Source organism: Moorena sp. SIO3I8 (assembly GCF_010692325.1).
Classification (GTDB): Bacteria; Cyanobacteriota; Cyanobacteriia; order Cyanobacteriales; family Coleofasciculaceae; genus Moorena.
On record NZ_JAAHHW010000007.1, the window covers coordinates 1 to 92703 of the forward strand.

At 43.9% G+C, this 92703-nt stretch carries 72 protein-coding genes; 28 read left to right on the top strand and 44 right to left on the bottom strand.

Annotated elements, in window-relative coordinates:
• Window positions 1-41: 41 nt before the first annotated feature.
• On the top strand, window positions 42-2522 hold the full coding sequence (locus F6K51_RS04920; protein ID WP_293018522.1) for a hypothetical protein: 2481 nt from the start codon (window positions 42-44) through the stop codon (window positions 2520-2522).
• Between the two features lie 482 nt (window positions 2523-3004).
• Here the strand turns inward: F6K51_RS04920 and F6K51_RS04925 are convergent, their stop codons facing one another.
• The 12 genes from F6K51_RS04925 to F6K51_RS04980 form a co-directional block, all read right to left on the bottom strand.
• Window positions 3005-5938 (bottom strand): hypothetical protein, encoded by a 2934-nt coding sequence (locus F6K51_RS04925; protein WP_293018523.1) that lies wholly within the window; start codon window positions 5936-5938, stop codon window positions 3005-3007.
• Between the two features lie 578 nt (window positions 5939-6516).
• Entirely contained in the window at window positions 6517-6858 is a 342-nt protein-coding gene (locus F6K51_RS04930; protein WP_293018525.1) for a hypothetical protein, read from the bottom strand.
• 9 nt (window positions 6859-6867) lie between these two features.
• A complete protein-coding gene (locus F6K51_RS04935) occupies window positions 6868-7230 on the bottom strand; it encodes a hypothetical protein (protein ID WP_293018527.1) in 363 nt (120 codons plus the stop codon).
• Complete coding sequence (locus F6K51_RS04940) at window positions 7206-10790, bottom strand: hypothetical protein (protein WP_293018529.1); 3585 nt, start codon at window positions 10788-10790, stop codon at window positions 7206-7208. Before F6K51_RS04940 ends, F6K51_RS04935 begins: the two co-directional genes overlap by 25 nt.
• The gene (locus tag F6K51_RS04945) at window positions 10763-11155 is read right to left on the bottom strand and encodes a hypothetical protein (RefSeq protein ID WP_293018530.1); all 393 of its coding nucleotides are present in this window, start codon (window positions 11153-11155) and stop codon (window positions 10763-10765) included. Before F6K51_RS04945 ends, F6K51_RS04940 begins: the two co-directional genes overlap by 28 nt.
• A gap of 4 nt (window positions 11156-11159) precedes the next feature.
• A complete protein-coding gene (locus tag F6K51_RS04950; RefSeq protein WP_293018531.1) occupies window positions 11160-11438 on the bottom strand; it encodes a hypothetical protein in 279 nt (92 codons plus the stop codon).
• Window positions 11438-12319, bottom strand: a complete 882-nt coding sequence (locus tag F6K51_RS04955) for a hypothetical protein (protein ID WP_293018532.1) — start codon at window positions 12317-12319, stop codon at window positions 11438-11440. Before F6K51_RS04955 ends, F6K51_RS04950 begins: the two co-directional genes overlap by 1 nt.
• Window positions 12319-12561, bottom strand: coding sequence for a hypothetical protein (locus tag F6K51_RS04960; protein ID WP_293018534.1), 243 nt, complete (start codon window positions 12559-12561; stop codon window positions 12319-12321). The genes F6K51_RS04955 and F6K51_RS04960 overlap by 1 nt, the downstream gene beginning before the upstream one ends.
• A gap of 165 nt (window positions 12562-12726) precedes the next feature.
• Entirely contained in the window at window positions 12727-13425 is a 699-nt protein-coding gene (locus tag F6K51_RS04965) for a hypothetical protein (protein WP_293018535.1), read from the bottom strand.
• A 4-nt stretch (window positions 13426-13429) separates the two neighbouring features.
• On the bottom strand, window positions 13430-13813 hold the full coding sequence (locus tag F6K51_RS04970; RefSeq protein WP_293018537.1) for a hypothetical protein: 384 nt from the start codon (window positions 13811-13813) through the stop codon (window positions 13430-13432).
• A complete protein-coding gene (locus tag F6K51_RS04975) occupies window positions 13810-14205 on the bottom strand; it encodes a hypothetical protein (protein ID WP_293018539.1) in 396 nt (131 codons plus the stop codon). Before F6K51_RS04975 ends, F6K51_RS04970 begins: the two co-directional genes overlap by 4 nt.
• The gene (locus F6K51_RS04980) at window positions 14190-14711 is read right to left on the bottom strand and encodes a hypothetical protein (protein ID WP_293018541.1); all 522 of its coding nucleotides are present in this window, start codon (window positions 14709-14711) and stop codon (window positions 14190-14192) included. The genes F6K51_RS04975 and F6K51_RS04980 overlap by 16 nt, the downstream gene beginning before the upstream one ends.
• Window positions 14712-14715: 4 nt before the next feature.
• Here F6K51_RS04980 and F6K51_RS04985 point away from each other — a divergent pair, with 4 nt between their 5' ends.
• The 5 genes from F6K51_RS04985 (at window position 14716) to F6K51_RS05005 (ending at window position 18062) form a co-directional block, all read left to right on the top strand.
• On the top strand, window positions 14716-15456 hold the full coding sequence (locus tag F6K51_RS04985; protein WP_293018543.1) for a hypothetical protein: 741 nt from the start codon (window positions 14716-14718) through the stop codon (window positions 15454-15456).
• 164 nt (window positions 15457-15620) lie between these two features.
• Window positions 15621-16550: a major capsid protein gene (locus tag F6K51_RS04990; protein ID WP_293018545.1), complete on the top strand. Its 930-nt coding sequence runs from the start codon at window positions 15621-15623 to the stop codon at window positions 16548-16550.
• A gap of 10 nt (window positions 16551-16560) precedes the next feature.
• Complete coding sequence (locus F6K51_RS04995) at window positions 16561-16986, top strand: hypothetical protein (RefSeq protein ID WP_293018547.1); 426 nt, start codon at window positions 16561-16563, stop codon at window positions 16984-16986.
• Window positions 16986-17414 carry a hypothetical protein gene (locus tag F6K51_RS05000; RefSeq protein WP_293018550.1) on the top strand — a complete coding sequence of 143 codons (429 nt, stop codon included), beginning with the start codon at window positions 16986-16988 and terminating at the stop codon, window positions 17412-17414. The genes F6K51_RS04995 and F6K51_RS05000 overlap by 1 nt, the downstream gene beginning before the upstream one ends.
• 6 nt (window positions 17415-17420) lie before the next feature.
• A complete protein-coding gene (locus tag F6K51_RS05005) occupies window positions 17421-18062 on the top strand; it encodes a hypothetical protein (protein WP_293018552.1) in 642 nt (213 codons plus the stop codon).
• Between the two features lie 144 nt (window positions 18063-18206).
• On the opposite strand, the gene F6K51_RS05010 is transcribed toward F6K51_RS05005, so the two are convergent.
• From F6K51_RS05010 to F6K51_RS05030, 5 genes are all read right to left on the bottom strand, one after another.
• Entirely contained in the window at window positions 18207-20528 is a 2322-nt protein-coding gene (locus F6K51_RS05010; protein ID WP_293018554.1) for a phage tail protein, read from the bottom strand.
• Window positions 20525-22273, bottom strand: coding sequence for a hypothetical protein (locus F6K51_RS05015; protein ID WP_293018555.1), 1749 nt, complete (start codon window positions 22271-22273; stop codon window positions 20525-20527). Before F6K51_RS05015 ends, F6K51_RS05010 begins: the two co-directional genes overlap by 4 nt.
• A gap of 79 nt (window positions 22274-22352) precedes the next feature.
• Complete coding sequence (locus F6K51_RS05020; RefSeq protein WP_293018556.1) at window positions 22353-24092, bottom strand: FtsK/SpoIIIE domain-containing protein; 1740 nt, start codon at window positions 24090-24092, stop codon at window positions 22353-22355.
• 1181 nt (window positions 24093-25273) lie between these two features.
• Complete coding sequence (locus tag F6K51_RS05025; protein ID WP_293018558.1) at window positions 25274-25501, bottom strand: hypothetical protein; 228 nt, start codon at window positions 25499-25501, stop codon at window positions 25274-25276.
• 159 nt (window positions 25502-25660) lie between these two features.
• Window positions 25661-26023, bottom strand: coding sequence for a hypothetical protein (locus tag F6K51_RS05030; RefSeq protein WP_293018560.1), 363 nt, complete (start codon window positions 26021-26023; stop codon window positions 25661-25663).
• Between the two features lie 239 nt (window positions 26024-26262).
• On the opposite strand from F6K51_RS05030, the gene F6K51_RS05035 reads away from it, so the two are divergent.
• From F6K51_RS05035 to F6K51_RS05045, 3 genes are all read left to right on the top strand, one after another.
• Window positions 26263-27033 carry a hypothetical protein gene (locus F6K51_RS05035; protein ID WP_293018562.1) on the top strand — a complete coding sequence of 257 codons (771 nt, stop codon included), beginning with the start codon at window positions 26263-26265 and terminating at the stop codon, window positions 27031-27033.
• A complete protein-coding gene (locus tag F6K51_RS05040; RefSeq protein WP_293018564.1) occupies window positions 27030-27587 on the top strand; it encodes a hypothetical protein in 558 nt (185 codons plus the stop codon). Before F6K51_RS05035 ends, F6K51_RS05040 begins: the two co-directional genes overlap by 4 nt.
• 135 nt (window positions 27588-27722) lie before the next feature.
• Entirely contained in the window at window positions 27723-34721 is a 6999-nt protein-coding gene (locus tag F6K51_RS05045; protein WP_293018565.1) for a hypothetical protein, read from the top strand.
• Between the two features lie 60 nt (window positions 34722-34781).
• Here F6K51_RS05045 and F6K51_RS05050 read toward each other — a convergent pair whose 3' ends face one another.
• Window positions 34782-40109, bottom strand: a complete 5328-nt coding sequence (locus F6K51_RS05050) for a caspase family protein (protein ID WP_293018566.1) — start codon at window positions 40107-40109, stop codon at window positions 34782-34784.
• 92 nt (window positions 40110-40201) lie between these two features.
• Here F6K51_RS05050 and F6K51_RS05055 point away from each other — a divergent pair, with 92 nt between their 5' ends.
• The 4 genes from F6K51_RS05055 to F6K51_RS05070 all read left to right on the top strand — a co-directional run bounded on the left by F6K51_RS05055 (window position 40202) and on the right by F6K51_RS05070 (window position 42799).
• Window positions 40202-40606: a CU044_2847 family protein gene (locus F6K51_RS05055; RefSeq protein ID WP_293018567.1), complete on the top strand. Its 405-nt coding sequence runs from the start codon at window positions 40202-40204 to the stop codon at window positions 40604-40606.
• A 94-nt stretch (window positions 40607-40700) separates the two neighbouring features.
• Entirely contained in the window at window positions 40701-41174 is a 474-nt protein-coding gene (locus tag F6K51_RS05060) for a hypothetical protein (protein ID WP_293018569.1), read from the top strand.
• The gene (locus tag F6K51_RS05065) at window positions 41089-42576 is read left to right on the top strand and encodes a terminase family protein (protein WP_293018571.1); all 1488 of its coding nucleotides are present in this window, start codon (window positions 41089-41091) and stop codon (window positions 42574-42576) included. Before F6K51_RS05060 ends, F6K51_RS05065 begins: the two co-directional genes overlap by 86 nt.
• Before the next feature lie 76 nt (window positions 42577-42652).
• Window positions 42653-42799, top strand: coding sequence for a hypothetical protein (locus tag F6K51_RS05070; protein ID WP_293018573.1), 147 nt, complete (start codon window positions 42653-42655; stop codon window positions 42797-42799).
• Between the two features lie 140 nt (window positions 42800-42939).
• On the opposite strand, the gene F6K51_RS05075 is transcribed toward F6K51_RS05070, so the two are convergent.
• Window positions 42940-45105 carry a pentapeptide repeat-containing protein gene (locus tag F6K51_RS05075; RefSeq protein ID WP_293018575.1) on the bottom strand — a complete coding sequence of 722 codons (2166 nt, stop codon included), beginning with the start codon at window positions 45103-45105 and terminating at the stop codon, window positions 42940-42942.
• Between the two features lie 153 nt (window positions 45106-45258).
• On the opposite strand from F6K51_RS05075, the gene F6K51_RS05080 reads away from it, so the two are divergent.
• Window positions 45259-45456 carry a hypothetical protein gene (locus tag F6K51_RS05080; RefSeq protein ID WP_293018577.1) on the top strand — a complete coding sequence of 66 codons (198 nt, stop codon included), beginning with the start codon at window positions 45259-45261 and terminating at the stop codon, window positions 45454-45456.
• 51 nt (window positions 45457-45507) lie between these two features.
• On the opposite strand, the gene F6K51_RS05085 is transcribed toward F6K51_RS05080, so the two are convergent.
• On the bottom strand, window positions 45508-47616 hold the full coding sequence (locus tag F6K51_RS05085) for a pentapeptide repeat-containing protein (protein ID WP_293018579.1): 2109 nt from the start codon (window positions 47614-47616) through the stop codon (window positions 45508-45510).
• Window positions 47617-47717: 101 nt separating this feature from the next.
• On the opposite strand from F6K51_RS05085, the gene F6K51_RS05090 reads away from it, so the two are divergent.
• A complete protein-coding gene (locus F6K51_RS05090) occupies window positions 47718-47930 on the top strand; it encodes a hypothetical protein (RefSeq protein WP_293018581.1) in 213 nt (70 codons plus the stop codon).
• A 1187-nt stretch (window positions 47931-49117) separates the two neighbouring features.
• Here the strand turns inward: F6K51_RS05090 and F6K51_RS05095 are convergent.
• Both F6K51_RS05095 and F6K51_RS05100 read right to left on the bottom strand, forming a co-directional pair.
• A complete protein-coding gene (locus F6K51_RS05095; RefSeq protein ID WP_293018583.1) occupies window positions 49118-51187 on the bottom strand; it encodes a ShlB/FhaC/HecB family hemolysin secretion/activation protein in 2070 nt (689 codons plus the stop codon).
• 178 nt (window positions 51188-51365) lie between these two features.
• Entirely contained in the window at window positions 51366-52193 is an 828-nt protein-coding gene (locus F6K51_RS05100; protein ID WP_293018585.1) for a calcium-binding protein, read from the bottom strand.
• 354 nt (window positions 52194-52547) lie between these two features.
• Here F6K51_RS05100 and F6K51_RS05105 point away from each other — a divergent pair, with 354 nt between their 5' ends.
• Window positions 52548-52709, top strand: coding sequence for a hypothetical protein (locus F6K51_RS05105; RefSeq protein ID WP_293018587.1), 162 nt, complete (start codon window positions 52548-52550; stop codon window positions 52707-52709).
• 49 nt (window positions 52710-52758) lie between these two features.
• On the opposite strand, the gene F6K51_RS05110 is transcribed toward F6K51_RS05105, so the two are convergent.
• On the bottom strand, window positions 52759-58578 hold the full coding sequence (locus tag F6K51_RS05110) for a filamentous hemagglutinin N-terminal domain-containing protein (protein WP_293018588.1): 5820 nt from the start codon (window positions 58576-58578) through the stop codon (window positions 52759-52761).
• Between the two features lie 643 nt (window positions 58579-59221).
• On the opposite strand from F6K51_RS05110, the gene F6K51_RS05115 reads away from it, so the two are divergent.
• Window positions 59222-60595 (top strand): transposase, encoded by a 1374-nt coding sequence (locus F6K51_RS05115; RefSeq protein ID WP_293018589.1) that lies wholly within the window; start codon window positions 59222-59224, stop codon window positions 60593-60595.
• Window positions 60596-61032: 437 nt separating this feature from the next.
• A complete protein-coding gene (locus F6K51_RS05120) occupies window positions 61033-63831 on the top strand; it encodes a CHAT domain-containing protein (protein WP_293018590.1) in 2799 nt (932 codons plus the stop codon).
• A gap of 16 nt (window positions 63832-63847) precedes the next feature.
• Here the strand turns inward: F6K51_RS05120 and F6K51_RS05125 are convergent, their stop codons facing one another.
• Both F6K51_RS05125 and F6K51_RS05130 read right to left on the bottom strand, forming a co-directional pair.
• Window positions 63848-64639 carry a DUF928 domain-containing protein gene (locus F6K51_RS05125; protein WP_293018591.1) on the bottom strand — a complete coding sequence of 264 codons (792 nt, stop codon included), beginning with the start codon at window positions 64637-64639 and terminating at the stop codon, window positions 63848-63850.
• 729 nt (window positions 64640-65368) lie between these two features.
• Complete coding sequence (locus F6K51_RS05130) at window positions 65369-65569, bottom strand: hypothetical protein (protein ID WP_293018593.1); 201 nt, start codon at window positions 65567-65569, stop codon at window positions 65369-65371.
• Between the two features lie 182 nt (window positions 65570-65751).
• On the opposite strand from F6K51_RS05130, the gene F6K51_RS05135 reads away from it, so the two are divergent.
• Window positions 65752-65952 carry a hypothetical protein gene (locus tag F6K51_RS05135; protein WP_075873588.1) on the top strand — a complete coding sequence of 67 codons (201 nt, stop codon included), beginning with the start codon at window positions 65752-65754 and terminating at the stop codon, window positions 65950-65952.
• Window positions 65953-66216: 264 nt separating this feature from the next.
• On the opposite strand, the gene F6K51_RS05140 is transcribed toward F6K51_RS05135, so the two are convergent.
• From F6K51_RS05140 to F6K51_RS05170, 6 genes are all read right to left on the bottom strand, one after another.
• On the bottom strand, window positions 66217-66414 hold the full coding sequence (locus tag F6K51_RS05140; protein WP_293018596.1) for a hypothetical protein: 198 nt from the start codon (window positions 66412-66414) through the stop codon (window positions 66217-66219).
• Window positions 66415-66882: 468 nt separating this feature from the next.
• A complete protein-coding gene (locus F6K51_RS05145) occupies window positions 66883-68832 on the bottom strand; it encodes a CHASE2 domain-containing protein (RefSeq protein ID WP_293018597.1) in 1950 nt (649 codons plus the stop codon).
• A gap of 354 nt (window positions 68833-69186) precedes the next feature.
• Window positions 69187-69861 (bottom strand): response regulator transcription factor, encoded by a 675-nt coding sequence (locus F6K51_RS05150; protein ID WP_293018598.1) that lies wholly within the window; start codon window positions 69859-69861, stop codon window positions 69187-69189.
• 753 nt (window positions 69862-70614) lie between these two features.
• Window positions 70615-70836, bottom strand: coding sequence for a hypothetical protein (locus tag F6K51_RS05160; protein ID WP_293018645.1), 222 nt, complete (start codon window positions 70834-70836; stop codon window positions 70615-70617).
• A gap of 237 nt (window positions 70837-71073) precedes the next feature.
• Entirely contained in the window at window positions 71074-71556 is a 483-nt protein-coding gene (locus F6K51_RS05165) for a DUF2656 domain-containing protein (RefSeq protein WP_293018600.1), read from the bottom strand.
• Window positions 71557-71725: 169 nt separating this feature from the next.
• A complete protein-coding gene (locus F6K51_RS05170) occupies window positions 71726-72445 on the bottom strand; it encodes a metal ABC transporter ATP-binding protein (RefSeq protein ID WP_293018602.1) in 720 nt (239 codons plus the stop codon).
• Between the two features lie 125 nt (window positions 72446-72570).
• On the opposite strand from F6K51_RS05170, the gene F6K51_RS05175 reads away from it, so the two are divergent.
• Window positions 72571-73695, top strand: coding sequence for a zinc ABC transporter substrate-binding protein (locus F6K51_RS05175; RefSeq protein ID WP_293018604.1), 1125 nt, complete (start codon window positions 72571-72573; stop codon window positions 73693-73695).
• A gap of 226 nt (window positions 73696-73921) precedes the next feature.
• Here F6K51_RS05175 and F6K51_RS05180 read toward each other — a convergent pair whose 3' ends face one another.
• The 3 genes from F6K51_RS05180 to F6K51_RS05190 all read right to left on the bottom strand — a co-directional run bounded on the left by F6K51_RS05180 (window position 73922) and on the right by F6K51_RS05190 (window position 77297).
• Window positions 73922-74632 carry a PHP domain-containing protein gene (locus F6K51_RS05180; protein WP_293018605.1) on the bottom strand — a complete coding sequence of 237 codons (711 nt, stop codon included), beginning with the start codon at window positions 74630-74632 and terminating at the stop codon, window positions 73922-73924.
• A 367-nt stretch (window positions 74633-74999) separates the two neighbouring features.
• A complete protein-coding gene (locus F6K51_RS05185; protein WP_293018641.1) occupies window positions 75000-76208 on the bottom strand; it encodes a HetZ-related protein in 1209 nt (402 codons plus the stop codon).
• Between the two features lie 447 nt (window positions 76209-76655).
• A complete protein-coding gene (locus F6K51_RS05190; protein ID WP_293018607.1) occupies window positions 76656-77297 on the bottom strand; it encodes an L-threonylcarbamoyladenylate synthase in 642 nt (213 codons plus the stop codon).
• Window positions 77298-77579: 282 nt separating this feature from the next.
• On the opposite strand from F6K51_RS05190, the gene larC reads away from it, so the two are divergent.
• Window positions 77580-79019 (top strand): nickel pincer cofactor biosynthesis protein LarC, encoded by a 1440-nt coding sequence (gene larC, locus F6K51_RS05195; RefSeq protein ID WP_293018609.1) that lies wholly within the window; start codon window positions 77580-77582, stop codon window positions 79017-79019.
• On the opposite strand, the gene F6K51_RS05200 is transcribed toward larC, so the two are convergent.
• Window positions 78960-79148, bottom strand: coding sequence for a hypothetical protein (locus F6K51_RS05200; protein ID WP_293018611.1), 189 nt, complete (start codon window positions 79146-79148; stop codon window positions 78960-78962). The genes larC and F6K51_RS05200 overlap by 60 nt on opposite strands.
• Window position 79149: 1 nt before the next feature.
• Here F6K51_RS05200 and F6K51_RS05205 point away from each other — a divergent pair, with 1 nt between their 5' ends.
• Window positions 79150-79389, top strand: coding sequence for a hypothetical protein (locus tag F6K51_RS05205; RefSeq protein WP_293018613.1), 240 nt, complete (start codon window positions 79150-79152; stop codon window positions 79387-79389).
• Between the two features lie 78 nt (window positions 79390-79467).
• Here the strand turns inward: F6K51_RS05205 and F6K51_RS05210 are convergent, their stop codons facing one another.
• On the bottom strand, window positions 79468-80442 hold the full coding sequence (locus tag F6K51_RS05210) for a M48 family metallopeptidase (protein WP_293018615.1): 975 nt from the start codon (window positions 80440-80442) through the stop codon (window positions 79468-79470).
• 254 nt (window positions 80443-80696) lie between these two features.
• Between F6K51_RS05210 and F6K51_RS05215 the strand changes: the two genes are divergently transcribed.
• The 3 genes from F6K51_RS05215 (at window position 80697) to F6K51_RS05225 (ending at window position 83877) form a co-directional block, all read left to right on the top strand.
• Window positions 80697-81152 carry a helix-turn-helix domain-containing protein gene (locus F6K51_RS05215; protein WP_293018617.1) on the top strand — a complete coding sequence of 152 codons (456 nt, stop codon included), beginning with the start codon at window positions 80697-80699 and terminating at the stop codon, window positions 81150-81152.
• Window positions 81153-81251: 99 nt separating this feature from the next.
• Window positions 81252-83021, top strand: coding sequence for a serine/threonine-protein kinase (locus tag F6K51_RS05220; protein ID WP_293018618.1), 1770 nt, complete (start codon window positions 81252-81254; stop codon window positions 83019-83021).
• A 265-nt stretch (window positions 83022-83286) separates the two neighbouring features.
• Window positions 83287-83877, top strand: coding sequence for a DUF2808 domain-containing protein (locus F6K51_RS05225; protein WP_293018619.1), 591 nt, complete (start codon window positions 83287-83289; stop codon window positions 83875-83877).
• A 277-nt stretch (window positions 83878-84154) separates the two neighbouring features.
• On the opposite strand, the gene F6K51_RS05230 is transcribed toward F6K51_RS05225, so the two are convergent.
• Entirely contained in the window at window positions 84155-84277 is a 123-nt protein-coding gene (locus F6K51_RS05230; RefSeq protein ID WP_293018621.1) for a hypothetical protein, read from the bottom strand.
• A 239-nt stretch (window positions 84278-84516) separates the two neighbouring features.
• Between F6K51_RS05230 and F6K51_RS05235 the strand changes: the two genes are divergently transcribed.
• Window positions 84517-85533: a transposase gene (locus F6K51_RS05235; RefSeq protein ID WP_293018623.1), complete on the top strand. Its 1017-nt coding sequence runs from the start codon at window positions 84517-84519 to the stop codon at window positions 85531-85533.
• A gap of 350 nt (window positions 85534-85883) precedes the next feature.
• Window positions 85884-86183 (top strand): hypothetical protein, encoded by a 300-nt coding sequence (locus tag F6K51_RS05240; protein ID WP_293018625.1) that lies wholly within the window; start codon window positions 85884-85886, stop codon window positions 86181-86183.
• Here F6K51_RS05240 and F6K51_RS05245 read toward each other — a convergent pair.
• The 5 genes from F6K51_RS05245 to F6K51_RS05265 form a co-directional block, all read right to left on the bottom strand.
• Complete coding sequence (locus F6K51_RS05245) at window positions 86155-87660, bottom strand: HEAT repeat domain-containing protein (RefSeq protein WP_293018627.1); 1506 nt, start codon at window positions 87658-87660, stop codon at window positions 86155-86157. The two genes, F6K51_RS05240 and F6K51_RS05245, sit on opposite strands and share 29 nt — an antisense overlap.
• 56 nt (window positions 87661-87716) lie before the next feature.
• Window positions 87717-90077 carry a HEAT repeat domain-containing protein gene (locus F6K51_RS05250; protein WP_293018629.1) on the bottom strand — a complete coding sequence of 787 codons (2361 nt, stop codon included), beginning with the start codon at window positions 90075-90077 and terminating at the stop codon, window positions 87717-87719.
• A gap of 71 nt (window positions 90078-90148) precedes the next feature.
• On the bottom strand, window positions 90149-90322 hold the full coding sequence (locus F6K51_RS05255; protein WP_293018631.1) for a hypothetical protein: 174 nt from the start codon (window positions 90320-90322) through the stop codon (window positions 90149-90151).
• Between the two features lie 76 nt (window positions 90323-90398).
• Window positions 90399-90569 (bottom strand): hypothetical protein, encoded by a 171-nt coding sequence (locus F6K51_RS05260; protein WP_293018633.1) that lies wholly within the window; start codon window positions 90567-90569, stop codon window positions 90399-90401.
• 94 nt (window positions 90570-90663) lie between these two features.
• A complete protein-coding gene (locus tag F6K51_RS05265; protein WP_293018643.1) occupies window positions 90664-91422 on the bottom strand; it encodes a phosphoadenylyl-sulfate reductase in 759 nt (252 codons plus the stop codon).
• Window positions 91423-91602: 180 nt separating this feature from the next.
• Between F6K51_RS05265 and F6K51_RS05270 the strand changes: the two genes are divergently transcribed.
• Window positions 91603-91782 carry a hypothetical protein gene (locus tag F6K51_RS05270; RefSeq protein ID WP_293018635.1) on the top strand — a complete coding sequence of 60 codons (180 nt, stop codon included), beginning with the start codon at window positions 91603-91605 and terminating at the stop codon, window positions 91780-91782.
• Window positions 91783-91917: 135 nt separating this feature from the next.
• On the opposite strand, the gene F6K51_RS05275 is transcribed toward F6K51_RS05270, so the two are convergent.
• Together F6K51_RS05275 and F6K51_RS05280 are read right to left on the bottom strand one after the other, a co-directional pair.
• Entirely contained in the window at window positions 91918-92112 is a 195-nt protein-coding gene (locus F6K51_RS05275; protein ID WP_070395662.1) for a hypothetical protein, read from the bottom strand.
• A 59-nt stretch (window positions 92113-92171) separates the two neighbouring features.
• On the bottom strand, window positions 92172-92489 hold the full coding sequence (locus tag F6K51_RS05280; RefSeq protein ID WP_293018639.1) for a hypothetical protein: 318 nt from the start codon (window positions 92487-92489) through the stop codon (window positions 92172-92174).
• Window positions 92490-92703: the final 214 nt, after the last annotated feature.

The following is a 92703-nucleotide window of genomic DNA, read 5'->3' on the forward strand; positions in this document are numbered from 1 at the left end:
AACTATCTTACGGTAACTTTAAGCACTCATGCTGCGCATAGATGGCAGAAGAAGAGGTTCAAGCAAACTACCGTTCACTTAAAGTATTTATTGGTGAACAATTTGGACTTCAGCAACCAGTAGAGCAACTTGAAAATAGACCTACTCAGGAAAGACAACAATTACTGGCTGAAGATTTAGTCGATGTAATTGAAAAAATGGAAAAAACGCCACATAAAATTGAAATTATTAATGACCTTCTCAACAAAACCAAAGCTCTAACAGAATCTTTAGAAAAATCACATAAAGAAGGATTTGATGCTATAGGTATAGACTTAGAAAATGTTAAAGCTGTCACTGTCCAAATCAATAATGTAATCTCAGAAGGAGGAGCTAAAGTTTTAGGGATAAAAGCAAGAAACTTAGAAGCAGATCGTGTAATTGTTGGAGATATTAAAGCAAAAAAAGTAGATTCACCATTCTCCAATCCTGCGGGTCTGGATTCAATTTTGAGCCTTTTTATGTCTAAGGTAGATAACCTTAATACTGGTGATATTATTAATTTAACACTACAAAATACTCCTCAAAATATTCCTCGTAGCGGTGTTATAAAATATATTGTTGGAATAGATCTAGGCGATGGTGAAACTTGTTTATCATATGTTGCTGCTAACTACTTACCAAAACAAATGAACTCACCAGAACAAATGACCTGTTTTGCTATGGATGGCAAAAAAACTATTCCCAGTGCGATAGCAAAGTTAGGTAACGGAGTCATAACTATTGGTGAATCCGCCATGGTGCGATCTGATGTAAGAGAACTGGAAATTAATTTTAAGTGTGAACCAAATAAGAAGAATAATCTGTGGATTGCAAATAGAGATAATCTCTATTTATTTATATCAAAAATATTTGATGCTTTTTCCAAAGAGAATCCACAAGTGGCAGAGAATTGTGAAGTATATATTGGTTGTCCATCTGCTTGGAAAGATGAATCACGGGAAAAATATCAAAAACATTTCGAGGAATACTTTGATGGTAAAGATAGGCCACGCTGCTGGATAGTTCCCGAATCAAGGGCTGCTATAATTCAAGCTCTTAATGTGTTAACCATATGTGAAGATTCGTATAGTAAACAAGTTCTTCGTAAACTTCGTAAACTTATTGACAATAAAGACAATAAAAACTATAAAGACAATAAAAACTATAAAGTTTTATTAATTGATATTGGATCTTCGACGACAGATATTACTGTTCTCACTTATAATACTGATGATCATCTTGATGCGTTTGAAATTGAAGATTTAGGTGGAGATTTTGGACTAAAACTAGTTGATGAGCAGTTGCTAAGAACACTTTGCCGCATACACCCAGATGGGAAAAAATTCAAAGCATTAGCAGACAATCATGAGAATAAAAAGTTTCTACTGTATTTGTGTCGGCTTGCTAAAGAATATGCATTTGATTGTAGTGTTGACCCAAGTAATTTGTTAAAACAGCGAGAATGGGCTAAAAATTGTTGGGATTTACTGATTTCACTTAATCTTCAAAATTGTTTGTCGGATCCCTTCATTTGGAATAATGGGGAGTCATGGCTTGACCACTATCGCTCTTTACTAAAAACATTAAAAAGTTTACCATTATCTGATCATCCAGAAGTCGTAATTTTAACAGGTGGTGGTTCAAAGATTCAGCAACTTCTGGATGAAGTAAAAGAAGTATTTCCAAACGCCTCTTTAGTCCGCGATCCAGAACCTTCTCTGAGTGTTGCTCGTGGGTTAGCAGGTTATGGGCAATGTCATCATAATGTTGAGCGTTTTTATAATGATGCAATCTCCCTAATTTGGGGTGAAAAGTTTGAGTCAGTGGTTTCCTCTGAATTGAGTCCATTTGTAAGTGAAGTCGCTCAGCTATTTGAAGAATCATGGACTGAGGCAGTCTGGACACCGATGGCTAATCACTGGAAGGATAAACCCTTAAACTTACCTAGTCAAGGAGGGTTATATCCCTATGCATTACAGCTTTACCGAAAATGGCTAAATAAAGGTAAGAAACGTCTTTTTGAACCTGCATTTGATCGTCTTAGTAAAGTTGCTAATGAAGGATTGAAAAACGATATTAGAAAGTTAGGGGATCGCTTTGGTATTCCTGTAGGAAGCTTCAAGATTGAGCTACAGTTGTTACCAACTGACTTTTTTATATACAACGCTCCTGGCGGAGGCTGGATCTCAACTGCTGTTAAATTATACCGTACGTACGAAGACATTTTTTTTCAAGGTATTGACCACACCCCAAACTGGTTAAAAAAATTCGTTGACTCATCTGGATACCTTGATTCAGCTCTTTCAAGACAAAGAACCTGGAATCGTGTAAAGGGTAGTATTCTTGGAACTTGGTATAGTATGGGTGTTCCTTCAGATATGCAGCAACGTATTATTGCCTTCGTGAGAAAAGAAGCAAAAAGAGAATTAGAACAACAATTACATATTGTCGAAAAGCTTCTATTAGAAAATCACAAGTTATTTCAGGACAAACCCATCTAATTTTTTGAATCCCAAATATAGCATTTAAAACGAGTTGTAAAGTTATAGATTGTCAAAAAATGCAATAGGCAATAGGGGCAATAAATCCAGAGTTTTATAGTAAAATAAAATAAGACATAAACAGTTAACATCTCAAATGAAAATGCTATCCAAATTTGGGCGTTGCTTAATAAATAATGGAATGATTTTAGCGGAAAATAGGCTAATAGGATGTTCTGATTCTGGGACACTTGGTCTAATTCTATGAGACTCAACTTTGGTCTAATAGTCTGCTTAAATTACGTGAAATAGTTTGGGTGTTGGGATGATTCTCTCCTAACTGCTGGACAGCAATCGCTTAGTGTGACTAAAGGTCAATTGCGGAAATTGGATTGGCGGGTTGGGGATTTTTACCGTTGAGTATGGATGGGGTCAGGGATGGAGTGCGATCGCAAAATGCCCTCTCCACTAGGGTTTTAGCCATTAATTGGAAAAAACGAACTTCAGTATTTACCCATAGACCGTGGTGATACCAATTGTTTGGCTTTAGTCTGAGGGTCAAAATCTAAACTAGGGTCAAGTTCTAAGGCTTTTTCAAACTTAGGAATGGCCTCATCAATCTTACCCTCTTGTGCTAGCATTTCGCCTTTCAAAAGGAAAAATGTTGCAGAAGCTTCCACCCCACAAAGACGACGCTCTTTATCACTAGCATTGGGGTTATTTTTCAGGTAGCCACTCAGCTGATTGCAAGCCTGTTTGAGGAGTTCCTCTCGGTTAAAGTTCCACAACTTCACCGTATTGTCATAACTAGTAGAAGCGAGGTATTTTCCATCCGGGCTGAAGGTTACAGCCTTGACCGAATCCTGATGCCCCCTCAAGGTTTCAACCAATTTCCCCTCTCGCGTCCACAATTTCACGGTATTGTCATGACTAGCAGAAGCAAGGTATTTTCCATCCGGGCTGAAGGTTACAGCCGAGACCCAATTCTGATGCCCAATCAAGGTTTCAACCAATTTCCCCTCTCGCGTCCACAATTTCACGGTATTGTCATAACTAGCAGAAGCAAGGTATTTTCCATCCGGGCTGAAGGTTACAGCCATGACATAATACTGATGCCCAATCAAGGTTTCAACCAATTCCCCCTCAGTAGTCCACAATTTCACCGTATCATAATTAGCAAAAGCGAGGTACTTGCTATCGGGACTGAAGGTTACAGCCGTGATACCATCATAATGATCCCCCCTCAAGGTTTCAACCAATTTCCCCTCTCGCGTCCACAATTTCACGGTATTGTCATAAGTAGAAGCGAGGTATTTTCCATCCGGGCTGAAGGTTACAGCCGAGACCTTATCCTGATGCCCCCTCAAGGTTTCAACCAATTTCCCCTCTCGCGTCCACAATTTCACCGTCTTGTCATAACTAGCAGAAGCAAGGTATTTTCCATCCGGGCTGAAGGTTATAGCCGAGACCTTATCCTGATGCCCCCTCAAGGTTTCAACCAATTCCCCCTCTCGCGTCCACAACTTCACCGTATTGTCATAACTAGCAGAAGCAAGGTATTTTCCATCCGGGCTGAAGGTTACAGCCGAGACCAAACCCTGATGCCCCCTCAAGGTTTCAACCAATTCCCCCTCTCGCGTCCACAATTTCACCGTACTGTCATAACTAGCAGAAGTTAGGTACTTGCCATCCGGGCTGAAGGTTACAGCCCAGACCTTATCCTGATGCCCCCTCAAGGTTTCACCCAATTCCCCCTCTCGCGTCCACAATTTCACCGTATTGTCATTACTAGCAGAAGCGAGATATTTTCCATCCGGGCTGAAGGTTACAGCCCTGACCAAACCCTGATGCCCAATCAAGGTTTCAACCAATTCCCCCTCTCGCGTCCACAACTTCACCGTATTGTCATAACTAGCAGAAGCGAGGTATTTTCCATCTCGGGTGAAGGCCATGAGGTCTCCACTGAAACCGAAGGCTTTACACAAAAGACGCTCATCCTCAGGCACATTCAAGGTTTCAAGCAATTCTCCCTCTCGCGTCCACAACTTTACCTGACACTCATCACTAGCAGAAGCGAGGTATTTTCCATCCGGACTGAAGGTTACATGTATGACATCATACTGATGCCCAATCAAGGTTTCAACCAATTCCCCCTCTCGCGTCCACAATTTCACGGTATCGTCAGCACTAGCAGAAGCGAGGTATTTTCCATCCGGGCTGAAGGTTACAGCCCAGACCTTATCCTGATGGCCACTCAAGGTTTCAACCAATTCCCCCTCTCGCGTCCACAATTTGACTGTATTGTCAGCACTAGCAGAAGCGAGGTATTTTCCATCCGGGCTGAAGATTTCCGAGTACCCAAAGTGATGCCCAATCAAGGTTTCAACCAATTCCCCCTCTCGCGTCCACAACTTCACCGTATTGTCCCTACTAGCAGAAGCGAGGTATTTTCCATCCGGGCTGAAGGTTACAGCCCAGACCCTATCCTGATGGCCAATCAAGGTTTCAACCAATTCCCCCTCTCGCGTCCACAATTTCACGGTATTGTCATCACTAGCAGAAGCGAGGTATTTTCCATCCGGACTGAAGGTTACAGCCCAGACCCTATCCTGATGCCCAATCAAGGTTTCAACTAATTTCCCCTCAGCAGTCCACAATTTCACCGTATTATCACCACTAGCAGAAGCGAGGTACTTGCTATCGGGACTGAAGGTTACAGCCAAGGCCATATCCTGATGCCCACTAAAACGGTTAATCTCTCTTAGTTGATACACAGTTTGTCGTAGCAAGTTTACACCTTGAATCAGAACATCTGTCGTTGGTTTCTTAGCTTGCTGTAATTCTCGATTTAGTTCAATTGCACCCAACTGAACATCCAAGGTTTTCTCTCCTGAGACTAAGCGGGACTTTAACGTTGCCATTTTGGCTTGAAGATTCGCATTTTCTTTACCGATAAGCGCCTCACGCCATTGCCAAATAGCCACTGCTGCTAGGACAGAAATTGTTACAAACCCTACTGTTATTAAGCCTATAATACTTTGACGCTGGCGTTTTTGGGATTTCTGACTCAAGCCAATAAACTCCTGTTCTGTTACCTTGTTGTAATTTACCTCACCACCAGATACTTGCAAGTTTTCCCCTTCCCCTTGGTTTAAATTCTTGATTTCTCTTGCTAATGCTTCAATCTCCTGGGCAAATTGAGAATCTGCTGCCATCGCCTCTTGCAAATACTTAGATACAACTTCTACATGAGTCTTTGAACCTTGTTCAGCAGCTAGCAAAGCTACTTCAGCCCTGGGATTACTCCTTAACTTATCAATAATCTTCTGGCGCAGGGGCTGAGCTTTTTCTATGGCTGCCTCAGTGAACTTTTCTACTGTAGTTTCCGCAGCTTTCGTACCGATAAAGGCTAGGGCGGCAATGGCTAGAGGTTCCATATCTGAGTAACTAGGGTAGATTAACTAGGGCTACAATGAGTACATACAGCCAGACTTATTTTCCTTCCGGATTAATTCTGATCAAACAATCAAACGTCCATGAATTTACCTAGCTACGTTATTACCGACAGCGGAGCGTGAAAGAAAAGGGATTAGGGATAAAGGGATGGAAAGTTATGTTCCTCCCTGGCTGCTCTTTTTCCGGAAAAGTTGGGTAGAAATTCCCAAACAATGGGAGTGAGCGCTCTGATATCATCTCACTAATACATCTAGTGTATTTCTTTTATATATATAGGATTGCTTGCAAGATGTAGCAAACTGGTTGACAATATACAACAAACTGGTTGGCAATATACAGCAAACTAGACATGTCAAGACATTGGGGTTTTAGCAAACTGGTTGGTCAGATTGAGCAAACTGGACAGAGTTGGATATTATGTCTAGAGATTCGAGTATAAGGATAGGGATTCGGCATATCCGACCCTACGCGATCGCCTCCCCACTTTTCCTCGATGCCTGGCTAAGCTGCTCTGTCTGATTTCCCCTCCAAACTAGACACAGTTTGACAATATGTCCAATTAGACAACTTCTACAAACTGGCAGGTCATCTCCCAGATCAAATCCCCCTGCTCTACCCCTAGGGGAGTGACTGACCAGGACTGACAATAGAAGTCTCTGTACCCAACATTTGCATCTGGCCTCCATTGGAAGGGAGTACGCCCCTCATACTGTTCTAGGATTGACACAGTGGTTAACATTTCTGAATTGGTTAGCTTTGGGGCAGTTATTGTCCATTCTTCTCTCTTGCTGCCTGGTACTCTACTGGATAATAAATAACCATCACCCAACTTCGTCTTAAAGTCCGTTGCACTTGTAGTTTTGGTTGCCCCAAACTTGGGGACTAAATCTAAAATAGCCATTCTTGTCCATCATTCAATCAGTGGGATTTCTCCATTCAGTACTCTCTTAACCTCGTATTCCATGGCATTTGCAGGGTAAGAATCCCCCTGAGCAATCCTTGTTATCGCCGCCGCGATCGCGGTACAGTACTGCCGCAGCTGCAAAATCGATAGCTTTTCATGAATGATGTCTTTGGTATTTAAATCATATCCAATTATTCCTACGTGAAGTTTTTTCATAGCTTGTTTATGCAAGTATTCAGGCCGTCTATTTTCCCATAAGTCCAGCTCATAAATTAGCTCCAAAAGTTCTCGTTCTTGTCTCAAAAGTTTTTGATAATAGGGAATGAGAGGTAAGGGAACATCCCCTAAGTCTTGATGAAATAAACACATTTTGGGTAGTTGAATAAATTTTTGGATTGTTTCAGCAAAGCGATCGCCTCAATAATTTCTGCTTCCCAAAAACCAAAGAACTCCCGATACTCTATTCCGTTGGCCTGAAAGGTAGGCTGAGATGCGGCAAAGCTACCTTTCATTGAACCACTGTCTATATATTGAGATACCAGGTAGTCGTAGCTGGCTTTGATTAGTCGTAGGGTAACAGCAGGGTTGCCACCGGCTAGATTGCAATAGATTGAAGCCCGAAGTGCAAAAGCGGCAAAGTGGGGGGTGTGGTAGTTTACTTCTGGGTCTGTAAACTCAGGGAAGTCAGAAGGAGGTTGAAAGCTACGGCGGGTGGAATAGAGTTTACTCAGCCATTGAGCAAACCGCATGGATACCAGACCAGCTCTTTCGGTCAAAGACCTGATATTGCTGGGTGCAGCTCCTGGATATTGGCCACTAGCAAGCAAGTACCAAGCGTGGCAAACTGATTCCCATGGCCGACAATAATAGCCTTCCCACTGGCTGTTAGGGTCTACAGCATTCCATGTCCATTGGTTTATCCCTTCCGGCACATATTCTCCCGCATCCCAATACTCCCATCCAAATCCTGGAGCGAATGGTCCAGTAGTTTTGTTAACATTCTGCTCTCTATAGACCTCCTGAGATTCGGACATAAAGTCTAGGACTTGGCTAAGCCGCTCCCAATATCCTCTTTTGACGTAGTAAGCCGGGTACTGATAGCCCGTCATTGGGATACCTCGCCAGGCATCTATAACTTGGCCTCCCTGGCCATCACTAACCACGTTGGCGGTAAATGGTACAACACCAGGGGAAAATTTCAGTGCAGAGGAGGGGGAGTTTAGAGCTTCAAAGTTACCGACCCATAGAATATGCTCTTCTCTGATTCTGGACACAACCAGGGCTTTGTAAGTCTGCACCGGGACTGGTAGTGTATTTGGCTCTTCAGAGACCCACCAGAAGTATGTTGTGGTTGTTCCATCAACTGCTTCAACTTCTAGACCTGAGATCACAGCAGACCCAGGTGGAGACTCGTCATCTGAGTCTTCAAAATCATTTTCTGTCAAAGTAAGCGATCGCCACTCACTTTGCTCTAGCTTTTTACGGTACTTTTTTCCATTGACAGTAACTGCCAAGTTAGCTTCCCCTGTTCCTTCATGCTTCATGTATACCTTCAGCGGGAACCGTGGGGGAGTACCAAGCATGACCAGTCCTCCTCCGGCAAAGTCACTGTTTTTGTCTAGGGTCAGCTGCCAGACTGGGGTAACTATTCCACCAATTGGCGAATCTTCTATCTTGGTTGCGATCGCGCGTCCACTGCTTCCGGAATAAACAAAAACCGGCTGTTCTGCAATGTACGGATGCCAGGAAGTCTTGCTTTTATCCCACAAAAAGAACTCTTCCGGCTTAAAGGTCTTGGATGTGGGAGTCCCAGAACCAGGTACTAGCAGGTGAGCGATATAGTAAAGGCTAAAATCAAACGGATTATCTGATAGTGATAGTACAATTTCTAGGTCAGCTGGGCGATTGCAGGCTGCCTCTACAAATACCTCCGAGACCTCTTCCATGTAAATGCTGACCGCGAAGTTCTGTAGTTCAATAGATGGAAAGGGGTCAGCATCCCTTGATACGTTTATTTGGATCCAATCTTTTTTGTTTCCGGTAGTGACCCTTGATGCTGTGAACGTTCTACTGGAAGGAACAGGAATGACCTGAGAGCCAGGGTAAGAGAATGGGTTAATAGTGTCATCTTTTTTGTACCAAGATGACGGATTTATTACTTCCGCTGCGATCACCTCACTGTAAACAGTACAATTGTACGCATTCAGGAACCGTTGTTCATTGGTCAACCGATACAGCAAGTCAAATGCATCCGCTGACCAGGGAAAGACATCGATAGCCCCAAGAGCTTCTCCTGGGCGCAGTGGTCGCCACATCGGGTAGGGTTCAAACAGTTGATTAATCCGAATCACTACCCCGGTATAAGTCGAGTAGACCACTTTAGCTTGACCTGTGTATGGGGTAGACAAAACAATCTTGCCAGGAGGCTCTGAGGTTGGAGTTGGAGCGCGACCGCCGGGAGACTCAGAATCCCCATATTGTCGGGATATGACTCCATCAAGCATGACATTGGTCACCCAGTAATCAATGGGAACAGGAGTTGTGCTGACCGTGGGAGAGTATACATTCTGCCAGAGTAAGCGATCGCTGGCATCATAAACCTTGTAAACGTTTGCCAAAAACTCACCAAAATCAGGACTGCCGTGCTGGATGAAGGACACTCCATTTACAAAATTCAACACAAGGTCAAAATGCCCCATGTTCAGCGGATCTCCGGTAGTAGAGGCAGCTCCTTTTGAAGTGAATGGTTCTTTGATGTTGATCAGCCAGTGGGGAACCCGTATGCCATCACTTGGCTGCCAGTTTTGAGGGATGGGTACAACAAAGTAGTTATTAAGTAATGCATCCCCTGTTCGCACAGCAAGAGTTATCCAGTCAGTATTGCCAGTAGCCTGATATGCTAGGCAAGCAGCCCGAGCTATTACTGATTGCCCTTCTGATGGACCAGCAGATGGCGGGAAATACCCACCCCGCCCTAGGGTTGTATGAAAGCTATTGACAATCAGGTACTGCGGATTCATCACCAATGGATATTCCTGTCGGGTGTACCTGTTGAGCCATTCCAGTGACTCTTGTAGGAATTGATCTATTTGTTGGTCAGGCATCGAGGCTGCGATCGCATTGACCACAGATTCGCGATCGCCATAATAGTCAAACAAATTCTCTATCTCAAGGGCGATCGTGGGCTTAAACGGCTGATTGTTTTTCTTGAAGGTTGCACTAAAATTCCACCAACCATCTCCCAGGTGGTCAACGCGCCACTCCTTGCAGTTGTAGACCTTTCCGGTTTGGCCTGGCAGGTTGAACTCAAAGCTGTTCCCGCAGCGTTCCCCCAAGAACGTTAATACCTCTTTCGTTTCCTCCGGTGACAATACTGCGGTTACCGACCATGAGTTATCAACAGCATTCATCCCAAAGCTAGCCCTAGTGTCAACTCCTCCCCTGATCCTTTCCCCCAAGTACCTAGCATCGTAAGACTGAGATGATCCATAATGGAGCACCAACGGAATTGTTGGATGAGTTGTGGTTAGATCGCTTTCTCTGATCAAGCATTCATTGACCTCCCAATAATTGGTCAGAGTTAATGTCAAAGCTATTTGCCAGTAGCCTTCCCCGACAGGTATTTCTTGCCAGCGATCGCAAAAAAAATCCTGGAGTGGATAATCAGGTGATAACCTCCACTCTAGGATTTTTTCGCCCCTAGATACTCTTAATACATTCAATATACTGTTTTTGTCATTGGTAGGGATTGCGATAGTTCTCAATTCCCATGACTCTGAGACTATCCTGCTGCACGGCAAAGCTAATTGATCATAGCCATCACCTAACCGTTCATTGAACGACTCAACAGTAAAAATGTGACTAATCCCATCAACTGACAGTGGCAACTCTAGTAACATGATTAACTTCGGTGTAGAGGTATTTGCCAACTTCTGAAAGAGGTTGCAGTATATTCAACCTCAAATCCAAAACTAGTTAATATCTGCTTTAATTCCATCACAGCCGTATCTCTTGAACTGCGAACACCTTTCTCGAATTGAATCTGGAATTCGCCGTCTTGGAACTCTTTGACACCGTATCTACCTAGACTTAGCAAATCTGGGTTTAAACCGTCAGGGATGGAGTTCGATGGTTCTAGCTCTTCGAGTATATCGACTAAGCGATCGCTATACTCAGTTTCATTTAACTCATCAAACTTGCTGATTTTTTCTAGTGTTACTTTCAGAGAGGATACCCCCTCGGGAGGTATCTTTAGTAGCTTGATTATGGGATTGATTGGGACTATTAGACTCATCTATTCACTCAAGATAAACACATAATGCTGACATCACCACTGGATTCAGCTTCTTACTGTCAAATAATTGCTTCAGTATTTTCTTAGTGCGATCGCTTATCAGGGTTTTATCCGCTGAATCGGATTTGTCTTTGAAAGGCAGAAAGTCTAGTGGAGTTGATTGATTTCCTTTTTCTGTGGCAAACCCATTGAACAATCCCGACCAGCCAACAGCTTGAGTGTAAGAAGCTATATTGGCATTCTCTCGTCTCTCTTGCTCAAAGAATTGAAGACAATCGAGCACTAGCCAGGTTGATTGACATAAGAATTGTTCCCAGCTTGAAAATCTGGGATCTGAGATTCGATAGGATTGAATTCTCCAGTAGACATTTCTCCAATCAATGGGTTTGTAGTCTTGATCTGGCCATTCTCTTGCCCAGCTGGTAACTTTCCCTCATTGCCGGGTTCTTGCTCTTTTGCCTTTTCTCTCTGATAAAAATCATATATTGCCTCAACTAGTTCTTGATCTAGTGATGATGTATCTTCAAGCGTCCAATCCTGAGAGCCTGTCTCTTCTTGTTTCGTCTGCAAGTTGTACAAGAAACCTATACAGTTAGATTGAATCGGTTTCGATAATGGAGCCACAGTTAAGACCGTTTCTCCTATGTCGTGATTGCGAACTGATTCGGCAATACAATCCCCAATTTTTATCAAGTCTCCATCTTGCACATAAAATCCTAACTCTTCAACAAGTATGCCAGTTCCGTTGATATCTATACTCCTTTTTACTCTAACAGGATAAGCCACCCGGTTTTGAATCATTACGGTAGCTACAATTGCTTTTAGCTGGTTAGCTGGAATTTTTAGCTTTGCTAAAGATTCCATTTCTTGTGGATACTCAAAAAGTATATTTTCTTCACCCAAAACTTCAATATCTGAACTCTGTTGGGATGGAAAGATCAGACCCATCGCTTCTTCGCGAGAGATGTTTCTGTCTTCAGCAATCTTCCGAGCCAAGTCATGTATTATAACTTGACCTTGCAGCTGCTGGTATTCATGAGGATCGATTTTTTCGCATTCCCCCACCGTTGGGTAACCCAGCTTTTTCAGATATATGTATCCGGAATTTTCGTTGCCGATCGCAACTATTGAATGCTTTTTGCTGTTTAATAATGGTATTTTCATTAGTTGTTGTCGTAGAATACTTTGTAAAGTTCGTCGGGATGGCTAAAAGTAACAGGATTTACGGCGATCGCTACTGGCTCTGGTACTTTTATGTGATATTTGTGTTCATCGTTTCCAACAGTTATAGACCCACTTAATCCGCCCATGAAATAAGCTAAACCGCAAGATAGATAGTTATGATCAGGAGTCACGCAAATCAAAACTACCAATACGCCAGTACGATCAGATAACATATCTATCATGAATCAATGGCTACCTCCTCCGCCTGCTCCGTTGACAATGGCGGGTTGAACTGTATTTGTGAATGTATGAATCAAGTCAGGTTGAATACCCATAATTAGAGGGAGGGTGGGAACTGTGGGGAGATGGCCAGATGGGGAGATGGGGGAGATTTTTATTAAGGGTAATTATGCCGACATGATATGAGGAGATATTCTTACGAAACTACTCCCCTGAACTTGTAATTGAAAGGAATATCGTTTGACTTCGTTTTGATTCCCAGACTCGCTGAAATTTTTAACCTTTGCCGCCCCTCTTCTTACCTCCCCATCAGGAGTTGTGCATACGAAATAAACCTCTCTGCCAAAAAGCGCATCATCTTCGGCCACTGGCTTAATGATTTTAAATAATGCTTCATCACCTGGGATTGTGATACCAGATACGTCATAGGTTCTGTCTGAGCGAACCAGAACTGATTCCATTCCCGAACCTGATTGCAAATTTGTGGTATCCACTTCTTGTGGTTGTGTAGCGTAATTGAATTCCTGGATACCAAATAGTGGAACCAGTCCTGTGATAAAAGTTGCGGTAGAAGCTGTTGAGATATCAGCGATCGCTGGGCTAATGGTTATATCAGTAGCAGTAGTAGCGACTGTTGCATCTTCTATAACCAGTACATGTCTTCTGTCATTGCCGCTAAACGACAACCCTGTACCTGCTTTAATTGTCGTGCTAGCCTCTGCGGTCGCGGAAATAGATGTAGCTCCAGTTGCGGCATCCGCAGCAAGTGTAATCGTTTGTTCAGTTACTGTTCTTGAGCGATATGGCAAAAGCAATACCTCTAGCGTCGTATTTTTTAATTGAGTCTCTCCAAATGGGCGTGGCATTTCATCAAACTCCGTTAATCACAACTGGATCGTATACTAGCAGCCGAGCCTGCTCATAGCTCTGCTCCGTTATCGGCATGTAGGTATACTGTCGTACAGGCAAATTGGCAACGATCTTATCTAGAGCTGAAGATAAACTAGTCTCTCTGTTGAAATTCGTCAAAATCAAGACATAGTTGCGATCGCTGTACCTTTGTCCTGCACTCAAAAAGTCAATACGGGATTCTGGCACTCTCTGGATGAGGCATTGAATCTCATTTGGGACACTAGGAGGCTCTGGTGGACAAACCCACACAGCTTTCTGTCCGCTTGGGTATCGCCCCAGGTATTCTTCTAGTAATAGCTCTAGTCGATCCCTGAGTTCGGGCAGCGATAAAGATTGGCTCATCTAACAAAAACTAGGTTATATGAGTTGTATAACTCCTTGGTATCAAGGATATTTCTCGGTGAATAGGCAATTTCCCCAGATTTTCTCACAGTGACATTATCCCACTTCCAAATTGGAGAAGCGATCGCATCTTGCATCACCCCTCCAAATTCTGTGGCTGTAGATACCATAGCGTCGCCAAGGCTAGTGCCTGAGCGATTGTAGAAAAATGCGAATTGATGGCGGAAGTCGTACTCTGCGATCGCTACCCATGTCCATGGCCTAGCGGGAATCCTCGTTCCATTGCGCAAGACTGCTCCTTCATGGACAAAGACGACGTAGTCGGTCGTCCACGAGTAACGGGCAACCATCGTCTTTGTGCTTGGTAGATTCCACTCTAATTTCCAGGACATTGGTTGTATGGTTGAATATTTTGCATAATTCCTTGGATACTATTGCCAATGGTTGTTGTTACTATCTTGTGCCTAGACGGCATAACAGCTAGTAATAAAAAAGTACCTTGCATCTTTTCTTTGGTTGCAGGATCCGTGTAGACAATTTTACCATGATGCCTAGACCCTGGCCAAAGTATTGGAGGGATAATTTTGGGTGACACAGCTCTACCAAAAAGGAACACGTCTGTTGGGTTAATCCCAGAAATTTCCCTCTGGGACGAGGTTCCAGTTCTCATGCTTGCCGTAGGACTGGAAGGATGTAAAGAGGCTTGAATCATAATTTTAGTGTGCAGAATGACTGGGTTTCCTGTTTCAGGATCTTTTTTTGCACTAGAGGCTTGGGGAATTTCAAAAGTTAACATTGAATTGATTGGAAATATTGGATTTTTGCTCACGGTTGCAATTTGTCTATGATGTGATTTTTTGCTATTGTACAATTTATTGACTAATTGACTATCCAACACTGATATGGAAGAATCTATCAATTCAGAACAAGAACAGCAGCAGCCAGACGTAGACATTACTGCTGATCAAGATACTCAGGATCGAGAAGACGACATTCACGTCGGGTATAAGAAGGTGATGAGGAAGCTCAGAAAGGAGATTAATGACCTCAACGAAAAGCTTAAGGCTTTTGATGGAATTGACCCCGAAGAGTACCGAGCCTATGTAAGTCAGGCAGAAGAGGCGGAAAAGAAGAGACAGAAAACCATGGAGGAGCAGGCCAAGATCATCGCGTCTGAACGCGATCGCTCCTCCAGCTTGGCCAGTCAAGTCAAAAACTTGGAAAATCAGATAGACCAAATGCAAAAACAGTCAATGGTAAGCCAAGCATTCTACGATGCCGGAGGAAAAAAATCAGCTAAGTCTGCAAGCACTAGTTTTCTAGAGCTAGTGATGCCTCACGCCATCAGAAGGATTACCAGGGACGAGGATGGTAATTTAGTCGTGATGGAAGAAGGTGGTAGCTTGGTTGAAATCGACAAAAAGACCGGCAAGCCTATGACTGTCAGGGCATTAATGGAGCAGTATGCCAAAGATCCCGTATTAGGTATGGCTTTTGAACCGCGATCGCAAGCCTCTGGAAGTGGTTTCAGCCCTGGGGTGAAGTCATCCGCACCCAATAGAGTTTCTGTAGAAAAATTATTTAGTGAGATGACAGCAGAAGAGATGATGGACTATGCGATCAAACAAAGATCTAACTCTTGAAAATTTTTGTGTTAATATCTGGATGGCGAGATGAGTGATTCTATCGCTGCGCGGGATGCGCATTGTAGACTGTCTTGGTACAGGCAGCATGAGAGTGATTCAATTGCTGTGCAAGATTTGGATACAGAAAAAATTCAAACCAATTAGTTTTAGCAATAATTGCAATGGCCGCAACATTGTTAGAAACTGCTCGGCAATACGCTGCCCAGCAGGATTTTTTGGCTGCCGCAATTGTTCGGTATTACGCGGAGAGCAGCGAAGTACTGAGATTGTTGCAGTTTTCAGACATATCGGGAAATGCTATTAGTTACGACGTTTTGGAATCAATGCCAGATGTTGGATTTCGGGCAATAAATGAAGGCTACTCGGAGTCTACAGCCGTTTGGAAAAAAGAAATGGAGGCTTTGATGATCGCTGGAGGAGATCTTGATGTTGATGTGGCTTTAGTGTCAATGTTTCCTGAAAGCGATCTGAGAACTCAGCAGGAACTATTTAAAGTTCGAGCCTTATCGCTAGCATGGACAACAGCTTTTTTCAAGGGGATGAATTCTGCTGATGGTAGGCAGATGAACGGGCTTCAGGTAAGACTAGGGGACGAGGAGAATGAGTTGGTGATTAATGGCAATGGTGCATTATCATTAACGAATTTAGATAGGTTAATTTCTCGGGTAGACAATCCAACTCATCTGTTCATGGATGAAGAACTTAAGTTGAAGCTTCAGGCAGCGTCAAGAAACACTGATATTGCGGGCTTTATCACGTTCACTCCCGATGAATTTGGAAGACAAGTAGTTAGGTATCAAGGATTGCCAATTATTGGGCTAAAAAATGATAATGCGAGAAGAAGAATTCTCGGTTTTACAGAATCAAATCCACAAGGGAGTGGTAACAATTTCACATCTGTTTACTGTGTAGCTTTCCGACCAATGGGTCTTGTAGGTATACAAAACAAGCCTATTGAAGTTAGAAGGTTGGGAGAGATAAATGATAAACCAGCCTTTAGAAGTCGAGTTGAATGGTATTCTAGCTTTGCAATGTTCTCTAATTGTGCAGCTAGATTGATGGGTATATCCGATAATCCTGTAGTAGCTTGAAGGGGGGGACATGGCCAGAATATTAGGCTCTTTGAATTTCCCACGTCACCTTGGACGTGGGTTGGTTGATGCAAAGTTAATGCTGCGAGACATTAAATCTCCAGCGATCGCGGCTACTACAACTGAGCCTGCAATAGAATTTTTTCCGACGATCTGCGACTACTTCAAGATTCTTGTGATACAAAGAGCATTCACAGGATTTACAGCTACTACCGAACTTTGGACAATATCTTTTGAAGTAAGCGATTCAGCCAATGGAACTTTTACAGAAATTGGCAAAAAAGAACTAAATGGCACAGCAAAAGATCATGAAATCGCATTTACTGGCAATGAAATATACGACATCCTAAAAGATTCTAAGTGGATGCGAGCAAAAGCTACAAAAACCGGCACATCTGTAGGAAATCTGACCTATGGGGCTTTTATCGTATGGTAATGATTAAAAAAGGAGAAGAGACGCGATTTGTCCATGCTGTTGATTTACCAGGATGGCTCAATTCAGGCTGGGAACAATCAGAGGAAATAAATACCAAAGAGACTCAAAGTAAGCCTAAAACTCAAAATAAATACTTAGGAGGAGAGAGGCTTTACAAGGACGGAGAGTCAGTATTAATTCACAGTATAGATGTGTCGGGATGGCTAGAGGCTGGATGGAAAACGGAAGCACAATTACTCTTAGAGAATACTCAGAGCGAAAACAGTATAGAAAATGCGGAAGAAAGAGCAAGCGAAATTGCTAGTTTGCCGTGGCAGGAAATTCAGAAGTTAGCGGATCGTTATGGAGTGAAAAAGCCCCAAGGGACACCATGGAAAGATCTTGCTCATGCGATCGCGGAACGTGAACTAATGTCAACAAACCACTAAAAAATAGTGACTATACTATCTGAGGTACAATGCCTTGACATTGAAGCCCCTGTAGATCTTTTTAAGATCTACAGCGAACGCATTGCACCTTTTCATTTCACAAACATAGCTGGAGTAAGTTTCGGCGGGGTACTTTATCAAGCTATCCCGTGTCAGTTTGATTGGTTGAGTATTACCGGTGACGGGGCAATACCAAGCACTCGTTTGGTGGTTTCAGATGCCAGTGGGCTAATCAGCGGATTGATAGAGTCCCACGGCGGTATGGTAGGGGCAAAGTTGGAAGCAATTCAGACGTGGCGTTTGTTCTTAGACGGACAAGCAGCTCAAGATTCGACTCAGTTCCGTGGTCCATTAAAGTTGAGAATTAATCAGCAGACCTGGACTCCGATGGAACAAATAGAATTCGACTGTATCTCTAATTTTGATATAGAGCGGTTGACAGTCCCAGCACGGTCTTTTCTGCGGCGCTGCCAGTGGACTCTTGGGGATGAAAACTGTCGTGCCCCTGACAACCTACACTTTGATCTGGCTGGTAACCCTACCACAAGCGATCGCCGGGCTTGTGGTAAGGATTTAGCCAGCTGCCGCAGATACCACGGCCACGTTAAATTCTTTGGTGGATTTCCAGGCATTCAACGCTATTCTTAGACAACAACCCCCCCTCGTTTCTATCAGAAATAAAAGGGGGTTTGTTGTTTTATGGTGCGTCTTAGTGGGGGGTAATGATGCTAAGGAAGCACTCATTTTACTTTCAGAAGAAATATAGAATTGATATGATGGCTTTGCCGAATCTCAGAAATCAATAGCAAATCCACTATTTTTAGACGTTGTGAAGTTGGCAACGTTTTGAGCAGTAGTACTTGTCTGATCTGGCTGCTGTAGGTCATCGGGAGGTGTAATTGTACTACCAGAAGTAACTACTGTGTTGCTTTCGACATACTGACTGACTCTGTTGTTGAAGTCTGTGACAGCTGCCACTCTCACAATAAACGAGTCATTGCCAACATCTTCAAATCTGGTAGTTGTCTGAGTTACTGTTTGCCTACCGAACCAGTTGCCACCTTGTCTCTTGATTTCGACAAGGTAGGAAGTTATGAACAGATTTGGGGTATCGTCGGAGTTAAATGGTATTTCCCAAGACACAAGGATGTCATTTATTCGCTTTGATGGTCTAGTAATTGATACCGCGATCGCGGTCACGTTTCTAGGAACAGGAACAATGGTTGGAGGTTGGGAACCAACAGGGAGTTCATCCAACGACCAACCACTCTCAATCAGCGGATGTTTTTCTGCCGAATAAAGCTCTCCTGTCACCTCATACATTACTGGATTACTCCGGTCAGGAGAGACTGAAGTGACTCGGTATTTACGGATGTTAGAGCCGAAGTCTTGAATAATCCAGTTGGCATGTGCAAGAGGGGCAGCGGGGAGTGGGGCAGATAACGTTAAGACCGAGTGACTACCAGGAGGATTGGTTAAATCCCTTTCCTCGACTGTAAGGTCTGGCATGGTCACAAATATTTTAAACGCTGTACCAGTGAGTGCTACGGGAGCATCAACGGTAATAGTCGTGGTTGTTGCGCTAGCTATTATTCCACCTTTCCTTGCCTGCGATCGCCTATTATCCTGAACCAAGATAACGTCCCCTGGTTGGAAAAAGGCAGCGATCGCTCTTGCTTTGAAACTAATTTGCTCTTGGTCTAGCCTGCTTTTTAACAGCACCCGCCTACCTGCTCTTACCGCTTGCCCACGGCTGGTACATCCAAAAGCTGTAAACTCAATGTCTATTCTGCCATACAGCTCAATTCCCTCACGGTCTTCTACTACTTCTATTTGCCTCTGGAACTGCTCATCTGGACTGTTCCAGGTAACCAAAGCAACTGTAGCTAATCCCTTCCACTGCCTAGAGTCATACACAAAACGACCTTCCTCCACATCGGCATTGGTGATAATCTTTGATAGCTCTGTCGTGGGTCTATCTTGCCAGACACTTATCGTTTCACCACCCCAAAATGGCTTAGCATCAAAATTGGAGCATATAGCGGTTATCACATCCCAAGCTGCTTGATCGCCCTGTAGTACTCCGTTAAATAGGTACCTTCTTTCGCTTCCCCCAAACCCATCCTGAACTTTTTCATTGTTGTAAACGGATGCAGAATAGAGAGACCATTTGTCTATGTCTGATTCATTCAGTTGTCTGCCCAGCCCCCATCGCTCATTTATCACTAGCTCGTGAAGTAGCCAACATGGGTCTGCGGGTGCGATCGTGGGCATGTAAAAAGTTCCATCCCAACCGCCTTGATAAACAAGACCACCATCTGCCGGATCCACTGTCGCATTAGTGGGGATTGGGTATAACAATCCTGCTATCCTAATCTTTATAGATGGCACAGACCTAAAGAGCTTAGAGGGAAACTGCAACCAGATTAAGACTGTGTTTGGATATTCAAATGCATCCCATAGTACTTCTGCATAAGAAAGGAACCTCACAGTATTTACAAGCTGATTGCTTTGGGAATCTTGGGTCAGCTTTTCAACTCTTACACTAAAGCTGTCTATAGTCCCCCCAACAGTATTTACTGGCAGAATCCATTGGAATACTGTTGGAGTAGGGTAACGTCCAGATATTTCCTGGTCTACTCTAGCATTGAACCCTCCAGTTCCCTCCTTAACCGATATACGAATCCTTACCTCCGCTTCCCGTACATCCCCATCGTCTTCCTGCTCTTGAAGTGTAAACGCTAATCTAAGCCTGATTGCATTAATTTGGTCATTCAATATTGATCTGGTTATGCTGGCAGAAGAAGAGACATCCACTTCGACTGATGTTTCGCTGCTTACCTCATTCGACCCAGCTGGGATGCTTTGGTTCAACAATCCCGGCACAAAGGAATAAGTCATATTGTCAAAGTTAAATGTCCCGTCTTCGTTCTGCACTGGAGTGTCATCTAGCAAAACCCCTTGAGCGTTGTTGATGATTCCCTGCACGGGACCTTCGCAAACTGCCATCAGCACTTGAGCATGATCTGTGCTAAAACCAGAAATTTCTGCAACAGTGGCAGAAGACCCCCTACCGCCTTTGCCTCCACCACCACTGCCAGTGACATATTTCATGCAGAATTCTTAAGCGCCTCACACAGTCTTTCTATTACCGATTTGTCCCATTTTATACGATTTTTTTCCATAGCCGCGATCGCCTTTCCTTTTTCTGTCAATTTCCAGAGCTTATTTTTGCCCGGCTTCAACTGCAAATTCATGCTTGCCAGGATTTCATTTACACGACGAACGCTCAGTCTTTTATTGAGTTTGGTACTTGCTGCACTTGCCACTTCAACAATATATATTTTATCGCTATTGCTGTCTAATTTTTGCTTGGTATTTTGATGAAAATAATCTAGCACTATATCTAAGAATTTATCACTCCAGAATATTTTACGGCTCTTGAATCGGCCTATTTTTTTGCCCTCTTCAGTAAGAGTCCAATAGCTACCCTTTTTTTCTCCTTTAACTTGCCATCCTAGTTGTTGTAGTACCTGGTTAACTTCCTTGACCAAGACTTTCGTTTGTAATTTTTCAGATATTTTAACAGCAATTTCTTTTACCGTGACCTCGACAACAGACATTATGCGATCGCAAATCAATTCAACAACCTTTTTGCTCCATTTAATCTTCTTATAAGGAGCAGAATATTTATCTCCTTTATTTGTAACTTCCCATTTCTTAGTCTCGGGATTTTTGACCTGGAACCCCAGGGCTTTTAACTGTAAGTTAGCTTCTTGTGATGAAACTTTCCTACCAACTTTTTGGGAAATCATCTGTGAAATACTCTTCATCTCATAATATTTCACTTCTGGCTCGACCTCTGACTCGATCTCTGGCTTAACAGGCGACAATATAATGCTTTCTTCTCTTAGTTCTTGCCCAATTTTATCCAAATCTTCTTTGGAAACATGAGTATCTTCCAAAAAGACATATTCTTTTGCATTTTCTTGTGCATTTTTTATATCTATTAGCCAATCCATTAATTCCTCATCTTTTGGATCTAATGGATGTTCATCTTCATGGGGACAATCTTTCAAGTCGCAATAGTATTCACCTGGTTTAAAAATCGGCTCTATCCCCAAGGCCAAGGTCATGTCAGCGTAAAGCTCAGGGTGAAGCCCCATCAACTCAGGGCGATCGCTATCATTATCTTTAGTGTCTTTCGTTGAATCAAACAGCTGAGAAGATTTTAGCTCAGTCTTATTGATTAAATCCGAAAACAATTGTCCTGTTTCCTCAGAAGAGAACCACTTGCGCAATTCTGACTCAAAACCGCCAGCTACAACATATATTAATCCTGAACAATACTCATCTCCCATAACAAAGACGCGATCGCCAACTTTCTTGTTAATTGGCACAGCTGACAGCATTTTCCTTAGACTTTTAGCAGCATCACTAGCAGTATGTATCAAAACATTGTCATACTTTGCAGATTTAGTAGATGCAGATTCGGTAACAGTGTTCATGCCTAGCTCCGCTCTTTTTTTGTCTAGAATGTCCTGCAATTCCGCCCTTGTCATCAGGAGATCGCAACTTTTTTCTTTGTTTTCAGGAAACATAGCACGTTTCATCGCTACATGTAAAGACGGATGTATGCCAACGGTTGTATCGAACCAATGAATCAGACTATCTTCTTGACACTCGTGTATATAGCAGAGATCTAATATTTGATAGTGAACTTCTTCACTTTCCAGCCAATCACGAACCTCTGACTGTTCCCCTACATATATATAGATCAACTCTGGCTTAGCGTTGTTTGGTCGTTGAACACGATCGCCTGGCTGTAATTGTAAACTTGTGTTAGAATTCTCAGTCATAATCACTCTTGATTAATGGGGTGGTTTGTCAAGAAGAGCGGGGGTTGTTGTTATTTTGCCGCTCTTCTTGCTTAGAATTCTAGGAATTTTTTTTGCGGTTGTCAACAGCTGTCGTCTTATGGACATTAATTAAGTTATCAAAAATAATACTTGCCTCATAAGACGCACTTCCCTTTCTGCCTGCTTTTGAGTAGCCCCAGACTATCTCGATAGTCTTCCACTTTCTCTTTGTCTGCTTCCAGATATTTATTACGATTTGTTGCTGCTCAATGCTTAAAGGGTGCAATCGTGGGTCTGGAAATGGTAATGGTGTTAACTTTGGCTTGTCCTTTGCGATCTGCGCGCGATCGCGAACCAACAATGATTGAAATCGAATTAATCCTGTGCCAGGAGCTGTGAAAAAACCATCCCCCTTGCCCAGCAATAAGTGAGACGGAGTCATTTGACCGGTAATCAACTTACCCTCTGCCTTGGTGGTTGTAGCAAAAGCAATCTTGACAGCAAGATTATCTCTGACCTCACTGGGGACAAGTTTTGCCATGGGTTTTTGCGTTCCGACTATCAGTCGAATCCCAAACGCTCTACCTTCTCTGGCGATCTTAGAAAGAAGATAGCATGATTTTTCTTTGATCTTTTTGTCCCCTGAAGCGGACAAGTCCGTAACCTCATCATCAATCAAAAACAGGTAAAAAAGTTGATTATTCGCTGTTTTTTCGTTGTATTCGTCAATATCTGAACATCCGGCATCGGACAAGATCTCTTTTCTTCTGTCCATCTCGTATGAGACTTTTTCCAAAAGAGCGATCGCATCCTCTAGGCTATTAGCGCAAGGTGCCCACGAATACCCTTCGATATCTTTGAAAAAACCAAAATCAACCCCTTTTGTGTCAATTACCGCAATCCTCACCTGATTGGCAGTATGCCAGTCAACCAACGAACGTACCAACGACACAATGAATGCCGTTTTACCACTGCCAGTACAACCACCAACAAACATGTGACAAGTGGTAGCTTGCGAAAAATCACAAGCAATGCAGGATCCATCAACACCTCTACCAATCAAGCCGACCATTTTACCGGTTGGCCTGGTCATGTTCGTGTCGTAGTCATAAAAAATGCGATCGCTTCGTGGGACATCTATATTAATAGTGGTATCCAGGGAAATCACCGGGGCAGTCTGACATTTCAACTTAGCTTGTAAATCCAGTGAGTATTTCTCAACCAGTGAAACCTTCTGGCCAGCTAACGGTTCAAATCGATACCGGGTATAAGCACTCGATAACTGGCAAGACAAGTACCGTACTTTCACAAACTCTGACAACTTGTCAAGAATAATGTCTGCAACGCGATCGCCCGTTGTTTCCTTTTCCAATACCGGTATCTTACCCAGTAGGAAGTCAACCTGCTCTGAATATGTGTCAGCCACTTCCTTCATCATTAGACTGTCACCATATTTATCAGCCTGAGCACCCAACCAACATGCCGCGATCGCAAATCCTGTTGCCGGGATAGGTGCCCATTTCAAATATCCAGGCAATTTGTCTGAACTGCGCACGAAAGGTAGTGCTCCCAAGCTAATAGAGGATAGGCAACATAGCCAGGCCAGAGTGTTTTTTATCAAGAATTTATTTCGTACATCCATAGTTAATTGTTTCCCCACCAAACAACCCAGTAATAAAAAGCTCCTATCAGAGACAAGCCATTGATTATAGCTAAAGTGTCCCAAATTTCTTCGTTCTCTTTTCTCCCAGAGATTGAAGCCAATATGAACACTGCTGTGAAAAATATAGTCAGTGAAGTCATCAACTCTTTTGCCCATGATAGGTTTGACATTTCGACAAGAATGACCACACATAGGAAGGAGTTGAAGATTAACGAAGTAGCAGAAATAGCTCCCCGAGGTGTCCCAGGGAAAATCCATACACGCTTCCTTCTGTAACTTTCTCGATCAATAGGCAGATAAGGAGGAACTATTTTCGTGGCATGTTCCTGCGCTTTTTTTCTTCTATTGTCTTGCATCTTTTTGGTGTATCTGGTATAATTAAGTTTACAATTTACATATTAACTACAACAGAAAAATAAATATTTTTCCGGATTATTTCCCAATAATTGTGCAGCGATTGACAGTAAGCCACCCTACGCGATCGCTGAAGCAGTAAATATTACCTAAAATAATCATCTGCCATCAGGTATAGTGGCTTTGCCCCCAGGCATCAATAAATAAAACCTGACAACTAATGGGGCAGCTTTTATTTACAAACAGGACACATTGTTTAACTCTGTTATATCCTCTTTGTAGCGGATTTCAGAGCCACAAAATTTTAGCAAAAAGCAAACACAGGTGTTCCTAAAAACCGGATTCTAATTCCGGTAACTACTCTTGGCGGTAATAAAACATTGTTACATGTATAAAAACAACAGTATTGTCACAATACTGTCCAATGGTCTGGTGTTTGTAGCAGGTTCAAACCAGGTAATTCCAAAACTACGCAAGGAGGAAATCAAACAATCAGGTAGACAAAATAGCTAGGCATCGAGGCAGCGTTCGCGAAGCGTCTCCGTAGGAGAATCACTTAGCCTCGGCTATGGCGAATCCCTATCCTTGTCCTCGGATATCTAGACATAATGTTTAACTCTGTCCAGTTTGCTGAATCTGACCAACCAGTTTGCTAAAACCCCCATGTTTGAACATGTTTAGTTTGCTGAATCTGGCCAACCAGTTTGCTGTATCTTGCAAACCATTTTGCTATATCTTGCAAACAATCCTATATATAGAGAAGAAATACACTAAATGTATTAGTGAGATGATATCAGAGCGCTCACTGCGATTGTTTTGAAATTTCTACCCAACTTTTCTGAAAGAAGAGCAGCCAGAGAGGAACACAACTTTCCACCTCTTTCTCCCTAATCTCTTGTCTTTCACGCTGCGCTGGTTGAAAAAGAAGACCAAGACTAGAGCTTCTTACCCAGAAATCCAACAAAAAGAATCCCACCCCCCAGTTACGCGCTACCCCCTTCCCTTTCAAAATTGTCTGATTCGATGTTTATTTGCCCTTGAGCAGGTTTTACCTGGCTACCGTTCTCCCCCACACTTACAATAATTTTCAAGACCGTTGTACGGTATTTTCGTTCGCACCTCCAGTAGCGTGGCCTACGGCCAAGGGTCGGCTTTGCCGAAGGGAGCTGAGTTACGGTTACATCTGCCTCAGAAGGCAATACCAATCTCACTGATAAGTGCGAGCTATAAATCGATCATAGGTCTATAGATTGAGCGATCGCAACCTGTAAGTGATCGCTCAATCTATGATCATCGCAACGCAAGCAGAAAATAAAATCTCCCGTACAAATACCGGGAGAATTTTTAATGTACAACAATAATGGAATCATTTAAAGATTTGGTCGATGCACCCTCTCCAATTCTACTGTTAACTGCCAAAGTTTGAATCCTGTCCATGACCACTGATGACTATTGATTCTGTAAACTTCGGGAGAGCTTACGATTCCGTCATAGCTAAAGACAAACGGTAAACCATCTCTGTCTTTGATGAATTTATCTAATTCTTGATACTCAGCAAATGTGGTTATGTGAACTAGCAGAGACCATGTGTCTTTATTAAGATTTATTTCAAACGCAGAAGTTCTTTGTTCTAGACCACCGTCAAATCTTATTGAAATAGGGTCTGCCGTAAAAGAATGCTGATTATTCCACGAAGCAATTAAAGTTGCAGGTGCTGAAGGATAAGTTTTCATAAACCGCTTTAAAAATATGCTCTATCTTAAGTTAAAACAAAAAAGCTGCCCTGTTGGACGAATACTAAATTATGGTATTAGCCTTTGATTGAGTTTTCAGCGATCGCGACTCTGGTATGTAAACGCGATCGCTTATTTTATTGCATCCCCAAAAATACTATTAATACTAGTAGTTAATAACTGCAAATTATCACCCAATAAATTATATCATTAAATGATGAGATCAAGAGAATCAGGAAATGACGTTTCAGTTGACAGAAGATATAAAAAAACAGATTGCGATCGCGGCAGAAGAAAAGCCGGACGAAGAAGTCTGTGGAGTGATAGTAAATGGCAAAATCATCAAACTGCCTAATCTTCATTCTGATAAAGCAAATCACTACCAGATAGACATTTCCAAATTAACGACTATACCAGATGCCGTGTATCACAGTCATTGCCATGATCATCAAAGTTCACATTTTTCAATAGATGACATTGAATCTTGCAAATCTATACCTGAAAAAATTCCTTTTGTTCTGTATCACACCTCGTTTAAGGAATGGGATTTATACGACCCCATATCTCCCAATCCATTTCCGCTAACAAATAACAAGGACTTCAAGAAGTTAGATGCTTACATTGGCTGGAGATTCTTGTGGGGGCGTTCTGACTGCTTTGCATTGGTCAAGTCTTATTTTCAGGGAATTCTCGCCATAGACATAGGTGACTTTCGTCGTCCCGAGTTTGATGGATTTCCAGTTCCTGAGTGGTTAGTGCCATGGGACGCGATCGCTCATGGTTTTTGTGAGATTCCTCGCGGTACCAGTGTCCAGAAGCATGACGTCATCCAAATAGCGCTCAGGGGAGGTAAGCAGCCAAATCATATAGCGGTGATAACCAATGCTGAACGAATGGAAATGTTGCACATCTTAGGTTTTGATTATCCCAGTGCGATCGCTACTTATGGTAAAGAGTGGCAGCGAAGAACGACGAAAATTTTCAGACATCAGCAATTAGTTGACTTATGAATAAAACAACCATTGTGTTGTGGGGAGAACTGGGTAAGCAGTTTACTCCCACTATTGAAGCTGAAGTATCAACACTCGGAGAAGTAGTCAGGTGTCTGTGTGCTAATTTCCCATCACTGAAAGATTACCTTGTACAAAGCACATGCCGATATCAAGTAACCATCAGGAGGAATCAGGCAGAATTTACTGTAGATCCTGAAGCCAGTCGGTTATCTTGCATTCCTGTTGAAGGGGCTGAGGTTGTAATTTCCCCGGTTGTTGCTGGCAGTGGGGGGATAGGCAGGGTTTTTGCAGGGATTGCACTGGTGGGGATTGGGATACTGACTGGTGGAGTAGGTTTAGCGATCACTGGAGCAGCAATGGCACTTAACGGGATACTAGGGGGTGCTCCAGATGCTCCCAAGCCAGAGGATGATGACAGGCAGTCTTTGGTCTTTGGTGGTGCAACCACTACGACCGAAGAAGGGAACCGGATACCAGTTGTGGCAGCTCACGAGTATATTGTGGGCGTGCAAATTATCAGTTTTGCGATCAAGTCTGAACTAAACAGCTGAAAATGTAAGATTAGAATTACAAGATGAGAAAAATTCTCTCAATTTTTCTCTCTTTTGTGTGACTTTTGGCTCAAGCACGCTCTACACGCATCATGTGCTTGAGCATTTTCTTCCCTATCACTCTACCGCAAACAAATGGACTTAGGAACGCTTGTACTAAATTTTGCAGCTGACACGTCGGACTTAGACCGGGCACTCAAGCAAGCTAAACAGCAGGCAATCAGTACAGCCAAGGAAATAGACAGTTTTTTTGGGAAGGTCAAGATCACCCCATCGGTCAATCTCAACGAATTCAACAAGATCAGTGTTGCTATTCGTCAGGAAAAAGCAAAGATTGTGGCAGCCAACCGATGGTTTGAACGAAATCCGATCAAGGTGAAGGTAGATACCACAGAACTTGACAACTTGCAGCACAGGGTAGATAGGCTATCGGGCGGATCCACGGTTACGGTAAAAGCTGGTGCTCAGGGTGCGAAAGGGAACGGAGAACTCAATAAGGTAATTGACTGCTTAGAAGATATCAAGGATGCGATCGCGGACAAAAAGAGTTCGAGAGGTGGAGGCGTGGCATCTGCAATCGGTACAGGTATTGCAACCGGTTTGGGACAAGAAGCGGTTAGTACTGCTGTCAGTTACATAGTCAGAAACAGCAAAGTCAGAAAAAAAGCATCTAGTCTGGCTAAGGATGTCCTAGATGGTTTCAAGCAGGGACTGGGGGATAGAGACAGAATAGAACAAGCTGGCCACGACCTTGCCGTATTCCTGATTATTGGGACAAGAAAAGCATTAGGAATACAGTCTCCATCGCGGGTTTTTGCTGCGATTGGGGCACAGGTCGTTGCAGGATTTAACCAGGGGTTAAAAGGGTTTTCTAGGATAAGACCAGAAAATTACCTCAGAGATTTTATATCAAGGGCTAGGGCATTGGGGCAGGAGGTTCAGACAGCTGCCGCCACACCTGCCAATCCTAATGCTGGTAATTTCAGCTATAAGCAAACAATAAGTTCAGCTAGTCTGTTTGGTCGTCTATCAAGTAATCAGCCTTTAACCCCACAATCAGTATCGAATGTTGCATCACTGTTTGGATTTCCACCTGATATGCCCCAATGGATGCGATCGCTTCGTAACTCTATTGCGGCTCAGGCCAAGCGGTATCTTCCCCAAAGCCCCAAAGAATGGTTGAAACTGATAGGCCAGGTAGATCGGCGGATTCAGTATCCTTTAGATCTTTTCTTGCGGGTACAAGTCAAAGGTATATCCGAGTTCTTCAAAGATCTTGAAAAGCTTATCGGCAAAGGACTTGACAATATACAGAAAAGGGGGGCTAGCTTACCAATTTTTGGAGATGTTGCGGCAAGAGCGGCCAGTGGTTTGAAGCTACTCAACTCAGCTTTAGTGGGGACTGCGATCGCGGGGTTAGCTTTTGCTTCAATGATTGGAGCGATCGCGGGATTATCTGCGTTGTCTGCTCAATTAGCTTTGGTTGTTCAACAATTTGAGTCATTAAGATCACAATTTGTCTTGACGGTTAACCAGGGGGAAAAAGCATCTAGAACGTTTGACCGAATGAGTAAAGCCATCACTGCCGCCAGAGTGGATCTAGCGACGGGCTTGGAAGGCTCAAGACAACTATTTGGTAATCTGCAAGGAACATTTGACCCTGTTTTTGCCGAGCGCTTAGCCAGGACAGCAGCAGAAACTGCACGAGTTTACTCGTCAACGCCAGTTCAAACACAACAGATATATGCTGCATTTGACCGTCTGACTCGGGATACTGTCGTTACTCTTGACACAATCCGACAGTTAAACAACGTCGCCCCTGGAACCTTTGAGATTATGGCTACTTCGGTGGGTATGACTACCCATGAACTAGAGCGCGCGGCCAGAGCCGGGACACTTTTGATTGATGATTTCTTGCCACGGTTTCAGCAAGGCTTAGACTCTGTCAATCAAACCAGAATGGGTGATGCCCTTGACACCATGGCAGCAGCCACGGATAGGTACAACAATGCATTAATTAATCTTCAGTTGTCTGTGGGTAACACCATGAAGCCTCTTGAGAAGATTAGGCTTAATGCTTTGTCTGCGGGTCTTGAAGCTGCGGCTAAGGGTGGTGAACTATTTGGGAAATGGATTGGAGGAGCCGCTGGGGTAGCAATACTTAAATTCATTGGTCGATTAAAAAACGTGGGGGTGGCTTTTGCTCCTCTGATTGCCCGTTTTCCGATATTGCAGACTGCGATCGCTGGGGTGGCTTCTGCTGCTGCTGCCGCTGGAGTTGCACTGATCAAGCTAGCCCCAATTTTCATCAAAATGTTCAAAGAAATCCTGTTTTTCCAGCTAGCTTTTGACATGGTTATAACTACCATCCCAAAGCTTTTTAAGGATGCAGGGGGAGAAATGTCTAAGTGGGCGACCCAAAGTATCTCTAACTTGGAAAAATACAGGCAGGCTCTCAGTAAAGCATCTGAAGGTAATAAAGATTTCATATCTTCTCTGCCTAAAGCAGATAGGGATGTTCAAGGTGAAAGTGCCCTTGAAGGAACATTACTAGGTACCATATTTGGTAGGAAAAATGTTAGGAGGGCAGAGCAATTTATTCAGCGATCGCTTGGCCTCAGAACGTTTGCCCAAAAACAACAAGACGATTCCCTCATGGCTGCTCGACGCTTACAACAATCTGGTGGGGAGCTGGTTCAAGGTGTTTTAGACATGAGAACTGTCAACGGAACAAGGGGGTTATTGAAAGACTTTACTGAGATAGAAAAGAAGATTGAGCAAATTCAAATTAAAAGGCGAGGTCTGATTGCAATCGATCCTAACGACACAATTGGGATAAAAGAGTTGAGAATACAAGAAGCTCAACTACAAAGACAAAAAGAAAAACTAGGAGAGCCAATAATTCAATTGCAGACGAGCTTGTCTGCTCAGATTAAGCTTTATACGGATGCTCTGGCTGAATACGATCGCAAAGCAAATTTAGGAGAAATAACCCAAGAAAATTATTTGAGAATAACTGAAGAACTTAGAGGCAGTTTACTGGAAGCTGAAAAAGCTCAAAAGTTCCTCAATTCTCAAATCCGGAATTCTGTTAGCAGCTTAGCTAATTTGCATCGTCGATTCAGCTTACTCAACGCAGAATTAGCAGATCAAGGCACATTGCTAGAACAAAGAAATAGGAGGGAATTGGCAGCGATCGCACAACTTGAATCTCGGGGGTTTTTGACTCCAGGACAAGCCAATACCGCTAGGCAGGTCAAGGAACAGGAATTGTTGCGCGATCGCATTAAGGAAAATCAACGAGCAGTCATAGAACTTAGAGAATCCCTTGCGATCGCTGGCTCTAACGATATATTGAAAGCCTGGCAAATAGACATAGATACCACAGGAATTGAACAGTTTGCTAATCTGGCAGCCAGAGCAGAAGAGCGTGGTAATGTACTAGAAAAAGAAGTTTTTAGTCAGTACCGAAGAATCAAAGAGATAGAGCTTGAGACGTCAGGTTTGGAGGTTGAGTTATTAAATCGACAAGCAGAAGCTCAACAGTCGATTGTAGCTTTAAATAAACAAATCGCTGATTATTACAAGTCAATTGAACGACAAGCAGAAGAAATTGAGTTGGAAGCTACCAGGGCGATCGCGCAAATTGAGTTTCAAACAGAAGCCAACAAACTGAAAACTGCACTGCTCGGGGTTGGTGATAACATAATTTCACAGTTTGTTGAATCCATGATAGATGCAGCCAAGAAGACTGCTGATATATCAACCACTGCTTTAGATGCGCAGCAAAAACTTCTAGCAAACCGATTCCGTCTCCAAGATTCCAGATTTGCAGCAGGAGAGCTTCAGCGCCAGCTCCCTGGAGAGTTTTCTGGTAACCAACGGACAGCACAGAAACAAAGGCAAAAGCAACACAGACCAGCCATAAAGACGGGACCATTCAGAATAGTTGAGTCTGTAGGTGGTCGAATTCAGAATGTTGAGACATTCGAGGATATTGAAAAGCACCATCCTTCTTCTGGTAGAGAGCCTGGCCGAACTTATCGGGTGATAAATGGTGAACTCGAAGAAATCAGAAAACTGGCTAACAACGTAGTTCTAATCAAAAAAGATTTTGTACTGACTCAAAAAGGCAATCAAGCTGTTCAAATACCTGCTTTTGCCACAGGGTTTGTCAAACGGTTGAATGATAAAACAAATGCCGTCAGGATTTATGAAGATAGGGAAATGACCAGGCTGCTGGGGCAATCTTTGCACATGGTTAACGTCCCGGTACAAACCGGGGATTTTGTCCGATATGGTCAACCAATCGGTACCCAAGGAGGAGCTGGAGGGTATCCAGTCCATGCCCATATTGAACTGGAGCACGATAGGTTTGTACGGTACATCCAAGACTTGAGAGATGGGATCTTTGAGGAATATGAGAATCAAAGTTCAAGCAATGCCCCTCCGGTTCCCGAGGCTACAATTAGGAGTCAGGTAAGACGCACAAGTTCAATTCCTGCCGGTGCTCAGCAATATGCCCAGTATTTAAACAATCCCAATGTCAGAGCTGCACTGGATACCATCGCTCGGGCTGAGGGCGCTAATTACAACACAATATTCGGCGGGGGGACAATATCAAGCCTGGCGGAACACCCCAATCGAAGAATTAGGGCTAACGGTTTAACATCATCAGCTGCCGGTCGTTACCAATTCTTAGATTTTACCTGGTTTGGTCGCAACGGCAGACCAGGTTTAAAGCAACAACTAGGACTGACTGATTTTAGCCCCCAAAGTCAGGATTTAGCGGCGATCGCCCTATTAGACCGTCGGGGGATTTTAGATGAAATAGTCTCAGGGAAAATAGAAGCAGCTTTCACTCAACTAGGCAGGGAGTGGGCATCCTTTGAGGGGAATCCATATGGTCAGGGAACTCGGCAGGGCAGAAGGAGCAGTGCAATTCCGTTTTTTAGACAACGGCAGGCATTCTATAATCAACAAGGGCAGCCCAGAGGGAATAGTTCACGACCACTACCAGGGAATATTTTCCAGCAAGTACCAACACCTGCTGATTTAGTACGAGGCCAGCAACTGTCACGCCAAAATATCCAAAGACAGAATGAAATAGCATTGCGGCAGGCTGAAGCTCAAGCTGAAACGTTCAGGCTTGAAGGCATAGCCCAAAGGGAGAGAGCCTTTAGGACTCTGCAAGAAGCTCTTAGGGCTTCTGGGGTAAGGACTACAAGCCTAACTGAACAAGTCACAACCACTAATCTTGAAACAGGGTCACCATCCACTCCATTAAAGGAACAGCAGCAACGACTCAATTCTTTAACTCAGCAGTACAACAGCCTAATCAGGGATCTAGAAGACCAGAAACGGGAACTAGACGCCCGGATCTTATCGGGCATTACTGCACTGGGAGAAGACAGTTCATTGCTTGATACGGCTACCAGAAATCAAATTAGTCAAGCAGTATCTCAATCAAGGACTGAATTGGCAAGCATCGAGGCTGCGATCGCTCAAGCAGCCAAAGGTCGAGAGGATGCCATTGCTTTTGCTAAGCGAACATTTGAACTAGAGGAACAGCAGCGGCAGGCACTAGCTGAACGTAGCTTAAGGCAGAAGCAAATTCAGGAGTTACAGTCTCAACTGGAATTAGCTAGAACACAGACAGCAGTTAGGCCAGGGGACTTTTCATTGGGGAATCCCGTAGAACTCCAAGCTACCATTGATGGGCTAACCAGACAGTTGCAAATTGAAGAGGAAATTTACTCTATCAGGAATCAAGAAAGGATAGGGGAAAAGCCATCTGCGATCGCTAACCAAGAAATACAGGCTCTGCAAAGGAACTTAGAGCTACAAAAGCAGCTATCTAACATAGTCAAGTCTCGTGGCCTTGCTGAACAGCAAATAGCTATTCAACGATATGACCTTGATAATGTATCTCGAATGGCAGAGCTAACCTCTGAGATTACTGATGCCTTGATAACTCAATCAACCTACGGAAGGGGTGGAATTGACCCATTAGCTGCACGGTTTGAGCAGCAAACCAAGGATGCAAACTTACAATTACGAAGGCAGTTACTTGATGTTAAAGAATTAGGTGTTTCTGCTGGCATAAGTGCAGAACAAGTATCTCAGCTAGAAAGTAACTACCGTCGGCTGAATAACATTACTCTTGAAAATATCAGGTTAGAGCAACAACGAGCGGTTGAGGAGCGGCAACGAGCGATCGCTGACCGGGTTTCATCATCGGAAGTTAACCTGCTTCAGTCGAGATCTCAACTATTTTCCACATTGGGATTAGACCGTCAGGCCAGAGGTATTGACAAACAAATCGCGATCGCTAATCAGGCTAACACCTTCCAACAGCAATCATTGGAATTAGAGCGTTTCATCCAGCAAAACCAAGTGGCTGCTACTACTGCTGCTACTCTTCGGGAGAATCTGCAATCAATAAATACCATCAACCTAGAAAACATTCACCATCAGTTTTCCCCATTGACTGAGATTTTGACCTCCACCCAAGGAACATTTCAGACCTTTTTCTCGGACATAATTAGCGGCTCTAAGTCTGTTGGTGAGGCATTTCAAGGGTTAGTTGATGGGATAATCTCTAATTTGGCAAATATAGCAGCCCAATGGCTAACCAATGAGCTGTTTGGTAGCTTGTTTGGTATCCCAGGGGCAGGAATAGGGGCTACTGGAGGATTTGGTGCTACAGGAGGGTTTCTGTCTACTTTGTTTGGGTTTTCCGAAGGTGGGATAGTTGGTATTCATGGACGACCAGCTAATAGCTTACGTCATGCGATCGCCCGAGAAGGGGCTGGTGCTCAAGTTATTGTGGCTAAGCGTGGTGAGCTGATTTTGCCCAACGAAGCTACAAAAGAGTTCTATCAACTGGGGTTAGACCGTGTGCTTAACTTCAGCAAAGGCGGTATCGTAGGAGGAAAAATGCCGATTGCTGGCATTAAAACCACTGGGGGAACTACCATCAATGTCTCAAGTCCCATAACGGTTAACTCTGGTAGCTCTAGCGAGGTTGATACCGCTCAATTCAAAGCATTGCACGAGGCAATGACCCGACGGTTAATCCAAGACGAGATGAAGCCCGGTGGCAGCTTAAATAGTAAGAGACGTAGACGTTGACCAACTGTAGACAATCGCAGTAGTCATCAGCTCACGACAATTATGACTGATCTTAATTTATTATTGCCATTTTGGGGCGAACTGTAGCGGCACTTTTTTAGGATCTTTATCTATTTCCTTTGTATGTGGATTGAGGTCGATGTCAGGATTGAGTTTTTGCGCTTCTTGATAGGCAGAAATAGCCTCCTTTATTTCCCCGTTTTTTGCTAGCAGCATGCCCAGTTTTACCTTCCATTGTGCAACTAACTGTTGCGCTACTTTTTTAGGGTCTTTGTCTATTTCCTTTGTATCTGGGTCAAGGTCGATATCAGGATAGAGTTTTTGCGCTTCTTGATAGACAGAAATAGCCTCCTCTATTTTCCCCTTTCTTGCTAGCCACCTACCCAGTTTTACCTTCCATTGTGCAGCTAACAAGTGCGCTACTATTTTAGGGTCTTTGTCTATTTCCTTTGTATATGGGTTGAGGTCGATGTCAGGATAGAGTTTTTGCGCTTCTTGATAGACAGAAATAGCCTTCTGTATTTTCCCCTCTATTACTAGCCACCTACCCTGATTCACCTTTTCTTGTGCGGCTAACTGTAGCGCCACTTTTTTGGGGTCTTTATCTATTTTCCTTGTCTCTGGGTTGAGGTCGATGTCAGGATTGAGTTTTTGTGCTTTTTTAAATTTTTTAACAGCAGCCTTGACATTTGGCTCTTTTTGTAAAACAAAAGCTCTACCAAGTCTTACCAGAAACTCTGCTTTCGCTTTATCTTCCCAATCGGCATACTTGAGACAAGCTTCTCCTGCTTTATTGTCTTGATTATTTTGAGGTGCAACGAGGTGAGGATGAAATTGTAGCTTATCACATCCCTCTTTTAACCAATCTTTCCAATTTCCACCCCGCCACAACCGCACTGTTTTGTCCCTACTGCCACTGAAAATCTGTTTGCCATTTGGACTAAAAGCAATCACATAGACAGCACTTGTATGACCTTCTAATGTATGGAGAGGTTGACCGGTTTCTGTGTCCCACAAACGTAAGGTGTGGTCATCACTGGCACTGATAATCTGTTTGCCATCTGGACTAAAAGCGATCGCATTGACAGAACTAGTATGACCTTTTAGTGGATGAATTAGTTGACCGGAATCTGTGTTCCACAAACGTAAAGTGTGGTCATCACTGGCACTGATAATCTGTTTGCCATCTGGACTAAAAGCGATCGCATTGACAGACAATATATGACCATATAATGTATGGATTAGTTGACCGGAATCTGTGTCCCACAAACGTAAGGTGTGGTCATCACTGGCACTGATAATCTGTTTACCATCTGGACTAAAAGCGATATCAGTGACAAAACTGGTATTACCTTCCAAGGTATGGAGAGGTTGACCGGTTTCTGTGTCCCATAACCGCACTGTGTTGTCCCAACTGCCACTGAGAATCTGTTTGCCATCTGGACTAAAAGTGATCGCATTGACATAACTAGTATGACCTTCTAGTTGATGGATTAGTTGACCGGAATCTGTGTTCCACAAACGTAAGGTGTTGTCCCAACTGCCACTGAGAATCTGTTTGCCATCTGGACTAAAAGCGATCACATTGAACCTACCTGTATGACCTTCTAGTGGATGGATTAGTTGACCGGAATCTGTGTCCCACAACCGCACTGTTGTTTCCCAACTGGCACTACTGAGAATCTGTTTGCCATCTGGACTAAAAGCGATCGCATTGACAGACAATATATGACCATATAATGTATGGATTAGTTGACCGGAATCTGTATCCCACAACCGCACTTTTCTGTCACTACTGGCACTGCTGAGAATCTGTTTGCCATCTGGACTAAAAGCGATATCCTTAACCGTACTTGTATGACCATATAATGTATGGATTAGTTGACCGGAATCTGTATCCCACAACCGCACAGTGCTGTCTAAACTGCCACTGAGAATCTGTTTGCCATCTGGACTAAAAGCGATATCAGTGACAGGATATGTATGACCATATAATGTATGGATTAGTTGACCGGTTTCTGTGTCCCACAAACGCACTGTTCTGTCCCAACTGGCACTGATAATCTGTTTGCCATCTGGGCTAAAAGCGATATTATAGACCTTGTCTGTATGACCATATAATGTATGGATTAGTTGGCGGGATTCTGTGTCCCACAACTGCACTGTGTTGTCTAAACTGCCACTGAGAATCTGTTTGCTATCTGGACTAAAAGTGATCTCAGTGACAAAACTAGTATGATCTTTTAGTGGATGGATTAGTTGACCGGAATCTGTGTCCCACAACCGCACTGTGTCGTCACTGCCACTGAGAATCTGTTGGCCATCTGGACTAAAAGCGATCTCAGTGACATCATCTGTATGACCTTCTAATGTATGGATTAGTTGACCGGTTTCTGTGTCCCACAACCGCACAGTGTTGTCTCTACTGCCACTGAGAATCTGTTTGCCATCTGGACTAAAAGCGATCTCAGTGACATCATCTGTATGACCTTTTAGTGGATGGATTAGTTGACCGGAATCTGTGTCCCACAACCGCACTGTGCTGTCTCTACTGCCACTGAGAATCTGTTTGCCATCTGGACTAAAAGCGATCTCAGTGACATCATCTGTATGACCTTCTAATGTATGGATTAGTTGACCGGAATCTGTGTCCCACAACCGCACTGTGTTGTCTCTACTGCCACTGAGAATCTGTTTGCCATCTGGGCTAAAAGCGATCTCGGTGACATCATCTGTATGACCATATAATGTATGGATTAGTTGACCGGTTTCTGTGTCCCACAAACGCACTGTTTTGTCCCTACTGCCACTGAGAATCTGTTTGCCATCTGGACTAAAAGCGATCTCGGTGACAGGACGTGTATGACCTTGTAAAATATTCCTTTCTTGAACCTTATCTAAGGCTGCCAATAAGCTAGAATGAACTTCATTGATCACCTTTGGTTGTAAGGATTTTTTGTAATCTTGAATTTTAGCGGTTGATTCAATAGCTTGGAGCAATTCTTTTGGAGTAGGTTTTACTGATAGATAATACTTGATCTTGGCAGCTTTTGCGAGTAAGTCTGAGTTAATTGCCTGTTTAAGAAATTCTAAACCAAAAATAGCGGCAATAATTGCGACTATGATAACTAATCTCAACCCAATCCTAAGTTGCTTCTGATTTTTATCTGCTAATTGACGAGCCTTTACCTCTGCTTGACGTTTGGCTTCAGACTCCTCTAGTAGTTTCTGTTGACGTTGTTTTTCTTGGTCAAGTATGCGCTCGCGGACTTTTTGACTAACCTTAATAAGTTCTTGTGCATCACTATTAAGCTGACCCTGGTAAAGATGTTTAGCGAGATAATCCTCAGCCTTAATTAATTTGGCTCCCTGTAGTAAAAAAGCAATTTCTTCTGGCTTACCTTCCCTTTTCCACTCTTCAGCCGCCGCTTCAATCTTACGGGCTATTCTCATCCCATCCCGATTTTCACTTATCCAACTCCGCAACAGATTCCAATGACGAATCAAAGCTTCATGGGCAACATCCACTACTGCTACTCTCTTTACTCCTCCTCCTTTACCTACCATTTCAGTGGTAACAACTAGCTTTTCATCAGCCAATTTCTGAACTACCGTATCAATCAGTTCTTCGTTATAGCGCTGATTCACTAAATTCGCCTTCAATACTCGTCTGCGGGTATCTTCTGTACCTTCCCCCAACTGGGTCAGTGCTAGAAAAATATGCTTAACAGCTGCTTGTTCTTCTTCAGAAAATAGCTCATAGACCTCAGTCGCCCGTTGACGCAAAGTACCCATCACACCACCTAATTTGACATAGGTGTTGAGCCGCAAACAGTTATCAGTGCTTTCTTCCCACAGTCGTGTTAGGGTATATTGCAGTAATGGCAGATATCCTGGCGCATCGGCTACATCTGCCAGTATTTCGTTCACCAGTTCTGGCTCAATCTCCAATTCTACCTGTTTGGCTGGTTCTACAATTGCCTGTTTTAACTCCTCTGGTGACATGGGCGTAACTGTCACCAAATTTTGTTGAATCTGCTGTGCTAATCCGCTATAGTCCTGTTCAAGACATTTACCAAAAAAGTCTGCCCGCATCGTCAATACCAAGCAGAGTTTATCCCCGGTTTTAGGTAAAGCTCCTAATAAGCATTCAAAAAACTGTTGTCTTTCTGAGCTATCCTGACACAAGGTAAAGGCTTCTTCAAACTGATCAACTACCAGTATCACCCGCTGGGTATTCATCACAGAAATTAATTCTGTCAACCCTTCAGAACCCTTTTTAATCAAACCCTTGGCTTGAGCGAATTGAGTCCCCCGTGCGATATCAGATAATTCAGAATCTAAAAAGCTTAGTGCTAAAGAATTGAGGGGATGTTCACCTGGTTGAAGGATTTTTATCTGCCAACTTTCACTACCCGATAACCTCCGTCCCAGTTGTAACTGATATAATAATCCCGCCCTAACTACACTAGATTTCCCACTACCAGACGCTCCCAAGACAGCGAGAAAATTACCAACACGCACCTTTTCCAACAATTGATCCGTTAAGGCAGTACGACCGTAGAAATACCTGGCATCTTCTTCCGTACAATCAAAATAAGCTAAGCCTTTATAAGGACAGATATTTTTTGCTGAGGTAGCCAATTGTTTTGTTGCTGCTGTCCATCTACGAGTCAGATTAATCGGTTCACCAGAATTACTAAAAGTAGGACGCTGGGGAAAAGCATTCTGTTCTTGAGTGAGTAGATCAACTAAGGAATAGTTAGTTACCCACCGCTGTTGGCTTGGTTCTAATCCCTTAATCAGCGCAGAGGTGAGAACACTATGATTACTACCAATGTCTTCATAGGCCAGTTCAAAGGCACGAGAAGCAGCAATGAAACACCGGTCTCTGCCTTTACCCCGGTCTCCAGGGTCGGCTTCTGCTATATTTAGTACTTCTCCGGCATAACAGCAATCCAAAATAATAATCTGCTGCCTTACTTCACTGTCTTGTAACAGTCGTCGCAGCCATTGTAAGGATAAACCCCAACAACCCATGTCCGGGTTAACATCACTAGTGGCCAAAAAGCCTTCTTGTATCCCCTTGCTTTTTCGTAAACCATGCCCAGAAAAATAGAGTAGCGCTGTATCTGGGGGTTTCCCATTTGGTTTGAACAATTGTACTATGGCGTCTTCTAACTGAGTTAGAGTGACTTTGGTCTTTTTACCAACGCGAATGGTATTGTTCTGCTTATCCTTAACTGCCGGGAGTCGCGTTACCTTAAAGTCTCCGTAATTCTCTAGTAATTGGGCTACAGCTTCTGCATCCTGCCCAGGTGCCGTTAAACTCTCGAAGCCTTCATAGCTATAGGTATTAATCCCTATTACTAAAGCATTCCGACTCATAACAACCAGCTTTTTTTAGACAAATAGGTGCTTAAGAGGGATACAATTGTTTGATCGGTCTTTCCGGGAAATAGTTCAGGAAATATTCTGCTATGACACAATTAACGCCAATTCAGCTAGAGGATGGCACAATTATTTATGTTGAAGCTACAGAAGATTTAGACATTCCTACGGTAAGCAGTCCAGACAACCAAGACGAAGACGAAGAAGAAGAAGAAGCTCTCACCGACAAGGGCATGAGTCCTCCTGAAAAACTACGACAACAAATAATACAACACGCTCAAATCATTGAAGGTACGATTCGGGCTTATACTATTATTGGCTTAAATGCGTTTAAGAAAAAGCCAATACCTAATGTTAAAAAAGTTACCCTAGAATTTGGGATTGAATTAGGGGGAGAAGCTGGTATTCCTTATGTTACCAAAGGTACGGCTAAAAGTAATCTTAAAATAACAGTAGAGTGTGAGCTTCCTAAGCCAATTGAAAATAAAACTTAGTTAAGAAAAATTACGCGATCGCGTCCCATCCTGTGTTGAATTCATGTGTCTTTTGTTAAGTTAATTTATTGACATGAGTAGTTGAGAGTCTGTAATGCGCAATCTGTCAAAAGACGAAAAATACGAGTTTATGGTGATGGCGATCGCTACCTATATGGCTAGGGGTAGTGAGGCTGCTGTCAGGGAATTCGGGGTTACCGCTAGGACAATAAGACGTTGGAGAAAAAATGCCAGAGAAGAAGCCAGCGGCAAGATGCAGTCAGACATAGATATTGCCAGACAAGCCCTAGAGAATTCTTGGGTCAGAGACTGTAAAAATCCAATACAGGTAGGATGTAAGCAATTAGCCAAGAGAATGGAAACAGCCAAGACAGCAGAAGATGCTAAAGTCATTGATTCCATTGCCAAAGCAGTCGATATCTGCGCCAATATTGTAATGGAAGGCGGAATACTTTACTCTTCAAAAAATAGTAAACATTGGTATGCGTACCGCAAGATCTCGGATAAACAAGCTAAAAAGGCAAGCGATCGCGGAAATATTGTCCGAGGAAGATGGGACGGAGAATAAACCAGATGCCTTGGACTCGTTCATTCCTATGCCTGGGGGACAGACAGAATTCGTTAATGCAATTCGGCATAGCCAACACTTGGTGAACGTCCAGGGGTTGAATTACCGGGGTTATTACCTCAGAGGAGGCATAGGTTCAGGGAAATCAAGAGCAGGAGCCTACTACTGTTGCTACAGAGCCAAATTAGATCCATCGGCTCGTGGACTGATTTCGGCCAACGAATATGGGCAACTAGAGACATCGACATTGGTTGCATTGGCTGAATTCTGCCAAGACTTCTCTATCCCACTATCCCCGGTGGGTAATACTCCAGAAGAGACGGCCAGGATAATAGCATCTAGGAGATTTTGCACAATCTACCAAGCCCCATTTTTGGTACTGTCTGCCAATAAATTTGATGGTGGTACCCTCAAGGCACGCCAAGGGGCACGAGGCATAGAAATTAGGACGGCATGGTTAGATGAATGGGCGTACAGTTCCCGCATGGCGTTTCAGACTCTTGTTGGTCGGATAGGGCGTGGTAAAGGCAACTTACCTGGACAGTTCGTAATCACTTCATCCATTAACCGTAATGACCCGTTTAACTGGGTTTATGACATGTTTGTGGATCCTGAACGGGAAGAGAAGTTAAAACAAATGTACTATTCTATTTGCTGTTTGACCTCTGATAACACTTCCTTAGATCCTGACTATTTGCGATCGCTAGAAGCCTCCTACCCACCAGAACTAGCAGCCCTAGAATTACGTGGGGAATATGTTGCCGTTACCATTGGTCTAATCTTCCGTTATTTCAAGCGATCGCAGCACTTGGATGGGGGTATCGGTGTTCAACCCAATATCCCTCTGCATTTGTCTTTTGACTTCAACCATTCCCCTGCCTGCGCGATCGCCGCTCAAGTGCCAGGCGTTCAGGAAGTGTCGGCTACCCCAAATCGCATTTATGTCATCAAAGAATGGCACCTAATCAACAGTGATACATTTGAACTAGCAAAGACAGTCACTGACTGGGTTAGGCAATTTGATTTTCAATCTATCTTTGTCTACGGTGACGCCTCTGGGAGTGCTAGAACCGCCAACAGCAAAACCACCAACTGGTCAATAGTAATGAGCAATTTGGCTGGCCTACCATGGCGGCAAAGATGGGGCAAAAGCAATCCCTCAGTGATTGACTCCATTCATTCCTGTAACTCTTTGTTCTTTAGCGATCGCGTCCTGGTCCACCCTAGCTGCAAAGAACTTATCAAAGACTTTGAAAGCCTGAAGTTTGACCAAAATGGCAAGGTGGACAAGTCAGATATTTTGCGATCGCATTTGGCCGATTGCTTTCGGTATTTGTGTCATTCACTTTATCCGATTCCTGGCGGCAACCAATGGCACACTTCCCTTGCTAGCTGGGGTTAACACTATTAGACGATAGCAGTTGACAATTATAGCTTTTTCTACCCTAATATCGCTCGTAGAGCATGAATCCCCTAGTGTGTCTTTGCCTACCCTGTCCATTACAGAGATTAATTTGACCACTTTACGACTAGCAGAAGCCGTGGCTTGTACATTTCCAAGCCTAATCGACCAAATTACCGCACTTCTTAACGATCGCCTAACCGCTGGAGACTTTGTAACCTAGAAGCAACTAAACGAGTTGACCGCTTTTTAGGCTCTTTGGTATAAACCTCTCCGGTTAGTAGATTCTCAACGGGTGCATCTCACTCTCGCAATTAGGCAAAAATTCTTATAAAACCCCCGCACTTCCCACTTTAGGGAAATCTAAGCCTCCGCCCATCCCTCAATGGTAGCTACCAAAATGTTAACTAGGGGATGTTTTATTGTTTCCTTGAATGCTTCCACTCCTCCTGATTTTAAAGCATTGATTACCTTAGCTTTTAGGGTTGGGTTATTCTTTATTTCTTCAGCAGCCCTGGCTACAACTGTTAACTTTTCAATCTCAGTACTGGTGGGATTAGTCTGGGATAATTGGTTGAGAAGTTGCTGGATTTCAGCTGCTGCTTCAGCTAAGCTTTGGGTTTGCTCTGATGTAAAATTAGTAGTATTAAATTGTCTAGCATTGTCGTTAGCAACAGCAAAATTAGGATTAGTATTAACCTTAGGATTAGTAGCTTGACTTTGGTCTACATTAAAATGACGTGAATTATCTGACATATCACTCTCCGATTTAGCTGTATTTGTAAGATTGATTATAGGATTGGATGACTGATTGCTAGTGAAAGCGGCTCTAACAATTTCCTTAAAATCCTGATTATGACTTCTTTCCGCCTCTAGCAGAGCAGTTTGTTTCGCTGCTTCCAGTCTAGCCTCATAAACTTCAAAAAATTGTCTTTCAACCTTACCCTTATCTATTGAGTCTGGAATTTCCAAGGTAAGTAAAACATCATTTCCTTTCTTCTCAATTGCTTGAATTGAATCACCATTAATTTCAGGGTTTTCCGCCATTAATTCTTGAAAGGCTTGACGAAATGCTTCTGGATTAACCCCATTACGCAGAAGAATCTGCACCGTATTCATAATCTGTTTATAAAGCTTGTCAAAATCCCCTGGTTTAAAAACCCGATTAGGGTCATGGGGACGGCGCTCTCGACTTCCCATATCATTGGGATTCTCTATTAGAAAAACATACTGACAATCAATATTAGTCAAGGTAGTTGTTGAATCAATATTCCACGCTTCTAAACAAGCTCCCGTCAAATAAACATGAGTAAAATCCGTACCAACGCAATTAGCTTCAGTTAAATTAGCCCATTCTAAATTAGCATCCTCTAAAGTGGCTTCGCTAAGATCAGCGAGTTTTAGATTAGCCTTATTTAAATTAGCCCCTCTTAAATTTGCGCCTCTAAGATTGCCTTCAACATAAGACTTATTATAACCATTACCACGAACCAATAATTCTCTGACAGCTGTATCAGCTAAGATAGTTTTACCAGGTCTAGCTCGGTCAAGCTTAATAGTATTTTGCCAACAAGTATGAGTGATAGTAGCCTCCCTTAAATCTGTATTTTTAAGAATAGCTCCCGTAAAATCAGCATCGGTTAGGTCAGCCTTGTAAAAATTTGTACCTCCTGTAGCAGCACAAGCAATAGCAATAGTGCGAATCCAGGCATCTCTGGGGTCCCCTTTTATAGCACGTATTCCCAGGTAAGTGCCAATTAAGCTTCCGGGTAAGACTGGGACTATGCCTAAGGATTCGGCTAAGCCTAAGACTCCGGCTAAGTATCCGGTTGGCATTGAGAATGACAACAAGTATATTTTGGAGGTTACGACTCCGGCTAAGGTTAAGGCTCCGGCTAAGGCTACGGCTCCGGCCATGGCTAAGGCTATGGCTCCAGCTACGGCGAAGGTTACGTATCCATTTATGGCTTCGAATTTGTCTATGGCTAAATATAAGGCTCGAGCTATGGCTCCAGCTAAGCTTCCGGCTCCGGCTAAGGCTACGGCTCCAGCTACGGCGAAGATTACGTATCCACTTAAGATGAAGGTTCCGGCTATGGCTATGGCTACGGCTATGGCTAAGGCTACGGCTATGGCTACTCCAATACCTTGACGAATGGAAACAGTAAAGAAGACAATTATTGCAACCAAAGCTATCCAGCCCAAGACTTGCGCTTCTACGTCGTTATTGATAAATATTGATGACGCTAGTAAAGTCCCACTTAAAAAGCTGATAAATCCTGATAGTCCTAACCCTATCCACGAAACCAACAAAAGAACAATTACCCACCTTTTCTGTAATCCTGCCTTGGCCTTACAAAATTTAGTTCCCTTTAGATTAGCATTCTTAAAATTAGTTCCTCTAATATCCGCTTCACTAAAATCTGCCCCGGAAAGGTCTTTACCTTGGAATGACTGACCTCTAAGATTTACCCTGCGGAAATCCCTTTCTCCTTCTGCATATCGTCTCAGAACTTCATTAGCTTTCATCAGCCACAATTATATATAGTTGAAGTGAAGGCTGGAGCGCTCCTCGATGTAAACTACAGTCGATGAATCAGGATTCCGGAAATATTTACGTAGGAATAAATTTACTTGGGCACATAGGTTCCCTCAAAACCCTGCTACTGTCCCACCCCTGGGATGCGCTACGCACAGCCAAAGGCGATTGGTCATAGGCCACGCTACGCGAACGCACCAGTACCAAGAACCAACATCCCAATCCGAACGCGATCGCACCTCAATACAAGTGTTAACAAATTGCGATTGGCCTATGGCCACGCTACGCGAACGCACCATTCCCTGTTCCCTACTCAGGTGCATCTCAACCCATACAATTAGGTAAAAATTCCCACACCCCCCACACTTCCCACACTACACTGATAACTTACCCTAAGCCTCCGTCCATCCCTGAATCGTAGCTATCAAAATGTTAACTAAGGGATGGTCTATCGCTTCCTTGAAAGCTTCTACTCCTCCAGCTTTCAGAGCATTGATCACCTTAGCTTTTAGGGTTGGGTTATTCTTTATTTCCTCAGCAGCTCTGGCTACAACTGTTAACTTCTCAATCTCAGTACTGGTGGGATTAGTCTGGGATAGTTGGTTTAGGAGTTGCTGAATTTCAGCTGCTGCTTCGGCTAAGCTTTGGGTTTGTTCTGATGTAAAATTAGTAGTATTAAATTGTCTAGCATTGTCGTTGGCAACAGCAAAATTAGGATTAGTATTAACCTTAGGATTAGTAGCTCGGCTTTGGTCTATCTTAAAATGACGTGAATTATCTGACATATCACTCTCTGCTTTAGCTGTAACATCAATAATATTTTGAATAGGTTTATTAGCTTCACGCTTAATAATATCCCATAAATTAGCACTTTGCTCACGATAAATTACTATCTGTTCATCTTTGGCTTTTAGTTCTGCTTTATATTTTTCTTCCATAGCTTTGAGGGCAAGTTCATAGTTTTGCGTGAAGTCACTATGAATCTTTTCCTTATTCGTGTCAGGGGGAACACTTACCTTAACAACAACTACACCATCCCCTTTATTTTCAATACTCTGAATAGCTAGTTCGGTATCTTCATTCTCTACTTGGACTTTTTTGAAAGCAGCAATAAAAGCTTTCCAGTCAACACCGTTACGGAAAATGATGTCAACAGTATTTAAGACCTCTTGGAATAGCTTGGTAAATTCTCCTGGTTGAAATTCGCCACTACTTGGACGACGCTCACGGTTATCTGTTCTAGGCTCAGGGTTTTCTAACAGATAAACAAATCGGCAATCAACATCTTTTAGCTTAGTGCTACTTTCAGTGTTCCAAGCTTCCAGACAAGCACCTGTCAAACTAGCTCCGGTAAAATCTGCGCCAACGGCATTAGTTTCAGTCAGGTTTGCCCATTCTAAACAGGCTCCATTGAATGTGGCTTGACTGATATCAGCTTCCTTAAGATTAGCATAGGTAAGATTAGCTTTGATCAGGTTTGCCCCTCTGAGCTTAGCACCAGCATAAGATTTTTCGTAAGCATTTCCAGTGACGAGTAATTCCCGAACTACTGGGTCAGCCAAGATGGTGTCACCGACTCTAGCGCGGTCAATTTTTTTGGCTTTGTACCAACAGGTACGAGTAAGAATAGCCTTTCTAAAGTCTGTACTTTTGAGGATAGCTCCTGTAAAGTCAGCGTTGATTAAGTTAGCACCGCGAAAGCTTGTGCCTCCGATAGCAGCAAAGGCAATAGCAATCGGACGAATCAGAGCAAACTTTTGATCTTCACCTAAGACTCGTTTAGCCATGTAAGCACCCTGAATAGCTCCAAGCCCAATTGCAGCGATATTTACGACCAGGGCTACTATCCCAGCCTTTGTTTCAGGTACAGTGGCAATCATAGTCGCAGTTTCAGCTCCAGCTACCGTAGCAGCTACAGCGATGATGCCCATCACAATTGCAGCTCCATCCCCAGCTACAGTTATAGCTGCAGCTACATTTGCACCAGCAGTCACAGTCACAATCATAGTCGAAGGAACACTCATAGCCAGAACTACAGCCCCACGGAGATTTCCTAACATAGCTAAAGTGACAGCTAAAACTGCACTCATAGTCAAAACCACAGCAGTTGCCACTAGAAACGCTAGAAACCCATATCGGATATTGACTATCGAGCTGACCGCTAACAACAGCAAGACCATCACAGCAGGCTCGACAAATTCAGGAGCCAAAGTGGATGGAACAAAAATACTAGAAGACCCCGATACCAATCCTATTAGTGCTGATAATAAAAATAGAATTGTTACTAGCAGAATTAACCATTGAGGTTCCAGTCCTCCCTTAGCACCACAGATTTTTGCTTCTCTAAGATTGGTATTCGTAAACTTTGCCCCTCTAATATCCGCTTCACTAAAATCTGCCCCTGAAAGGTCTTTACCCTGAAATGACTGACCTCTGAGATTTACCCTTCGGAAATCCCGTTGTCCTGCTGCATATCGTCTCAGAACTTCTTTAGCTTTCATCAGCCAGAATCATATATAGGAAGGGGGACAGGGAACAGGGAGTAGGGAGTAGGGAACAGGAATTTCCATAATTCATTGCTCCTCGATGTAAACTACAGTCGATGAATCAGGATTCCGGAAATACTTACGTGGAAATAAATTTCTTCGTGTTCTTTATTCCCATGGTGCTTCACCTGATCAGGAAAGGATGTATTACTGCTATATGCGATGCCCTAAGTAACCAACTATACAGTGGTCACATAAACTCCCCTCACAACCTTGCCGCTGTCCCGCCCATGCGATCGCGTAGCGTCGGGCTTTGCCCGAATCGCTGATTCTATGACAGTGAAGACAACTCAAGATCAGGAGTTTCCATCGCGGTAAAGCAAACCTGACCGTAGCTCAGAAAACTCTTTTCCCATAGGCTAGGCGATCACTCTCTTCCAAAATTGCCCACAAGAGGCTTAACACCAAATCCGTAGAGTAGACCTGTCACTAATGCTGACGGCCAAATCAACATCAAATCAGGCAATGTTGAAAGGGAGGGGGGTGGCGCGCAACTTGGGGGGTGGGATTCTTCTTGCTGAGTCTGTGGGGAAGAAGTTCTAGTCTCGGTTTTTTCAGCCAGCGGAGTATGGAAGAAAGTGAATGGTGTAAAAGGTATAAACAGGGTGTTGACCTATAATCAGCGGAGCCTGAAAAAACAGATTAGGGATAAAGGGGGGGAAATCAAATTGACTCCCTGGCTGCTCTTCTTCCGGAAAAGTTGGGTAGAAATTTCAAAAAAAATGGGAGTGAGTGCTCTTAGAGCATCTCACTCATACATCTAGTGTCTTTCTTCTATATATAGGATTGTTTGCAAAATGTAGCAAACTGGTTTGCAATATATAGCAAACTCGTTTCTTAGATTCAGTAAACTTAACATGTCTAGACATAGGGGTTTTAGCCAACTGGTTGGTCAGATTCAGCAAACTAGACAAATATTCACAATATGTCTAGACATTTGCAAGACAGGATAGGGATTCTCCTACGGAGACGCTTCGCGAACGCTGTCTCGATGCCTGGCTGTTTTGTCTACCTGACTGAAACCCACTGCAAACAGGACATAGTACTGGCACAATGCTGTTGTTTTTATACATGTAGCAATGTTTTATTACCGCCAAGTGTGGTTATCGACACTAAGAGTCTAACACTACTAATCTCAGCTCATCCCCCTAGTTGGCCAAGCGTATCCAGAGAGATTCACTTTTTGACTTCCATTAATGGCTACAATTGCTCTGAAGCTTATCTGATGGTGGTTTTGATAAAATTACATATAGATGGTTATAGGAATGCGATTGACCTACGGTCACGCTACGCGAACGCAAAAATAAACCCCTAATAAACATGGGTACAGTTTCCCTGAAGCAATTGCTGTAACCCGAATTTGAAAAGGGTGTTATGGGTTGTTGAGCACATTAGTATGGAGGAATTTCAGTGAAATGCGATCGCATAGACTTTTGCTCAAAACTCAGCTGCGAACCTACAGCTGATAGCCCAATGAAACGTGGAAACCATTCTCTTGTAGGGAATTTCCCCGGTTGTTGACCTCAATCAAGGGGATACCATAGTCTAGGCGCAAATCTAAACCAGAGATAATTTGCGATCGCAAGCCTAGTCCCAAGCTAGCAATGGTGGCGGGGTCAGGGTCAGGATCTAGATTATTCCAAGCTGTACCGATTTCAAAAAAAGGGGCTATTTGTAGTTTGCTAGGGTCTGAGGTGAGAGGAATTCGGAGTTGTACCGAACCCAGGATACCGTTATCAGCAACCAGTTGGTTTTGTCGATAGCCTTTGACTGTATCCACGCCACCGATACTGAAGCGTTCTAGGGAGAGCAAAGAATCTGGGGTTAACTGAGCATTAATTTGTGTGATCAGCGTCGTTCTCGGTGACAACTGTTGTACCAATTGGAATTGTCCCAACCAGCTAAAGAATCGCCCGTCAGTCCCAGTATTGTTGATAGTTGCATCAAAGGCACCCAACCCAAAACTAAACTGAGAGCGAGCAGCTAATATGCGACTAGGGCTACTACGGTCTATCCAATCTTGAGAAAATCGCAATACCGTTACCTTGGATTCGCCGTCTTCTGGGCCAACTGAGAAAGAAAAAGGTTCCCCGAGTAAGAAGGTTTGACTGCGACGCAAGTCTAGGGCTAAACTCAGAGCAAATTCACGTTCTGAGGAGCGGAATATCGGTTGCCGAAAACTGACAGAAAAGGTGCGAGTTTCGCTTTCGATATCAAGCTCGTCGAATTGATCTTCGATAATGCTGCTGTCGCTGTTGTTGTAGCGTACACTAAGGGTGCCATTGTAGGGATTGACGGGGATAGAATAGTTGATATCGTAGAGGTCTAGCCCTTCGGTAAAGCTGTATTGAGTGGTGAAGCGATCGCCAAAACCCAAAAGATTATCATGGGCAACAAACAGCCTGGTTTGTAGAGAACCAATGCTGGGAGATTGGTTGTTGGCGGTAGAAATACCAGCGTGAAAGGCAGAGGCTTCTTTGAGTTTGACTTGCAAAATATTGCTACCAGAGCCACTTCCTGCAGTTAACTCCGCATCCACTTGATTGAGCAAAGGGTCAAGTTGCAGCAGTTTCAGGGCTTCTTCTAAGCGGCTTCGATTTAATGGTGGGTTAGTGGCCACTTCAAGGCGACTGCGCACATATCCTTCCCGCAGACGGTTTAATCCCTCCAGTTCAATCCGTTCTAAGTCACCCTCAACCACCTGGATTTTCACAACACCTTTGCTAAAGTCTTGGACCGGCAAAAATGCGCCAGAGGTGATGTAACCATTTTTAATGTAGAGCTCAGTAATGGCAGAACGCAGTTGAAGCAACTCCTCAAACCTTACTTCACGGTTCTCATATTGGTTTGTTTTATCTGCAATTTCTTCTTGCAAAACCGTATTTCCCAACACCTCCACTTCTGTGACAAAGAATGGCACAGTGGATGGAGTTGTAACTTCAGGGAGTTGGGGAGAGGAAGGAATTTCCAGACTTGGATCCGGTGGTGATGCTGGAGATTCTTCAGGAACAGGAGGAGGTAAATCGGATGGGGTGGGAATGGTTTCCTGAATTCTTTCAGGGGTTTCGGTGGGAAGGTTCACTCCTGGGGGTGGATTAGACTGAGCCACTGCTCCCATAGTTAGGCTCACGATGGTAGTAATGCTAGAGCCTGAAATTACAACAATCGATTTCAGTGTATGATACATAGTTTCAGCTTTGTTAGCATTGCTGAATCTTCGGATGAATAAGAGTGGGGTGGGCATCCTGCCTGCCTGGGAATGAAACAGGTAAGATGCCTGTTCGGAAATGAAACAGGCAAGATGCCTGTTCGGAAATGAAACAGGCAAGATGCCTGCTCGGAAATGAAACAGGCAAGATGCCTGCTCGGAAATGAAACAGGCAAGATGCCTGCTCGGAAATGAAACAGGCAAGATGCCTGTTCCACTAAGATGCCCGAGGCCGGAAACAGGCAAGATGCCTGTTCCACCAAGATGCCTGGGAATGAAACAGGCAAGATGCCTGTTCCACCAAGATGCCCATGCCACAAAACTATTAAAATTATCCCGTATTTATAGCACTACGTATTCAGAGGACATTGATACAAGCAACAAAAGCGGTTTTAGTCAACTTTTGCATGCATGGCTCTTGCCTTGGGCGTAGTGCTATATCTATCCCAATGCTTCCCCCAACCCCCAGAGGCTAAAGGTGTTTTTGGAAAGAGTCTTAAACGAAGTTAAAGTCCCAATAAATCACAACATTAGTGGTGTCTTCTACTACACCGATAAGATCGTTCTTATAGCACTTATCATAGTCATGAGGTACAAAATTCTTGGTGTTAGGGAGCAGGGACTTCGGAGCAGGGAGCAGGGAAGAGAGAAGAGGCAAGAGGCAAGAGGTAAAAAATCCTGTGTACCTCATAGCTATAAGACAAGAGGTAAAAAATCCTGTGTACCTCATAGCTATAAGAAACGCTATATAGTAAATCAAGGTATCCTTTGCACTGCTGCCAGACCAGTTTTGGAAGCTCAGTGAGTAGTCACTGGAACTACCATAAACCTGGAACTTATCTCCCTCAGACCAGTAGAAGTCGGTAATTGTGGTATAATTGAGGCTGTCATAGCCGGAACTGCCACTTAAGTAATCGTTTCCAGAGTAACCTAGAAGGGTGTCGTTACCTGAGCCACCATAGATATAGTCATGGCCAGTCCAGCCATCCAGATAGTCGTTACCACTCTGACCGTAGAGCTTATCGTTGCCGCTATTACCATATAAATTATCGTGTCCATAGTAACCAAAAAGGGTGTCGTTACCTGAGCCACCATAGATATAGTCATTGCCAGTCCAGCCATCTAGATAGTCGTTAGCACCCTCACCGTAGAGGTTATCGTTGCCGCTATTTCCATACAAAGTGTCGTTCTTCGGACCGCCAATCAGGGTATCATTGCCGCCATTACCCGTCATTGTCCAAGACTTCCATTTCAAGAATATCCACCAACCTTCCTTGTGCGCTTGAAAGTAATTGTTAGCATTGTTACCGATGTAATTTCCCATGGTTTTTACTCCTGAGAGAATTTAATTGTGTAACTTCAAAGGGTTATATTCAGTCAATAAATTCTAGATAAACCCAATGTCTAAGCCTTAAATTTTGCTACAATTTGGTCGTTTAGTGTGCAAAAAAAAAAAATTAGTTAGAGATAATTTGTTCAGCAACTGTATTAGCTTGTTGCTTAATTTTCATAATAAACTTAAGTCTTTTAGAATTCATTAACCGTATCTACCAATGTGATGACTTGGATAACCAAGACTCATGGCAATATTTAGTCAGTGGGATTGCTGAAAACTACATATTGGTAATCAAAAAGAGAGGCTCACTGGATTAGAGCCTCTCTCCCCTTGTCTACCAAGATGATGCCGCAAATTTGGACAAGACCTGGGTACAATTCAGTCAGTGGGATTGCTGAAAACTACATACTGCTGATTGAAGCGTTTACCCTGTTGGGTGGTGCGTTACGGGACGGACTATCCCAATACTGGCTACTGATAAAATCAGGGCTCGCCCGTCCCTAACGCACCCTACGCACTCAAACCTTTTGCCCAAAATTCCTCACCCCCAGCCTCAAGAACATTCCCGCCCCATCACTAGGCGTCCATTTGGCAGTTGATAAACCCCCGTTGCTTCAACAATTGGGTCACCCTTTTGCCAAGGACGAGAGGCACTCTGACTCGGTACGGTGCGTACCTCTCCAGTGGGATAACGTGAAACTGAAGCATCCCCAGGGCGGGTGGGTAAGTTACCACCACCGGTAATGATGAATTGTCCCTCTTGTTCACTGGTTCGGACAATGCAGCTATTGGCTAGTAGATTGTCGGTGTCAATCAGATTGTCCGGTAACTCTGTCAGGCTGTTTTCGATAAAATCGAGGTTGGGTAAAGTGATAACCCCATCGACTGCCCCACTAGCATTGATATCGACTCGGTTATTATTATCTAAAGTAGCTGGGTCAGTGCCTTTTGGTGCTGGACGGAAGGCAAAGCCGAAGAAGATGGGGGTTGTGAACTTAATATTGCCTCCTCGGCCATCACGGGCAAAGGCTAGGATGTCACTGTCAGCAAAGGCAATGAGGGAGTCAGTGGTGATGGTGATATTTCCCCCGTTGTCAGCACCGCTGAAGACACTAGTGGTGATGTCACTGTCACCCCGTAGCCTAATATTTTTGGCTGTGATATCGATAGCACCTCCGGCAGATTGAGTGGTAGCAGTAATGATATTGCCGTCAGTAGCTGTTAACCTGTCTGAGACATTGATCTCGATGTTGCCAGCGTCGCCTTCTCCTTGACTTTGGGCAGATATCTGGCCTCTATCTGTGATGGTTAAATTGGAAGTAGTAATTTTCAAGTCTCCGGCAGACCCTGTTGAACCTTTCAGTACTTCTGTAGATATAGTACTGGGAACTTCGCCATCCTTAGAAACACCAGTTACTTCTATAAATTCTGAGGCATTGATGGTTATAGTTCCTCCTTTACCTGCATTTGCGGTTGCTGCGCCAATGCGTGAACCACTGCGGACGCTCAGTTGGTTGGTTGTAATATCTATATCCCCGGCATTTCCGGAAGCATTAATAGAAGTAGCAACAGGACCAGTAATTGTATCTGCCGAAATTACAGCTCCCTCCTCAAGAGTTATTCTGCCAGAATTTAAAAATAAGTTTCCTGCATCACCATGTCCGAGAGTAGCAGTCGCTATGCCTGCCTGACCTTGAATCTCGATAGACTCGGTAGCAGTTATACGTAACTCTCCGCCTTTTCCCTCAGGCAAGGTACCTTGTGCATCATTTTCGTCACTTAAAACAGGTCCTGAGATAATTCCAGCTCCATTCTGAATGACTAAACTACGAGTAGTAAGGCTTAAAGTACCACCATCACCAGTCCCAAAAGTTGCTGTTGTCAAACCTGTAGCAGTTTGAGCTGCCTGGCGAATTGAGTTTGGGTCTAGAGGGTCAGGATTAAATACTATTGATTGATTGCCCCTTAGTATAACAGACTCGGAAGCATTGATGGTTAAGTTCCCTGCTTTGCCACTGCTACGTGTTTCTGTCCCTATTCCAGTATACCTATTCAATTCAGGTCGGTCATTTTGTACAACCAATTGCTGAGTATTAATGGTTGCGTTGCCAGCATTGCCAGTCCCATATGTCTGGACAAGCAATTTACTACCATTGGTTATATTGATGGAATCAGAGGCATTAATGTTGAGATCTCCTCCCAAGCCATCTCCACGAGTTATCGTCGATACTCTCGTCCCAGTAAAGGAAACGGATTGAGCCTTGATATTAATGTCACCAGCCTTAACAGAGCCACGAGTTTCGCTAATAATGCGCTGATTTTTTGCTATGATTGCACCGTTGCTATTTAACGTAATATCACCCCCTGCAACATCGCGACCACGAGAATCAAGAGAACCAAGGTTAAGGTCACCGTCAGCAGACAGGGTTATCGCTCCGCCACTGCCAGAGGAAGATGTCTTGAGAATACCTGCCGTAGTATCGATACTACCATTGGTGCTGTTGAGGGTAATCGAGCCACTGGGATTAGAAATATCCTGAGTATTAATGTCTCCGATGGCCTTGAGTATCAAGCTTCTTTCTTGATTGGAAGGGTCTATATCACTAAGGCTACCGCTTTGTGCGATCGCACCACCAGAAGTAATTGTTACATTACCAGCATAAGTTGAGTTGAGTAAGTTGGTAGAGTCACTTTCGTTGATTGAGATGTTACTCCCTTCAAATTTAAGATTCCCAAACTGATTCTCTGAGTTGTTGAGAGTAATATTGCCATTCTTAGCATTGAAGCTAGCAGTACCGCTAACATTTAGAGAACCATTTTGGATAATTTCGGGAGTACCTGTATCGAGGCGAGTTGGGGGTGCCTCAGTATTTATTCTCAATACGCCGCCAAAGGAGTTTCCAGATTGAGCTAATTCAATCGCTGTACTTTCGTTAAAGGCTTCATTGTTGTTGAAAGTCAGTCTTTTATCTAAGCTGTTCACCGTTAGATTGCCAGAGATAGTTTCGGCATTTAGGGTGATCAGTCCCACGTCAGTGATAATCACATCCCCATTGGGCAAGGTTCTTCGAGGCAAAATATTATTGTTGCCAGTAGGGTCTATATTTTCACTAGGAGCGTTTGGATCAGTGTTCCCTGCTACTTGTAAGATTTCCCCAGGAGCTTGGAAAATTGGTCCAGTAGAGTTAATCGTAAAATCACCACCAATCAGGGAGTTACCGATGATGCTGGCATTACTGTTAGTAATTGTGACATTGCCAGCGTTGGGGAGGGTAGTGGTGAGGCTGGTATCTCCTACAACAGTTAATGATGCTCCTATATCTTGAGTAATCATGCCTCCAGAGGTTAAGTTCAAGTTACCAGTGGCAGAGGAAGTGATCAGATTTGTCCCGTCACTCTCACGGATAGAGACATCATTACCGGTGAAGGCAAGATTACCAAACTGATTAGCTGGTTCATTGAGACTAATATTGCCAGTGTTGGCGTTGAAAGTAGCGGTACCACTGACAGTTTGAGGTCCAGTTTGAATAATGCCGGGGGTACCTTTCAAAAAGATGGCATCGGTGGTGGTGTTAAACCGGAGGGTACCGCCAAAGGAATTGTCTTGATTAAGAGTTATGGCAGGGTTAAGAACCTGGTTAAAACTGACAACGGCTGCTGGTAGGCTATTTACTGTCAGGTTACCTGTGACGGTGTTGGCCTCTAGGTTAACTGTTCCCACCTGAGTAATAATCAAATCCCCATTGGGTAGGAGAGTCTCTTGAGAAAAGTCACCGATAGTGTTAATTAGGGTTTGGCTACCTCCCCCATTGACTGAGATCTCTCCAGCGACTTGCAAGGGTTCGCCGGGAACTTGAGTAATTGGTAGACCAGAGTTGAGAGTGAAGTTGCCCCCAATAATGGAGTAACCAACAGTGGTAGGTTTAGTGTTGGTAACACTGACATTACCTGCATTGGCTAGAGTGCTAGTGAATAAGGCATCCCCATTCACAAACAGACTGCCGCTAGTTTGGGTAATGGTACTCCCTAAAACACTAAGATTACCACTACCTGTATTGATGTCATTGTTAAAGGTAACGTCGCTACCGGCAATGAAGGTCAGGGGGTTATTGTTAGTGTTAATCGCTCCAGTTGTTGTAATCGTCCCGCCTGTAACTGGAGTTTGAATCGTAGTAGGACTGTTGAAGGTAGCAGGCAAAATAGCGATCGCACCGCTGCTGTTGTCTCGCCCAATCAGAATCTGGGCAAACCCCTTTTGTAATGTGTTGAGTTCGCTGCTGTCTAAATTTAAGCGGGCATCAGTAGTAGTGCCACCGATAGTGATGCCCAAAGTAGGGTCAAGGGGCTGTAGCTGAAGGCGGCTGGTGCCTGTAATTTTAGCCACATTACTAGCAATAGTAATTTCATCAGCAGTGAGGGTGATGTTTCCAGTGCCAGTAGCTTCAATTGCACCTCCATCACCAAAGAAAATCCCCTCACTGTTATTGCCAATGCCGGTAATAATGCCTTCTAGGGTAATGTTTCCATCTTTTCCACTCACTCTGGAACCATTACCATCAATTCGTATGCCTTGATTTCCAGAAGTTCCAGCAGCACTTGTACCCTCCAAAGTGATGGCTCCAGTACCCGTTGATTTAATTACACCACCAGAGTTAATGACAATACCTGTATTGCCGCTTCCAGTGCCGTTTCCAGTACCTGTTAGTCTAATATCCCCATTTTCTGAACTAATGATCGTGTTGTTGGTAACATCAACCCCAATACTATCATCCCCTCCGATTCCACCATTGCCAATTAGAGTAATCGTCCCTAGCCCGGTGGTTTTTAATTGGCTATTGCTAATGCCGATGCCATTGCCAGTGCCATCAGCTATTCCCGTCCCCTCTAATTTAAGATTGCCACCTCCAGCGTTGATGTTAGCATTGTTAAGATGGTGTCCCCACCCGTTGGAATTCGTCGTTCCCCTGCCCAAACTACTAAAATCACCGCCATTAGTATCAATATCAATCGTGCCATCTAAAGTAGTAATAATGATAGCGCCTGCTCCGCTATTGTCACTATCAGCCAACAGCTCTATATTCAACTGACCGCTATTGGAAGTAATATCAGCGTTGAGAACAATATCGTTTTCTGCCTGCAAGGTAAGAGTTGCGTCTCCACCTTCTGTCTTGCAAATTAGTGCATCATTATTCTGAGTAATGTTACCTTGATCAGTGCCACCGATACTTGTTGAAATTGTGACGTTGGTACCTCTATTCAGGGCATCATTAATATTAGCAACATTAACTGTATTCGTACCAATAGCACCGCCACCCTTGGCGAGTGTGATATCAGTGGGATCGATTAACCAAGTGCCACCACTGCCATTAGGAGCACTAGCATCGGGAGTACTGGTGAGATTAAGAAACTGTTTGCCAGAGGTTTCAATAAATCCCCCATCACCGGAAACAGTTCCTCCCCTTGCTGTAAGGGTTCCGTGAACGGTTGCTGTCTGATCCGCCCAAACAATCACCTTGCCCCCATCCCCATTGGTCAAGGCATCGGCATTAATCGTTACATCGGAGCCAACAAAGGTATGTACTGCATTGGGAACGGTGCCATTACCCTGAAAGTCTCCCCCAATCAATACTGTACCGCCACCGGTGTCAGAGGAGACATCAATTCGGGCATTATCCAACAAGCTAACCTGATTTCCGAGAACCTCAACCCGGCCACCAGCTGCTGTCAGGGAGCCAGTGCTAGTTACCGTACCACCGGATAAGCTGAGCGTTTGTCCCGAACCAACTGCCAAATTCCCAGCATTAGCGATCGCACCAGCTTGATTCGTCCCATATTGCAATCCCAAAGGCACACTCACCGTTAACAACGAGGAATTGTCCGGATTGGCACTAAAGGATGACCCATCCCCAAAGGTGATCGAATTCGCTGTACTCGCCACAAACGAACCCTGAATATCCAGTTGAGCATTGGCTCCAAAGATAATCCCATGGGGATTCAGTAAAAATAGATTAGCAGCACCATCGACTCCCAAGGTGCCCAAAATACTTGAGGGATTAGTGCCAGTCACCCGTGAAATAATATTTTCAATCCCTGCTGGATTAACAAAATAAACCCGTTGTAACTCCTCAACATTAAAATCAGTAAAACTGTGAAACAGATTTGCCCCTCGTTCTGCTCCACCTTCTATCAAATCCGCTAGCCCTCCCCTAACCTGAGCATCAGGCGTGACCCGAGAACTTTCAGCCCCTAAAGTCGTATCTGGTGTAACCTCAGCCAAGGCTTGATGTTTATCAAAGGGAAAAAACACACCGAGCGTTAAGCAACTGGCTACTTTCAATAAGCCACAGCAACGACCCGAAGATTGATTAACCATGGAATTATTCTCCTTGCTGTAAGCATTCAGCGGTCAGCGGTCAGTAGTCAGCGGTCAGCGGTCAGTGGTCAGTGGTCAGTAGTCAGCCGTCAGTGATAGCTGAAAGCTGAATGCTGAAAGCTGAATGCTTAAAGCTGAATGCTTAAAGCTGATAGCTGAAAGCTGAATGCTTAAAGCTGATAGCTGAAAGCTGAATGCTTAAAGCTGATAGCTGAAAGCTGAATGCTTAAAGCTGATAGCTGAAAGCTGAATGCTTACTTTACTTTTTTGCTACCTCAGAAGGAATTATAAGGTATTCGGTTAACCTATCAGCTAACTATCAAAACTTCCTGAAATGTGAGAACCCCCGTGCTTTAGCCGGGGGATGAAACAGACGGCTGGATTCATCCAGTCGTGTCCTCTATTTGGCTTCTAACCCAGCGTTCAATGAATTCCCCAACGCTAGTTCCGGAGTCTTTAGCTGAAAGTTGTAACCATTTCCACGCGGTGTCCGTCAGCATGATTCCATGTGTCTTTTTTAGCTCATCATAGTGAACTGGAATTCCTTTCATTCTTTTTTGAGTTTTTCTCTGATTCATGGTTGACTTTTTTAGAACATTCGAGTATACTAGAATTATGGTAGCAAGGAAGTTCGAGACTATCAATGTATAAGACAATTCCCATGAAGGCTATATTTTCAGATGAAGAAAGAATCTTCTGGGAATTTCAATGTGAGCAATCAAATAGCCTAACTAATAGTGCGTTATATTATGTTAGACAAAAACACTATAAATCACTAGAGGAACAAGAAGCTTATAATACCTACTGGAATGGAGACGAATTCAGGTGTGGATGGCGAACCCGAAAATGTATTACGAAATATCCTGAATTGGATAAAGCCTTAAAGATGTCACCACATTATAAGGCTATGTGTGCTCAATCTGCCCAACAAACCTTGAAAACAGTAGGGGAATCATTAAGTAGTTACAACAAATTAGTTGATCTTTATTATTTAGGAGAAGTAGATAGACCTAAGTTACCTAGGTACAGAAAATCCGGAGGTCTTGCTGCTGTTACATTTCCCAGGCAAGCTCTCACATATAAAGATGGTTTGTTTTATCCTTCTGTCAGTAGAGAGAGTAAACCAGAATTATTAACTCAAATATCATTAGAACCTCCTAGTTTCATAGATCCAGAATGGGTGAGAGAAGTCACAGTTCGTCCCTGCTATGGTCAACTATGGATTGATTGGGTGATCGATGACGGGAAACAACCGATAGAAGATAATCCTACACTGGATTACTCTCAAGCGATTGGAATAGATCATGGTGGAGATAATTGGTTAACCTGCGTCTCAACCTTAGGAAAAAGTTTTATCATTGACGGTCGAAAATTAAAGTCAATAAACCAAGGATATTGTCGTCTAGTAGCTAAGTATAAACAAGGAAAGTCTGAATTTTATTGGGATTCAAATCTTGATCGGATTCAGAGGAAGCGCAATAATCAAATGAGAGATGCCATCAACAAGGCTGCTCGATTCCTCATTAATCGTTGTCTAAATGATGGCATTGGAAACCTTGTAATCGGCTGGAATGAAGGGCAAAAAAAACGCTCTAATATGGGAAAAAGTGGAAACCAAAAGTTTGTCGCAATCCCTACTGGAAGATTAGTTGAAAGATTAAAACAACTTTGTCCAGAACACGGAATCAATTTAATAATTACTGAAGAATCTTATACAAGCAAAGCGTCTTTCTTAGATGATGATTTCTTGCCGAAACACGGTGCAAAACCCGAAGGCTGGAAACCATCAGGAAAACGAGTTAGGCGTGGTCTTTATAAGACGTTAGACGGAAACCTGATAAATGCTGATTGTAATGGTGCGGCAAATATCATCAGGAAAGTAACCACACAGTCAATTAATTTGACCAAGGTGGCTAGAGGGATTTTGACAGTCCCACATAGATATGATTTGTTCACTCACTTGTCCAGATCCTATCGAATAAAAGGTGAAGTCGCACGGGTTTACCCTGCGACGTAACAACCTTTGAGAATCCCCCGTGCTTTAGCCGGGGTAGATGTCAATCCTACAAACTTGATTGCCAATATAAGCAAGGGTAATTGCGCAATTGTGCAATTATTATTGTCAGCAGGTATAGCGTCTGTATCTGGGTTTTGAACACAGGTATTGCATGAAAAGGCAAAAGGAAAAAGGCAAAAGGCAAGAGGGGCAAGAGATCCTCAGTTTTATTCTCCAATCAAAAAAAACCATACAGGTTTACATCTCAAATACAGCTGATGCAGCTCTAGGACAAATTACTGTAATATCATGTCAGGATAATTACCGTTAATGAAAATCTCCCTATCTCCCTATCTCCCCATCTCCCCACACCTCCCACCCTCTACTAAATTAAGGGTATTCAACCAAACTTGATATAAGATTTGTGCCCAGATACTTAGCACTGGAGAATCCTATTAATGTCCAGAAAACCTAAATCCAGGAGCGATCGCTTTTTAGGAATACTATTCCTGTTTAGCCTTACCGTTTGTATAGGGCTAGGTCATCTTCCCTCAATCGCTCAACCAGCTGAACCGGGAAATATGGCAACCACCCAGGCTGACAACCCCAGTCAACTCGTGCAACAAGGAGTTGAGTACTACCAAGCCGGAGATTATAAAGCTGCCATAGAGCCCTGGCAAAATGCCTTGACGCTCTACCAAGAGACCAACAACTATACCAATAGCGCAATTGTCCGGGAAAATCTGGCCAGAGCCAATCAAAAGATTGGTGACATCCAGGAGGCAATCAGTAATTGGGAGCAAGCCATCCTTGACTATCAACAGCTAAGGAACTGGCAACAAATGGGGCGAATGAAAACGGAATTGGCTCAAGCCTACAGTAGCTTTGGACAACCGAGAAAAGCTCTGGCGCTGCTATGTGGAGCCCCTGATGCCGATGAAAATTCTAAAAACAAACCCAGTTGTGTCCAAGACAGTGCCTTGAAAGTTGCTCGGGCTCATCAGGATTGGAAGGGAGAGGCTGCTGCTTTGGGAAGTATGGGAAATGCCTATCTTCTCAGAGGGGATTATGACCAAGGGATTGAATGTTTACAGACTGGTTTAGGCATTGCTGAAAAAGTTGAGTTTGATATCAGCCCCCAACGCACAAAAGACTGTACAATAGATAAATTGGGCAAAAATTACACAGCCAAGATTCTCGCCGATAGTCCCTATCGCAGTTCATTTCTTAACGACCTAGGAAATGCTTACTTGAGCAAAGCTCAGCGTTGGGAGCGCTGGGCTAGCTCTGCCAAACAGCGGGGAGCGAAAGAAACAACCAAGGAATTTAGAAAAAATGCCAACAATAATTACAATCAAGCTGGGGAATATTTTCAGCAAAGTCTCAAACTAGCTCGCACTCAAAATCACCAACCTGCTCAAATGCGAGCATTGCGCAATTTGATTCGACTGTCCTACCGCCCTCAAGAATCAATATCAATAGAGGCGCGAAACCAATGGATTCAAGACGCTCAGGAATTGTTCAACGAACTACCGGATTCTCAGGACAAAGTCTACGCAGCCATCGATTTAGCTAAACTGGAGCAACCGATGACTGTGGTTACTGACACGTCCCAACACAATTCCTGTGGCAAACGTCAGCTAGAAGCAGAGACTGAAACACTCCTCAATCAAGCTGTCTCCATTGCTCAACGCATTAAGGACTACCGTTCTGAGTCTTTTGCATGGGGTGAATTGGGTCATCTCTATTACTGCCGCCAAGACTATCAAAACGCCCTAGACTTCACTCAAAAGGCATGGTGGATGGCTGACCAAAATCTATCCGCAAAAGATAGCTTGTATTTGTGGCAGTGGCAGCTGGGTCAAATTTTCCAAGACCAAGGCAAGGAAGATGAGGCGGTCAATGCTTATAAAGAAGCGATCGCTACCTTAGAAGGTTTTGAAGGTGAACAGGGTAAAGGTGAACAGGGTAAAGGTGAACAGGGTATCCGAACCGACATTCTGATTGCTCAGCGAAACTTACAATTCGACTTTCGGGATACCATTGAGCCTCTGTACCGCGAGTTTGCTCAGCTAACACTCAAGCGTGCCGATTCATTATCCTCTGACTCTGAGCAGTACCAGACAGAGCTGAATTCTGCCCTAAAAACCGTTGATTCCCTGAAACTAGCAGAGCTACAAAATTACTTCGGGAATGATTGTCTTTTAACACTCTTCAACCAGAAACAAATTGATGAGCTTGTCACAAAAGACACAGCCGTCTTTAGCTTTATGATTCTGGAAGAGAAAGCTGCTATTATGGTTAGTCTACCAAACGGCGATAAGAGGTTAAAAAAGTTTAAGTTGTCACAGGTCGATAGTCAAAGGCTAATCAAAGAAGTCAACGACTTCCGGACAAAAATACAGGAATCTTATGACATCACTAAAGCTTTCTTAACACCAGCAAAGAACCTGTATAACTGGCTGATTGCTCCATTTGCCTCTGATTTAGAGTCAGCGCAGATAAAAACACTCGTGTTTATTCAGGACGGCATCTTGCGTAGCATTCCCATGGCGGCACTCTATGATGGTAAGGAATTTTTGGTAGAAAAATATGCCATTGCCACAACTCCCAGTCTTACCCTAACCAATCCCCAAGCCTTGAACCGTCAAGAACTAGCAGCACTGGCTTTGGGATTAACTCAACCAGCGGTCATTGATGGTGAAAGTTTCAGTAAACTGGAAAACGTCCGTAAGGAAATCGAAAACGTCAAAGCTCAATTCCCAGCAAGCAAAACCCTGTTGGATGATCAATTTACCCGCAAGAGCTTGCAGCAAGAACTCCAACAAACAGTTTACCCAATTCTTCACATTGCCACTCACGGTAAGTTCGGCACAATTCCAGAGGACACTTTTTTAGTCACAGGTAATAATGAAAAGCTCACAATCACTGAGCTAGAGAAAGACATCCGCCGCTTAAGTCGTGGATCTAAACCAGTAGAGTTGCTTGTGCTTACCGCTTGTCAAACTGCTACAGGAGACGACCGTACAACTCTAGGTCTAGCTGGTATCATTGTACAAGCTGGTGTCAGAAGCGCCCTAGCTTCCCTTTGGTATATTCCAGATAACGATACTTCAGAGTTAGTCACTCAGTTCTACCATAACCTCCAATCGGGAATGAGCAAAGCAGAAGCTCTCAAAGAAGCTCAAAAGGATATGATTCCAAAAAGGCACCCCGCCCATTGGGCACCATTCATCATCATTGGTAATTGGCTGTAGAGCGGGGTTCACTGGATTATCGGGCAACGTTAGCAATCTCTATCAAGTACCCCATCCGTTTTTCAATCGATTCCCGCTCCTCTTCGGTCAATTCTTGTGATGGTTTTGGTTTTTCCCACTTGGCCAGGTCTTCCAACAGAGCAGATGCCACAACTCCAAGTTTCGACTCTTCAGCCAGTTTGAGGGCTTCATCTAGTGCGTTGTACCAGAAACCAGCCTCTGCATAGAGATCTGCTTTTTCGGCGCTATCGACTGCATTGTCAAGTTTGTCTTGCAAATCTGGCGGCATCTCCACAACCTCTATTTGTGCTCTGTCTACTAAAGCACTTGATGGGGCACTAGGATCACAAAGGATTACAACTTGCCAGACATAGTCTTTGCCCACTAAGAGCCCTGGTTCACCTTCTGGAAAGGGGGATAGGGTCATAATCCCTGGTGAACTCTGCAATGACATGCTATGGACTTCTGTGAAGTTACCATCTGAGCCACGGCTGTAGATCGTGAATTTCAGCTCTAAGGATTTGGAGTCAGGCACAAACCAAGCAAATGTTGGATGGGTAGAAGTGGTTCGCCCAACATAATTTTGAGAGGCAAGAACCGTTAACGGTATATCTCCTCCATCACACCCCCTAGTCGTTCCCGAATTCGTTCTGGTCTCTTTATCGGGAGTTTTTTGATCCTCAGGAGGCTTATACTCAGCTCTAGCTACAACTGCCGGAGTTGCCACCAGCGCTAAACTCAAGACACAACCAGTTACTACTCTAACGTTAATGGGTTTGTTAAAAAGCCCCACAATTTCAGCCATCATAATATTGATTGAGTAGACGCTTATTTAATTAAGACCATACTACGAATAGGGTAGCCATGACTGGATGCTTGCTACCAACTTTATGAAAAATATCAGAGAAATGGATAACTTGCTTTGGTAATATTAATTGCTGAAAACTACACAGCTAAAGGCGTTTATATTTGAGTTGTGAACATATTTCCAAAGGCCAAGAGGCAAAAGGCAAGAGGAATCCCCCCTAACCCCCCTTAGTAAGGGGGGCAGGCAAGAGGGGAAAGATATCCGGAGTTTTATTGTCCACTAAAAAAAGACATCCTAGGTTTACGTCTCATTTATAAAGCCTATATAACAAAACAAAAACACAAGCTCAAAAATCCATTAGCTCGTAGGGTGCGTTAGGGACGGGCTCGCCCTTATTTTTAACTTCGTAGCCAGGGTTGAGATAGCCCGTCCCGTAACGCACCACCAAAATGCTCGCTTATTTTTAACTTCGTAGCCAGGGTTGAGATAGCCCGTCCCGTAACGCACCACCAAAATGCTCGCCCTTATTTTTAACTTCGTAGCCAGGGTTGAGATAGCCCGTCCCGTAACGCACCACCAAAATGCTCGCCCTTATTTTTAACTTCGTAGCCAGGGTTGAGATAGCCCGTCCCGTAACGCACCACCAAAATGCTCGCCCTTATTTTTAACTTCGTAGCCAGGGTTGAGATAGCCCGTCCCGTAACGCACCACCAAAATGCTCGCTTATTTTTAACTTCGTAGCCAGGGTTGAGATAGCCCGTCCCGTAACGCACCACCAAAATGCTCGCTTATTTTTAATTTCGTAGCCAGGGTTGAGATAGCCCGTCCCGTAACGCACCACCAAAATGCTCGCTTATTTTTAATTTCGTAGCCAGGGTTGAGATAGTCCGCCCCGTAACGCACCACCAAAATGCTCGCTGTATAACTCATAGTTATTAACAACGTTGTACTAGTTTAAAATTATCGTTTTTATAGCGTATATTTCAGAATATTGCTGATTTTTTATTAATCCTAAAATCCCCAAAAAAAAAAATTCTAAAAACCCTTGACAACGTTATTTATAATCATTACAATAATCATTGTATAAACACAATGAGTTCACTTTTTTATCCATGTCACGAAAATTTCGCCAAAACTTCAAGAAACAACCTGCTCAGCACACCTTGAAAGGGTCTCGTGAAGCAGTAATTTATAGTATGCAAATGCTTTATTCACTAGGCTATGCGGAGATTGCGGAATGGACCCCTCTGGAGCCGACCGACGTTCCCGGGGAAGTGATGACGACAATAACTAAGTATTGGCTGTTGCCGTAACACCTTGTCTTGATGCAGTCGCTCATGGGGGAAACCACGGCAGTCGCTCATGGGGGGAACCCCCAAGACCGCGCTGCCTCCCCAAGACCGCGCTGCATCGCTAAATTTCTGGGGGGGTTTCCCCCCCTAGCAAAGGTCAATCAGATCGAATCACATCAAGTTCCGTTTGGGAACTTAGTGACATAGCGATTTCAACGAACTTATTGTGGAGTTGAAATAGCCGTGGATAGTATTTCTACGGCTATTTTTTTTTATTTTTGAGACTTATCGGGAATTAAGAATTGAGAATTGAGAATTGAGAATTGAGAATCGGGAATCGGGAATCGGGAATCGGGAATCGGGAATCGGGAATTGGTAATCGGGAATTGGGAATCGGGAAATTAGAATGTAGGGTGCGTTAGGGGCGGGCTTGCCCTCATTTTTTCGAGCGCCAGTATTGGAATAGCCCGCCCCGTAACGCACCACCAAGTAGAAGTTAGAAGTTAGAAGTTAGAAGTTAGAAGTTAGAAGTTAGAAGTTAGAAGTTAGAAGTTAGAAGTTAGAAGTTAGAAGTTATAATTGGGCTCTCCATGAGCGACTGCATCAAGACATGATAAAAGTTCCTCTGGTCAGGAAAATTTGCAGAGACTTTAGATTATTTAGTTTGAGCCTGCATCAAGACATGATAAAAGTTCCTCTGGTCAGGAAAATTTGCAGAGACTTTAGATTATTTAGTTTGAGCCGGTGGTGCGTTACGGGGTGGGCTATTTCAACGCTGGCAAAGAGGCGGAAAATCAGGGCAATCCCACCCCTAACGCACCCTACGCAAAATTTACTTAGATCAAGTCAGGTTGAATACCCATAATTAGAGGAAGTGTGGGGAGATGGGGAGATGGGGAGATGGGGAGATGGGGAGATGGGGAGATAGAGGAGATTTTTATTAAGGTAATTTTATCGTTTTTTGATATATTTCAAACCTTTCAAAAAAAGAGTTTTCAAGCCATAGCTAACTTTGGCAAAACTCCAGTTACGACCTGCTAGAGGCCAGGTTAACTCGCACAGAGTTCCTTGGGGAGAAAGGGGCTCTCGCTTAAATGTTCCTCCTAGTTGTTTCGCCAGATTTTTACATTGCTTTGTTCCTCGGTTTTCAGAGGATGAACAGATACCAGAGCCATTATCTTTAACACTCAGAGTGTACCATTCATCATGTAGCTTGCCAATGGCAGTAATACGAGTTACTCCTTTAGCATGTTTCCCGACATTGCACAAAGCTTCTTCCAGAAACTGGCAGAGTTTTCGCTTTTGCTCAATAGTTAAATATTGTTCCGGTATCGGCTCAAATTTAATAACTTTAAGCTTGAGGGTCTCAAAACAAGGAAGATTCCGTTCCAGGGTATCTCTACAGACTTCATATAAAAGCTTACTTATTGGGCGCTTCAATGACAGTTTTAGGTTACTTCCTAGACGGATAGTTTCTTCTTGAGTCGGAGTTTCTTGTTTGAGGTATTCTGAAATCTCCCATATGTCATCCTTGATAGTTTTAAGTTTCAACAGTAATTCGTCTTGTGGCAAATCCTGGTTTTGAATGCGCGTAATAATATAGGCTAGTGTTTGCATTGGACCATTATGAATGAGATTAAATGTTTCCTCGATAGTCCCTTGGCGCACATTGATCTGAGACCTCAAAGCCTGGTCATAGTGATAGAAAGCAGGAAATAGTAAACTATTTATCACTAAAATTAACAACGCTGGTGCTACTGGAATCCACCAGCCCCAAACTAGGAACACATAACCAACTCCAACTAGTGCGAAGCTGGTAAGCCCAACACCAAACAGATTTTTCAATGGGGATTGAGTGAGCCGACCAAGACCCATGGCCAGAAAACCCCAACCTAAAATCCATAGATATTCCCAGGGATCTGACCAAGTTCTTAAAAGCGATCGCTGATCCAGAACGGCACTGAGAATTTGACTAGTAGCATGGGCATGAAATTCCACCCCATAGATTTCTCCAGGAGGGTTCAAACCCTTGATGGCAGTGGTATTGACAGTGTCTTTGATGCTGGGAGTAGTGACTCCAACAATAACAATGCGATCGCGAATCCAACTTGAATTAAATTGCCCTGTTTCGATATCCCTCACAGATAAGCGTCTAAACGGTTTGCGACCACTGCGAAAATTGAGCAGCACTTGAACTCCAAAGTGATCAGTGCCCACATATCCACCGGAATTGCTCAAAAAGCGAGGTAGCTCAGTCTCACCAAAGCGCATAGTATGGGGATCGTGAATGCCATTTTCAAGTTCAATCTTTTCCCTCTCAGCACCCAAATAAGCTTTCGCCAGCAGTAAAGCCAGGGAGAATACATATTCTCTCCTAGTTTCATCCCTATACATCCCAAGAATACTGCGCCTGAGCTTGCTATCTTGATCTGGAATAACATCTGAGAAACCAATCCGTTCCGGGGGAAATCCGGGTGGTGGCTTAATTTTAGTTGGTAATACTTTTTCAATGGCAATCAGATTCTTGATATCCTCAAAGGCTTCAACCAGTTGCTCGTGACCTGGCTCAACTGGTAGATCCCGAACAATATCAAGACCAATTGCTCTGGGTTTGTAGGTTTGCAATGTCCGCAGCAGCCTTGCAATGTCTTGATCCGGTATGGGATAGGTTCCTACATCCTGGATATTCTCTTCATCAATGCCAACAATGACAACCCGTTCATCCATAGGTTCAGAAGGACGCAGGCGCAGAAAAGTATCGAGGGTGATCCACTCACTAAATTGAAGTGACCCATTTAGACGGGCGAACATTACCAGTCCAATCACTGCAATTCCTGGCAGTTCTCCTCCACGCCAGGTAGCAATTTTGTGTTTTATTTTTGGCCAAATACTTAGCAACAACAGTTTTTACCCTTGCTTAATTTACAGCGTTTTTAAGATAGCGGTTTGCGACTTTGTTAAGTATATATTTATGGTTTTTTATGAAACAGGTAACAGGGAATAGGGAATAGATCAGTTGGCATCTAACCTAAGTTATTTATTCTTGTAAATTAAGAAGTGGACTTTATCTTTTTTGCCTCATTTTAATAATTAACTTATCTGCAAATCGCTATAACTATGAGGTACACAGGATTTTTTACCTATTCCCTATTCCCTATTCCCTATTCCCTATTCCCTATTCCCTATTCCCTGTTCCCTGTTCCCTGTTCCCTAAAACCCAGGAATCTGTACCTCAGCCAATTGAAAACCGCTATATCAATCAATAAACCCTTCTTCTCTGGCTCGCATCTCAGTTTGAATTCGGAGATTCTTCCCGTCTTCAGGATAAACACCCAGAACGTCTCGAATTTTCGTCCAGTAGTGAACCACAGTTCGTTCACTTTTATGCATACGCTCAGCAATTGCCCTATCTTGCAATTCCTCATGAAATGCTAGGGTGAGTACCTCCAGCCACTCTGGCTTGACTTCTCCTTTGAGCATCTTTAGATCTTTTGTATGGGTTAATCCCTGCAATGCCCAGTCAACTCTAGTTAACATAACCTGACCGGAGAAACCCTTATCTACCACCGTGAAACCCCCTTTGTGCTCGTCAATCTCATCCTTAATCCGCACCAGAGCTTTGAGGTAAGTGCTGAGCACCACAAGATTGAGGTTGGGGTACTGCTTCATCACTATCTGCAAAAGTTTAATGCCCGTATCGATTTTAGCTGTATTCTCAGAGGCTTCTGGAATGGAAAGATCTACAATAACAAGGTCAAGCTGAAATCGTTCCAGTTGTTCCAGAGCGCTCTGGAACGTTTGAGCTGTTAGGATTTCCGCTTCTGGATACTTCCGTCGTAGGGTGTCGATTATTCCACCCAGCATCAATTCGTGGTCATCAACCACAAGGAGCTTCAGTTTCCCTGGCTTTGGTAAATCTTGGCTCATCATCAATTCCCTCTATGTTTCCTATTCACCATTGGAACCTATCGTTGCAATTTAGCCAACGAGGTTTTAAGACAGCCAAGTTTTTCCTGTCATCAGTCTTAAATAGGTGTAAGCATTCAGCTATCAGCGAACAGCGATTAGGGCTACCTCACAGGCTAGAAGCCTGTGCCACGCACGCTACTTGAGGTGCTATCAGCTATCAGCTATCAGCCTATGCGCTATGCGCACCCTACGCGAACAGCTTTTGAAGAAAATAGCTGACGGCTGACCGCTGACTGCTGAATGCTTACAAATAGGTAGAACCACTGCTGACTTTTTAGCTTAAAAAGACACAGATAGATAAAGCAATCCCCTTGTCTACCAAGTTGATTGCTGGTTTAAGACAATAACTGGGTAGAATTCAGTCAGTAGGATTGCTGAAAACTACATACAGCGCTACGCGCAAGTCAGAAGTTAGAAGTCAGAAGTCAAAGGTGCGCTTTCCGCATCAAGAATTAAATTCGCCACGGGTCGCACCTAAAAGTAAGCTAGAACCAAACCAAACCCCACCGGTACCAAACCGATGGGGTAGATAAATACCAGTAATTATAATAGAAGAAACTCTTTTGTGCGGGAAGTAGCTCAATCATGACAGTAGCCACCAAACCTGTTGAAACTAATCCGATTGTGCTGAAGATGCCCCCAGCATTGGACATGGATGATGATCAGTTTTTTGAATTTTGTCAGATTAATCGAGATTTACGGATTGAACGCACGTCAGAGGGAGAAATAATTGTTATGCCCCCAACAGGCAGTGGAACCGGAGGTCGAAATTTCAGTCTCAATGGTCAGTGGCGTGTGCGCTTCGGAGCTAAGGGAGTAGGGAGTAGGGAGTAGGGAGTAGGGAGTAGGGAGTCGGGAGTAGGGAGTAGGGAGTCGGGAATAGGGAGTAGGGAGTAGGGAGTAGGGAGTCGGGAAATTCCGATAAAAAATTCTCACAATTCATTTAGGATCTCTATAATTATAACTAACTAATTATAAGCAAGTTACAGCCTTTTCCTAGCTATTATCAGGTACACAGATTTTTTTTCTATTCCCTATTCCCTATTCCCTATTCCCTATTCCCTATTCCCTATTCCCTATTCCCTATTCCCTATTCCCTATTCCCTGCTCCCTGCTCCCTGCTCCCTAAAAGCAAATAATTTGTACCTCACCCAATTTAAAACTGCTGTAACGTTAGGATGCAGTATTATTTATTTTTTCAATCTTGAAAACATTCTCAATAGTTTTACCAGCTGTTTTTTCTTCCCATCCTAGGGCTGTTAAAAATTGAGCTGCTGAGGTAGTTTCTACAACATCAACTCCCCATTCTCCCGTTTGGAGAGTATCAGGAGAATTACTTAAGGGTGGAGTTTTCTTTAAACCTCCTAATATTAAGATATCTGGCAGAAAATTCCCCTTTTTTTGACTAATCCGCTTCTCGTCTAGAGCTTTAGCGCACAATTCTCCAACTTGAGGTGGGGTAAACTCTTGAGTAGGGAATAAAATTTCAACCATCCAATGGGGATGATCTAATTTACGACAGCTTAACGATGGATAGTTACTTAATCCTTCAGCAAATACCTGAGTAAATTCTTCCCGGTTTAGTTCAGGAAAACTATCGTCTGATAGTTCAAAATTATGGGAAAGCAACATCCGACCAGTTTGAGAGTCAGTCATGAGTCCTGTGATATCCTGCTTGATCAATTTTCCAGCCCAGCAAGGATCAGTATATATTAGGTTGGGTTCATTGGTGAACAATGAACCCTAACAGGTATGACTCTCGGACTTTGGGACTGACCGAGTTAGCGCACTCCGCACTCAGAACTAAGCACTCAACACTCAGCCCTCAATCTGTGAGCAAAGTCATCACCTTACCATAAGCCTTGCTCAGGTTTTCTGGTGTCAGCACTTGGGCCCTTGAACCCACAGCAATCAGTTGCTTATTCAATAACAGGAGTTGATCATAATGAGCTAAGGTTTCTCCTAAGTCATGGCTGATCACTAGTAACGTTTTGTCTTGGGATTTAAGTTCACTAAAAACCTCAAAAATAATCTCTTCCGTCTTTTTGTCGATGCCCACAAATGGCTCATCAAAAAATAATAACTCGGCTTGTTGAGCTAGAGCCCGCGCTAAAAATACCCGCTGCTGCTGTCCACCAGAGAGTTCGCCAATTTGACGGTGGCGATACTCGAACATGCCCACCCGTTCTAACGCATCCTTAACAATTTCTCTAGATTGACGACTAGGAGACCTAAACCAACCGGTGTGGACTGTACGACCCATCATCACTACATTCCATACCGTAATCGGATAGTCCCAATCAATTTGCGATCGCTGAGGAACATAAGCGACTCGTTTTAATTGACTCCTCAGGGGACGGGCTGCCAATTTCACTACCCCCTTCACTGCTGGAATTAGTCCCAGCATCGCCTTCACCATAGTACTTTTACCAGCACCATTGGGTCCCAGTAAGCCAGTTAATTGTCCTGGCTGGAGGGAGAAGGATATATCACAAATAGCCCAAGTGTCTCGGTAACAGACTCCTAGGTTATGGACTTCTAACATTAGGTTTTGTGAGAACGACTACCGCTATCATAGTGTAGCGTGTTTGCAACTGATTGTCGTTCTCAGCATAAGCCTTGTAAAATGATTCTTGTTCTTGATAGCTACTAATTTAAACGGGTCGATCTATGCTCAAACCCTTACCAGTTAAACTTCGGACGCTCTTAGCTAGTGCTGCTCTCGCCCTTGGGGTAGCACTAGGTGGTTGTAGTCAAAGCACCGAAACCTCGTCAAGAGATAAGCCACTAGTGGTAGCATCCTACAGTGTGCTTTGTGACTTAACAACAGAAATCGCCCAAGATACCATTGATATGACCTGTCTGATTGAACCAGGTCAAGACCCTCATAGCTACAAAGCTACGACTTTAGCTCGCCAAGCCCTAGAGCAAGCTCAACTAGTTCTATACGGTGGCTACGACTTTGAACCAGAAATTATTAAATTAGTTCAAGCCACTAATACACCAGCTCCTAAAATAGCAGTGCATGATCAAGCTGTGCCTAATCCAATTATGGCGGACGCACATCACCACCATGATCACGAGCAAGAAAAGGATGACCATAAGGATGACCATAAGGATGACCATAAGGATGACCATAAGGATGACCATGATGATCACCATGATGATCACCATGACCATGACCATGAGGAAGAAAAGACAGGATCAGCTCACAGTGATGAGGAACTAGAGCCCGACCCCCATATTTGGCATAATGTCCAAAATGTTATCAAGATGGTGGAAGTAATTCGTAGCCAACTGGCAGCACTTAACCCAGATGATCAGGAATTGTATGCTAAGAATGCCAAACAGCTAACCACAAAGCTTGAACAGTTGGATGCTTGGGTCAAAGCACAAGTTGCCACCATACCCAAAGGGCAACGCCAACTAATTACTACCCATGATGGCCTAGGGTACTACATTAACGCTTACGGTTTTTCTGATTCTGATGCGTTGCAAGGGATTAGCGGAGAAGAAGCACCGACAGCAGCACGGGTGAAAGAACTGGTACAGAAGATTAAGAAAAGTAAGGTACCAACAATTTTCGCTGAAGTAACAGCAAATGATAAGGTTATTGGCACTGTCGCCAGAGAAGCAAAGGTTAAACTCTCAGACCAAAAGTTATTGGCTGATGGTCTAGGAGAAAAAGGGAGTGATACTGGAAATTATATTGGCATGATTACTAGCAATACCTGTGCCATTGTGGATGGGTTGGGGGGAAATTGTTCTTCTTTTGATGGCAAAGCTGCTAACTGATATATAAGCAACGATCGCAGAATTAATTACCTACTCCCAATCTCTGTAACCTTTACATTGTAAGACTTTGAGTTTGGTAAAATGTGTAATTAATTTTGCGCACCTGCTTAGCCAGGATTTTTTACCTATTCCGAAGTTATCTCTTATTTCTGCCCAGATCCTCTGCTCCGAAGCTCCCTGCTCCCTAAATTAACTACAAGCAAAGGAGTCTAATGAGATCTTTCTTTCAAATACGCTTGAGCAAGCTTAACCCATGAGTATCAGTGCCACAGGTATTAAATAGATTGTAGGTAGCACTCAACTGTTTCACCTGCTTAGTTTGTTTTGGACTAGGTTGCCAGGGTTCAGGATTGGTGTAGGCATAGTAAGTTTCAACACCATCAATCCCTAAGTTGGCTATAGCAGTAATTAACTCATCTGCTGACTTACGGTAACGGGCTGGATGAGCCAACACTGCTAAACCACCGGCCTGATGGATAGCATCAATCACTGCACCAGCCTCAGCATCATTACCGGTCGGTGCGGTTCCAGTCAGATAGCGATTTAAACTAGCATGTTCTGGATCAAAAGCATAGCCAAGGATATGAATGTCATCATCGAGGAGGTTGGCGGTAATTTCGACACCAGTCCACAAGTGGGGTAATGAATCACAGAAAGATGGCTCCTGCTGCCATTTTTCTATGCAAGCTTGAGCAACTTGATAACCAGCAACGGAGTGGTGATCGGTGATGGCAAATCCCTTAAGACCAATGGTAATTGCTTGCTTGATCAACTCTTCCGGTTTGAGCCGACCATCAGAGTAAATCGTGTGCATATGGAAATTGTAGCGATAGGGACAGCTATCAGGCTCAATCGTTTCCCACACTTGCCGGAGAGCTTGTTGATTTTTTGCTGCTATCTTTGGTGAAGCAGACCCTTGAGCAATATTGACTACCATAGATACTTACTGTAATGACTATTGGTTGATTGACCAGATTGGATCTGCAGCCGCGAAATACTTTTAAGGGTCTAGGCCAATGGTTGAATCGCTCTAGGTTGAATCGCTCTAGGTTAAATCGCTCTATGCTTCTGACAAGCATATGAAGCGCCCCGACTTGAGAACGGAGGCTGTCAACTGCCCCTGCTGTACCTAATCCCGAACTCCATTAGCCTAAAACCTAGAATAAAAATAAATAGAAATACGCGGTACGAGTTTTCAGTTGTTAACATAACCTTAGCAAACTTAATACTTTGTCGGTGTTGGCTTAACTACTTAAGCTTTACCTAACTCTCCTCCTTACTTAGTTCCAGAAGGAGATGTAAGTCTAATTGCCATGGCGAATTTCTGAGTTACGAGTCTTCCAAGCTAGTTCCAAAACCTTAGTCCAGCGCTTTTGCACTTGTTTTTGGGTACACTTGAGGGCTTTGGAAATTTCTTGATCACTCTTTTGCGCCTGTTTGAGGGGCAGTAACGCTAGCTGTTGGCTATCGAGTTGGGCCACAAAGACCTCCCACTGCTTCGATGACATCCCTAGTTTTTGATCCAGGTCTGCTCCTAGCCATTGGTGTACCAGTTTCCACTGAGCTGAACGAGAGAACTTTTCTACATGGTATTTAAAGCGCTGTTGTAGATAATCCCGCTGACGGGGTGTTAAACCCATGATTTCGTCAATCTCTGGTGCAGCCAGGTCTTGCAGCTTTAGCACCAGATAATCAGCACAGTCATTATGACCGTTAGACTCTAGGTATTTGATCAACTCGGAGATAATGCGATCGCGTAAAACAGCATCGCTGGGGTCAATGGTTTTCTCAATCAGGTTTGAGCGTACCTGTTGTGCAGTAGCTGAACGGTTGTGCTCTTGGGCTTCTTCATCCCTACCATACTCCACAGCCTGTTCAATATCCACAGGGGTTTCATTAGGCTGCCGTCGGGCAAAGCTTTGTGCTCTGAGTACAATCAACTGCTGGCTACCGCGACCACGTAGGGTAATGCGCCGCTTAGCATATTGCTCACTAAAGCCCATGTACTCCGCTAGTTCTAGCTGGGTACGGGGAGTGTAGTCAGAATCCACAGGATTTTCCCGGCGGAAAGCTTTGAGGCACTCAGCGTAAAAGTCCTGTAAAAAGTCCTCAATCAAATTGTATCGAGCGGAAAAGTTTAACTGAGATTGGGACGGTGCCACATGGCGATAAACCATGGTACTGAGGTTACTATGGAGTTCGACACGACCCTGCCGAGAACCTAGTTTGTAGTATGAAAGACATTTGTGCAGTCGGTGACGTGCTAGATTAAACTTCCAAGTATCAATTTCACCGGAATTCTGGATGCGATCGCTCTTAGTGCAAATCCGTTCTACCTCCAAGGTGATCCGGTGGGCAACGGCTTGAATACTCCTGGATTTAGCTCCAATTTCCGACTGGATTTCCTCCACTAAGACCTGGGTCAAGTTTTGGGTTTGATGATCTAGAGTAATTTCCGGAGCCTGATTATTAGTAGCGGAATTTTGATTATTAGTAACAGTTTTGACTTGCATGGTATTGCCCCCAAAAATAGATTCACAGAATTGCCATGAAACAAGCAACAGAGGAAATGTGTGTGAATGTGATCTACAAACCTTGGAGTGGTCCGCTGTCCTTTGTCCTTGTCCACCCTAAATGTAGACTCGTGAGTCTAGCCCTGGTCGGGTGAGTGTGTGACTACTCTAAGCTGACTAGTTGTGACCCCCAGCACTCCTGTAGTTTCCGTCGGATTACCTAAGGCTGAAATCCTTACTAGATATAGCGTTCAAGACTTTCCAGCATCAAGCTGATTCAGGATGACCAAAACCTGAGGAGTGGTCAATCCAGAAACTGACTGAACTAGTGATGACTTTTCCGTAAACGACTAACGTTTTCTTGTAGTCATAGGGTGCTTGATACTCTCATGACCCAACCTGAGCTGACTAGTTAATCACTAGCTAAATAACTAGCTAAAGCACTAGCTAAATCCAAGCGATCGCTTTATCCCATCCCAAACCCTGCCGCACCATCATCGGTTCTGAACCAGTCAGGTCGAGGATAGTTGAGACTTTAAATCCCGGTTCTAAGTCATTGTCCACAATGATGTCTACGAGACCATCGAGAGCATCAAATAGTTTAGCCGGTTCCAATCCCACCGTCGGAGTGTCACCATCCTGATTGGGTAGATGAGCCGAGGTAGAAATAATTGGATGACCTAGAGCTGAAAGCAACGCCTGACAAACGTTATGATCTGGGACTCGGATACCAGTAGTTTTACGATTGGGACTCATCACCAGCTTAGGTACTAACTTGGTTGCTGGTAACAAGAACGTATACGGTCCGGGAATCAAATGCTTCATAATTCGGTAAGCTGGATCACTTACCCGAGCATATTTAGCAATATTGGACAGAGACGAACACAAAAACGTCAGGGGTTTATCATTGGATAGTTGCTTCAAACGCCTAACTCGTTGCACTGCGGACTTCACATGTAAATCACAACCAATTGCATAGACAGTGTCAGTGGGATAGAGCATCACTGCACCATCTTCGAGATACTCTCTTATTTTCTCTATTCGACGTATTTGAGGTGTTTCCGGATGGATAGTATAAATAGTAGCCATAAATATTGTTGAATTCCTCAATATTGAATTGCTAAAGCCTAACCTTGGGAAAATTCACCAAGGCCAGACATAGAAACGGTTCTGCCAAAGGATTAAAAACTACTGCCACCTAAGTGTGTTGCCAGTTTGGCTTTTTCTGACTCAGAGGTCAGTATAGTTAGCAAGATCCGGCCATAATTCCCTGATCTAGACCTGTAGGGTTTGTGGGGGATGAATTGCTCCAAATCCTTTTGTCTTAATTAATTTGTTTTAATTAATTTGTCTTAATCAAGAAGATCTAGAATGACAAAGCTAGCTTACTTAGATTGTCCCACTGGAATTGCTGGTGATATGTGCCTAGGAGCACTAGTTTCTGCGGGTGTACCGTGGGAATATTTAGTGGAAAAGCTAGCAGCACTCGGAATTGAGCAAGAGTATCACTTAAGACTTAGCCAAGTACACCACAATGGTCAGTTGGCAACCAAAGTTGATGTAGATTTACTAGATCAAAACTATAAGCATGATCACCATCAACAGGAACACGGCCATGAACACCACCATCAACACGGCCATAAACACCACCATCAACACAGGTCAGGCATAACAGAGATCAATACACCTGAGCAGAATCATCATCATCATCCCACACGACACTTACCAGACATAGAAAAATTTATTACAGCAGGAAAATTACCCTCAAGAGTATCCCAGTGGACTCTTGCTATCTTCCGGAAACTAGCAGAAGCCGAAGGAGCTGTTCATGGTATTTCCCCAGAAAAAGTTCACTTCCATGAAGTAGGCGCTACTGATGCCATTATCGATATAGTTGGTACTTGCTTAGGCTTAGATTGGCTAGGAATTGACCAAATCTATTGTTCTCCACTGCCCACTGGTGGTGGGACAGTATGGGCAGCTCATGGTCGGCTACCGGTGCCAGTACCAGCAGTACTGAAATTGTGGGAATCCCGTCAGGTGCCAGTTTACAGTAATGGGATTGAGCGGGAATTAGTAACACCAACGGGAGCAGCGATTGCCGTTACCTTAGCCACTAGCTTTGGTTCACCACCAGCAATGACTATCCAAAAAATCGGTAATGGTGCTGGTTCTCGACAATTACCCATTCCCAATATGTTGCGATTGTGGATTGGTGAATCGTCAGAAGCCTTCAAGCTTAGCAAGTTCAAGGTTAAACCGTCAAACTTACCCCCACAAACCCTACACCAGTCACCCCTTTCTGCTAACTCTTCTTCTGCTAACTCTTCCCTAGAAACTATCTCAGTGCTAGAGACTCAAATTGATGACCTCAATCCTCAAGCCATTGGCTATGTATTCCAAGAGTTATTTAACGCTGGTGCTGTGGATGTGTTTACTCAAGCTATTGGCATGAAGAAATCTCGACCAGGTATCCTGCTCAGTGTCATCTGTCATCCTCAAGATCTAGACGCCTGTCAGGCAGTATTATTCCGAGAAACCACTACCTTAGGAGTGCGACGTCTAACTCAGCAACGAGCGATCTTACCTCGGGAAATCCAGCAGGTACAGACTAAGTATGGCCAAATTAGTGTGAAAGTGGCTTGGAGCGATCGCTCACCTCACAAAACGATTATGAATGTCCACCCAGAATACCAAGATTGCGCTAAGTTAGCCAAGGACAATAACTGCTCTTGGTTAGAAGTACATCACTTAGCACTCTGTGCCTGGTATTCTCAACATGGAGCAAAGGGAGCAGGGAGTAGGGAGTAGGGAGTAGGGAGTCGGGAGTCGGGAGTCGGGAATCGGGAATCGGGAGCGGTGCGACCCGTGGAACTGGCATCTTGCGTGGAACTGGCATCTTGCCAGTTTCATGCTTATTTTCGGGCGTGGAACTGGCATCTTGCCAGTTTCATGCTTATTTTCGGGCGTGGAACTGGCATCTTGCCAGTTTCATGCTTATTTTCGGGCGTGGAACTGGCATCTTGCCAGTTTCATGCTTATTTTTGAGTGTGGAAATGGCATCTTGCCAGTTTCATGCTTATTTTTGGGCGGGCAGGATGCCCACTCTACTGCTATTGATTCCAAGACAGGAAAATTAGCCTATTCAACAGGTGCGACCCGTGGCGAATTTAATTATTAATGGTAAGAGCGCACCTAACAAAATTTTATGAATACGACCTCTTTCCACTATTCCCTGTTCCCTATTCCCTGTTCCCTCTTACTTATTCTTAATGCGATTAATTTCCCGTTGCAATTCCTGGATTTGACGCTGCAACTGTTCCGCTTCATTCACTGAGTTGTTCGATGGTGGATTCGAGTCAACGTCAACTGCTCCCTCTTTGGTAACACGTTGATAATTACCCTGACAAATTTGACGATATTCCTCTGAAATTGCCCACTTTCGCAGGTAGTGTATGCGTTCAACTGGAAAGGGATGGCTCAGAAATTGACGATTAATACCACCATTATAGAGTAAGAACTTATAGATTTGATTCAGACTGTCTTGGTCTAGTTCTTGATAATTTTCTGATTGACGGATAAATTCATCAAGACTGCATTCCTGTAGATGCTTAGCACTGCCACCAGACACTTTCATCATCGTTTGCATCACAGTCTTCAGGTCATCTATCACTAGTAAAGCAGCACGGTCAGCGGATAATTCAGCTTTGCGACGCCATTCATAAAAGGCGAAAATTAAGCCAGTGCTGACGATATTCCCTAAGCCAAAGGTCATTTCACTTAACATAGAGGCAGCATTCATTGCCCACATCGCCATCTGAATTAAGATGGTGTGACCGCACTTGATATGTCCTAATTCGTGAGCCAGGATAGTACGGATTTCTGCTTCATTCAGTAAGTCTAATAAGCCAGTGTTGATAACAATGTAAGGATTATCTTGACCTAAAGCATAGCTATTAACCTGAGCGTTTTGACTAACAAATAGGGCTGGTTCGGGATTTACATCTAAATCCCGAACACATTCTCGGAATAAGTGATAAATATTAGCATACTGGCGCGGTCCGACTTGGATACTGTTGCCCATAAGATAGACAAACTGGGGACGCTCGTAAAGAAATTCCACAAACTTACGAGAAACTAAGTCAAAACCAGGGACACTGCGTAAAGCTTGCTCCGCTTGTTGGTCAAGGGGGTGCTTGAAGGCGTCGCTGGAAATTCCGGGATAGGTGGCCATAGTAGTCCAGTACTTTAGTGGTCTATTTCTTTAGGCTTTAGGCTTTAGGCTTTAGAGATTAGACATTAGGTACTAGGCTTAAGTCCTAACTAGGTTTAAATACTAGGAATAAGTAATAAACCCAAAACCCAAAACCCAGAACCTAATACCTAAAACCTAACACCTAAATCTGGGTTGTGTCCTTGCCAATTCTTTGATGATTCGTTATAATACTGATATCGGAAGAGTAAAGGAAGTGAGAGGAAAATTAACTTATGAACAAGTGTGTTGGTACTACTGAAGCAGCATCTCTGTTGGGTATTTCTCCTCGACGATTACGGCAATTGCTTGACTCCGGTAGAGTAAGGGGTGCTTATAAAAGCGGTAAGTTCTGGATTATTCCCCTGTTCAACTATCTGCCACAAATTACCAAGAAGAACCGGGGACCGAAAGGAACTTGGCGTAAAAGTCGTCCTCCTGCTTTAGCGAAAATTAATGTCAATCGTAATCGGATTGGCTCCAATAACCACAAAAGCCGTGAAGAGCGGCTGCCAGTGATTTCGGTAAAACGAAGTGGCGACAATACCTATGGCAACCAGGTAGAAATCCTCGGTCCGTGTAGGATTGTGTATCAGCCGGATAACCCTCTTGATTGTGGAGCTCGTCTGTGGATCGAAACCTTCAGTGATATTCACTTTATCGGTGGCAGTTTTCCGGCCAGTGGTGCTTAGGACAAACGTAAAGGTCGTTTCATCAAAATTTCAATTCAAAAACCACTCATAACTAATCAGAAAATTCCTCAGTTCGATAAAATCAAATCACAATGTCTCTTGAGCTGTATTGTGCATCTATTTGTTGCTGAATCAATTCATTGCATTAATCCCAATTGCCCAGCACCCTACCCTCAGCCAAGGGATAACAACTTTTGCAATGGTTGTGGAGCAAAGTTAAAGCTCAAGAATCGCTACTTACCTCTCCAGCTCTTGGGTTCAGGAGGATTTGCCAACATATACACCGTTTGGGATTTGCGGTCGAATACAGAAAAGGTGCTGAAGGTATTGCTAGATACTAAACCGAAGGTATTGCAGCTATTTCAGCAAGAGGCAGATGTTTTGCAACGTCTGGATCATCCAGGCATTCCCAAAGTTGACCAAGATAGCTATTTTGTCGTTGATCTAGGTCTTGAGCCACAGGACCTGCACTGTTTGGTGATGGAAAAAATCAACGGTTCAACCTTGGAGCAAATGCTCACAGATCATCCTCAGGGATGTCCAGAGATATTAGTGCGGGACTGGCTCTACCAGGCAGCAGAAATTTTACAGGTCTTGCACAGTTGTGGAGTGATTCACCGTGACATCAAACCCTCAAACTTAATGCTGCGGGAAACCACGGGAGAGCTAGTGGCGATTGATTTTGGGGGAGCTAAACAATTGAGTGTGGGTTCTGAGTCTTCTCAGAACGATTCGACTCGGTTGATTACTCCAGGTTACTCTCCACCGGAACAGATAGCTGGTAGAGCAATTGGACCGCCTGCTGATTTCTATGCCCTCAGCCGAACCATGATTCATTTACTGACGGGTATTGAGTTGAAGGATTTACAAGACCCAGTAACTGGTGAATTTCGATGGCGAGAGCAGGCAGTGGTAAGTCATGACTTGGCGGACTTGCTGGATGAAATGCTCAGCGTAGTACCCCAACAAAGACCAACAACTACGATTGAGATTCATCTGCGTCTAGGTATGACTCCTAGCACTAGTTACCAACCTATCCCAGCACCAGTACCTTCCTCAGCACCAGTGTATTCGTCTCAAGGAAATCAGGTAGCTGCTCTGGGGTTATCTAGCCGTAAACTAAGACAATCTGTGACAGGCTTGACTCACTCGATCACATCCGTAAAACATTTATTTTTAGCAGTAGTGATCACCATCGCACTAGCCTGTCTCGATAGTGCCTGGGAGATGTTCCTCGGAGCTTTTGGGGGAGTTTTTTGTGCAACGGTTGGGTTTATGGTATTGAATTGGACAAGTCTTGGGGAGAAAGTGACAAATTGGCTCTCTGGGGAACTGTCTATGATCTTGCCTTCGCTACAAATAACAATGTGGCAAGAAATGCTATTGTTTGCGGCGGCTGGCTTAGGTACAGCTTGGGGGTTGACGGCTGCAAGAGGCTTTGGTCAGCAGCGGCGTTTTTTAGTGGCAGGGATAATGGGTATTTTTGGTTATAGCCTGGGATGGTTGATGTGGCAGGCAACGGTACCTACGCTATTATTGCTGTCTTATGTACCTGACCAGGGGTTGCTGCCATGGATTACTGCGGTTACAGTAATGCTCCTGGTACTAGGATTAGGGCTACCCAGTCATAATCTTGTTCATGCCTTAGTGGTGGCAGCAGGAACTGGTGGCGTATTTGGGGGTCTAGTGTCATCTGATCTATTGCCAGCAGGATTTGTGGTTAATATCTTTTCCTTTTCTAGAACCGGTAAACTGGATTTCTATCACCCGATGACTTTTTTTGCTATTTTGGCTATATTACAAGGATTTTGGCTAGGGGTGAGTTATTACCTGCTAGTGCCAGTAATGCGTTGGTTTGGCTGGCGTTAAGGGAATAGGGATTAGGGAGTAGGGAGTGGGGAGTAGGGAAGTTGGAAGTGGTAAAAAATTCTGTGTATCTAATAGGTATGAGCAAAGCTATATTCGGTTTTATTATGGTTTTCTAAGGTAGATATCACGTAATTTTAACGGAAGAGTCTGATACTTAAGATTAAGTCCGGTAGAGTAGTTATCCTTGAAGGGTATTGGTTAATTAACAATTTTTTGTTAAATAGTCAATTTCTTTCGGACGCTTTCTTGATTAGAGGTGATTCAGATGACTAACACTATAGCACGTTGGGAATTAACTAAGGCTCGTCTTATAGGCTCTGGTGCTTTTTTATTGGGTATATTGCTACCAACTACTCTTTATGGCTTACCTGCTAAGACGATTGAAATCGGTAATGGTAAGACTGTGTTTAATCGTGCTCCGCGTTTAGTTAGGGCAGCTACGAGCTTTACTAGAGTAAGGGTGCCAGCAACGTACCAATTCACCCTCAGATTACCGGAAGATGCTGGAGAGTCTTTGCAAGCTGTAACGATTACCCAGAATAAAACTAATATCGAGAAAGTCAATTTTGATCCGAGAAAGAGTCGTGCATTTGTGGGCGATTCTTTTGCTGGTGGCTCATCCCTGACTTTGGCTAATATTGGGGGAAGTGAATCGTCTAACTCGGATCAAGTAACTGTTGTGTTTGATCCACCGGTTGCTCCTGGTGAAACCATTACAGTTTCGGTTAGAGCTAAGGAAAATCCTGAGTTTAGTGGTTCTTATTTATTTGGAGTCACTGCTTTTTCCACTGGAGACAATAGCCCTGGTTTATTCCTAGGTAGCCGTAGGTTGTTTTTTGATGAGTTTGGAGACTAAGGGATAAGTGTCGATGTAGGGTGGGCAGTGGATGACACCGAGCAGCTGGGTTTTAGCTGTTGGTAACCACTGCCCACCATCGGATTAATCTAGCAGTAGTTTATGTAGGGTGGGCAGTGGATGACAGCGATCAGCTGTAGTTTAGCTGTTGGTAACCACTGCCCACCATCGGATTAATCACTAGCAGCCAATTGAGCAAATAATAGCTTCATCGGAATAGTTAAAACTGGAGCTGAAGCCTGCTCACAAAGAACGACAGTATGGAAAAGCGATTGGCCTACGGCCTCAGCTTCCGCGCTTTTGCGATCGCGTAGCGTGACCAAAGGTCAATCGCATTTTTAATTCCAGTCACCTGATCGGAATAGTTAAACACAGGAAACTTTAGAAGATGGGGAGTCATATCAGCAACTGGCTCCCCTTTTTACTGGCTGCATAGCTATTTACTAAAATTCTAAACTTGTGGACTTAACCTATTTTATAAATCCTAGAAATTGCTTTCAGTAATTTTAGTATTAATCTACCCATAATCCGCTATTTTACTATACAATTTACTACACTGAATACCATGACAGCAACGAGAGCAGTGATCTCTTTTTGATGAGATGGTTTTTAGGATTAGTCTAGAAGTAAAAAATAGAAATGAGCGAACCAATAGCTGACTATGACAATCCTTGGAAAGAAGCATTACAAGCCTATTTCGATTCATTTTTGCAGTTTTGTTTTCCCCAAGTTCACACTCTGATTGATTGGAATCAGACCCCCCAAGCCCTTGATACAGAATTACAGCAAATAGTTGGTGCTGCTGAGTCAGGAAAAAGAATCGCTGATAAATTATTCCAGGTCTGGCTCTGTAGTGGAAATGAAACTTGGGTGTTGATTCATGTAGAGGTACAAAGCCAAAAAGAATCAACCTTTGCTAAGCGAATGTACCAATATCATTACAGGGCATTTGACCTGTACGAGAAACCTGTGATTAGCTTAGCGGTATTGGGGGATGAGAATGCGTCTTGGTCTCCATCGTCCTATGAATATGGCTTGGGAGGTTGTCGCCTGAGTCTAGAATTTCCGATTGTTAAATTACTGAACTATCAGTCAATGTGGCAGGTGTTGGAATCGAGTACTAATCCCTTTGCAGTAGTGGTAATGGCTCATTTGAAAACCAAAGCTACCCATAAACAACCGATGGAGCGCAAGCGATGGAAGTGGTACCTGATTCGGAGACTTTTTGAACGAGGTTATAGTAAAAACGATATAGTGAAACTGTTCCAGTGTATTGACCAAATGATGGCTTTACCGGAAGAGTTAGAACTGGAGCTGAATCAAGAACTTGAACGTTATCAGGAGGAAAGACAGATGCCTTTGATTAGTCGAGTGGAAGAAAGGGCAATGAAGAGGGGTCTGGAACAAGGACTTCAACAGGGACTTCAACAAGGACTTCAACAAGGACTTCAAGAATCTCGGGAAGGTTTTCAAGAGACAGTAGTTAAAATTTTACAAAATCGGTTTGAATCGGTATCACCAGAATTGGTGGCAGCGATTAATTCAATAGAAGATATCTCTGTGTTGAAACAGTTGATTGATATCTCTCTTGAGAGTAACTCCCTTGAGGAATTTGAGCAGCTATTGGCACAACATCAGGTTGGTCAGGAGAATTAAAGAGTATGGAAACGGGCAAGATGCCCGTTCCACCAAGTTGATGTAGGGTGGGCAGTGCATCAAACAGATCAAATCAGCTGGGCGGATGTTGCTAAGCACTGCCCACCATCGAATTAATCACTTGCAGCCACTGTATTGACTAGATCATGGTTTGACCGGAATAGTTGAGAAGTTGATGTAGGGTGGGCAGTGCATCAAACAGATAAAATTACCTGGGCGGGTTTTGATAACCACTGCCCACCATGGAATTAATCACTTGCAGCCACTGTATTGACTAGATCATGGCTTGACCGGAATAGTTACAAGAGGAGCTGAATTAAGAACTTGAACGTTATCAGGAGGAAAGACAGATGCCTTTGATTAGTCGAGTGGAAGAAAGGGCAATGAAGAGGGGTCTGGAACAAGGACTTCAACAGGGACTTCAAGAATCTCGGGAAAGCTTACAAGAGACAGTGGTTAAGATTTTACAAAATCGGTTTGAATCGGTATCACCAGAATTGGTGGCAGCGATTAATTCAATAGAAGATATCTCTGTGTTGAAACAGTTGATTGATCACTCTCTTAAGAGTAAATCCCTTGAGGAATTTGAGCAGCTATTGGCACAACATCACTCCCGACTTCCTACAACTCAATGGAATAATGATCTTTAGCATCTTGTCCTGGACCCTGAGTCCACCGTGAATCAGGTTTCCAAGCACCATTTTCTTCTTCCCGACGGCGAGTGCGGACAGTGAGCTGATTACCGTTAATTTTCAGTAGATTATATTGCCAGGGATAACCAGTTCTTAGTTCAAGGGTCGGTGCGCCAAAGGTGCCAGCACAAATTCCATTGAGTTTGCGCCCACCTGGACTGAGGTCGTAACGGAAAAGGCTGGTTTCAGCTTTGTGGATATGTCCGTGGAGGAACAACCGGAATCCAGCTTGGGCCAGTTGTTCGATGAATCCTTGGTCGATAATCCTATCGCTTCCGTTACTATTCAGGGGATGGTGCCAAACCGCTATTTTCAGGCACTTGCCGTAGTCTGAGTTGCGAATCTCGCTCAGGGCTTTGGTCAGAGCATTTGGGTGGATGCTAGCACGGTCTGTGAAGTGGTGATCCAGTTGCCAAGCGGAATTTAGTCCTAGGATCAGCAACTTTTGATCTGGGAAATGGTCGATAATCCCTTGCTCGCGATAGTCGAGGGGATAGGGTTGACCTTTGATGGCTTGATAGAATTGACTGAAGTGGGCAAAGCGTTGTTGGTATTTGGCTTCGTCTCGGACTCGAATCACCTGATCAGTGACTTTGATGTAGTCACTGTCTTGGAGTTTATCATGGTCTTTTGTGCGATCGCATAACTCATAAGCCTCTGTTGCTAGTTCCCAGTTGAGGTCATGGTTACCGGGAACTAGAACAATTTGCTTCCGGTCTAGGGGGAAGTCTTTGCGAAAGTTGTCGAGAAAGTGTTGTGCAGCTTTGTATTCTTGAGGAGTAGACTCATTGCCGATATCACCGGAGAGGATAAGAGCATCAAGATGAGGGATTTTAAGGTCTTGGGTGAGGTCTTGGGCGAGTTGGTTTGACCAATTTTTAGCTTCGTCAGGGGTGGTGATGTGGAGGTCCGAGAGGTGGAGGATGTATATGGTTTGAGTGGTAATTGGTTCAGGGCTATCGGGTTTGGGAGTAGCTGTGGGATTATCGATTACCTTGTAAAATTGGTAGCGCTTTTGACTGGCTTCAAGGGCTTTAATGGTTTTCTGAAAAGTATCTTGATCATTAGTTGCTGCAAGAGTTGCTGCAAACTCTTCGTTTTTCAGTAGATTAATCAGTTTAGGAATAGTAGCATCTGTACCAATTTCACCCAAAGCTTCTGCCGCCATTACACGTAGATATGAGTTATCATTATCCAGGCATTTTATTAACAGTTCAATCCCCATTTCTATCCCAATTTTGTCCAGAGCCTCTGCCGCACTTGTAGCCACAGATGGGTCGGGATCATCCAGAGATTTAATTAACGGGTCAATCGCCACTTCTGTCCCAATTTTGCCCAGAGCTTTTGCTGCACTTATCCGCACAGATGGGTCGGTATCATTCAGGCATCTAATTAATCGGTTAATCGCCTTCTGTCCCAATTTTACCCAGAGCATCTGCCCCCCTTCCACGCACATCTAGTTTCTGATCATCCAGGCATTTACTTAACTAGTCAATCCTGGCTTCTCTGCCCGATTTTTTTTAGAGCATATTCTGCACTTTCACGCACAGATGATTCGGGATCACCCAGGCATTTTTTTAACGGATTAATCGCTACTTTGTTACCAATTTTTCCAAGAGCATCTGCCGCACTTATCCGCACAGATGATTCGGGATTATTCAGGGATTTAATTAATGGATCAATCGCTACTTCTGCCTTAATTTTACCGAGAGAATCTGCCGCATTTATCTGCACAAAATAGTTATCATCATCTAGCAATTTAATTAACGGCTCAATCGTCATTTCTGTCCCAATTTCCCCGAGAGATTCTGCCGCTCTTCCACGCACAGATGAGTCGGGATCATCCAGGGATTTAATTAACGGCTCAATCGTCATTTCTGTCCCAATTTCCCCGAGAGATTCTGCCGCTCTTCCACGCACAGATGAGTCGGGATCATCCAGGGATTTAATTAACGGCTCAATCGCCACTTCTGTCCCAATTTTGCCCAGAGCTTCTGCCGCCCTTTCACGCACAGATGAGTCGGGATCATCCAGGGATTTAATTAACCGGTCAATCGTGGCTTCTGTCCCGATTTCCCCCAGAGCAGATACCGCCATCTTCCGCACAGAATAGTCGGGATCATCCAGGGATTTAATTAACCGGTCAATCGCCACTTCTGTCCCGATTTCCCCCAGAGCAGATACCGCCATCCTCCGCACAGAATAGTCGGGATCATCCAGGGATTTAATTAATGGTTCAATCCTGGTTTCTGTCCCTATTTCCCCTAGAGCAGATGCTGCACTTATCCGCACAGATGGGTCGGGATCATCGAGGAATTTAATTAACGGGTCAATCGTTGCTTCTGTCCCTATTTCCCCTAGAGCTTCTGCCGCATTTATTCGCACGTATAAATTGTCATCATCCAGGTATTTAATTAGCTCAGGTATGGCTGTTTCTGATTGAGTTACTCCCAACAGCTGAACCTTAAGAGACTTCGGAACATTTAACCGAGCTACCAACTGGACAGTATCTTCCTGAAATTCCGGTTTTACTGCTCCTGCTAACCTGGCTCCCAGTTGCCAATCAAAATCTAACCCTAACCTTACCACCCGCTGGGCTTGGGCTTGATTGTCTACCAATTGCAGCATCATGACCAGAGGTTCTGTCCATTTCCAATAATTGAGATAGGTCTGTTGCAACTGCTGATCCGTAATACGTGGTAATTGCTTCAATAAATATTCTGCTGTATAGTATTCTTGGAGCAGTTGGTGTCGAAACTCAATCAACTCTCCTGATTGTTGAATCAAGTGATGGTTTAGTAAGTCCTTAAGCCAAGTCCTGGCGCAAACATTAGGATTAACAACAGCTTTCTTAAGTAGATAATTAGTTAAAATTTCTTCAGCTTTTGTTTTAGCAATAGCAACGCTGATCTCCTCGGGTTTATCGGGGTTATCCCCTCTTGTCATCACAAACCCTAACTGTTGCAGCAGCTCAGGCCAAAATTTTCTTGATTGATTATCGGAAACGTTAACATCTTGCTTGATTTTCTTAGAATAGAACTGGGTAAATGAGCGAAACACTAAACCGAGATTAGACGGTATCTTACCTATAGACTTAAACAGGTCACATAGCATCATCAATAGTAGGGGGGTTTGCCCAAACTCCCGTAAGCGATCGCTCAACTGCTCAAGCATCTGCTCCCCCTGTTGTGGCAAATACTTTCGGACAAACTCTGACATTTGGGCTGCACTCAAGGGTTGCATTTCCAACTTCTTCTGAATCCCCAAGTCACCACCAACTCCTAAATCCCTAGTGGTGAAAATCATTGGAGTACTTTTCTGGTAATCCTGCCGAAACTGAGTCAAATCCTGGCGTGCGTCATCTGAAGGTAACTCGTTGACGCCATCGATAAGTAACCAGAATTGTCCATCAAACAATAGTCTTTCGATATCGGTAGAGTCGAGCAGTACACCATGGCGTTTCAGAAAATTCCGCACTAACTCCAGCACAGATGTCTGGTAATATCGCAGTTCCACCAGCACCGGAATTTTCCCTTGTATCCCCTTATCTGCCAGCAATTGCACTAATGCTGTGGATTTGCCTGAACCCGGACGTCCCACCAGTAATACATGGTCATCAGCATACTTGCGCAATCCTTCTAGGATAGGCAAGCGTTCAGTTTCTTCTCGATTTTGGTTTCTTTCTGGCTGCTCCGACTTGATGGTTTGCACCATCAGGCCAAAATCAAACAGCCTCGGGGTCTGTTGCTGCTGCTTGCGCTTGCGGTCTTCGATATCGGTCGGGGTATAAACTTGCCACCATTGGGCGTAGGTTTTACGGATTGATTCTAGATAGGGATCCCAATTGGCCATGTTGAAGGTTGAAGGTTAGTTGGTTGAAGGTTTAATCGGGTTGAAGGTTTAATCGGGTTGAAAGTTGAAGGTTAGTTGGTTGTTCGCGTAGCGTGGCCAATAGGCCAAGGTTGAAGGGTTAAGGTTGAAGCAGAATGCGTTCGCGTAGCGTGACCAAAGGTCAATCGCATGATTGTAGAGGCACTATTGAAGTAGAGTGCGATCGCGTCTGTGATAGTAGCAAACTGGCAAGATGCCAGTTCCACCAATTAGTTGTAGAGGCACTATTAAACTAGTATGCGATCGCATCTGTGATAGTAGCAAACTGGCAAGATGCCAGTTCTACCGATTAGTTGTAGAGGCATTATCGGAATAGAATGCGTTCGCGTAGCGTGACCAAAGGTCAATCGCATTATTTCTAGACTGTAGCAAACTGGCAAGATGCCAGTTCCACGCCTGATGCCCCCAGCAAACTGGCAAGATGCCAGTTCTACCGATTAGTTGTAGAGGCATTATCGGAATAGAATGCGATCGCGTAGCGTGACCAAAGGTCAATCGCATTCTAATTCCCTACTCCCTACTCCCTACTCCCTACTCCCTATTAAAATTAAAGCGAACTAGAATCAAGACTTGCAGCTTCACCAGGAGTTTCAGGCAAGTGTATACCACACTCTTGCTTAAGGCCATGAAAACGGGTATCCCGTTCATCCTGATCATCGAAGGATAAAGGTCGGCTGGAATGCCAATCACCGACGGTTGTATAACCCTCATCAAACATGGGATGATAGGGTAAGTCGTGAGCTGTCAAATACTGATAGATATCCCTAGAGTGCCAGTTAAGAATTGGCAAAATCTTGTGCTGCTCTCCCTGCTTGTTAACCCAGCCCATCGTCTTGCGGTGGTCAGTCTGTTGCTTGCGCAATCCTGCTAACCATCCCGTTGCGTTCAGTTCCCGCAAAGCCCGCTGCATCGGTTCGACCTTGCGGATTTGGTCGTAGCGGTTGAGGGATTCTACATCATTCTTTTCCCAGAGTCTGTCATACAACGCTTCCATCCGTGCTGGACTCATGGCAGACTGGTACACTTTTACATTCAAGTTGAGCCGTTCGATCAACTCCTGGGCAAATCGATAGGTTTTCACCGGTAGGTAGCCCGTATCTACCCAAATTACTGGTATATCTGGCACCACAGTAGTGACCAAGTGCAGCATGACCGCTGACTGGATCCCAAAGCTGCTACTCATCACTAAGCCATCACCAAAAGTTTCAGCTGCCCATTCTACGATTTTGGTAGGGCTAGCCTCAGCAAGTTGCTGATTCACTGCTTCCAAATCCAGCTCAATTTGGTTTGATGTTACCCCGGTCATGGGGTCTGACTGCTGAGATTGAGGCTGCTTTGTTTTCCCATTCCCATCGAAGTGATCACGGCTTTCGATAGGTGCAGCCTGTTGATTTCCAGAAGCTTGATCAGAAGCGATCAGATTCAGTCGCGGCATGGTGGTAGTGTCTTGTTTGTACTCTGGATATATTGCTATGGTAGTTTATTCGTGAATAATCTCTTTCGGGAGAGGCAAGAGGCAAGAGGCAAGAGTGTGGGGAGTGTGGGAAGTGTGGGAAGTGTGGGAAGTGTGGGAAGTGTGGGGAGTGTGGGGAGAGGGGAGATGAAATTAATGTGTAGTAGTAATTTCCAGAATTGGTATAGGCTCGATCATACTGATGAGGTATAGTCAATTTTCTTACCCCTAATCCCGATTCCCGACTCCCGACTCCCGACTCCCGATTCCCGACTCCCGACTCCCGACTCCCGATTCCCTACTCCCGACTCCCTACTCCCTACTCCCTACTCCCTACTCCCTATAATCCTAAGAGTCTTCTTCAGTGATCGGCTCTCCGATATCAAATATAATCACAAATTGAGCATCAGGCATTAGCCGTTTCAGAGCCTGCATATGACCCTCGGCATCCGAACGTTTACGGAACCGAGCAACAATAACTCTTTGCATCTTGGGCAATAGGCGCACCACCACCCATGGATGTAGGCGTTCAGCATAGGACATAATCTAATGTATCTCCTGTTATAAGGGGTCCTAGAGCCAGCCTTCAGCCTGGAATATCTTCAGGCTGGCTCTTCCCGTTTAACGTTTAACGTCTGGGGCAATTTTATGATAACATAAAAAACCAATATTATAACATAATTTAAAAACTTTTGTAACAAAGTTGTGAGGGAATCGGGAATCGGGAATCGGGAGTCGGGAGTCGGGAGTGTGGGAAGTGTGCGAGGTGTGGGGAGATGGGGAGTCAGATCAACGTTCCCTGTTGCCTGTTGCCTGTTGCCTGTTGCCTCTTGCCTTGCGCGTAGCGCTATATAAAAAAACCAGCCATTGAGAGGGGCTGGTGATACTTGCTGTGTTGGGAGGAGAAAACCTAGGGCCAATACGCTTACAGTGTGCCTTTATCCCTGGCTGTGAGCTCAAGGTCTTAAGGACGTAGTGGTCCTCTGGTAATCAGTTATGTAAATAAATGTAACGAATATTTACAGATAACGCAACATTTCTTAATATTTTTTTCGGGAGTCGGGAGTCGGGAGTCGGGAGTCGGGAGTCGGGAGTCGGGAGTCGGGAGTCGGGAGTCGGGAGTCGGGAGTCGGA

Coding starts and splice junctions, on each gene's coding strand:
- F6K51_RS05245 (WP_293018627.1), bottom strand. CDS start 87,660: ATGCTCTGGGTAAAATTGGGACAGAAGGCGATTAACCGATTAATTAGA.
- F6K51_RS05200 (WP_293018611.1), bottom strand. CDS start 79,148: ATGCCAGTTCCACGCCCGAAAATAAGCATGAAACTGGCAAGATGCCAG.
- F6K51_RS05265 (WP_293018643.1), bottom strand. CDS start 91,422: ATGACCGGGGTAACATCAAACCAAATTGAGCTGGATTTGGAAGCAGTG.
- F6K51_RS05185 (WP_293018641.1), bottom strand. CDS start 76,208: ATGCAAGTCAAAACTGTTACTAATAATCAAAATTCCGCTACTAATAAT.
- F6K51_RS04985 (WP_293018543.1), top strand. CDS start 14,716: ATGGAAGAATCTATCAATTCAGAACAAGAACAGCAGCAGCCAGACGTA.
- F6K51_RS04920 (WP_293018522.1), top strand. CDS start 42: ATGGCAGAAGAAGAGGTTCAAGCAAACTACCGTTCACTTAAAGTATTT.
- F6K51_RS05275 (WP_070395662.1), bottom strand. CDS start 92,112: ATGTCCTATGCTGAACGCCTACATCCATGGGTGGTGGTGCGCCTATTG.
- F6K51_RS04935 (WP_293018527.1), bottom strand. CDS start 7,230: ATGTGTTTATTTCATCAAGACTTAGGGGATGTTCCCTTACCTCTCATT.
- F6K51_RS05040 (WP_293018564.1), top strand. CDS start 27,030: ATGAATAAAACAACCATTGTGTTGTGGGGAGAACTGGGTAAGCAGTTT.
- F6K51_RS04965 (WP_293018535.1), bottom strand. CDS start 13,425: ATGCCACGCCCATTTGGAGAGACTCAATTAAAAAATACGACGCTAGAG.
- F6K51_RS05135 (WP_075873588.1), top strand. CDS start 65,752: ATGTCACGAAAATTTCGCCAAAACTTCAAGAAACAACCTGCTCAGCAC.
- F6K51_RS05210 (WP_293018615.1), bottom strand. CDS start 80,442: ATGGCCACCTATCCCGGAATTTCCAGCGACGCCTTCAAGCACCCCCTT.
- F6K51_RS04990 (WP_293018545.1), top strand. CDS start 15,621: ATGGCCGCAACATTGTTAGAAACTGCTCGGCAATACGCTGCCCAGCAG.
- F6K51_RS05060 (WP_293018569.1), top strand. CDS start 40,701: ATGCGCAATCTGTCAAAAGACGAAAAATACGAGTTTATGGTGATGGCG.
- F6K51_RS05215 (WP_293018617.1), top strand. CDS start 80,697: ATGAACAAGTGTGTTGGTACTACTGAAGCAGCATCTCTGTTGGGTATT.
- F6K51_RS05225 (WP_293018619.1), top strand. CDS start 83,287: ATGACTAACACTATAGCACGTTGGGAATTAACTAAGGCTCGTCTTATA.
- F6K51_RS05235 (WP_293018623.1), top strand. CDS start 84,517: ATGAGCGAACCAATAGCTGACTATGACAATCCTTGGAAAGAAGCATTA.
- F6K51_RS04970 (WP_293018537.1), bottom strand. CDS start 13,813: ATGAGCCAATCTTTATCGCTGCCCGAACTCAGGGATCGACTAGAGCTA.
- F6K51_RS05055 (WP_293018567.1), top strand. CDS start 40,202: ATGACACAATTAACGCCAATTCAGCTAGAGGATGGCACAATTATTTAT.
- F6K51_RS05260 (WP_293018633.1), bottom strand. CDS start 90,569: ATGCCTCTACAACTAATCGGTAGAACTGGCATCTTGCCAGTTTGCTGG.
- F6K51_RS05080 (WP_293018577.1), top strand. CDS start 45,259: ATGCGCTACGCACAGCCAAAGGCGATTGGTCATAGGCCACGCTACGCG.
- F6K51_RS05105 (WP_293018587.1), top strand. CDS start 52,548: ATGATGCCGCAAATTTGGACAAGACCTGGGTACAATTCAGTCAGTGGG.
- F6K51_RS05045 (WP_293018565.1), top strand. CDS start 27,723: ATGGACTTAGGAACGCTTGTACTAAATTTTGCAGCTGACACGTCGGAC.
- F6K51_RS05230 (WP_293018621.1), bottom strand. CDS start 84,277: ATGACTCCCCATCTTCTAAAGTTTCCTGTGTTTAACTATTCCGATCAG.
- F6K51_RS05010 (WP_293018554.1), bottom strand. CDS start 20,528: ATGAAATATGTCACTGGCAGTGGTGGTGGAGGCAAAGGCGGTAGGGGG.
- F6K51_RS05115 (WP_293018589.1), top strand. CDS start 59,222: ATGTATAAGACAATTCCCATGAAGGCTATATTTTCAGATGAAGAAAGA.
- F6K51_RS05085 (WP_293018579.1), bottom strand. CDS start 47,616: ATGAAAGCTAAAGAAGTTCTGAGACGATATGCAGCAGGACAACGGGAT.
- F6K51_RS05180 (WP_293018605.1), bottom strand. CDS start 74,632: ATGGTAGTCAATATTGCTCAAGGGTCTGCTTCACCAAAGATAGCAGCA.
- F6K51_RS04945 (WP_293018530.1), bottom strand. CDS start 11,155: ATGAGTCTAATAGTCCCAATCAATCCCATAATCAAGCTACTAAAGATA.
- F6K51_RS05065 (WP_293018571.1), top strand. CDS start 41,089: ATGCGTACCGCAAGATCTCGGATAAACAAGCTAAAAAGGCAAGCGATC.
- F6K51_RS05030 (WP_293018560.1), bottom strand. CDS start 26,023: ATGAAAACTTATCCTTCAGCACCTGCAACTTTAATTGCTTCGTGGAAT.
- F6K51_RS05000 (WP_293018550.1), top strand. CDS start 16,986: ATGATTAAAAAAGGAGAAGAGACGCGATTTGTCCATGCTGTTGATTTA.
- F6K51_RS05125 (WP_293018591.1), bottom strand. CDS start 64,639: ATGATGGCTGAAATTGTGGGGCTTTTTAACAAACCCATTAACGTTAGA.
- F6K51_RS05050 (WP_293018566.1), bottom strand. CDS start 40,109: ATGAGTCGGAATGCTTTAGTAATAGGGATTAATACCTATAGCTATGAA.
- larC (WP_293018609.1), top strand. CDS start 77,580: ATGACAAAGCTAGCTTACTTAGATTGTCCCACTGGAATTGCTGGTGAT.
- F6K51_RS05035 (WP_293018562.1), top strand. CDS start 26,263: ATGACGTTTCAGTTGACAGAAGATATAAAAAAACAGATTGCGATCGCG.
- F6K51_RS05250 (WP_293018629.1), bottom strand. CDS start 90,077: ATGGCCAATTGGGATCCCTATCTAGAATCAATCCGTAAAACCTACGCC.
- F6K51_RS05130 (WP_293018593.1), bottom strand. CDS start 65,569: ATGAGTTATACAGCGAGCATTTTGGTGGTGCGTTACGGGGCGGACTAT.
- F6K51_RS04925 (WP_293018523.1), bottom strand. CDS start 5,938: ATGGAACCTCTAGCCATTGCCGCCCTAGCCTTTATCGGTACGAAAGCT.
- F6K51_RS05120 (WP_293018590.1), top strand. CDS start 61,033: ATGTCCAGAAAACCTAAATCCAGGAGCGATCGCTTTTTAGGAATACTA.
- F6K51_RS05015 (WP_293018555.1), bottom strand. CDS start 22,273: ATGACTGAGAATTCTAACACAAGTTTACAATTACAGCCAGGCGATCGT.
- F6K51_RS05150 (WP_293018598.1), bottom strand. CDS start 69,861: ATGATGAGCCAAGATTTACCAAAGCCAGGGAAACTGAAGCTCCTTGTG.
- F6K51_RS05075 (WP_293018575.1), bottom strand. CDS start 45,105: ATGAAAGCTAATGAAGTTCTGAGACGATATGCAGAAGGAGAAAGGGAT.
- F6K51_RS05090 (WP_293018581.1), top strand. CDS start 47,718: ATGAATCAGGATTCCGGAAATACTTACGTGGAAATAAATTTCTTCGTG.
- F6K51_RS05175 (WP_293018604.1), top strand. CDS start 72,571: ATGCTCAAACCCTTACCAGTTAAACTTCGGACGCTCTTAGCTAGTGCT.
- F6K51_RS04955 (WP_293018532.1), bottom strand. CDS start 12,319: ATGAAAATACCATTATTAAACAGCAAAAAGCATTCAATAGTTGCGATC.
- F6K51_RS04995 (WP_293018547.1), top strand. CDS start 16,561: ATGGCCAGAATATTAGGCTCTTTGAATTTCCCACGTCACCTTGGACGT.
- F6K51_RS05240 (WP_293018625.1), top strand. CDS start 85,884: ATGCCTTTGATTAGTCGAGTGGAAGAAAGGGCAATGAAGAGGGGTCTG.
- F6K51_RS05100 (WP_293018585.1), bottom strand. CDS start 52,193: ATGGGAAATTACATCGGTAACAATGCTAACAATTACTTTCAAGCGCAC.
- F6K51_RS05165 (WP_293018600.1), bottom strand. CDS start 71,556: ATGACTGACTCTCAAACTGGTCGGATGTTGCTTTCCCATAATTTTGAA.
- F6K51_RS05190 (WP_293018607.1), bottom strand. CDS start 77,297: ATGGCTACTATTTATACTATCCATCCGGAAACACCTCAAATACGTCGA.
- F6K51_RS05110 (WP_293018588.1), bottom strand. CDS start 58,578: ATGGTTAATCAATCTTCGGGTCGTTGCTGTGGCTTATTGAAAGTAGCC.
- F6K51_RS05170 (WP_293018602.1), bottom strand. CDS start 72,445: ATGTTAGAAGTCCATAACCTAGGAGTCTGTTACCGAGACACTTGGGCT.
- F6K51_RS04930 (WP_293018525.1), bottom strand. CDS start 6,858: ATGGCTATTTTAGATTTAGTCCCCAAGTTTGGGGCAACCAAAACTACA.
- F6K51_RS04975 (WP_293018539.1), bottom strand. CDS start 14,205: ATGTCCTGGAAATTAGAGTGGAATCTACCAAGCACAAAGACGATGGTT.
- F6K51_RS05020 (WP_293018556.1), bottom strand. CDS start 24,092: ATGGGCAAAAGAGTTGATGACTTCACTGACTATATTTTTCACAGCAGT.
- F6K51_RS04960 (WP_293018534.1), bottom strand. CDS start 12,561: ATGATAGATATGTTATCTGATCGTACTGGCGTATTGGTAGTTTTGATT.